General features: G+C 67.3%; 101 protein-coding genes, 1 pseudogene and 3 riboswitches (1 of these 105 running past the window's edge). Of the genes and pseudogenes, 50 read left to right on the forward strand and 52 right to left on the reverse strand.

All coding sequences use genetic code 11. From position 1 onward, the window contains the following. From AP428_RS05785 to AP428_RS05810, 6 genes are all read left to right on the forward strand, one after another. On the forward strand, positions 1–4,411 hold a 4,411-nt coding region (locus AP428_RS05785), incomplete at its 5' end, for a non-ribosomal peptide synthetase (protein ID WP_054927819.1). After that, positions 4,401–5,432 (forward strand): GNAT family N-acetyltransferase, encoded by a 1,032-nt coding sequence (locus AP428_RS05790; RefSeq protein ID WP_054927820.1) that lies wholly within the window; start codon positions 4,401–4,403, stop codon positions 5,430–5,432. The genes AP428_RS05785 and AP428_RS05790, both read left to right, overlap by 11 nt. Before the next feature lie 32 nt (positions 5,433–5,464). Continuing rightward, positions 5,465–6,841 carry a lysine N(6)-hydroxylase/L-ornithine N(5)-oxygenase family protein gene (locus AP428_RS05795; RefSeq protein WP_054927821.1) on the forward strand — a complete coding sequence of 459 codons (1,377 nt, stop codon included), beginning with the start codon at positions 5,465–5,467 and terminating at the stop codon, positions 6,839–6,841. Positions 6,842–6,863: 22 nt separating this feature from the next. After that, positions 6,864–9,128 carry a TonB-dependent siderophore receptor gene (locus tag AP428_RS05800; RefSeq protein WP_054927822.1) on the forward strand — a complete coding sequence of 755 codons (2,265 nt, stop codon included), beginning with the start codon at positions 6,864–6,866 and terminating at the stop codon, positions 9,126–9,128. Between the two features lie 87 nt (positions 9,129–9,215). Next, the gene (locus AP428_RS05805; protein WP_054927823.1) at positions 9,216–10,055 is read left to right on the forward strand and encodes a formyltransferase family protein; all 840 of its coding nucleotides are present in this window, start codon (positions 9,216–9,218) and stop codon (positions 10,053–10,055) included. Next, positions 10,055–11,071 (forward strand): GNAT family N-acetyltransferase, encoded by a 1,017-nt coding sequence (locus tag AP428_RS05810; RefSeq protein WP_011545381.1) that lies wholly within the window; start codon positions 10,055–10,057, stop codon positions 11,069–11,071. The genes AP428_RS05805 and AP428_RS05810 overlap by 1 nt, the downstream gene beginning before the upstream one ends. A 129-nt stretch (positions 11,072–11,200) precedes the next feature. Here the strand turns inward: AP428_RS05810 and AP428_RS05815 are convergent, their stop codons facing one another. Both AP428_RS05815 and AP428_RS05820 read right to left on the reverse strand, forming a co-directional pair. Then, a complete protein-coding gene (locus AP428_RS05815; RefSeq protein WP_011694282.1) occupies positions 11,201–12,106 on the reverse strand; it encodes a nucleotidyl transferase AbiEii/AbiGii toxin family protein in 906 nt (301 codons plus the stop codon). Next, positions 12,075–13,145: a type IV toxin-antitoxin system AbiEi family antitoxin gene (locus tag AP428_RS05820; protein WP_011545383.1), complete on the reverse strand. Its 1,071-nt coding sequence runs from the start codon at positions 13,143–13,145 to the stop codon at positions 12,075–12,077. The genes AP428_RS05815 and AP428_RS05820 overlap by 32 nt, the downstream gene beginning before the upstream one ends. Positions 13,146–13,497: 352 nt before the next feature. Between AP428_RS05820 and AP428_RS05825 the strand changes: the two genes are divergently transcribed. Together AP428_RS05825 and AP428_RS05830 are read left to right on the forward strand one after the other, a co-directional pair. After that, on the forward strand, positions 13,498–14,661 hold the full coding sequence (locus tag AP428_RS05825) for a M20 aminoacylase family protein (RefSeq protein WP_011545384.1): 1,164 nt from the start codon (positions 13,498–13,500) through the stop codon (positions 14,659–14,661). A 124-nt stretch (positions 14,662–14,785) separates the two neighbouring features. After that, positions 14,786–15,073 carry a type II toxin-antitoxin system ParD family antitoxin gene (locus tag AP428_RS05830; RefSeq protein WP_011545385.1) on the forward strand — a complete coding sequence of 96 codons (288 nt, stop codon included), beginning with the start codon at positions 14,786–14,788 and terminating at the stop codon, positions 15,071–15,073. A 51-nt stretch (positions 15,074–15,124) separates the two neighbouring features. Here the strand turns inward: AP428_RS05830 and AP428_RS05835 are convergent, their stop codons facing one another. From AP428_RS05835 to AP428_RS05855, 5 genes are all read right to left on the reverse strand, one after another. Then, a complete protein-coding gene (locus AP428_RS05835) occupies positions 15,125–16,435 on the reverse strand; it encodes a cobyrinate a,c-diamide synthase (protein ID WP_054927824.1) in 1,311 nt (436 codons plus the stop codon). A 2-nt stretch (positions 16,436–16,437) separates the two neighbouring features. Then, the gene (gene cobO, locus AP428_RS05840; protein ID WP_011545387.1) at positions 16,438–17,040 is read right to left on the reverse strand and encodes a cob(I)yrinic acid a,c-diamide adenosyltransferase; all 603 of its coding nucleotides are present in this window, start codon (positions 17,038–17,040) and stop codon (positions 16,438–16,440) included. Positions 17,041–17,074: 34 nt separating this feature from the next. After that, positions 17,075–17,452, reverse strand: a complete 378-nt coding sequence (locus AP428_RS05845; RefSeq protein WP_011545388.1) for a cobalamin biosynthesis protein — start codon at positions 17,450–17,452, stop codon at positions 17,075–17,077. After that, a complete protein-coding gene (gene cobA, locus AP428_RS05850) occupies positions 17,449–18,258 on the reverse strand; it encodes a uroporphyrinogen-III C-methyltransferase (protein WP_011545389.1) in 810 nt (269 codons plus the stop codon). The genes AP428_RS05845 and cobA overlap by 4 nt, the downstream gene beginning before the upstream one ends. 109 nt (positions 18,259–18,367) lie before the next feature. Continuing rightward, positions 18,368–18,603, reverse strand: a riboswitch (cobalamin riboswitch). Positions 18,604–18,671: 68 nt separating this feature from the next. Further along, entirely contained in the window at positions 18,672–20,810 is a 2,139-nt protein-coding gene (locus AP428_RS05855; protein ID WP_054927825.1) for a TonB-dependent siderophore receptor, read from the reverse strand. A 149-nt stretch (positions 20,811–20,959) separates the two neighbouring features. Further along, a riboswitch (cobalamin riboswitch) is annotated at positions 20,960–21,226 on the forward strand. A 328-nt stretch (positions 21,227–21,554) separates the two neighbouring features. On the opposite strand from AP428_RS05855, the gene cobW reads away from it, so the two are divergent. The 8 genes from cobW (at position 21,555) to AP428_RS05895 (ending at position 31,406) form a co-directional block, all read left to right on the forward strand. After that, complete coding sequence (gene cobW / locus AP428_RS05860; RefSeq protein ID WP_054927826.1) at positions 21,555–22,643, forward strand: cobalamin biosynthesis protein CobW; 1,089 nt, start codon at positions 21,555–21,557, stop codon at positions 22,641–22,643. Positions 22,644–22,649: 6 nt separating this feature from the next. Continuing rightward, entirely contained in the window at positions 22,650–26,459 is a 3,810-nt protein-coding gene (gene cobN, locus AP428_RS05865; protein ID WP_054927827.1) for a cobaltochelatase subunit CobN, read from the forward strand. Further along, the gene (locus AP428_RS05870) at positions 26,456–27,532 is read left to right on the forward strand and encodes an ATP-binding protein (protein WP_054927828.1); all 1,077 of its coding nucleotides are present in this window, start codon (positions 26,456–26,458) and stop codon (positions 27,530–27,532) included. Before cobN ends, AP428_RS05870 begins: the two co-directional genes overlap by 4 nt. A gap of 68 nt (positions 27,533–27,600) precedes the next feature. After that, positions 27,601–28,209 carry a VWA domain-containing protein gene (locus tag AP428_RS05875; protein ID WP_054927829.1) on the forward strand — a complete coding sequence of 203 codons (609 nt, stop codon included), beginning with the start codon at positions 27,601–27,603 and terminating at the stop codon, positions 28,207–28,209. Positions 28,210–28,270: 61 nt separating this feature from the next. Then, positions 28,271–28,723, forward strand: coding sequence for a YaiI/YqxD family protein (locus tag AP428_RS05880; RefSeq protein ID WP_011545395.1), 453 nt, complete (start codon positions 28,271–28,273; stop codon positions 28,721–28,723). A 54-nt stretch (positions 28,724–28,777) separates the two neighbouring features. After that, the gene (locus tag AP428_RS05885; RefSeq protein ID WP_054927830.1) at positions 28,778–30,286 is read left to right on the forward strand and encodes a tetratricopeptide repeat protein; all 1,509 of its coding nucleotides are present in this window, start codon (positions 28,778–28,780) and stop codon (positions 30,284–30,286) included. 132 nt (positions 30,287–30,418) lie between these two features. After that, the gene (locus AP428_RS05890) at positions 30,419–31,051 is read left to right on the forward strand and encodes a DUF1993 family protein (protein ID WP_041489196.1); all 633 of its coding nucleotides are present in this window, start codon (positions 30,419–30,421) and stop codon (positions 31,049–31,051) included. A 28-nt stretch (positions 31,052–31,079) separates the two neighbouring features. Continuing rightward, on the forward strand, positions 31,080–31,406 hold the full coding sequence (locus AP428_RS05895; protein ID WP_011545398.1) for a low molecular weight protein tyrosine phosphatase family protein: 327 nt from the start codon (positions 31,080–31,082) through the stop codon (positions 31,404–31,406). Between the two features lie 33 nt (positions 31,407–31,439). On the opposite strand, the gene AP428_RS05900 is transcribed toward AP428_RS05895, so the two are convergent. Beyond that, a complete protein-coding gene (locus tag AP428_RS05900; protein WP_011545399.1) occupies positions 31,440–31,862 on the reverse strand; it encodes an NUDIX hydrolase in 423 nt (140 codons plus the stop codon). A 152-nt stretch (positions 31,863–32,014) separates the two neighbouring features. Next, positions 32,015–32,275, reverse strand: a complete 261-nt coding sequence (locus AP428_RS05905; RefSeq protein WP_011545400.1) for a hypothetical protein — start codon at positions 32,273–32,275, stop codon at positions 32,015–32,017. 276 nt (positions 32,276–32,551) lie between these two features. Between AP428_RS05905 and AP428_RS05910 the strand changes: the two genes are divergently transcribed. The 4 genes from AP428_RS05910 to AP428_RS05925 all read left to right on the forward strand — a co-directional run bounded on the left by AP428_RS05910 (position 32,552) and on the right by AP428_RS05925 (position 37,164). After that, complete coding sequence (locus tag AP428_RS05910) at positions 32,552–33,721, forward strand: CaiB/BaiF CoA-transferase family protein (RefSeq protein ID WP_054927831.1); 1,170 nt, start codon at positions 32,552–32,554, stop codon at positions 33,719–33,721. A 132-nt stretch (positions 33,722–33,853) separates the two neighbouring features. Further along, positions 33,854–35,155 carry a CitMHS family transporter gene (locus tag AP428_RS05915; protein ID WP_054927876.1) on the forward strand — a complete coding sequence of 434 codons (1,302 nt, stop codon included), beginning with the start codon at positions 33,854–33,856 and terminating at the stop codon, positions 35,153–35,155. A 38-nt stretch (positions 35,156–35,193) separates the two neighbouring features. Continuing rightward, positions 35,194–36,360: an acyl-CoA dehydrogenase family protein gene (locus AP428_RS05920; protein ID WP_027811168.1), complete on the forward strand. Its 1,167-nt coding sequence runs from the start codon at positions 35,194–35,196 to the stop codon at positions 36,358–36,360. Positions 36,361–36,420: 60 nt separating this feature from the next. Continuing rightward, positions 36,421–37,164, forward strand: coding sequence for an IclR family transcriptional regulator (locus AP428_RS05925; RefSeq protein WP_027811169.1), 744 nt, complete (start codon positions 36,421–36,423; stop codon positions 37,162–37,164). 100 nt (positions 37,165–37,264) lie between these two features. On the opposite strand, the gene AP428_RS05930 is transcribed toward AP428_RS05925, so the two are convergent. The 5 genes from AP428_RS05930 to cobG form a co-directional block, all read right to left on the reverse strand. Continuing rightward, positions 37,265–38,620, reverse strand: a complete 1,356-nt coding sequence (locus AP428_RS05930) for a chitinase (protein WP_054927832.1) — start codon at positions 38,618–38,620, stop codon at positions 37,265–37,267. Positions 38,621–38,959: 339 nt separating this feature from the next. Next, on the reverse strand, positions 38,960–40,669 hold the full coding sequence (gene cobJ, locus AP428_RS05940) for a precorrin-3B C(17)-methyltransferase (RefSeq protein ID WP_054927834.1): 1,710 nt from the start codon (positions 40,667–40,669) through the stop codon (positions 38,960–38,962). Continuing rightward, a complete protein-coding gene (locus AP428_RS05945) occupies positions 40,666–41,400 on the reverse strand; it encodes a precorrin-2 C(20)-methyltransferase (RefSeq protein ID WP_054927835.1) in 735 nt (244 codons plus the stop codon). Before AP428_RS05945 ends, cobJ begins: the two co-directional genes overlap by 4 nt. After that, the gene (locus tag AP428_RS05950) at positions 41,397–42,023 is read right to left on the reverse strand and encodes a precorrin-8X methylmutase (protein ID WP_011545408.1); all 627 of its coding nucleotides are present in this window, start codon (positions 42,021–42,023) and stop codon (positions 41,397–41,399) included. Before AP428_RS05950 ends, AP428_RS05945 begins: the two co-directional genes overlap by 4 nt. Then, on the reverse strand, positions 42,016–43,416 hold the full coding sequence (gene cobG, locus AP428_RS05955; protein WP_197285585.1) for a precorrin-3B synthase: 1,401 nt from the start codon (positions 43,414–43,416) through the stop codon (positions 42,016–42,018). Before cobG ends, AP428_RS05950 begins: the two co-directional genes overlap by 8 nt. A 69-nt stretch (positions 43,417–43,485) precedes the next feature. Next, a riboswitch (cobalamin riboswitch) is annotated at positions 43,486–43,677 on the reverse strand. A 213-nt stretch (positions 43,678–43,890) separates the two neighbouring features. Here cobG and AP428_RS05960 point away from each other — a divergent pair. The 4 genes from AP428_RS05960 to cobM are packed head-to-tail and all read left to right on the forward strand — an operon-like array spanning position 43,891 to position 47,749. Further along, on the forward strand, positions 43,891–45,162 hold the full coding sequence (locus AP428_RS05960; RefSeq protein WP_054927836.1) for a bifunctional cobalt-precorrin-7 (C(5))-methyltransferase/cobalt-precorrin-6B (C(15))-methyltransferase: 1,272 nt from the start codon (positions 43,891–43,893) through the stop codon (positions 45,160–45,162). After that, positions 45,162–46,250 (forward strand): cobalt-precorrin-5B (C(1))-methyltransferase, encoded by a 1,089-nt coding sequence (locus tag AP428_RS05965; protein ID WP_011545411.1) that lies wholly within the window; start codon positions 45,162–45,164, stop codon positions 46,248–46,250. The genes AP428_RS05960 and AP428_RS05965 overlap by 1 nt, the downstream gene beginning before the upstream one ends. Then, a complete protein-coding gene (locus AP428_RS05970; protein ID WP_011545412.1) occupies positions 46,247–46,978 on the forward strand; it encodes a cobalt-precorrin-6A reductase in 732 nt (243 codons plus the stop codon). Before AP428_RS05965 ends, AP428_RS05970 begins: the two co-directional genes overlap by 4 nt. 42 nt (positions 46,979–47,020) lie before the next feature. Further along, positions 47,021–47,749 carry a precorrin-4 C(11)-methyltransferase gene (gene cobM / locus AP428_RS05975; protein WP_011545413.1) on the forward strand — a complete coding sequence of 243 codons (729 nt, stop codon included), beginning with the start codon at positions 47,021–47,023 and terminating at the stop codon, positions 47,747–47,749. Between the two features lie 117 nt (positions 47,750–47,866). Here the strand turns inward: cobM and AP428_RS05980 are convergent, their stop codons facing one another. Next, complete coding sequence (locus AP428_RS05980; RefSeq protein WP_011545414.1) at positions 47,867–49,045, reverse strand: MFS transporter; 1,179 nt, start codon at positions 49,043–49,045, stop codon at positions 47,867–47,869. 130 nt (positions 49,046–49,175) lie between these two features. Here AP428_RS05980 and AP428_RS05985 point away from each other — a divergent pair, with 130 nt between their 5' ends. Then, positions 49,176–49,697 (forward strand): MarR family winged helix-turn-helix transcriptional regulator, encoded by a 522-nt coding sequence (locus AP428_RS05985; protein WP_054927837.1) that lies wholly within the window; start codon positions 49,176–49,178, stop codon positions 49,695–49,697. Positions 49,698–49,841: 144 nt separating this feature from the next. On the opposite strand, the gene AP428_RS34745 is transcribed toward AP428_RS05985, so the two are convergent. Further along, the gene (locus AP428_RS34745; RefSeq protein WP_082409321.1) at positions 49,842–50,696 is read right to left on the reverse strand and encodes an LPO_1073/Vpar_1526 family protein; all 855 of its coding nucleotides are present in this window, start codon (positions 50,694–50,696) and stop codon (positions 49,842–49,844) included. 680 nt (positions 50,697–51,376) lie between these two features. Beyond that, positions 51,377–52,081 carry a glutathione binding-like protein gene (locus AP428_RS05990; protein WP_054927838.1) on the reverse strand — a complete coding sequence of 235 codons (705 nt, stop codon included), beginning with the start codon at positions 52,079–52,081 and terminating at the stop codon, positions 51,377–51,379. Between the two features lie 468 nt (positions 52,082–52,549). On the opposite strand from AP428_RS05990, the gene AP428_RS05995 reads away from it, so the two are divergent. From AP428_RS05995 to AP428_RS06020, 6 genes are all read left to right on the forward strand, one after another. Continuing rightward, the gene (locus AP428_RS05995) at positions 52,550–53,716 is read left to right on the forward strand and encodes an ABC transporter substrate-binding protein (protein WP_011545418.1); all 1,167 of its coding nucleotides are present in this window, start codon (positions 52,550–52,552) and stop codon (positions 53,714–53,716) included. A 49-nt stretch (positions 53,717–53,765) separates the two neighbouring features. Continuing rightward, a complete protein-coding gene (locus AP428_RS06000) occupies positions 53,766–54,845 on the forward strand; it encodes an ABC transporter ATP-binding protein (RefSeq protein WP_054927839.1) in 1,080 nt (359 codons plus the stop codon). A gap of 49 nt (positions 54,846–54,894) precedes the next feature. Further along, positions 54,895–55,776, forward strand: a complete 882-nt coding sequence (locus AP428_RS06005) for an ABC transporter permease (protein ID WP_006483578.1) — start codon at positions 54,895–54,897, stop codon at positions 55,774–55,776. Then, complete coding sequence (locus tag AP428_RS06010) at positions 55,776–56,699, forward strand: ABC transporter permease (protein WP_006476007.1); 924 nt, start codon at positions 55,776–55,778, stop codon at positions 56,697–56,699. Before AP428_RS06005 ends, AP428_RS06010 begins: the two co-directional genes overlap by 1 nt. Before the next feature lie 129 nt (positions 56,700–56,828). Beyond that, positions 56,829–57,266: a hypothetical protein gene (locus AP428_RS06015; protein ID WP_054927840.1), complete on the forward strand. Its 438-nt coding sequence runs from the start codon at positions 56,829–56,831 to the stop codon at positions 57,264–57,266. A gap of 216 nt (positions 57,267–57,482) precedes the next feature. Further along, positions 57,483–57,695 carry a hypothetical protein gene (locus AP428_RS06020; RefSeq protein ID WP_006497261.1) on the forward strand — a complete coding sequence of 71 codons (213 nt, stop codon included), beginning with the start codon at positions 57,483–57,485 and terminating at the stop codon, positions 57,693–57,695. 218 nt (positions 57,696–57,913) lie between these two features. Here the strand turns inward: AP428_RS06020 and AP428_RS06025 are convergent, their stop codons facing one another. Next, positions 57,914–58,879 (reverse strand): D-2-hydroxyacid dehydrogenase, encoded by a 966-nt coding sequence (locus AP428_RS06025; protein ID WP_054927878.1) that lies wholly within the window; start codon positions 58,877–58,879, stop codon positions 57,914–57,916. Between the two features lie 259 nt (positions 58,880–59,138). On the opposite strand from AP428_RS06025, the gene AP428_RS06030 reads away from it, so the two are divergent. From AP428_RS06030 to AP428_RS06050, 5 genes are all read left to right on the forward strand, one after another. Then, entirely contained in the window at positions 59,139–60,329 is a 1,191-nt protein-coding gene (locus AP428_RS06030) for a CaiB/BaiF CoA-transferase family protein (protein WP_054927879.1), read from the forward strand. A 21-nt stretch (positions 60,330–60,350) separates the two neighbouring features. Beyond that, entirely contained in the window at positions 60,351–61,313 is a 963-nt protein-coding gene (locus AP428_RS06035) for a hydroxymethylglutaryl-CoA lyase (protein ID WP_054927841.1), read from the forward strand. 34 nt (positions 61,314–61,347) lie between these two features. Further along, entirely contained in the window at positions 61,348–61,731 is a 384-nt protein-coding gene (locus AP428_RS06040) for a VOC family protein (protein WP_011545425.1), read from the forward strand. 223 nt (positions 61,732–61,954) lie between these two features. Beyond that, on the forward strand, positions 61,955–62,782 hold the full coding sequence (locus AP428_RS06045; RefSeq protein ID WP_054927842.1) for an alpha/beta hydrolase: 828 nt from the start codon (positions 61,955–61,957) through the stop codon (positions 62,780–62,782). 95 nt (positions 62,783–62,877) lie between these two features. Continuing rightward, the gene (locus tag AP428_RS06050; protein ID WP_027807078.1) at positions 62,878–63,771 is read left to right on the forward strand and encodes a LysR family transcriptional regulator; all 894 of its coding nucleotides are present in this window, start codon (positions 62,878–62,880) and stop codon (positions 63,769–63,771) included. Between the two features lie 58 nt (positions 63,772–63,829). Here AP428_RS06050 and AP428_RS06055 read toward each other — a convergent pair whose 3' ends face one another. Beyond that, positions 63,830–65,293, reverse strand: a complete 1,464-nt coding sequence (locus AP428_RS06055) for an MFS transporter (protein ID WP_054927843.1) — start codon at positions 65,291–65,293, stop codon at positions 63,830–63,832. Between the two features lie 483 nt (positions 65,294–65,776). On the opposite strand from AP428_RS06055, the gene AP428_RS06060 reads away from it, so the two are divergent. The 3 genes from AP428_RS06060 to AP428_RS06065 all read left to right on the forward strand — a co-directional run bounded on the left by AP428_RS06060 (position 65,777) and on the right by AP428_RS06065 (position 66,840). Next, positions 65,777–66,148 (forward strand): GFA family protein, encoded by a 372-nt coding sequence (locus AP428_RS06060; protein WP_027807081.1) that lies wholly within the window; start codon positions 65,777–65,779, stop codon positions 66,146–66,148. Beyond that, entirely contained in the window at positions 66,145–66,273 is a 129-nt protein-coding gene (locus AP428_RS37650; protein WP_256858198.1) for a hypothetical protein, read from the forward strand. Before AP428_RS06060 ends, AP428_RS37650 begins: the two co-directional genes overlap by 4 nt. 111 nt (positions 66,274–66,384) lie before the next feature. Then, a complete protein-coding gene (locus tag AP428_RS06065) occupies positions 66,385–66,840 on the forward strand; it encodes a MarR family winged helix-turn-helix transcriptional regulator (RefSeq protein WP_012328506.1) in 456 nt (151 codons plus the stop codon). 52 nt (positions 66,841–66,892) lie between these two features. Here the strand turns inward: AP428_RS06065 and AP428_RS06070 are convergent, their stop codons facing one another. The 4 genes from AP428_RS06070 to AP428_RS06085 form a co-directional block, all read right to left on the reverse strand. After that, positions 66,893–67,609 (reverse strand): GNAT family N-acetyltransferase, encoded by a 717-nt coding sequence (locus tag AP428_RS06070; protein ID WP_054927844.1) that lies wholly within the window; start codon positions 67,607–67,609, stop codon positions 66,893–66,895. 168 nt (positions 67,610–67,777) lie between these two features. Next, positions 67,778–68,116 carry a DUF4148 domain-containing protein gene (locus AP428_RS06075; RefSeq protein ID WP_054927845.1) on the reverse strand — a complete coding sequence of 113 codons (339 nt, stop codon included), beginning with the start codon at positions 68,114–68,116 and terminating at the stop codon, positions 67,778–67,780. 63 nt (positions 68,117–68,179) lie between these two features. After that, on the reverse strand, positions 68,180–68,506 hold the full coding sequence (locus AP428_RS06080) for a DUF4148 domain-containing protein (RefSeq protein ID WP_006475993.1): 327 nt from the start codon (positions 68,504–68,506) through the stop codon (positions 68,180–68,182). A 65-nt stretch (positions 68,507–68,571) separates the two neighbouring features. Continuing rightward, positions 68,572–68,991 carry an organic hydroperoxide resistance protein gene (locus tag AP428_RS06085; protein WP_011545433.1) on the reverse strand — a complete coding sequence of 140 codons (420 nt, stop codon included), beginning with the start codon at positions 68,989–68,991 and terminating at the stop codon, positions 68,572–68,574. A 656-nt stretch (positions 68,992–69,647) separates the two neighbouring features. Here AP428_RS06085 and AP428_RS06090 point away from each other — a divergent pair. Next, positions 69,648–70,661, forward strand: a complete 1,014-nt coding sequence (locus AP428_RS06090; RefSeq protein ID WP_054927846.1) for a hypothetical protein — start codon at positions 69,648–69,650, stop codon at positions 70,659–70,661. A 132-nt stretch (positions 70,662–70,793) separates the two neighbouring features. Next, positions 70,794–71,582, forward strand: a complete 789-nt coding sequence (locus tag AP428_RS06095) for a dienelactone hydrolase family protein (RefSeq protein ID WP_231691685.1) — start codon at positions 70,794–70,796, stop codon at positions 71,580–71,582. A gap of 182 nt (positions 71,583–71,764) precedes the next feature. Here AP428_RS06095 and AP428_RS06100 read toward each other — a convergent pair whose 3' ends face one another. Continuing rightward, positions 71,765–72,658 carry a LysR family transcriptional regulator gene (locus AP428_RS06100; RefSeq protein WP_054927847.1) on the reverse strand — a complete coding sequence of 298 codons (894 nt, stop codon included), beginning with the start codon at positions 72,656–72,658 and terminating at the stop codon, positions 71,765–71,767. A 20-nt stretch (positions 72,659–72,678) separates the two neighbouring features. Here AP428_RS06100 and AP428_RS06105 point away from each other — a divergent pair, with 20 nt between their 5' ends. After that, positions 72,679–73,809, forward strand: a complete 1,131-nt coding sequence (locus tag AP428_RS06105) for an MBL fold metallo-hydrolase (RefSeq protein ID WP_231691686.1) — start codon at positions 72,679–72,681, stop codon at positions 73,807–73,809. A 126-nt stretch (positions 73,810–73,935) separates the two neighbouring features. Here AP428_RS06105 and AP428_RS34755 read toward each other — a convergent pair whose 3' ends face one another. Continuing rightward, positions 73,936–74,208, reverse strand: a complete 273-nt coding sequence (locus AP428_RS34755; protein ID WP_306303112.1) for a helix-turn-helix transcriptional regulator — start codon at positions 74,206–74,208, stop codon at positions 73,936–73,938. A 110-nt stretch (positions 74,209–74,318) separates the two neighbouring features. Here AP428_RS34755 and AP428_RS06110 point away from each other — a divergent pair, with 110 nt between their 5' ends. After that, positions 74,319–75,149: an alpha/beta fold hydrolase gene (locus AP428_RS06110; RefSeq protein WP_012328547.1), complete on the forward strand. Its 831-nt coding sequence runs from the start codon at positions 74,319–74,321 to the stop codon at positions 75,147–75,149. A gap of 137 nt (positions 75,150–75,286) precedes the next feature. Here AP428_RS06110 and AP428_RS34330 read toward each other — a convergent pair. From AP428_RS34330 to AP428_RS06185, 15 genes and pseudogenes are all read right to left on the reverse strand, one after another. Then, positions 75,287–75,753: pseudogene (locus AP428_RS34330) on the reverse strand (IS3 family transposase); the annotation flags it as partial. A 143-nt stretch (positions 75,754–75,896) separates the two neighbouring features. Further along, positions 75,897–78,617 carry a TonB-dependent siderophore receptor gene (locus AP428_RS06120; protein ID WP_054927849.1) on the reverse strand — a complete coding sequence of 907 codons (2,721 nt, stop codon included), beginning with the start codon at positions 78,615–78,617 and terminating at the stop codon, positions 75,897–75,899. A gap of 821 nt (positions 78,618–79,438) precedes the next feature. Continuing rightward, complete coding sequence (locus AP428_RS06125) at positions 79,439–82,612, reverse strand: multidrug efflux RND transporter permease subunit (protein WP_054927880.1); 3,174 nt, start codon at positions 82,610–82,612, stop codon at positions 79,439–79,441. Positions 82,613–82,724: 112 nt separating this feature from the next. After that, positions 82,725–84,359 (reverse strand): ABC transporter ATP-binding protein, encoded by a 1,635-nt coding sequence (locus AP428_RS06130; RefSeq protein WP_054927850.1) that lies wholly within the window; start codon positions 84,357–84,359, stop codon positions 82,725–82,727. Beyond that, positions 84,359–85,462 (reverse strand): ABC transporter permease, encoded by a 1,104-nt coding sequence (locus AP428_RS06135; RefSeq protein WP_054927851.1) that lies wholly within the window; start codon positions 85,460–85,462, stop codon positions 84,359–84,361. Before AP428_RS06135 ends, AP428_RS06130 begins: the two co-directional genes overlap by 1 nt. Then, complete coding sequence (locus tag AP428_RS06140) at positions 85,416–86,468, reverse strand: microcin C ABC transporter permease YejB (RefSeq protein WP_027812805.1); 1,053 nt, start codon at positions 86,466–86,468, stop codon at positions 85,416–85,418. Before AP428_RS06140 ends, AP428_RS06135 begins: the two co-directional genes overlap by 47 nt. Before the next feature lie 12 nt (positions 86,469–86,480). After that, entirely contained in the window at positions 86,481–88,343 is a 1,863-nt protein-coding gene (locus AP428_RS06145) for an extracellular solute-binding protein (RefSeq protein ID WP_054927852.1), read from the reverse strand. A gap of 186 nt (positions 88,344–88,529) precedes the next feature. After that, positions 88,530–91,328, reverse strand: a complete 2,799-nt coding sequence (locus tag AP428_RS06150; protein WP_054927853.1) for a TonB-dependent receptor — start codon at positions 91,326–91,328, stop codon at positions 88,530–88,532. 250 nt (positions 91,329–91,578) lie between these two features. Next, positions 91,579–92,154 (reverse strand): helix-turn-helix domain-containing protein, encoded by a 576-nt coding sequence (locus AP428_RS06155; protein WP_054927854.1) that lies wholly within the window; start codon positions 92,152–92,154, stop codon positions 91,579–91,581. A gap of 305 nt (positions 92,155–92,459) precedes the next feature. Next, positions 92,460–93,650, reverse strand: a complete 1,191-nt coding sequence (locus tag AP428_RS06160) for a tetratricopeptide repeat protein (RefSeq protein WP_054927855.1) — start codon at positions 93,648–93,650, stop codon at positions 92,460–92,462. Positions 93,651–93,666: 16 nt separating this feature from the next. Next, positions 93,667–94,098, reverse strand: a complete 432-nt coding sequence (locus AP428_RS06165) for a biopolymer transporter ExbD (RefSeq protein WP_054927856.1) — start codon at positions 94,096–94,098, stop codon at positions 93,667–93,669. Between the two features lie 99 nt (positions 94,099–94,197). Beyond that, positions 94,198–94,620 (reverse strand): biopolymer transporter ExbD, encoded by a 423-nt coding sequence (locus tag AP428_RS06170; protein WP_011549764.1) that lies wholly within the window; start codon positions 94,618–94,620, stop codon positions 94,198–94,200. A 20-nt stretch (positions 94,621–94,640) separates the two neighbouring features. After that, complete coding sequence (locus AP428_RS06175) at positions 94,641–95,546, reverse strand: MotA/TolQ/ExbB proton channel family protein (protein ID WP_054927857.1); 906 nt, start codon at positions 95,544–95,546, stop codon at positions 94,641–94,643. 86 nt (positions 95,547–95,632) lie between these two features. After that, positions 95,633–96,334, reverse strand: a complete 702-nt coding sequence (locus AP428_RS06180; RefSeq protein ID WP_054927858.1) for an energy transducer TonB — start codon at positions 96,332–96,334, stop codon at positions 95,633–95,635. A gap of 859 nt (positions 96,335–97,193) precedes the next feature. Then, positions 97,194–97,682: an aminoacyl-tRNA deacylase gene (locus AP428_RS06185; RefSeq protein WP_006475975.1), complete on the reverse strand. Its 489-nt coding sequence runs from the start codon at positions 97,680–97,682 to the stop codon at positions 97,194–97,196. A gap of 476 nt (positions 97,683–98,158) precedes the next feature. Between AP428_RS06185 and AP428_RS06190 the strand changes: the two genes are divergently transcribed. After that, positions 98,159–98,452, forward strand: coding sequence for a YciI-like protein (locus AP428_RS06190; protein WP_006475974.1), 294 nt, complete (start codon positions 98,159–98,161; stop codon positions 98,450–98,452). 7 nt (positions 98,453–98,459) lie between these two features. On the opposite strand, the gene corA is transcribed toward AP428_RS06190, so the two are convergent. Then, on the reverse strand, positions 98,460–99,437 hold the full coding sequence (corA, locus tag AP428_RS06195; RefSeq protein WP_006475972.1) for a magnesium/cobalt transporter CorA: 978 nt from the start codon (positions 99,435–99,437) through the stop codon (positions 98,460–98,462). Positions 99,438–99,637: 200 nt separating this feature from the next. On the opposite strand from corA, the gene cydX reads away from it, so the two are divergent. Next, positions 99,638–99,784, forward strand: a complete 147-nt coding sequence (gene cydX, locus AP428_RS34335; RefSeq protein ID WP_027807096.1) for a cytochrome bd-I oxidase subunit CydX — start codon at positions 99,638–99,640, stop codon at positions 99,782–99,784. After that, a complete protein-coding gene (locus tag AP428_RS06200) occupies positions 99,781–100,398 on the forward strand; it encodes an ATP-binding protein (protein WP_011694291.1) in 618 nt (205 codons plus the stop codon). Before cydX ends, AP428_RS06200 begins: the two co-directional genes overlap by 4 nt. 116 nt (positions 100,399–100,514) lie before the next feature. On the opposite strand, the gene AP428_RS06205 is transcribed toward AP428_RS06200, so the two are convergent. Together AP428_RS06205 and AP428_RS06210 are read right to left on the reverse strand one after the other, a co-directional pair. Further along, on the reverse strand, positions 100,515–101,615 hold the full coding sequence (locus AP428_RS06205) for a saccharopine dehydrogenase family protein (protein ID WP_006481527.1): 1,101 nt from the start codon (positions 101,613–101,615) through the stop codon (positions 100,515–100,517). Positions 101,616–102,113: 498 nt separating this feature from the next. Then, a complete protein-coding gene (locus AP428_RS06210) occupies positions 102,114–102,578 on the reverse strand; it encodes an Lrp/AsnC family transcriptional regulator (RefSeq protein WP_006481526.1) in 465 nt (154 codons plus the stop codon). A 248-nt stretch (positions 102,579–102,826) separates the two neighbouring features. Between AP428_RS06210 and AP428_RS06215 the strand changes: the two genes are divergently transcribed. Next, complete coding sequence (locus AP428_RS06215; RefSeq protein WP_054927859.1) at positions 102,827–103,378, forward strand: Spy/CpxP family protein refolding chaperone; 552 nt, start codon at positions 102,827–102,829, stop codon at positions 103,376–103,378. Positions 103,379–103,512: 134 nt separating this feature from the next. After that, on the forward strand, positions 103,513–103,944 hold the full coding sequence (locus tag AP428_RS06220; protein WP_006475969.1) for a PGDYG domain-containing protein: 432 nt from the start codon (positions 103,513–103,515) through the stop codon (positions 103,942–103,944). Between the two features lie 39 nt (positions 103,945–103,983). Here AP428_RS06220 and AP428_RS06225 read toward each other — a convergent pair whose 3' ends face one another. From AP428_RS06225 to AP428_RS06260, 8 genes are all read right to left on the reverse strand, one after another. Continuing rightward, positions 103,984–104,346, reverse strand: a complete 363-nt coding sequence (locus AP428_RS06225; protein ID WP_006475968.1) for a DUF3022 domain-containing protein — start codon at positions 104,344–104,346, stop codon at positions 103,984–103,986. Between the two features lie 13 nt (positions 104,347–104,359). Continuing rightward, on the reverse strand, positions 104,360–105,148 hold the full coding sequence (locus tag AP428_RS06230; RefSeq protein WP_054927860.1) for a YhfC family intramembrane metalloprotease: 789 nt from the start codon (positions 105,146–105,148) through the stop codon (positions 104,360–104,362). 55 nt (positions 105,149–105,203) lie between these two features. Then, complete coding sequence (locus tag AP428_RS06235; protein WP_027810531.1) at positions 105,204–106,247, reverse strand: LacI family DNA-binding transcriptional regulator; 1,044 nt, start codon at positions 106,245–106,247, stop codon at positions 105,204–105,206. 332 nt (positions 106,248–106,579) lie between these two features. Then, a complete protein-coding gene (locus AP428_RS06240) occupies positions 106,580–107,545 on the reverse strand; it encodes a D-glycerate dehydrogenase (protein WP_011549756.1) in 966 nt (321 codons plus the stop codon). Positions 107,546–107,549: 4 nt separating this feature from the next. Continuing rightward, positions 107,550–108,830 carry an MFS transporter gene (locus AP428_RS06245; RefSeq protein ID WP_011549755.1) on the reverse strand — a complete coding sequence of 427 codons (1,281 nt, stop codon included), beginning with the start codon at positions 108,828–108,830 and terminating at the stop codon, positions 107,550–107,552. Positions 108,831–108,945: 115 nt separating this feature from the next. Further along, entirely contained in the window at positions 108,946–109,938 is a 993-nt protein-coding gene (locus tag AP428_RS06250) for a sugar kinase (RefSeq protein ID WP_011549754.1), read from the reverse strand. A 36-nt stretch (positions 109,939–109,974) separates the two neighbouring features. Continuing rightward, positions 109,975–110,739 carry a TIM barrel protein gene (locus AP428_RS06255; protein WP_041489552.1) on the reverse strand — a complete coding sequence of 255 codons (765 nt, stop codon included), beginning with the start codon at positions 110,737–110,739 and terminating at the stop codon, positions 109,975–109,977. A 160-nt stretch (positions 110,740–110,899) separates the two neighbouring features. Then, the gene (locus AP428_RS06260) at positions 110,900–111,793 is read right to left on the reverse strand and encodes a LysR family transcriptional regulator (RefSeq protein WP_027806089.1); all 894 of its coding nucleotides are present in this window, start codon (positions 111,791–111,793) and stop codon (positions 110,900–110,902) included. A gap of 111 nt (positions 111,794–111,904) precedes the next feature. Here AP428_RS06260 and AP428_RS06265 point away from each other — a divergent pair, with 111 nt between their 5' ends. Both AP428_RS06265 and AP428_RS06270 read left to right on the forward strand, forming a co-directional pair. Then, positions 111,905–112,990 (forward strand): YeiH family protein, encoded by a 1,086-nt coding sequence (locus tag AP428_RS06265; protein WP_027814158.1) that lies wholly within the window; start codon positions 111,905–111,907, stop codon positions 112,988–112,990. A 115-nt stretch (positions 112,991–113,105) separates the two neighbouring features. Then, the gene (locus AP428_RS06270; RefSeq protein ID WP_034174115.1) at positions 113,106–114,839 is read left to right on the forward strand and encodes a ClcB-like voltage-gated chloride channel protein; all 1,734 of its coding nucleotides are present in this window, start codon (positions 113,106–113,108) and stop codon (positions 114,837–114,839) included. Positions 114,840–114,875: 36 nt separating this feature from the next. On the opposite strand, the gene AP428_RS06275 is transcribed toward AP428_RS06270, so the two are convergent. Then, positions 114,876–115,343: the 3' portion of a TetR/AcrR family transcriptional regulator gene (locus AP428_RS06275; protein WP_006475958.1), read on the reverse strand. Its footprint extends 153 nt past the window's final position; the window shows 468 of its 621 coding nt (coding positions 154–621); its start codon lies off the right edge, out of view; the stop codon is at positions 114,876–114,878.

Raw genomic sequence — 115,343 nt, forward strand, 5'->3', positions numbered from 1 at the left:
GGGCGTGATGCTGTACGAACTTGCGGCGTTCTATCGCGCGTATGCGTCGGGCGAACCGGTGCCGCTCGCACCGCTGCCGATCCAGTACGCCGATTATGCGCTGTGGCAGCGCCGCTGGCTCGATGCCGGCGAGCGCGACCGTCAGCTCGCGTTCTGGCGCGAACGGCTCGATCCGCAGCGCGGCGTGCTGACGCTGCCGGGCGCGACCGCGCGGCCGGCCCGTCGCAGTGCGCGCGGCGCGCGTCATGTGTTTTCGCTCGACGCGCGTATCGGTGCGCAGTTGCGCGCATTCGCGGCCGCATCCGGCGCGACGCCGTTCGCGGTGCTGCTCGCCGCGCTCGATGTGCTGCTGGCGCGCGCGACCGGCGACGCACGGATCTGCGTCGGCGTGCCGGCCGCGAACCGCGAGCGCGCGGAAGTCGCCGGCCTGATCGGCTTCTTCGTCAACACGCTCGCGATCGACGTCGACGTGCCCGCGCACGGCGATTTCTCGGCGCTGGTCGCGCGTACGCAGCGCGCGCTCGTCGACGCGCAGATGCACCAGGACGTGCCGTTCGAGCAGGTCGTCGATGCGCTCGGCGTGCCGCGCAGCGCGAGCCACCATCCGCTCTTTCAGGTGATGGCCGCGTATGGCGAACGCCGCGCGCTGCCGGCCCTCGGCGCGGCGTCGGCCGCGTTGCTGCCGTCCGGCACGCCGTCCGCGAAGTTCGACCTGACACTGTCCGTCGAAGCGACGCCGGACGGCACGTTCGACGCCGCCTTCATCTACGCGCTCGACCTGTTCGACGCGGATGCGATCGCGCGGCTGGCCGCGCGCTTCGTCACGCTGCTGACCGACGCGCTCGCGCGCCCGCATCTGCCGATCGGCGATCTCGACTGGCTGCCTGCCGACGAACGCGCGCAGCTTTTCGCATGGAACGCGCCGGCCGGCGCGACCGAGGCCGAGCCGTTCGTACCGGTGCATGCACGCATCGCCGCGCATGCAGAGGCGCGGCCCGATGCACGCGGCGTCGCCGATATCGATCGCGCATTGACGCGCGGCGAAGTCGATGCCCGTGCCGCACGTTTGGCGCGCCATCTGGTGGCGGCCGGCGTGCGGCCCGAGATGCGCGTCGGCGTCGCGCTGCAGCGCTCGGTCGATCTGCTCGTCGCGCTGATCGCGGTGCTGAAGTCGGGCGCCGCGTTCGTGCCGCTCGATCCGGCGCATCCACGCGAACGGCTCGCACAGATCGTCGGTGATGCGGCCATCGCGCACGTGCTGACCGACGCCGCGAGCGCCGCGTCGCTGCCCGACTTGCCTGAACTGCGCATCTGGCGCGCGGACGCAATCGACGCACTCGACGAAGCCGCGCACGTCGCGCTGCCGGACGTGCTGCCCGGCCACGCGGCGTATGCGATCTACACGTCGGGTTCGACCGGCAAGCCGAAGGGCGTGATCGTCGACCACGCGTCGTTCGCGCTGCATTGCGCGGCGATCGCCGAGCGCTACGGCGCGGGTGAAAACGACGTGTTCCTGTTGTTCCAGTCGGTGAATTTCGACGGCGCGCACGAAGGCTGGTTTTCGCAATACATGTCGGGCGCCGCCGTGTCGGTGACGGCCGACGTGCTGTGGCCGCCCGCGCAGACCTGCGCGATGATGATCCGCGACGGCGTGACGATGACCTACGTGCCGCCCGGCTGCGCGGCCCAGCTCGCCGAATGGGCGCTCGCGCACGGCGCACCGCCGACGCTGCGTTCGCTGACCGTCGGCGGCGAGGCGACGTCGCGCGAGGCGTTCGCGATGCTGCGCCGCGCGCTGCCGAACGTGCGCGTGGTCAACGGCTACGGCCCGACCGAAACCGTCATCACGCCGACGCTGTGGATGTTCCGGCCCGGCGACGATCTCGCGAAGCTCGGCGACGCCGCGTATCTGCCGATCGGCACGCTGGTCGGCGCGCGCACCGCGCACGTGCTCGACGCGCGGCTGCATCCGCTGCCGGTCGGCGTGATCGGCGAACTGTACCTGGGCGGCGAGGGGATCGGCGTCGCGCGCGGCTACCTCGACCGTCCGGCGCTGACCGCCGAGCGCTTCGTGCCCGATCCGTACGGCGCGCCGGGCGCGCGACTGTACCGTACCGGCGACCTCGTGCGGCGCCGCGCGGACGGCGTGTTCGATTTCATTGGCCGCGTCGATCACCAGGTGAAGCTGCGCGGCCTGCGCATCGAACTCGGCGAAATCGAAGCGCAGCTCGCCGCGCACGATGCGGTGCGCGAGGCCTGCGCGGTCGTGCACGGGCAGGGCGCGCTCGCGCAGCTCGTCGCGTACGTCGAGCTGACCGCCGAAGCGCAGGTGGCCGCGCAGCCGGTCGAAGCCGCGACGCTCGACGCGCATCTGCGTCGCACGCTGCCCGATTACATGGTGCCCGCGCAACTGATCGTGCTCGACGCGCTGCCGCGCAACGCGAACAGCAAGGTCGACCGTGCGCGGCTGCCGGCGCCGGTGCGTGTCGAGCGCGCGTACGAGGCGCCGCACGACGGCGACGAAGCCGCGCTCGCGGCGATCTGGTGCGACGTGCTGAACCTGGAGCGGGTCGGCCGCGGCGACCACTTCTTCGATCTCGGCGGTCATTCGCTCGCCGCCGTGCGTGTCGCGACGCGCGTGGCCGAACGGCTCGGCCGCGACGTGCCGGTGCGCGCGCTGTTCGAGGCGCCCGTGCTCGCGCAATACGCGCGGCAGGTGGCCGATGCGCCGCGCGCCGCACATACCGGCGCCACGGCGCCGGGCGTCGCGGTGGCCAAACCGGATGCGCACGGCGTGTGGCCGCTGTCGCCCGCGCAGCTCGGCCTGTGGTTCCTGTGGCGCGCGCAGCCGGACAGCGCCGCGTACAACATTCCGGTCGCGCTGCGTGTGCGTGGCCCGCTCGATGTCGATGCGCTGCGCGCCGCGTTCGCGGATGCGGCAACCGTGCATCCGGCGCTGCGTGCACGGCTCGTCGCCCGCGATGGCGCGCTGCCGGGCCAGCGGATCGACGCAGACGTTGCCGTCGACCTGCCGGTGATCGACCTGTCGGCGCACGCCGATGTGCTGGCCCGCGCGGCCGCGCTGACCGACGAGGATGCGCTCGCGCCGTTCGACCTCGCGGCCGACGCGCCGCTGTGGCGCGCCCGCGTGTTGGGACTCGGGGCGGACGATCACGTGCTGTCGGTGACGATCCATCACATCGTGTCGGATGGCGAATCGATCGAGCTGTGGCTCGACGCGGTGCGTGGCCGTTATGTCGCCCGCGTGCAGCGCGGCGCCGCGCCGACCGATGAAGCCGTCGAACCGGCCGCCCAACCGCTCGTGCTGCCCGCGCCGTGCCATCCGGCGCGCGTCGCGTACTGGCGCGATGCACTCGCCGATCTGCCGTCGCGCGTGTTGCCGCAGCGCGCCGACGCGCCGGCGGTGCCGCAATGGCGCGCGGCCCGCATCGCGTTCGAATTCGATACGCAGCTGATTCGCGCCGCGCGCGACGCCGCGTCGGCCTCGCACGCGACGCTGCCGATGCTGCTGCACGCGGCGCTCAACACGGCACTGTTCCGTACGACGGGCGTGGCCGACCAGCCGGTCGGCGTGCTCGCGTCAACGCGCGAACTCACGGGCGACGCGGCGCGTGCCGCGCTGGGCCTGTTCATCAACTCGGTCGTCGTGCGCACGCGGATCGACCCGGCCGCGCGCCGCGCCGACGTGCTGGCGCAAGTGCGCGACACGGCGCTCGCCGCGTATGCGCATGCCGACGTGCCGTTCGCCGACGTCGTCGCCGCGCTGCGCGCGCCGCGCGCCGCGCAGGCCAATCCGCTGTTCCAGGTGATGTTCAACTACCTGCGCCCGACCGGCGCGGCCGCACGCGACTGGGCCGGCCTGTCGCTGGCCGAATTCGACGACGTGCGCCATCGCGTCGTGTTCACGCTGGAGCTGGACGTCGTCGAGCATCCGGACGGCCGCGTGAGCGCCGCGTTCTCGTATGCGGACGAACTGCTCGCGCGCGATTTCGTCGAGGCGCTCGTCGATCTGTATCACGACGAAGTCGCGCGTTTCGCCGGCGCGTCGGAAGCGGCGCTCGGTGCACCGGATGCGCAAGCAGCCAAGCCCACTGCGTTCGACGTGCGCACCAATGGCGCAACCCGGCCGAACGCAACGCCGTCGCATGCCGCCGCCGTGCTCGCCGCGCTGTGGTCGGACACGTTTGCGACGGCCGCCCCCGAGCCCGATGCGGACCTGTTCGAAGCCGGCGCGACGTCGTTCGACGTCGTGCGCTTCGTCGACGCGGCCGGCCGTGCCGGCCATGCGCTGACGGTGGCCGAGGTGTTCGCGGCACCGACGCTCGCGGCCCTCGGCGCGCGGCTCGATGCGCACGCGGAAACGGGACAGGAGGCGCGCCATGCTGGCTGAAGTGCGTCCGGACGGATTCACGATGCTCGATACCTATCGCCTCGCGTTCGCGGACAGCCTGTTCGCCGTGCGCGACGGCGTGGAAATCCGCGTCGCGCAGGGCGACGGCATCGGCGCGCAGTTGCTGCGCGCGCAGCTCGGCGACGACGGCGCGCTGCGCCTCGTCGCCTACAACCATCGCGCGGCGCCGTCCGATCAGCGACGCGCGCTGCTGGCCGCACTGGCCGCGGCGTTTTCGGACAGCGCGTGCCACGCGGCCATCCGGCTCGACCCGGCCGCCTGGCCGGCCGTCGCGCTGGATGCGCTGCGCGCGAGCGGCGTGCTCGCCGACGGCGGCCGCTGCCTGCGCGACGGCTGGGCGCAACAGGCCGACCTGTGGCGCGTCGACCCGCCTCTGCCGTGCGCGACGCTGCCGACCATCACCGACGGCCGGCGTCATCCGCGCCGGCCGCCCGCACCGCGCGGCGACGTCTATGCGCGCGACCTGCCGGCGCTCGGCGTGCGCTTCACGTTGCGCGGCTGGCAGCCGGCGGAGGACACCGAGCGGCTCGCCCGCTGGTTCGACGAGCCGCGCGTGCGCGACGGCTGGCCGGGCGCGCAGCCCGCACAACGCGGCACGGAAGGCCCGCAGGAAACCGATCCGCACGTGACGCCGCTGGTCGGTTGTTTCGACGGCGAGCCGTTCGCGTATTTCGAGGCGTTCTGGCTGAAGGAGGACGCGCTCGGGCCGCACGTCGCGGCGCGCGACTACGACCGCGGGCTGCGGATGCTGGTCGGCGAGCCGCACTGGCGCGGCGCGCATCGCGTGGCCGGCTGGCTGCCGTCCGTCGTGCATTACCTGTTTCTCGACGACCTGCGTACCGAAGCGGTCGGCTGTGCCGTTCCGGCCGGCCACACGCGGGTTGCCGACCATCTCGCGCGGCATGGCTTCGCGCGGCAGCGCCGTCTCGCGCTGGCCGACGCGCAGCCGTTGTGGATGCGCACGCTGCGCGAGACGTTCTTCTCCGGCCGTCACGTCTGACGGGCCGGATTCACCGACAAGGAAGCTGAGACATGCAGAGAGAAACCGTATTCGACCTGATCGGCGTCGGCTTCGGGCCGTCGAATCTGGCGCTGGCCGTGCGCCTCGCGGAGCGCAGCGGCGCGCACACGCTCGCCCATTGCTTCATCGAGCGTCAGCCGGAATTCGGCTGGCATCGCGGGATGCTGCTCGACGACTGCCGGATGCAGATTTCGTTTCTGAAGGATCTCGTCACGATGCGCGATCCGAAAAGCCGCTACACGTTCATCAACTATCTGTTCGAACGCGGCCGGCTGAACGAATTCGTCAACCTGAAGAACTTCTATCCGACCCGCGTCGAATTCCACGACTACCTGAGCTGGGTGGCCGACGCATTCGACGATCGCGTCCATTACAGCGAGACCGTGCTGGGGATCGAACCGGTGCGCGGCGACGGCGCGAGGATCGACGCGCTGCGCGTGCTGTCGCGCGATGCGGCCGGCCACGAGCGCCAGCGCGTCACGCGCGCGCTGTCGGTCGGCGTCGGCGGCACGCCGGCGGTTCCGGAGGCGTTCGCCGCGCTCGGCCGCGACCGCGTGATCCATTCGTCGTCGTACCTGACCGACATCGACCGGCTCGTCGCGTCGCCCGACGGCGAGCGCCGCCGCGTCGCGGTGATCGGCGCCGGGCAGAGCGCGGCCGAGGTGTTCATCGACCTCGCACGCCGTTTCCCGCACGTCGACGCGAACCTCGTGATGCGTGCCGGCGCGTTGAAGCCGGCCGACGACAGCCCGTTCGTCAATGAAATCTTCAGCCCCGAATTCACCGACGTCGTCTATGCGCAGCCGCATGACGCGCGCCGCGCGCTGCTCGAACGCTATCGCGACACGAACTACGCGGTGGTCGACCGGCCGCTGATCGAGCAGATCTACGAAATGCTGTACTTGCAGCGCATCGACGGCACGCCGCGTCATGCGCTGCTCGCGAACAGCGCGATCGAGGCGGCGGTGCGCACCGCCGACGGCCGTATCGAACTGACGCTGCGCGACCGGATGAGCGGCGCGACGCGCGTCGAGCGTTTCGATGCACTCGTGCTCGCGACCGGCTACCGCCGCGACACGCATTCGGCGCTGCTCGAAGGGCTTGCGCCGCATCTGGGCGATGCGCTCACGCGCGGCGACGTCACACGCGACTACCTGCTCGCGACGCCCGAGCACTTCGCGCCGCGCATCTACCTGCAAGGCTGCTGCGAAGACAGCCATGGCCTGTCCGACACGCTGCTGTCGGTACTGGCGCGCCGCGCGGACGAAATCTGCGCGTCGCTCGAAGACGGGATCGCGCCCGCGCATGACGAAGGCGCGGCCCGGACCACGCATGAAAAACGACCGGACAACGGGGTGAGCGCGAGCCGCATGGCTTTCGCTCTTTGACAAAGGCGCGGTCGGAGACCGCATGAAAAAAGTGGAGCAGAAGAAGATGGAGTGGGCAACAGGCACGCGTTTGCGTGCGATCGCAGCCGCGGCAAGCGTGGCGTTCGGTACGGCGGCGGCAGGGCACGCATACGCCCAGACGGCGCCGGCCGTGAACGCGGGCGCCACGGCGTCGGCCAGCAGTGCGCAAAACGGCGCGACGGCGACGACGTCGACCAGCGCGCAAAACGGCACGCTGCCGGCGATCACCGTCAACGCAGCCTCGGCCGGCGACGGCACGGTCGGGCTCGTTGCGAAACGCAGCACGACCGGCACCAAGACCGACACGCCGCTCAACGAGATCCCGCAGACGATCAACGTCGTCACCGCGCAGCAGATCGAGATGACCGGCGCCACCGACGTGAACGCGGCGCTGCGCTACGTGCCGGGCTTCTCGTCGTACGGGTCGGACAACCGCTCCGACTGGTACGCGGCGCTGCGCGGCTTCACGCCGACCGCCTACGTGAACGGGCTGCAGGTGCCGAACACGATCAACCTCGCGAGCTGGCGCGTCGATCCGTACATGATCGACAGCATCAGCGTGCTGCGCGGCCCGACCTCGGTGCTGTACGGCGCGGGCGATCCGGGCGCGATCATCGACGTGCACACCAAGCTCGCCGACGGCGAGCGCGTGCGCGAAGCGGGCGTGCAGATCGGCAACTACGCGCGCAAGCAGTTCATGATCGACGTCGGCGACAAGCTCGACCCGGACGGCAAGTATGCGTACCGGTTCGTCGGCGTCGCGCGCGACGGCAACGCGCTGACGGGCCCGAACAACGACCAGCGCGTCGCGCTCGCGCCGTCGTTCCGCTGGCGCCCGGACGCGGATACGTCGCTGACGCTGTCGGCGACCTACCTGCAGGACTGGGGCGACATCTCGTCGAACTTCCTGCCCGCGCAAGGCACGGTGCTGCCGAACCCGAACGGCCAGATCAACAAGGACATCTACGAAGGCGACGGCAACTTCAACTACTACCGCAAGAAGCAGTGGTCGGTCGGTTACCAGTTCGAGCGCAACCTGACGCCGGCCTGGACGTTCCGCCAGAACACGCGCCTGATGCACCTGTCGCTCGACAACGGCTCGGTGTTCGGCAACGGCTTCGTCGAAGGCAGCACGACCGACGTGTCGCGCTGGGCCGGCGTGTTCCAGATGAACTACAGCCGCTTCGACATCGACAACAACCTCGAAGGCCGCTTCGCGACGGGCCCGCTGCAGCACACGCTGCTGCTCGGCTTCCAGTACAACCGCCAGACCGCGACCGACAGCGAATGGCTCGCCGCCGCGCCGCCGCTGAACATCTACAACCCGGTCTACCAGCCCGTCACGACGGCGGTGTTCACGCCCGACGCAACGTTCCGCACCAACACGTACACGACGATGAACACGTTCGGCCTGTACGCGCAGGACCAGGTCAAGTGGAACCGCTGGACGCTGACGCTCGGCGGCCGCGAGGACTGGGTCAACATGCGGATGGACGACCGCGCGGCCGGTACGTCGACGAAGGCCGACGTCACGGCGTTCACCGGCCGCGTCGGCCTCACGTACCAGGGCGACTACGGGCTGTCGCCGTACGTCAGCTACGCGACGTCGTTCAATCCGCTGATCGGCGTGAACCTGGTCGGCGGCGGGCTGCCGCAGCCGACGCGCGGCAAGCAGATCGAAGCCGGCCTGCGCTGGCAGCCGCCCGGCAAGAACCTGATGCTGAACGCGGCGATCTACCAGATCAACCAGACCAACGTGCTCACGTCGGCGCTGCCGAGCCAGGACCCGACCGGCACGAAGTCGGTGCAGACGGGCGAAGTGCGCTCGCGCGGGATCGAGCTGAGCGCGACCGGCAAGGTCACGCGCAACCTGTCGGTGATCGCGTCGTACGTCTATCAGGACGTGAAGAACGTGCAGGCCAACGACGTCTCGCTGAACAACTGGCCGGTCGACATTCCGCGTCCGCGCCAGATGGCGTCGCTGTGGACCGACTGGACGTGGTACACGGGGCCGCTCGCCGGCTTCGGCCTCGGCGGCGGCATTCGCTACCAGAGCGCGTCGGCCGGTGCGGCCGACAACTCGCTGACGGTATCGAGCGTCACGCTGTTCGACGCGGGCCTGCATTACGACACGCGTAACTGGCGCTTCGCCGTGAACGGGACGAACCTGTTCAACCGCCATTACATCAGCGGTTGCCAGTCGAACAACGTCTGCATTTTCGGGACCGACCGCACCGTGATCGCGACCGCGAAATACAACTGGTGACGTCGCGCGCCGTGGCTCGCCGACCGGCCTTCGTGGCCGGCGCGGGCCGGCCGCGGCGCCTTCGTCCGCTTTTTCCACGACGCCTCCATGCCGAAGAAAAATCTCGTCTACATCCAGTCGCTGCGCAACGGCGCCGCTGATCGTGCCGGCCAGCCGGTCGCTTATCGTGGCGGCACGCGCTACATGAAGGCGCCGCTCGAATTCCTCGTCGAGCGCCTGAACGATTCGCCGCTCGGCGAACGCTATACGCTCCAGGGCGTGATCGTCGACGACGACGAAGGCTCGCCCGCCGACCGCGCGAAAGTCGCCGATTACGGGTTCACGCGCACGCCGGGCCGCCCGTGGATTTTGCCGGAAGGCCTGACGGTGCAGGGCCGGCCGGTCGACGCGCTGTTCTGTTCGATTCCGTCGACGTACCGGCGGCTGCCGCGCGACGCGCGTGAGCGCGTGGCCGGCAAACAGGCATTCGAGCGCCGCCTGCTCGAGCGCCTGCTCGAACTCGACGCCGACGTCGTCGTGCTCGACGGGCTGCTCGTGATCCTCGACGAACTCGTGCGGCCGGGCGCGCGCTTTCATCGGCGCATCGCGAACATCCATCCGGGTATCACGGCCGACGATTCGCCGTATCAGCGGCGCGGCGCGTGGGCGACGCTCGACGCGCTGCACGGCGCGCGCGGCGAGCGGGTCGACTGGGCCACCGGCGCGACGTCGTCGATCGAACCCGTGACGATGACGGGCGCGTCGTTCCACTACGTCGACAACGGTATCGATTCCGGCGAGGTGATCTGCGACGTGCTCGACACGCCGATCGCGCCGGACGACACGATTCTCGAACTGCGCTGGAACAATTTCCAGCGCAGCCTGTTTCCGGCACTCGAGCGTGGGCTGCACGTCCTCGCCGACCGCCACGACGCGGGAGCATTGTGATGCAAGACACGCTGACGAAACCGGCCGGCGCCGCCGACGCTGTCGAAGGTGAAGTGGCCGCGGCGCTCGATGGCGCCGCGCAGGGGCAGGCGGCGGCCGTCGTCGAGCATGCGCTCGATGCATGGCGGCCCGACGACGCACCGGACGCGCTGCTCGCGACGTTCGTCGCGCTGTTCAACACCGACACGCGGCATGACGCGGCGACGATCTCGGTGCCGCGCGGCGGCGCCGATGCGGCGGCCGTGGCCTCGTACGTCGCGCGTGCGGTGCGTGAAGGCGTGATCGACGGCGCGCAGGTCGCGGACGACACGCTGCGGCTCACGGTGTCGCGCACGACGTTCTGGCAGAACCCGCGGCCGTGGCTGAAGGCGAGCGCATCGGGCGGGATGCCGCTGCGCTACGCGATCACGAACGGCCATCGGCATCCGGTACGGCCGCCGTCGCCGGCCGGCGAGATCTATGCGCGCCCTATGCCGCAGGTCGGGATGACGTTCAGCCTGCGCACCGTCGACATCGACGCACACGCGGACCTCTTCAGCGGCTGGATGAACCTCGACCGTGTCGCGCATTTCTGGGATCAGCGCGGCACGCGCGACGAGCACGCGGCGTATCTGGCCGAACGGCTGGCCGACCCGCACATGCACCCGATGATCGGCTATTTCGACGACACGCCGTTCGGCTATTTCGAGTTCTACTGGGCGAAGGAGGATCGCCTCGCGCCGTTCTACGACGCGCACGACTACGATCGCGGGCTGCACCTGCTGATCGGCGACTCGCGGTTCCAGAGCGCCGGCAAGCTGCATGCGTGGTGGAGCGGGGTGCTGCACTACATGTTCGTCGACGAACCGCGCACGCAGCGGCTCGTCGGCGAGCCGCGCGTCGATCACGTGCGGCACATCGCGTACATGCACCGGCTCGGGTTCTACACGCTGAAGGAATTCGATTTCCCGCACAAGCGCGCGGCGCTCACGGTGATCGAGCGCGATACGTTCTTTGACACTTTCCGGTTGCCGTGACGGGGGTGGGGGTGCGCGGCGTCGGTGCGTCCGACGTGGTTGTCCTTTGCAAACGAGCCGCTCGCCGATTCCAGCTTCCTCGTCGAGCCGACCCGGGCAGGACGGTGAAAACGGCGTGACTGGCTGATGTCACGCCCGATGGACGAGCGGACCCGCGAGGAAGCCGCCGCGGAACGCATCGAGATACCGTTCCGCGTCGTCGTTGAATTCCCCGGGCAACAGCGCGAACGCGCGGGCCTGCAGATCCTGCCCGAGCATCGCGTAAGTCGCGTCGTCGGATAGCAGTGCGCGGATCGCATCGTGCGTGTGCGGTGACGCAATCTGCTTCGCGTCGCGTGCGAGCAGCGCCGCTGCCGCCAGCTCCGGCTGGAAGCCATGTTGTTCGATCAGGTCGGGCGCAACGTCCCAGATGCGCTCGCGATTGCCCGCATCGTGAAAATGCGTGAGCAGGAACAGCAGGTCGTATGCGTCGCTGTTCTGGCGCGCGCGCCGGTCCTTCCACGCGAGCAGCTTCAGCAGCGCGAGCGCCGGCAGGCTCGCCACCGGCACCGTGATGCCGGCGCCGATCGACACGGCGAGCGCCGTATCGACCGCCTCCTGAAACCCCAGCACGTTCAGCACGAAGTCGCCGCCCGGCGGCCATGCGATTTCGCCGGGCGGTGTTTCGAGCGGCCCGAACGGCACCAGATCGAGTTCGGTGCGAAACCCCGGCGAGCCGCTGTCGAACAGCAGTTTCTGCCGATGCTTCGGCGCGCGGGCGAATTGCCCGGTCGCGACGAGCGCATCGACGAGCCGCTCGTGAAACGGCCAGTTGACCGCGCACACAGCGACGTCGACGTCCCGCGTCGCACGCACCGGACGGATGCCGTGGACATGCCACATCAGGATGTCGCGCGCGGTCGCGCCGGCCACGACGAATGCCGCGTCGAGCCGGGCGCAGGCCGAGCCGACCGCCCGCAGCAGCGCGACTGCCGCCGGCTCGAGCGGCCGGCGCGCGTCGATTTCAAGCGGGCGGGTGGGCGAGGTATCGGTCATGGATGTGTTCGGCGGCGGCAAGATTGCGGCTGTCTCCGGACGAGACGAGATCCGCGTAGACCAACAGCGGCGGCACGAGCGGAACATCCTGCTCGCGCCAGTCGAGCGCCGGCGACGGCGGCCAGAACGCTTCGAGCAGCTCGACGTCGCCATGCTCGTCCGGGCGCAGGCGGGCTTGCAGCAGCAGGCGATTCGACATGGCGCCGTGCGTATAGACGGTGATCGCTGCCGGCTTCAGGTCGTGCGTGAGCAGATCGGCCGCCGCTTCGCCGCCGAGCCGCGCATCGAACGCGGCGAAATCGAAGCCGCGCCACCAGTCGGGTGCGATCGCGGCAAACCGCCGGGCCGGCAGTTTCGCGCGCAGGCGGCTCGGGTACAGCGCGACCCATTCCTGCAGGAAGCGCGGCCAGTCGGGCATCAGCCGTTCGCCGTTGCGCCGCTGCGCGACGAGGCCGCGCGCGATCAGGTCGTCCATCGCGAGGTTGACCGTGCCGAGCGCGACGCCCGACGCGGCGGCGATCGCCCGGTACGGCTGCGCGACGAGGCCCGGCTGCGTCGCGAGCGCGAACATCACGGCGAGCCCCTTCGGCGTGGTCGCGCGTGACGCCTGACGGCGCGGGGTGCGCGCAGGTTTCGGCCGGCCGGCGATCATCAGGGTGGCCTCCGGCTGGATCAGGCTCGCATTGCCGGCGGTATCGAGAAACGGGATGTCGTGCTCGATCAGGCGGGCGGCCAGTTCGGCAGAAAAATAAGGCGCGACCAGCATAAGTGGCCGCTCGCCCGGCGCCGACGTGCCGCCGCGGCGACGCAGCGCCGCCAGCGCAGCCTGCAGCGATTCGACGCCGACGCTCACGGCCGCCGGCATCTCGAAGCTCTGCCCGGCGATGTCGAAGCGGATCATTGCGTCGGCGCGCGCCTGGTACGCCGCCGGCACACGCACGGGCCGCGCAGCGAAGCGCCGGGTCGAGCGTCCGAACGCGGCACAGGCCTCGTCGAGCACATGCTGTTCCGATAGGGGGAGGGGGACGTTCGCCGGCATCACGGAGGATCGCTTGTTCACTGTTTTGTCAGCGTACACAAAAAATGTACAACCGTCAAAAAATGAACAAATGCTCTCAACCCTTTGATGAAAAGGAATTATTTTGGAACGTTGAGCTGACGCCAACGATAACCTCCACGTGAAAATCGAGCCTTAACACACAGTGTCGGGCGTGCCTCTCGCTCGCGGCAGTCGTCCGGACGGGATAGCCATCCCGGCAGCCGCGCTTCGCCTCCGCCCGTGCGATCGACTGGCAATCGCCAGTTGCCATCGTGACGACTTTCTGTCTATCCGGTTGCCGTTCGTCGGACTATCCTTGCCCGCATACTCACAGCACACAGGAGACGACACCGTGACGTACAGCGTGATTCCCGCCGGCCTCGCCGACGAAATGATCGAGATCCGGCACCGCATCCATGCCCACCCCGAGCTGGGTTTCGAGGAATTCGCGACGAGCGACCTCGTCGCCGAGCAGTTGCAGTCGTGGGGCTACACCGTGCATCGCGGGCTCGGCGGCACCGGCGTCGTCGCCCAGTTGAAAGTGGGCGACGGCAAGCGGCGCCTCGGTCTGCGCGCCGACATGGACGCGCTGCCGATCCACGAAACGACGGGCCTGCCGTACCAGAGCACGATCGCGGGCAAGATGCACGCGTGCGGCCACGACGGCCACACGGCGATGCTGCTCGCAGCCGCGAAGCACCTCGCGCGCGAACGCCGCTTCTCGGGCACGCTGAACCTGATCTTCCAGCCGGCCGAGGAAGGGCTCGGCGGCGCCAAGAAGATGCTCGACGAAGGGCTGTTCGAGCAATTTCCGTGTGACGCGATCTTCGCGATGCACAACATGCCGGGCTTCCCGACCGGCAAATTCGGTTTCCTGCCGGGCTCGTTCATGGCGTCGTCGGATACCGTCGTCATCGACGTGCAGGGTCGCGGCGGCCACGGCGCGGTGCCGCACCGCGCGATCGATCCGGTCGTCGTATGCGCGCAGATCGTGCTGGCGCTGCAGACCATCGTGTCGCGCAACGTGTCGCCGCTCGACATGGCGATCATCACGGTCGGTGCGATCCATGCGGGCGAAGCGCCGAACGTGATTCCCGATCGCGCGCAGATGCGCCTGTCGGTGCGCGCGCTGAAGCCCGACGTGCGCGACTTGCTCGAAACGCGCATCAAGGAGGTCGTCCATACGCAGGCGGCCGTGTTCGGCGCGACCGCGACGATCGACTACCAGCGCCGCTACCCAGTGCTCGTGAACGATGCGGAGATGACGGCGTTCGCGCGCGGCGTGGCCCGTGAATGGGTCGGCGAAGCCAATCTGATCGACGGCATGGTGCCGCTCACCGGCAGCGAGGATTTCGCGTTCCTGCTCGAGAAACGGCCGGGCTGCTACCTGATCATCGGCAACGGCGACGGGGAGGGCGGCTGCATGGTGCACAACCCCGGCTACGACTTCAACGACGCGGCGCTGCCGACCGGCGCGTCGTATTGGGTGAAGTTAACTGAGGCGTTTCTGGTGTGACGGAGGATGCGGCGTGAGGTTGGAGCCGGGAATTCACAATCCGCTCCCAACCATGACAGACGGCATGTACCTTGCCTTGGTATTTGGTATATGCCCATCGTGTTCAAACCAAACGAAGTGAACCATGTCGAGAAAGGCGCCTGTTTCCCAAGACGATCACGTTGCCGAGTACGTCGACGCCGACGGGCTGTCGGAGCGATGCTCCGGCAGCGACACCATGCGAGCGAGATTGCGGCTGCTCGAATCACGCAACGCGCAGGTGCGCGCGTTGCAGGACGCGCTGGACGCCGGGGAGGCCTCAGGTCATCCCAATACGTTCGACGGAGAAACCTTCCTGGCCCGCATGCGGGCGCAACGCGTTGCGGCTAAGGCCGGTCACGTCTGGTCACGCGATTCCTGCCCCGAATCCTGAAGATCGTTGGCGTCGTACCGTCGAAGGTCGGCCGCTCGGCAAGCTGGCCGCTCATGTCTCGAACACTTCCCCACCGAACAAAGCCACGACCAGATCCGGATTCGACGGCCAGTACATGTGCATGTACGTCGCGACGATCGCGCCCACGCGATAAACGGCTTCGCCGCCGCCCTCCGAGCCATCGGGCCGCGCGGCGGTCGCGACCGGCACGAGCGGCGTATCCAGCCGCGAATAATGAAACGTATGACCGCGCATCGGTCCCGTGCCAGTATCGAGCTGCTGCATGCCGAGCGCCGCGAACCGGCGTTGCATCGTCGCATGCCCCGGCAGCAGGCCGAGCATCGGTGTCGTCGACCCATCCACGTCGGTCAGCGATTCGCACAGATACACCATCCCCCCGCATTCCGCGACGATCGGCCGGCCGACTGCCGCATGCGCGCGAATCGTCCGTGCGGTCGCGGCATTCGCGGCCAGCGTCGCCGCATGCAGTTCCGGATAGCCGCCCGGCAAAAACAGCGCGTCGCAATCGTCAGGCACGGGTTCGTCGGCAAGCGGCGAAAAGAACCGCAACTGCGCACCGAGCGCGCCCAGCAACGCGAGATTCGCCGGATAGATGAACGAAAACGCCGCATCGCGCGCCACCGCGATCCGCTTGCCGGCAAGCGCGCGCGGCAACGGCGCGGCAACGTCCGGCTCCGCGAACGCGACGGCCGGCGGCAATTCGGCCAGTGCCGTCTGCGCGAGCACATCGGCCGCGCGATCGAGCCGCGCGTCGAGATCGTCGATATCGGCCGGCTGATGCAGGCCGAGATGCCGCTCCGGCAGCGCGATACCCGCATCGGCCGGCACGTGGCCGAGCCAGCGAAGATCGTCGGGCAACGCCTGTTGCAGCAATTCCGCGTGCCGTGCCGAGCCGACGCGGTTGGCCAGCACGCCGTGAAACGGCAACCCCGGCCGAAACCGCGCGAGCCCGAACGCGATCGCCGCGAACGTCTGCGCCATCGCCTTCGCCGAAATCACCGCGACGACCGGCACGCCGAACGCGGCCGCGAGATCGGCGCTGCTCGGCGTGCCGTCGAACAAGCCCATCACGCCTTCGATCAGGATCAGGTCCGCGTCGCGCGCGGCTTCGGCGAGCAGCGCGCGGCAACCGGCCTCGCCGACCATCCCGAGGTCGAGCGCGTGCACGGGTGCGCCGCTCGCGCGTTCGAGCAGCATCGGATCGAGAAAATCGGGCCCGGTCTTGAACACGCGCACGCGGCGGCCGAGCCGCCGGTGCAGCCGCGCGAGGCCGACCGTGACCGACGTCTTGCCCTGGCCGGACGCGGGCGCGCTGACGAACAGCGCGGGGCAGGCCGGCATGCTCAGAACTCCACGCCGCGCTGCGCCTTCACGCCTTGCTCCTTGTACGGATGCTTGACGAGCCGCATTTCGGTGACGAGATCGGCCGCATCGATCAGCGCATCGGGCGCATGCCGCCCGGTGACGACGACGTGCACCGACTCCGGACGCGCGACGAGCGTCGCGAGCACTTCGTCGAGCGGCAGGTATTCGTACTTCAGCACGGTGTTCAACTCGTCGAGGATCACCATCCGGTAGTCGCCGCTGTCGATCATCCGGCGCGCCTCGTCCCAGCCCTTGCGCGCGGTCGCGATGTCGGCGTCGCGGTTCTGCGTGTTCCACGTATAGCCGTCGCCCATCGTCACGAAATCGCATTCCGCGACCGCGCCGAGGAAGTCACGCTCGGACGTATGCAGCGCCCCCTTGATGAACTGCACGACACCGAGCCGCATGCCGTGGCCGAGCACGCGCACGGCCATCCCGAACGCGGCCGTGCTCTTGCCCTTGCCGTTACCGGTATGGACGATCAGCAGGCCTTTTTCCTGAGTGGCGGCGGCCTGCTTCTTCTCGTGGCCGGCGCGGCGGCGTTCGGCCATCCGCTGATGGGATTCGGAATCGGTCTTCATCGGGAATCGTCCTGTCGAAAGCGAAACATTGGGTTCAGAGCGGGCCGGCGAGCGCGACCGTCACGCCGCCCAGGATGGATTTGGGGCCGAGCAGCCGGCCATGCGGCGCGGCGAGTTGCGCGCACGGCTCGGCCACGCCCGCGACGCCGAAGCGGGCCAGCGCGGCGTCGGACGGGCCGCTCGCGGCCAGTTCCGGACGGCTCGCGAGTTGCGCCGCCTCGAACGCGACGAGCGGCCAGCCACGGCGCGCGCACAGCGTGCGCAGCGCACGGGCGCATGCCTTGTCGGCGAGCGTCGCGACGAGCGCCGGTTCGGCGGCCGGGTAGCGCGCGAGCGCGGCGCGGATCGCGGCATCGAGTTGCGCAGCCGTGACGCCCGCGCGGAAGCCGACGCCGAGCGCGACGCGCATCATGCGTGGCCGCCGAGCGCGGCGCGCACCGCCGGATCGTCGGCGAGCGCCGCGACGCGGCCGATCACGACGATCGCCGGTGAACCGATACCGGCGTCACCGACGCGCGCGACGAGCGTCTCGAGCGTCGCGAGTACGTGGCGCTGTTCGGCTCGCGTGGCGTTCTCGATCGCCGCGCATGGCGTGTCGTCGGGCAGGCCGCCATCGCGCAGCGCCGCGGCAATCGCGTCGAGCCGACGGATGCCCATGTAGATCACGATCGTCATGCGGGTGGCCGCGAGCGCGCGCCAGTCCGGCTCGTCGGCCCCCGCGCCGTGGCCCGTGACGAAGATCACGCCCTGCGCGTCGCCGCGGTGTGTGACCGGGATGCCGAGCGCGGCCGGCGCGGCGATGCCCGCGGTGATGCCGTTGACGACTTCCACCGGAAAGCCCGCCGCGCCGAGCGCGACCAGTTCCTCGCCGCCGCGGCCGAACACGAACGGATCGCCGCCCTTGAGCCGCGCGACGCTGCGGCCCGCGCGCAGGTGCGCGAGCATCGCGGCGACGATCGCCTCCTGCGGCGTCGACGCATGGCCGCCACGCTTGCCGACGTGCTCGATCAGCGCATCGGCGCGCGCATGGCGCAGCACGTCGGGGTTCACGAGATCGTCGACGAGCAGCACGTCGGCCGCGCCGATCGCGCGCACGGCCTTGAGGGTCAACAGATCGGCGTCGCCGGGACCGGCGCCGACGAGCCAGGCGCGGCTCATCGCGCGCGGCACGGCGCGCACCGTGTCGAAACAGTGGAACAGGGAAGGCGGGCGGCACATCGGCGGCCGGCGGGCAGGCAGTGCATGGCGGATCGGGCGAAACCCGCGCGAGCGCGGGTGGAATGCGCACCCGATCCGTCCCCCGCGGATCGGGCGTTCGGCGAGCAGCGCGCTCGCCCCTTGCGTCGGCCGGTATCCGGGCTGGCCGCTTGCCAGGCCGCAGCCTTCCCGCCGGTCGAAGGGCAGTGGCATCGCGGGCGGCCTGGGCGCAGCGCGTAGAAGTGCGTTGCGCGGGCGGCGTACCGTTGCGGGGACAGCACAGGCCGGGCGGCAATCCGCCTCCTGTTTCCCGTTTAACTGCATGCGCGGAATGCGCATGCGAGCACCGAACGCGGCGCATACGATAGCACAGGCGTGCAACCCGCAAGCCGCCCGGCGGGCCGGCTGCGCGGGTGTCGGCGCTACCCGCGAGGTCAGAACTTGTATGCCGCCGTCAGCGTGAACGTGCGTGGCGTACCGGGCATGATCTGCGCGAGGCCCGTCGCATTCGCGTAGTAATCGCGATCGGTCAGGTTGACGGCCGCCAGCGTCACCTCGAAGTCGCGCGTGCGATAGCCGGCCTTGCCGTCCCAGCGAACGTACGCGGGCAATTCGAGCAGGTTGTCGCGATCGGCGTAACGCGCGCCTTCGTACACCAGCCCGAGTTCCGCGAAAAAACCGCGTAGCGGCGCATGGCCGACGAACAGGCTGCCGTTCGACGCCGACACGCCCGCCGAGCGCTTGCCCGCGTACTTCGGCTCGGCGTCGACCACCCGCGCGTGTTGCCAGCCGATGCCGCCGCGGACGAACCAGTCGCCCGCGAGCCGGCCGGCGACGCCCAGTTCCAGGCCGCGATTGCGCTCGAGGCCGGTGAGGTCGAAAAAGCCCGGCCGAACCGGATCGGCGATGCGGCGGTTGTACAGGTCGAGCTGAAACAGCGCGAGCGTCGTGCTCAGCGCGCCGTCGCGCCAGTCGCTTTTCACGCCGATCTCGTATTGGCGCGTGTATTGCGGGCCGAGGTCGTTGGCGTTGCCGCGCGCGTCGGGCGTGATGCCGATCAGGTCGCCACCGACCGGCGCGAAGTTCTTGCTGTACGACGCATACAGGCTGTGCGTGCCGACCGGCGACCACACGACGCCGAGCCGCGGGCTCCATGCCGCCGTCGTGCGCCGTGCATGCAGGCCGTTCAGCGCGTTGGTCGAATCGACGTCGAAACGTTCCCCGCGCAGGCCGCCGAGGAGCTTCCACGCTCGCCCGAGGTCGACGCGATCCTGCGCGAAGATCGCGTAGTCGCTGACGCGGTGGCGGTTCATCGCATACGGGCGCGGCGTCGAGCCGACCAGGGCGAAGCGATCCGGCCCGGTCACCGGAATCGGCGCGGCGTCGGCCTGCCAGAGCGTCGGCGCGCGTTTCTGCCAGCCGTATTCGATACCGAACAGCAGGTGATGCAGCGCCGGACCGGTCGCGACCTTGCCGCCCAGTTCGACGCCGGTCTGCACGTTGAGATGCGTCATGTCCTGCAGGTAGCGCGCCCGCTGCACGCGCCGGTAGTCGCGCGGCTTCGCGACGTAGCTTTGCGTGACGTAGGTATTGTCGAAGGTGCTGCGCAAATTCAGCACGCCGAGCGTATGGCGCAATTCCCAGTCGCCGTCGAGCGCGTGCGTGAAGACCGAGCGCCAGTTCATGTTCTCGTCGCGGATCGTGTCGCGGCCCGCCGCGCCGAAGAAGGTCGCGCGTGGCGCGGACGGCAGCGAGAACGCGAACGGCTTGCCGGCCGCGTCGACCGCGGAGACCGGCGCCGGCATGCCGCGATCGGGCACGCGCTGGTACGCGTCGTATTCGAACTGCAGCAGCCAGCTTCGCCGCGCGTCGTGCCATTTGATTGACGGCGCGACATACTGGCGCGTGCCGTCGACGTGGTCGCGGAAGCTGCCTGCGTGTTCGCGTCCGGCATTGAGCCGCACGCTCCATGCGCTCGACAGCATGCGGTTGAGATCGACCGACGCGCCGAGCCGTCCATAGCTGCCGGTCGCCGCCGACAGATGCCCGAAGTTTTCCGGCAACGGCTGCTTGGTGATCCGGTTGATGACGCCGCCGCCGCTGCCGCGCCCGTACAGCGCGGCAGCCGGCCCCTTCAGCACTTCGACGCGTTCGATGTTGCCGAGACTGCGCACGTATTGCGCATCGTTGCGCATGCCGTCGAGCAGCAGGTCGCCCGCGGCGGAAAAGCCGCGAATGCGGAATGAATCGAAGCGCGTATCCGACGTGTTGGACACGCCCGGCACGCCGGCCAGCGCGTCGGCCAGCGTGCGACCGCCATAGGACAGCGTTTCCTCGACCGAGACGCTGTCGATGGTTTGCGGTACGTCGCGCGGATCGCTCGCGGTGCGCGTCGCCGTACTCACGCTTTCGGCGCGCGGATCGTTCGGATGACGGCGGCTGCGTACTTCGACCGCAGGCAGTTCGTCGTCGAACTCGGCCGCCGGGGCAGGGAAGGAGGCAACGCCGGCGATCGAGCACAGCGACAGGGCCAGCACAGGAAAGCGCCGCCCGGATATCTGTCGTTTCGACATGAAGATTTAAGGATAACTGAGTGATTGCCTCACATTGCCGTTGCGCGGTGGTTTGTGTTGTTGGGTGAAGTTTATCTTGTGTAGTTGAAAACGACAATCATTCGCGTTCATCGCCGGCCGCTCGCCTTGACGCTCCCCGCACCGCCGCCTACACTCGCACGCGTTTTGGTGCTCGCGCGCGCCGCTCCGGCGTGCGCAGTTAAACGGGAAACAGGGAGCCCGCCTGCGCCGCAGTCGAGCCAACCTGTGCTGCCCCCGCAACGGTAAGCGAACGCGTCGCGCGCAAGCGCCACGCAGCGCCGCTTCGCCGCATGCCACGCGCATGCGGACGACTGCCACTGGATGCCGCGCGTATCCGGGAAGGCGAAGCGGCGTGTTCGTCAGCCCGGATACCGGCCTAAACGTTGGGGTTCAGCGCCGCGGGGAGGCGGCGCATCGTCCACGGCCGCAGCAGGCCCGACGCCCGGTGTTTCCCGCTATCTCCCCCGATCTGCGTCCGCGCGAACGCGCCCGGGCCGGCACGGCGAACGGCAGGCGGCACGGGCGGGGCACGCCGCAGCCGTGTTGGCATTCACGATGTCGACCGTTCGCAAGGAAGCACCATGTCCGATTCGTTGTCCCGCCCGCCGTGCGGCTGTCCGCGCGGATCGCGCGGCGAGCTTCCCGCGCACCGCCCGCTGAATTGCCGCGTCGCCGCCGACGCGACGATCCCGTCCTGATTCCCTCTTCGACACCGGACCTACCATGACCCTACGCAAGCTTCCCGTCACGATCGTCACGGGCTTTCTCGGCAGCGGCAAGACGACGCTGATGCGCCACATCCTGCAGCACGCCGAAGGCCGCCGCATCGCGGTGATCGTCAACGAATTCGGCGAGCTCGGCATCGACGGCGAAATCCTCAAGGGCTGCGGCATCGGTTGCGACGATGCCGACGGCGCGCAGGGCGAGGCATCGGGCCAGTTGTACGAACTCGCGAACGGCTGCCTGTGCTGCACCGTGCAGGAAGAGTTCTATCCGGTGATGGAGGCGCTCGTCGAGCGCCGCGCGGACATCGACCACGTGCTGATCGAGACGTCGGGCCTCGCGCTGCCCAAGCCGCTCGTGCAGGCGTTCAACTGGCCGACGATCCGCAACAGCTTCACGGTCGATGCGGTCGTGACCGTCGTCGACGGGCCGGCCGCCGCGAGCGGCCAGTTCGCGGAAAACCCGCAGGCCGTCGACGCGCAGCGCCGCGCCGATCCGAACCTCGACCACGAATCGCCGCTGCACGAACTGTTCGCCGATCAACTGTCGTCCGCCGATCTCGTGATCGTGAACAAGGCCGACCTCGTCGGCGACGCCGAGTTCGCGCAGATCGAAACCGCGATCCGCGACGAAATCCCGCCGCAGGTGAAGATCGTGCGCGCGACGCGCGGCGAGCTCGACCTCGCGATGCTGCTCGGGCTGGAGTCGGCATCGGAGGAAACGATCCACCTGCGTCACGACCATCACGGCTCGGCCGACGACGGCGATCACGATCACCATCACGACGATTTCGACTCGGTGGTGGTATCGGGCGACGCGGGCACGCGCGAAGCGACGATCGCCGCGCTGCAGCGCGTGGTCGAAGCGCACACGATCTACCGTGCGAAAGGCTTCGCCGCGCTGCCCGGCGCGCCGATGCGGCTCGTGATCCAGGGTGTCGGCCGCCGCTTCGACAGCTATTTCGACCGCCGCTGGCAGGACGGCGAAACCCGCGCGAGCCGCTTCGTGCTGATCGGCGAGGATCTCGACGCGGCCGCGCTGCAACGCGCGTTCGACGCCGCGTGCGCGGCCGAGCCGCAACAGGCGTAACGCACGATGCATCTGCTGCGCACCACGCCGGGCGGCTTCGTCGACGATACGCAGGGCGTCGTCCGGATCGACCAGCAGCCGGCCGACATCGTGATCCTGAGTTCGGCCGACACGACGCTGTCGCTGCTCGCGAGCGTCGTGCCGCACTTGCCAGAAGGATTCCCGAGCGTGCGGCTCGCGAACGTCACGTTCCTGCGGCAGCCGGCGTCGGTCGATTTCTACGTCGACGACGTGCTGCGCCACGCGAAGACGGTCGTGATCGACCATCTCGGCGGCGAAGCGTACTGGCCGTACGGGATCGAGCAGGCCGTGTCGCTCGCGTCGAAGCGCGGGCAGCAACTCGCGATGTTCTCGGGCGACCTGCAGGAGGACCCGAATCTCGTCGCGAAAAGCACGGTCAAGGCCGACCTGTGCCGGCTGTGGTGGCGCTATCTGCGCGAAGGCGGCGTGCACAACGCCGACGCGCTGCTGCGCAGCATCGCGTTTCACACGTTCGGCTTCGGCGACGAACCCGAACCGCCGCGCCCGCTGCCGGCCGCCGCGCTGTATCACCCGGCGCGCGACCGCGCGAGCGTCGACGACTGGCGGCCGCGCTGGACGCCCGGCGCACCGGTCGTCGCGATCCTGTTCTATCGCGCGCACTGGCAGGCCGCGAACACGGCCGTGTTCGACGCGCTGGCCGACGCACTGATCGACGCAGGGCTGAACCCGCTGCCGATCGCGGTGACGTCGCTGAAGGATGCGGTGAGCCGCGAGGTCATCACGCAGCTCTGCGATACGCATGGCGTCGCGCTCGTGCTGAATACCACCGCGTTCGCGGCCGGCGCGATCGACAGCCCCGAGCCCGGCGTGCTGGCCGGCGACGCGCCGGTGCTGCAGGTGATCCTGTCCGGCGGCAATCGCGACGCGTGGATGGCCGACAACCAGGGCCTGCACGCACGCGACATCGCAATGCATATCGCGCTGCCCGAAGTCGACGGGCGCATCGTCACGCGCGCGGTGAGCTTCAAGGGGCTCGCGTATCGCTGCCCGCATACCGAGGTCGACGTCGTGCGCTATCAGCCGGATGCCGAGCGGATCGCGTTCGTCGCGGCGCTCGCGCGCGGCTGGTGCCGACTGCGCACGCTCGACAATGCCGACAAGCGCATCGCGCTGATTCTCGCCAACTATCCGCAAAGCGAAGGGCGGATCGGCAACGGCGTCGGGCTCGACACGCCGGCCTCCGCGCTGCGCGTGCTCGCGGCGCTGCGCGACGCGGGCTATACGGTGGCCGACCTGCCGCCCGACGGCGACGCGCTGATCGCGCGGCTCACCGAAGGCGTGACCAACGATCCCGCCGTGCGCACGCTGCGTCCCGCGTTTCAGAGTTACGCGCTGGCCGACTACGTCGCGCGTTTCGCGCAGCTGCCGGCCGCGGTGCGCGACGCGCTGACCGAACGGTGGGGGCCGCCCGAAGCGGACCCGACGCTGCGGCAACGGCGTTTCACGATCGCCGGCTGGCGCGCGGGCAACGTGTTCGTCGGCATCCAGCCGTCGCGCTCGCGCGACGACAACGACTACGCGAGCTACCACGATGCGGATCTCGTGCCGCCGCATGCGTATCTCGCGTTCTATTTCTGGCTGCGCGATGCGTATCAGGTCGACGCGGTCATCCATCTCGGCAAGCACGGCAATCTCGAATGGCTGCCGGGCAAGAGCGTCGCGCTGTCCGACGCGTGCTGGCCCGACCTGACGCTCGGGCCGCTGCCGCACCTGTATCCGTTCATCGTCAACGATCCGGGCGAGGGCAGCCAGGCGAAGCGCCGCGCGCAAGCCGTGATCGTCGATCACCTGATGCCGCCGCTCACGCGCGCGGAAAACTACGGCCCGCTGCAGGATCTCGAACGGCAGGTCGACGAATACTACGAAGCGCTGATGGTCGATGCGCGGCGCGCGAAGCTGTTGCGCAAGACGATCCTCGCGACGATCGCCGAGCATCGCCTGCACGACGAGCTGAGCGTGTCGCCGCCGCGCGATGCGGGCGACGAGGATGCACTGCTCACGCGCGTCGATGCGTGGCTGTGCGAACTGAAGGAAGCGCAGATTCGCGACGGGCTGCACGTGTTCGGCGCGTCGCCGGTCGAGCGCCAGCGGCGCGACACGCTGCTTGCGTTGGCTCGTTTTCCGGTCGGCGACGGCAAGGGCGAACGGGCCGGACTGATCGGCGCACTCGCGCGTGACCTCGCGCTCGGCGACGCTTTCGATCCGCTCGCAGCCGACTGGGCCGCGCCGTGGACCGGGCCGCGGCCGACCGTGCTGCAGGCGCTCGACGCGTCGCCGTGGCGTCACGCCGGCGATACGCGCGAGCGGCTCGAACGGCTTGCGCAGCACTGGCTGGACGCCGTGTGCGGCGCCGCTTCAGACGAACCCGGCATCGACATGCCGCCGCCCGGCGAATGGCCGCATACGCTCGCGGTGCTCGAACGCGTGCGTTCGACGCTGTTGCCCGCCCTCGACGCGTGCGGCGGCGAGGAAATGCGTCAGCTGCTGCGCGGGCTCGACGGCCGCTTCGTGCCGCCGGGGCCGAGCGGCTCGCCGTCGCGCGGCCGTCCCGACGTGCTGCCCACGGGCCGCAACTTCTACTCGGTCGATACGCGCGCGGTGCCGACGCAGGCCGCGTGGTCGCTCGGGTTGAAATCCGCGCAACAACTGATCGAGCGCCATCTGCAGGATCACGGCGACTATCCGCGCGCGATCGGGCTGTCGGTGTGGGGGACGGCGACGATGCGCACCGGCGGCGACGACATCGCGCAGGCGTTCGCGCTGCTCGGCGTGCGGCCGAAATGGGCGCACGGCAGCCATCGCGTGACCGACTTCGAGATCCTGCCGATCGAGATCTTCGACCGGCCACGCATCGACGTGACGCTGCGCGTGTCGGGTTTCTTCCGCGACGCGTTCCCGAACCTGATGCACCTGTTCGACGCGGCCGTGCAGGCGGTCGCCGCGCTCGACGAGCCCGAAGAGCTGAACCCGATTCGCGCACGCATCGAGCGCGAACGGGAGAAGTGGATCGCGCAGGGCGTGGCGCCCGACGAAGCGCGCCGGCGCGCCGGCTGGCGCGTGTTCGGCGCGCGGCCGGGCAGCTACGGCGCCGGCCTGCAGGACCTGATCGACCAGCGCCGCTGGCAGACCGACGCCGATCTCGCGGATGCCTACCGTCAATGGGGCGGCCATGCGTACGCGCAGAACAGCGCGGGAGACGCGGCGCCCGACGTGTTCGGCGAACGGCTCGCGACGATCGACGTCGTCGTGCAGAACCAGGACAGCCGTGAGCACGACATCCTCGATTCGAACGACTACTACCAGTTCCAGGGCGGGATGACGGCGGCCGTGCGGCACCTGTCCGGGCAACAGCCGAGCATCTACCACGGCGACCATGCGAACCCGGTCGCGCCGAAGATGCGCACGCTGCGCGAGGAAATCGCCCGCGTGATCCGCTCGCGCGTCGTCAATCCGAAATGGCTCAACGGCGTGAAGCGTCACGGCTACAAGGGCGCGGCCGAACTGGCCGCGACCGTCGACTACCTGTACGGCTATGACGCGACCGCGCGCGTGCTGTCCGATCACCAGTACGCGCTCGTCGCCGACGCGTACCTGTTCGACGACGCCACCCGCGCGTTCCTCGAACGGCACAACCCGAAGGCGCTGCACGGCATCTGCGAACGCTTCGTTGAAGCGATGCAGCGCGGGCTGTGGCAGCAGCCCGGCCCCTATCGCGAGCGGATCGAAGCGGTCTGGCTCGCCAGCGAACAACGCCAGGAAGGAGGACGGCCATGACCGATCCGACCACGCACCGCGCCCGCGCGGTTTTTCCGTTTGCGGCGCTCGTCGCGCAGGACGCGTTGCAGCAGGCGCTGCTGCTTGCCGCGATCGACCCGTCGCTCGGCGGCGTGCTCGTCAGCGGCCCGCGCGGCACCGCGAAATCGACGGCCGCGCGCGGCCTGGCGGAGCTGCTGCCGGAAGGGCAGTTCGTCACGCTGCCGCTGTCGGCGAGCGACGAGCAGGTGACGGGCACGCTCGATCTCGCGCATGCGCTGGCCGAAAACGGCGTGCGCTTTCGGCCGGGCCTGCTGGCGCGCGCGCATCTCGGCGTGCTGTACGTCGACGAAGTGAACCTGCTCGCCGACGGGCTCGTCGATACGCTGCTCGACGTCGCCGCGAGCGGCGTGAACATCGTCGAGCGCGATGGCGTGTCGCATGCGCACGACGCGCGCTTCGTGCTGGTCGGTACGATGAATCCGGAGGAGGGCGAGCTGCGCCCGCAGTTGCTGGACCGCTTCGGGCTGATGGTCGAACTGGAGAACTGCTTCGACGCCGCCCAGCGCGAGCGGATCGTGAAGGCGAGACTCGCGTTCGATCTCGATCCGGATGCGTTTCGCGCGCGTCACGCGGCGGCCCAGCGGGAACTCGCGGACCGCATTCATGCGGCGCGCGCGCGGCTGCCGGCGCTCGATTTCGACGATGCGGTCCATGCGCACGTCAGCGCACTGTGCATCGACGCGGCCGTCGACGGGTTGCGGGCCGATCTCGTGATGCTGCGCGCCGCGCGTGCGCTGGCCGCACTGGAACAGGCCGACGCGGTGACGGTGTCGCATGTGGCGCGCGTGGCCGAAGCCGTGCTGCGGCACCGGCGCCACGCGGGGTCGCCGCCGTCGCAACCGTCATCGCAACACGGTGACGAACGCGACGATCGTTCGCGATCGGACACACCACGGCAGCCTGACAAGCGACAGGACGACACGAAGGCCGACGCGTCCGCATCGCAAGGCGACTGGGGCTACCTGCCGCCCGAACCGGCCGGGCTGCGCGACGTGAAAAGCGTCGTGCCGCTGCCGCTAAAAAAACGCTGAGCCATCGAGCCGGCGCCGCCGCGAACGCGATTCGCGGTCCTCGATGGCAGTCAGGCGCTGCCGCGCGCGTGCCGGGCACGGTGCGCGCCGGCACGGCCATCGCGTGGCCGGCGACGCTCGTCGCGAAACGCGGCGGCCCGCTGCATCGCGAGCATCTGCGCTTCGGGAAACGCGCGGGCACGCCGCGTGCGCTGCATTGCTTCGTGCTCGACTGTTCGGCGTCGATGTTGTCGCACGAACGACTCGCGCTCGCGAAGGGGCTGATCGTCGCGTATTTCGATCAGGCCGCGCGTGAGCGGGTCGAAACCGCGCTGATTTGCTTCGGCGGTCAAGGCGCCGCGCGGCGCTTCGGCCCGGCCGTGCCGCGCTGGTGGAATGCGCGCTGGCTCGAACCAGTCGACGGCGGCGGCGGCACGCCGCTCGCGGACGGCGTCGCGACCGCCGCGCAGTTGCTTGCCAACGCTGCTCGCCGCGAGCCCGGCAAGCAGCGCTGGCTGTGGGTGCTGTCCGACGGGCGCACGCGCGAGATGCCGGCCAGACCCGCGGCGGCCGATCACGTCGTGTTCGTTGACTTCGACGATGCGGCCGTGCGGATCTGGCAGGGCGCGCGGCTCGCCGCCGCGTGGGGCGCGCAGTGGGTGACGGCCGACGCGCTTCGCACCGATCTCGCCGGCTGATGGCCGGCCGGCGGTGCGCTATGATCGCCGCTTCTGCTTCCGCTCACTGGAAACCCCTGCCATGCAAGTACTGGTCGATGCCGACGCGTGTCCCGCCGTCATCAAGGACATGCTGTTTCGCGCCGCGCGTCGCGCCGAAATCTGCGTGACGCTGGTCGCGAACCAGTTTCTGCGCACGCCGCCGTCGCCGTTCATCAAGGCCGTGCAGGTGCCGGCCGGCTTCGACGTGGCCGACGCGCGCATCGTCGAGCTGGCGGAGCCCGGCGATCTCGTGATCACCGCGGACATCCCGCTGGCCGCCGCCGTGCTCGACAAGGGCGCGCATGCGCTCGACCCGCGCGGCAACTGGTTCAGCCGCGAGAACATCGAGGAGCGCCTGTCGACGCGCGCGATGATGGACCAGTTGCGCAGCGCGGGCATCGATACGGGCGGGCCGGCGCCGTTCAGCGCGCGCGACGGCAAGACGTTCGCGTCGCAGCTCGACCGGTTCCTGGCGCGGCACGCCCCGCGCTGACGCCCGATCTCGCCAACGTTGCGCGTTACGCCGACCGCGACGATCATTCCGTCCATGCAACCCCACCGCGACACTCTTCCGATGGACGATGCGGCCGTCACGCCGGTCAGGGAACACTATGCACAGGGCCGATTCGACGCCGCGATCCAGGCGGCGGAAGCGCTCGTCGCGCAGCACGGCGATCACGGTGAATTGCTGAACCTCGCGGGCGTGTGCCATTTGAAGCTCGGCAACCTCGTCGCCGCCGAGGCGTGCCTCGAGCGGGCAGCGCACGCGGCGCCCCGGTCGGCCGATATCGACAACAACCTGGGCGTGCTCTATCAGTCGAGCGGGCGGGATGTCGACGCCGAGCGGGCGTTCGTGCGTGCCGTTTCGAAAGCACCGGGCCACGGTCAGGCGCACCTCAATCTCGGCATGCTGTTGCGGTCCAGGCATCGTCTGGAAGACGCGGAGCGGGCGATCCGGATCGCCGTCGAGCAGACGCCGGGCGATCACGCAGCGCTGAATGCGCTCGGCCTGGTGTTGAAGGACCTGGGCCGCTACGACGAAGCCGATGCGGCCTATCGGCAGGCGCTGGCGCTCGAGCCCGGGCGTGCCGAATACCGGCTCAATCTGGCGAATGTGCTGCTGCACCGGAACGACTGGATCGCGGGGTTGCCGCTCTTCGAAGCGCGTCACGCCCCCGATCTCAACGGCGCATTTTCCGACGCGCCCGCCGTATCGTTCCCGCAGTGGCAGGGCGAGCCGATCGACGGCGCGTCGCTGCTGATCTGGCCGGAACAGGGGCACGGCGACCAGATCCAGCTGGTCCGCTATGTCAAAAAACTCCGCATGCTCGGGGCGAAACGGATCACGCTCGTGTGCTCGGCCGCGACGCAGCGGCTGTTCGCGACGCTCCCCGAAGCGGACGCCGTCGTGGCGCGCGACAGGTTCGATCCGGCCGCCTGCCCGCGTCACGATTTCTGGACCTACGTGTGGAGTATTCCCGTCAATCTGCGGGAATCGCCGGCGTCCATTCCGGCCACGCTGCCTTATCTGCACGCGCCTCGGCATGCGGCATCGAAATGGGATCGGCTGATGCCCAAAGGGCGCCTGCGCGTCGGCCTGGTGTGGCAAGGCAATCCCGGTCACGCGAACGACCGCGTGCGCTCGCTGCCCGGCCTGCAGACGCTCGCGCCGCTGTGGGACATCGACGGCGTCACGTTCGTCAGTCTTCAGAAGGGTGCGAACGAAGCCGATCTGCGCGCCGGAATCGGCGATCGCTTCATCGTCAATCTGGGCAACCGGACCACCGATTTCGCTGATGTCGCCGCGATCGTCGCGCGGCTCGATCTCGTCATTGGCGTCGATACCGCCGTGATGCACCTGAGCGCGGCGCTCGGCAAGCCCGCGTGGATTCTGCTGTCGAACGTGGGCACGGACTGGCGCTGGAGCGGCGCGGACACGACTTCCGTGTGGTACCCGGGCGCCGTTACGCTGTTCAGGCAGGCGGTAACGGAAACGGACTGGTCCGGCGTGGTCGCGCGCGTTTCGCAGACGTTGTCCGCGATGCGTGCGACATAGTGGGAGATGCCGCTACGAGGCCGCGCCAGCCTCTTTCGCGCGGTTCCTTGCGTCGCTCATGTCGCGCAGCAAAAACAAGCGGCACGGCCTTCAGGCGAGCCCGTCATCGTTCAAGCTGTTACCTCGACCAGGATGCAGGTTCGCGCCGACGCTGCTATCGTGGGGCGAGAACCCCAACACAGGAGCGCATGCGTGTCACCCACCCAACTTCTCGTTCCGACCTATACCCAGATGTTGCGCGCACAGTCCGCATGGCTCGACAAGGCCGTCGCCCATCGGCAGGCCGCGGGCGACGAACCCGACGCGGCGATGACGCTGAGGCTCGCCCCCGACATGTATCCACTCGCCGCCCAGGTGCGCTTCTCGTGTTTCCAGGCGATGGAGCCGGTTTACCGGCTGCGCGGCGAGCCGCTGCCGGCGGCATTGCTGGCCTTGCGCGAGGCGGGCTGGAACGCCGATGCGCAACCCGGTTCGCCGGCCGATGCACAGGCGATCATCGCCGGCACGCTCACGTTTCTCGGCGAACTCGCACCCGATGCGCTCGATGGCGGCGCAGCGCGGCCGATCGCGCTCGAACTGCCGAACGGGATCGCGTTCGACATGACGGGCGAACAGTACGCGCGCGACTGGGCGCTGCCGCAGTTCTACTTCCATGCGATCGCCGCGTACGCGATCCTGCGCCATCACGGCGTCGAACTCGGCAAGGCCGATTACGTGCCGCACATGCTCGCGTACGTGCGGCCGGGCACGATTCCGCAAGGGTGAGCCGCCCCCGCGGGCGCCGCGCAGCGACATGACACGGGCACTGTTCGTCTGCAGCCGCAACCGGCTGCGCAGCCCGACGGCCGAAGCGGTGTTCGCCGCGTGGCCCGGCGTCGAAACCGACTCCGCGGGCCTCGCGCCCGACGCGGACGTGCGGCTCTCCGTCGAGCAACTCGACTGGGCGGACATCGTGTTCGTAATGGAGCGCGCGCACCAGGCGCGGCTGTCGGCGCAATTCGGCGCGCATCTGAAGCACCGGAAGATCGTCTGCCTCGACATTCCCGACCGCTATGCGTTCATGCAGCCCGAGTTGGTCGCGCTGCTCGAACGCAAGGCCGGCCCGTTCCTGCGCGTGTAATCGCCGCAATCGGTGCCCGAGCCGACATCGATCTCAGCGCAGCGGCCCGCTCGCGAACGCAGAAAAACAGTCGAGCCGCAGCAGCTCGATGATCTTGCGCGTCGGCACGCTGGCCTGCAGCGTGTCGAGCCGGTCGACGGTGAACCACTTGCAGCGGGCGATCTCGTTGCTGGCACGCGGCGTCAGGTGCGCCGGCACGTCGGCCACGAACACGTGATGCAGCTTCGTCAGCCCGCCGAACTGCACCGCGTAGTCGAGCGCGAGCCCCTCCAGCCGCGTTTCCTCCGCGAGCTCCCGCTGCGCGGCCTGGAGCGGCGTCTCGCCGCGCCGGATCGTGCCGCCGGGCAGCGACCAGCGCGCCGCGGTGCGCGCGACCAGCAGCACGCTGCTGCGCTGGCGGCACACGATCGTGGCGCGTTCCTTGATGACGGCGAGGGTATCCGGCCCGGTGCTCATGTTCGGCAAAACAGGTGCTGAATCGTGGAGAAAAACCGGCGCCGGCCATGCGGGGGCCGGCAGCAGACGGCGACGGCATGCAGGCCGCCGCGCCGATGTTACCGGCCGTTCGTGACAGTTCGGTGCACCGCGGTCGTGCCACGGACGACGGCTCACGCGTGCGTATAGATTCCGCTGCGCGCCGGCTTCGCGTGGCGCGAATGACGGCGCTTGTGAACGGCACGCCGGTGATGCGGCGACGGCGCGGTGACGTGCCGGCGTGCGGGCGCGGGCCGGGCGGTGGGCGCGGCAGCGTGCGGCGCCGCGCCCGATACCCCGGTTTGTCCTTCACCGAAGTGGAAAGTCTGTTTTTGCGCGTGCGCGACGCCCAGCGTCGATGCGAGTACGAAGGCCGCCAGCCACAACCGTTTCATGAATATTTCGCCTTGTCATTGAAGGGGATGAACTGCCCGCCAGCTTAGCGAACGGCGGGGCGCGACCGCAACCGGTCCGCGTTCGGTGTCGTCCCCACTTGCGCGCGACGACGTTCTCCGCGCGGCGGCCGGGTCCATCCGGGCTTGACAACACAATTCCCTAGTGTGAATATAAATTCACATACAAGAATTATTCGTCGAATCCGGAGAAGCCGCGTACAAGCGCCGAGCCGCCGGAACCGGCAGTCCGATCAACCGGAACCAGGAGCGAGACGCATGGCGGAACACGAGCAGCAGGGCGCGCTGGCGGGATTGCGCATCATCGATCTGTCGCGGGTGCTGGGCGGCCCGTACGCGACCCAGATCCTCGCCGATCACGGCGCGGAGGTGATCAAGGTCGAACCGCCGTCCGGCGACGAGACGCGCACGTGGGGCCCGCCGTTCGACGGCGACACGGCGTCGTACTTCCTCGGCGTGAACCGCAACAAGCTCGGCATCGCGCTCGACCTGACGCAGCCCGCCGATCGCGAGCGGCTGCTCGGGCTGCTCGAACACGCGGACGCGCTCGTCGAGAACTTCAAGATCGGTACGATGGAGCGCTGGGGGCTCGGCTTCGACGCGCTGCATGCGCGGTTTCCGCGCCTCGTCTATTGCCGCGTGTCGGGTTTCGGCGCGGACGGCCCGCTCGGCGGCTTGCCGGGCTATGACGCGGCCGTGCAAGCGCTCGCCGGGCTGATGAGCGTCAACGGCGAAGCCGGTGGCGCGCCGCTGCGGGTCGGCGTGCCGATCGTCGATCTCGTCACGGGGCTGAACGCGGCACTCGGCGTGCTGATGGCGCTGCGTGAACGCGACGCCAGCGGCCGCGGCCAGTTCGTCGAATCGACGCTGTTCGACTGCGCGCTGTCGATCCTGCATCCGCATACGCCGAACTTCTTCCATTCGGGCAACGCGCCCGTGCGCACCGGCAACGCGCATCCGAACATCACGCCGTACGACAGCTTTCCGACCGCGGGCGTCGACATCTTCCTGGCAGTCGGCAACAACGGGCAGTTCGCCGCGCTGTGCGACGTGCTCGGCACGCGCGACTGGCTCGCCGATCCGCGTTTCGCGGACAACCGCGCGCGCAGCCAGCACCGCGCCGCGCTGCGCACGCTGCTCGAAACGGCGCTGGCCGCGCACGACGGCGCGACGCTCGCCGAACGACTGATGCGCCGCGGCGTGCCGTGCGCGCCCGTGCTCGGGCTCGATGCGGCGCTCGACCACCCGCATGTCGCGCATCGGCGGATGAAGGTCGAGCTGGGCCGGCATCGCGGCATCGCGTCGCCGATCAAGCTCGGCCGCACGCCGGCTACGTACCGGCATGCGCCGCCCGCGCTGAACGAACATGCGGCGCAGGTGTTCGCGGCCGACAACGACGACAACGACAACGACAACCGCCGGACCTGACCGGCATCGCGGCCGCCGACGTGCCGCATTGCGGCGCCCGGCCACGTGCCGCGCACACCATCATTCGGACATCACGCCGGCCCGCACATCGACACGCCGCTCGATGCGCACCGGCTGAAGAGGAGACGCATCATGCTCGCATGGATCGGCGCGGTCGCCATCGTCGCGCTGTTCGGCCTGATCATCACGAAGCGGTTGTCGCCGCTCGTCGCGCTGATCGTCGTGCCGGTGGCCGCGTCGCTCGCGGCCGGTTTCGGGCTTCAGACCGGCAAGTTCGTCGTGCACGGCGTACAGAACATCGGCCCGATCGCCGGGATGTTCGTTTTTGCGATTCTATTTTTCGGAATCCTCACCGACGCGGGGATGCTCGATCCGATCATAGCCGGCGTGCTGCGCGTGATCGGCTGCCATCCGCCGCGCATCGTGATGGGCTCGGCGCTGCTCGCGCTGCTGATCCATCTCGACGGCTCGGGCGCCGTCACGTTTCTCGTCACGCTGCCCGCGATGATGCCGCTCTATACGCGACTCGGGATGGATCGCCGCATTCTCGCGTGCGTCGCGTCGATGGCGGCCGGCGTCAACTTCCTGCCATGGGTCGGGCCGATGCTGCGCGCGTCGGCGGCGCTGCACATTCCCGGCTCGGCGATCTTCACGCCGATGATCCCGGTGCAGATCGTCGGGCTTGCGTTCGTGTTCGGCACCGCGTACGTGCTTGGCGTGCGCGAGGCGAAACGGCTCGGGCTCGACCGCGCCGGCGCGGCCGCGCTCGCGATCGCGCCGCGCGAGCTGACCGACGCCGAACGCGCGTTGCGCCGGCCGGGACGCTTCGGGATCAACGTCGCGCTCACGCTCGTCGTGCTCGTCACGCTGGTGTCCGGCATCGTCGATCCGATGGTGATGTTCATGCTCGGCACGGTCGCCGCGCTCGTGATCAATTACCCGGACGTGCAGGCGCAGCGCGAACGGATCGACGCGCATGCGAAGGCCGCGCTGATGATGGCGAGCGTGCTGCTCGCGGCCGGCGCGTTCACCGGCATCATGTCCGGCACCGGGATGCTGAAGGCGATGGCCGAGGTCGTCGTCGCGCACGTGCCCGTCGAGCATGCGCGCCACATGCCGTTCGTGCTCGGGCTGCTGTCGATGCCGCTCAGCCTGCTGTTCGATCCCGATTCGTTCTACTTCGGCGTGCTGCCGGTGCTCGCGGAGAGCGGCAAGCTGCTCGGCGTGCCGCCGATCCAGATGGCGCAGGCCGCGCTGCTCGGCCAGATGACGACCGGTTTTCCGGTCAGCCCGCTCACGCCCGCGACGTTCCTGATCGTCGGGCTGACCGGCGTCGAGCTCGCCGAGCACCAGAAATTCACGATTCCGTTCCTGTTCGCCGCCACCGTGCTGATGGTCTTCGCCGCGGTCGCGACGGGCGTGTTTCCATTGTGAGCGGCGCGGCCGCTCACGTTTTTTCGGGAGAGCAGTCCATGCAGTTCGACCTGACCGACGACCAGCGCGCGATCGAAAGCGCGATCGAGAAAATCTGCGAGCGCTTCGGCGACGACTACTGGCTCGAACGCGATCGCGCCGGCGGATTTCCGGCCGACTTCCACGCGGCGCTTGCCGAGGCCGGCTGGCTCGGCATCGCGATGGACCCGGCGTACGGGGGCGCCGGGCTCGGGATGACCGAGGCGGCGTTGATGATGCGCACGATCAGCGCGTCGGGCGCCGGCTTGTCAGGCGCGTCGGCCGTCCACATGAACATCTTCGGGCTGAACCCGGTGCAGGTGTTCGGCAACGACGCGCAGAAGGCGCGCTTCCTGCCGCCGCTGATCGCCGGGCGCGACAAGGCGTGCTTCGCGGTGACGGAACCCGACGCCGGGCTCGACACCACGCACCTGACCACCCAGGCGCGCCGCGACGGCGATCACTACGTGCTGAGCGGGCGCAAGATCTGGATCTCGACCGCGCAGGTGGCGAACAAGATGCTGATCATCGCGCGCACGACGCCGCTCGACCAGGTCGCGAAGCCGACCGACGGGCTGAGCCTGTTCTATACCGACCTCGACCGTTCACGCGTCGAGGTGCGCGAGATCGAGAAGATGGGCCGCAAGGCGGTCGATTCGAACATGCTCTTCATCGACAACCTGCGCGTGTCGCGCGACGACCTGATCGGCAACGAAGGCGACGGCTTCCGCTATCTGCTGCACGGGCTGAACCCGGAACGCATCCTGATCGCCGCGGAGGCGATCGGGCTCGGGCAGGCCGCGCTGCGCCGCGCGACGCAGTACGCGTGCGAGCGCGTGGTGTTCGGCCGGCCGATCGGGCAGAACCAGTCGATCCAGCATCCGCTCGCGCAGGCGTGGATGCAGCTCGAGGCCGCATGGCTGATGGTGATGAAGGCCGCGACGCGCTACGACGCGGGTCAATCGTGCGGCGCGGAGGCGAACGCGGCGAAATACCTCGGCGCGGAAGCCGCGTTCCAGGCCTGCCAGACGGCGATCGCGACGCACGGCGGGATGGGGTACGCGAAGGAATATCATGTCGAGCGCTATCTGCGCGAGTGTATGATTCCGAGGCTCGCGCCCGTGAGTCCGCAACTGATCCTGTGCTACATCGCGGAGAAGGTGCTCGGGCTGCCGAAGTCGTACTGACCGTAGCGCCCCGGCGGCCCGCCCGGCGCGCGGTTTCCCGTTCCGAATCAAGCGCTCGTCATGGACGTCAAACTCGTTGCCCGCACGCTCGACCTGTTCGAGCTGTTCGCCGCCGAACGGCGGCCGCTGCCGCTCACCGAACTCGCGCGCCTGCTCAACGTGCCGGCGTCGAGCTGCCTCGCGATGGCGCGCACGCTCGTGAGCCGCGGCTACCTGTACGAAGTGCGCAAGCGCGGCGGCTACTACCCGACGCGGCGCCTGCAGACGGTCGCCGCCGCGATCGACGCGACCGATCCGGTCGTCGACATCGTGCATCCGCACCTCGTCGCGCTGCGCGACGCGAGCCGCGAAACCGCCGTGCTCGGCAAGATCCAGGGTGTGTCGGTCACGTATCTCGACGTCGTCGAATCGGAGCAGGCGATCCGCTATACGCGCCAGCCGGGCGAGCTGCGCCCGCTGCACGCGAACTCGATCGGCAAGGCGATCTTCGCGGAACTCGCGAGCGAGACGCAGCAGGCGCTCGGCGCGCAACTGCCGTTCGAACGCTTCACCGATGCGACGGTGGCCGACCTGGCGGCGCTCGTCGCGCAGACCGCGCGGTTTCGCGAACTCGGCTGGGCCGAGAACTTCGGCGAGAGCGCGCCCGAGCTGTCGGCGCTCGCGGTGGCGCTGACGCTCGACGGCGACTGGTACGGGCTGTCGGTCGTCGGGCCGACCGAGCGGATTCGCCAGCATCGCGACAAGCATGCGGCGCTGCTCGTCGACGCGAAGGCACGGCTGCTGGCCGAGCACGCGCGCGGGTAGGGCAGCGGCGCGCGCCGGCATCCGCAGCGGGCCGTTCCGGCGTTCGGTCCTGCCACGCCGGAACGGCCCGCCGTACGTCACGCGCGAGCGCGTCGCAACGTCACGACTTCACCCACACGCCGCCCGCGCTCGGGTTGTCGCCCTGCGTCCACCATTTCGCGCAATACTTCGCGCCCTGGTACGTCACGCACGTGCCGCCCTGGTAGGCGGTCGTCGACGACCACGCGGGCGTGCCGCCGCCGATCGGCTTCCACACGGCCGCCTGGCCGGGCACGTCGCCCTGCGTCCACCACTGCGCCTGATACGTCGTGCCCTGGTAGGTGACCGTCGCGCCGGCCGTATAGACCTGGCCGGCCGCCCACGGTGCGCCCGGCTGCGGCGTACCGCCGTCCGAGCCGCCGCCGTAGTTCGGGTCCTGCGTGACGCCCGCGCCCCACTTGCCGTCGAGCTTCTTGAAGATCGCCGCGAACGCGTACGGCTGCTGCGCGACGCCCGAGCAGGTGGGCGACGCATACGTGCCGCCCGACGGGCACGCCTGATCGCGGCCGACCGACCAGTTGCCGAAGAACCCGTAGCCGTTCGCGATTGCCGCGTTCAGCACGGTCTGCGCATTCGCGAGCGTGAACGTTTCGCCTTGCACGTCGTTCACGCCGATCATCGGCGTGACGCCGACCATCTGCCACAGCTGCGCGTTGGTCTTCGGCTGGCCGGCCGACTTGAACGCCGTGTCCAGCTGCGAGTAGAGCGCCTGCGCAGCGCTGATCGCGGCGGCGCCCATGTCGATGTTCGCGGGGCCGTAGTCCATCGCCATCACGTTGACCGCATCGAACGTGGTCTTGTTCGCGATGGCCGCGTTGACGACGTTCACGCCGTCCTGCGTGAGCCCGGTCGGCATCGTCGGCAGCGTCAGCGTCACGTGCAGCAGCTTGCCCTTCGCCGCGTAGTCGGCCTGCAGTTGCGCGACCGCCTGGAAGTTGCGCGCGACCGCCGCCGTGTCCTGCTGCGACGCGCCCTCGATGTCGAAGTCGATATGCGTGAGGCCGTACGTGTCGATCACCGTCTGGTACGCGCTCTTCAGCGCGGGAACCGTCGAGCACGCCTGCATCAGCGGCGTGCCGTTCGCGCCGCCGAACGACACGGCGACTTCGCCGCCTTTCGCGCGGTAGCTCGCGATCGACGTCGACAGCGCGGTCAGCAGCCCGCCGCTCGCGCCGTTGCCGATCGGCTGCACGCCGCCCCACGACGGCACGCAGCCGTTGCCCGCGACCACGAACGCGAGCGTGAACTGCTGGATGCCCTGGCGCACGCCGATCTGGTCGACCAACGGTGTCGGATAGAGCGTCACGTCGACAAAGGGTGCATACACGCCGGCACCGTGCGACACGCTCGCCATCGCGAGCAGACAACCCGCGGCAAACGCTCGCGGAACGAAACGCGGCAACACATTGTTGTTCATTCTGTGTTCTCCAAGTGGAAGAGGGATACGCTGGCCTGCGTATCGCCGCCGATGGGCAGGCACCTGTCCCGTCGGCGGCGTGCCTATCTTGGAGTATTCACGTCGAATAGGGAATTTAGGGATACTTCTTTTTGTTATTCGATTCCCGATACGTAACGATCTTGCCGATTCGGTCGCGTTGCGAAACGCGGAGCGGGCACTTTTTCCGGTTGCTCGCGCCATGGCGCGCGGATGGACCGGTTCCAGCGAGCCGGTGATACACCGGCATGCCGATTGACGGCTCGCGCGCATCGCGCATTCACGTGAGCACCGCCGGATTCGATACGCGCGCCGCGGCGTTCAGCGATACCAGCGCGGCGTATAGATCCATTCGCGTGCGTTGCCGATCGAGAAGCGCCGCGTCGTCGACGAGCCGACGATCACCATCGTGCGCATGTCGACCTGCTCGCCGCGCAGCGCGCCGAGGGTCGTTGTCGAAAGCGTCGCGCCTGGCCGGCCGATGTCGCGGCCGAGCACGACCACCGTATCGGCCGCGCGATGCGCACGCACGATGTCGAGCGCACGGTCGAGCTGCCACGGCCGCGCGCGCGAAATCGGGTTGTAGAACGCCATCACGAGATCGGCTTGCGCCGCGTGTTGCAGGCGCGTCTCGATCACGTCCCACGGCTTCAGGTTGTCCGACAGCGAGATCGCGCAGAAATCGTGACCGAGCGGTGCGCCGGCCTGCGCGGCCGTGGCGAGCGACGCCGAGATGCCGGGCTCCACGCGCAGGTCGACCGCGGCCCATTGCGGGTCGCGCGCTTCGTCGAGCGCTTCGAGCACGGCCGCGGCCATCGCGAAGACGCCTGGGTCGCCCGACGATACGACCGCGACGCGCCGGCCCTCGGCCGCCAGTTCGAACGCATGGCGCGCGCGCTGCATTTCCTCGCGATTGTCGGTGCCGTGCACGCGCTGGTCCGCCCGAAACGGGCCGGCCATGTTCACGTAAGTCGTATAACCGAGGATGTCGGTCGCATCCGCGAGCGCCGCGCGCGCGGCCGGCGTGAGCCATGCGGCACCGCCCGGGCCGAGACCGAGCACCGTCAGGCGGCCGCGCGCGCGGCCGAGCGTGGCGGGGTCGACCGGCTGCGACGCGACCGCGCAAGCGAGACCGTTAGATTCTTCACGCAGCGTGTGGGTGACGCGCAATGCGCGGCCGAGCAGCGTGCTGGCGTCGGCAGGCGCGTCGGGATCGCCATCGACGAAACGCAGCGGCACGTCGAGCGTGCTCGCCGCTTCTTCCAATGCGGGTTCGCCGATCGCCGACGCCGGCGCGACGATGGCCGCGAGCGCCAGCCGTGCGAGGCCCTGTGCGTCGAGCATGGCTTCGATGCGCGTGGCAAGCGCTTCGCCTGCATGCACGGCATCCGCGGCAACACCGACCACCACGCTGCGCGGATGAATCACGAGCTCGTCGCGCGCGCCGCGCCACGCATCGGGCGTCACGCGAATCGCGTGCGCAGCCGCGGCATCACGGGGCAGCGCGACGTCGTCGAGCCACGGCGCCGCGCCGTCGACGCGCGTCGACGCGCCCGCGAGCAGGTCGGACACGAAGCGCTTGCCCTGCGCGAGATCGGCGAGCGCATAGCCTTCCGGCGGATTGAGCACGCACGCGCCGAAGCGCAGTTCGCCGCTCGTCGTGATCGCTGGCGCGACGCCGACGCATTCTGCGATTTCGCGCGCGATCACGTTGACGCCGGTCAGCCCGCCGAGCAGCGGCACGACGGCCGAGCCGTCCTCCGCGACCGCGAGCACCGGCGGCTCGACGCCCTTGTCGGCGAGCGCGGGCGCGAGGCAGCGGATCACGATGCCGGCCGCGCACAGCGCGACGATCGGCAGGCCGCGCGCATAGAGTTCGCGCAGGTGCGCGCCGAGTTCGTCGAACGGCACGTCGGCGTCGACGCGCGACGCGAGACCGTGCACACGGGCGCCCGGGTAACGCGCCTGGATGCGCCGCGCGGTATCGAGCGCGCCCGCGCCGAGGATCACGATCGCGGGCGGGGTCGTCATCCTTGCCATTTTTCCCCCGGCACGACGAGCAGCGAGAAATACGGCGACGCCATCGGATCGACCTCGTCGAGCGGCACGATGCGCTGGTTCGCCATCGTCGCGCGCTCGACGTACCGCGCGCGCTTCGCGAGCCCGAGTTCGTCGAGCACGCGCCGCACCTTGTCGAAATTGCGGCCGAGCTTCATCACGACGGCCGCGTCGGCCCGCGCGAGCCGCTCGCGCAGTTCATGCTCGGGCAGCACGCCCGACAGCACCGACAGGCTCTGGTTGCGATAGACGAGCGGCTGGCCGAGCACGGCCGTGCCGCCGAGCATCGCGCATACGCCCGGGATCACCTCGGTGTCGTAACGCGGCGCGAGGCGGTCGTGCAGGTACATGTACGAGCCGTAGAAGAACGGGTCGCCTTCGCAGATCACCGCGACGTCGCGGCCCGCATCGAGGTGCGCCGCGACGATCTCGGCCGCGGTGTCGTAGAAATCGGCGATCACCGTCTCGTAGCAGAGCGGCGGCGGCAGCGCCTCGGTCGTCACCGGGTAGACCAGCGGCAGTTGCGTCTGCCCGTCGAGCAGGTGCGCTTCGACGATGCCGTACGCGTTGCCTTTCTTGCCCTTCGCGACGAAATACGCGACCACCGGCGCCGCCTGCAGCACGCGTAGCGCCTTGATCGTCATCAGCTCGGGATCGCCGGGGCCGACGCCGACCCCGAACAGCCGTCCGCGCACGCTCGTCATTCGACCTCCGTTGCAAGCGCATTGACCGCGGCGGCGGCCATCGCGCTGCCGCCGCGCCGGCCGAGCAGCGCGACGTACGGCACGCCGCGGCTGTCGGCGTCGAGCATCGCCTTCGATTCGGCCGCGCCGATGAAGCCGACCGGGAAACCGAGGATCAGCGCGGGCCGCGGCGCGCCGGCGTCGATCATGTCGAGCAGGTGGAACAGCGCGGTCGGCGCATTGCCGATCACGACGACGCTGCCCGCGAGATGCGGGCGCCACAGTTCGAGCGCGGCGGCCGAACGCGTGTTGCCGAGGTCGCGCGCGAGATCGGGCACCTCCGGCTCGCCGAGCGTGCAGATCACGCGGTTGGCCGCCGGCAGCCGCGCGCGCGTGATGCCTTCGGCGACCATCCTCGCATCGCACAGGATCGGCGCGCCGGCCGCGAGCGCCGTGCGGCCGGCCGTGCCGGCGCCGGCCGAGAAGCGCAGGTCGTACACGACGTCGACCATCCCGCACGCGTGGATCACGCGCACCGCGAGTTTCTCGAGATCGGGCGGAACCTGCGACAGGTCGGCCTCGGCGCGGATCGTCGCGAACGACTGGCGGTAGATTTCCTGCCCGTCGCGAATGTAGTCAAGCATCGGTGGTGTCCTGGCTGTGCCGCGCGTCCATGAGTCGGACCGCGGCCTGGTCAATCGTCAGATGGCGCGCGAGCGGGGCGCCGAGGCCCGCGGCCGCGTCGCGCCGGTAAAGGTCGTAGTGCGCGGGCGCCACCGCGACGAGCGTATGCGCGGCGGGATGCGGCAGCGCGCAGTGGCGCTCGCAACCGGTCAGGTGCACGTCGAGCGGATGGCCGACGCGCGCGGCGAGCGCGAGCGCATCGTGTTTCGTATCGGCGCGCGCTTTCGCGCAGCCGGCGCTGCCGGTGCAGGCGACGAGTGTCGCGAGCGGGTCGGACGCCGCGCACACGAGGCCGAGCGACGCGAGTGCTGCGCGCATCGCCGCCGTGCGTTCGTTCGGCACGCCGTGCATGAACACGCCTTGCCACGGCGTCATCGACAGCGTGCCGTCGCCGTCGGCCTCGGCCAGCGCGGCAAGCCGCTCCAGTTGCGCCGCGTCGAGCCGCCCGAGCGCGAATTGCGCGCCGACGCTGCAGCGCGCCGCGTCGCGCGACGGAGCCGCGCTGAAACGCAACGCGGGAGCGGTACGCGTGCGCCGCCAGTCGGCAAGCGCCGGATCGGCCGCGAGCGGGAAGGGCAGGTAGTGCGCGGCGCGCGCGAGCAGCGTGCGTTCGTCGCACGTCGCCAGCAACGCGCGCATCCGCGTGACGTCGGCCGGCGCGAGATCGAGGAACGCGAGCAACAGCGCGCGCACCAGTGCGGCGCCCTGTTCCGGCGACACGTCGACCGCAGCGGGCCGGTCGCCGCACGCAACCGGCGGACAGCCGGCCAGCCCCGCCGCGAGACGTACCGCGCCGTCGGCGCGGCGCCATGCGGCCAGCCAGATGTCGTGCGGATGATCGAGCGCCACGACCGCTTCGCCGCCGTCGAGCTGGATCGAGAATTTCGGCGACAGTTCACCGCGGCGCGGCTCGCTCGCCAGCATGTCGAGCAGCGGCGCGGCGAGCGCGTGGCTATCGACGAGCGCGGCGGGGTCGTGCCCGGCAAGCGGGCTCAGCAGCACGTTGCGGACGTCGTCGCTTGTCGCGAGCGCGGCCGTATCGTCGGTGACGTTGCCGGCGCTTGTGCGCGGGCCGAGCCCCGCGTCGAGCAACGCGTGCGCGAGCGCATCGGCCGCGCCGTCGCGAATGCCGCGCAACTGCAGATTCGCGCGATTGGTCGCATCGATCGCGCCGGACCCGTACAGGCGCGCGGCGGCGGCGATCGCGCGTGCCTGATGTGCATCGAGCCGGCCGCCCGGCAGCTTGATCCGGCACAGCCCCCCGTCGGCGGCCGCGACCACGCGCACGAGCCCCGGGCAGGCCGACGGGCGTACGACGGGCGACGCAGGAATCGAAGCGGGGGCGGGATTCAACGGGATACCGGGACAGTGTGTGGCGCCGCGGCCAACGCATCGGTACACCCCGCCCGACGCCGACTGGCACGCACGCACTTTCTGGCCGGCAGGTCTCCTGGCTGACAGGTCGGCGCCGGCTCCCGGCCTTCCCGGTGAAACCAGTGGCATGAGGGGGAGCTCGGCTCGCTGTCTACAGTTGCGGGGGCAGCCACAGCGGCGCGCGGGGCGCCCTGTGTTCCCTCTTCGGCCCCGAAGGGCACCGGCGAACGAACGGCCGTAGGATACCCGATTTCGGCCGCGATTCGCGAGCGGTCGGCCGTTCGCGGCGGGTGAAACGGGCAACGGTCGGACAACGATCGGGCGCGGGCGGGCCGGCAGATGAAACGCCGGGTGGAACACGGTACCATGCCGTTTTTCGCAATGCGGACGGCTGCACCGGCGCTTTCACGGCCGCGCGGCGACACGATGGAATCGAACGATGGGGAAGGGTGCATGACGGCGTGGCTGACGGTAGTGGGCATCGGCGACGACGGTTACGCGGGGCTCGGACGCCACGCGCGGCGCGCGCTGCTCGATGCGACGCACGTGGTCGGCGCGACACGGCATCTCGACATGCTGCCCGCGCGGTTGCGGGCGACGCGCGAAGCATGGCCGTCGCCGTTCGACCTGTCGGGGCTGCTCGCCCGCCGCGGCGCGCCCGTGTGCGTGCTCGCGAGCGGCGACCCGATGCTGTTCGGCGTCGGCGCGACGCTCGCCCGCCAGCTTTCTCCCGACGAATGGCGCGTGCTGCCCGCGCCGTCGTCGCTGTCGCTCGCCGCGGCGCGTCTCGGCTGGGCGCTGCAGGACGTCGGCGCGGTCTCGCTCGTCGGGCGTCCGCTTGCGACGCTGGCCCGCCATCTGCTGCCGGGCCGGCGCCTGTTCGTGCTGAGCGCCGACGGCCGTACGCCGGCCGCCGTCGCGGCCGAACTCGCCGCGCGGGGCTTCGGGCCGACGCGCGTCAGCGTGTTCGAGCACCTCGGCGGCCCGCTCGAGCGACGGATCGATGGCCTCGCGCAAGACTGGCACGTCGACGAAACCGCCGCGCTCAACCTCGTCGCGCTCGATTGCCGGGCGGGCCCCGACGCGCCGCGCCGCGCGCTCACGCCCGGCCTGCCCGACGATGCGTACCGCCACGACGGCCAGCTCACCAAGCGCGACCTGCGTGCGATGACGCTCGGGCGTCTCGCGCCCGCGCCAGGCGAACTGCTGTGGGACGTCGGCGCCGGCAGCGGCTCGATCGGCATCGAATGGATGCGCGCGCATCCATCCTGTCAGGCCATCGCGATCGAAGCGCATGCGGAGCGGCAGCGCTTCATCGAACACAACCGCGATACGCTCGGCGTGCCGGGCCTGCAACTCGTCGCGGGCCGTGCGCCCGATGCGCTCGCGGGGCTCGCCGCGCCCGACGCGATCTTCATCGGCGGCGGCGCGACGGCGCCCGGCGTGCTCGACGCGTGCTGGGCTTCGCTGAAGCCCGGCGGCCGGCTGGTCGCGAACGCGGTCACGCTGCAGGGCGAGATGGCGCTCGCCGCGTGGCGCGACGCGCATGGCGGCACGCTCACGCGCATGTCGTTCGCGCATGCCGAACCGCTCGGCCGCTTCGACACGTGGCGGCAGCCGCTGCCGGTCACGCTGTACGACGTGCGCAAGCCCGACACGGCAGACGCGACCGACACGGCCGACTCGTCGAATTCGTCGAACGCAACGGACGCAACGGACGCGTGATGCGCGACGAAACCCCCGAACAACCCGCGCCGCTGCGCTTCGGCTACACGACAGGCAGCTGCGCGACCGCGACTTCGCTTGCGGCCGCGCGGCTGCTGCTCGCGGGTCAGGCGGACGACGCGGTCGAGATCGTGCTGCCGAAGGGGCAGCGCGTGATGATGCGGCTCGAGTTCTGCCGCGCGACGGCCGACGGCGCCGAAGCCGGCACGATCAAGGATGCCGGCGACGATCCGGACGTCACGCATGGCGCGCTGATCTTCGCACGCGTCGCGCTCGCGGCGGCGCCCGGCGTGCGCTTTCATGCCGGGCCGGGCGTCGGCACGGTCACGCGCGCGGGGCTGACGTTGCCGGTCGGCGAACCGGCGATCAATCCGGTGCCGCGCCAGATGATGACTACCCACCTCGAAGCGCTCGCCGCTGAACACGGCTACGCGGGCGGCTTCGACGTGACGATCGGCGTCGAAGGCGGCGAGGCGCTTGCGCTGAAGACGATGAACCCGCGCCTGGGCATCGTCGGCGGGCTGTCGATCCTCGGCACGACCGGCATCGTGCGGCCGTTCTCGTGTTCGGCCTATATCGCGTCGATTCATCAGGGCATCGACGTCGCACGGGCGAACGGCATCGCGCATATCGCCGCCTGCACGGGCAACGCCAGCGAGGACGCGATGCGCGCGCACTACCAGTTGCCCGACATGGCGCTGATCGAGATGGGCGATTTCGCGGGCGCGGTGCTCAAGCACCTGCGGCGCGCGCCGGTCGCGCGCCTGTCGATGTGCGGCGGCTTCGGCAAGTTGAGCAAGCTCGCGGCCGGCCATCTCGACCTGCACAGCCGCCATTCGAGCATCGACCTGCCGTTGCTCGCGCAATGGGCGGCCGAAGCCGGCGCGAACGAGGCGCTGCAGGCCGCGATGCGCGCGGCCAACACGAGCCAGGAAGCGTTGAAACTGGCGCAGGCCGACGGCGTGCCGCTCGGCGATCTCGTCTGCGCGCATGCGCTGCGGGTGGCACGCGACATCGTGCCGCCGTCGGTCGCGGTCGAGATGTTCGCGATCGACCGGCAGGGCCGCTTCGTCGGGGCGGCGCGATGAGCCCGCGCATCCTGCTGCTCGGCGGCACCGGCGATGCGCTGAAAATCGCGCGCGCGCTCGGCCCGCATCATGTCTATAGTCTCGCCGGTCTCGGCAAGACGCCCGACGACTTGCGCTGCGACGTGCGCGTCGGCGGTTTCGGCGGCGCAGCCGGGCTTACCGCGTATCTGCGCGACGCGGGTATCGGCCTCGTGATCGACGCAACCCATCCGTATGCCGCGCGAATCAGCGCGAACGCCGCGACGGCGACGCGCGACGCAGGCGTGCCGCTGTGGGCGCTGCGCCGCGCGCCGTGGACGCCTCAACCGGGCGACGACTGGCGCATGGTCGACGACTGGGCCGGTATCGAGGCCGCGCTCGCGCCGTTCAGGCGCCCGCTGTTCACGCTCGGCCGCGAACCGCTCGCGCATCTCGACGCGATTCCGCCGCACCAGTTCTGGCTCGTGCGCTGCCTCGATGCGCATCCCGGCAACGCCCGTGCGCAGGTCGTCGCCGCGCGCGGGCCGTTCACGCCCGACGGCGAGCGCGCGCTGTTCGCGCTGGCTGGCATCGACGTCGTAGTCAGCAAGAACAGCGGTGGCGCGGCAACCGAGGCCAAGCTCGATGTCGCGCGCGAACGCAGGCTGCCGGTCGTGATGCTGCGCCGGCCGCCGCTGCCCGATGCCGACCGCGCGTTCGACTCGGTCACGGCACTCATCGACGCACTCGATCCGGCCGCGCGCGCCTGACGCGACGCAGCGGCCACCCAACGAATTGACGGAGAAATTTCGATGACGGTGTATTTCATCGGCGCGGGCCCAGGCGACCCGGAGCTGATCACGGTGAAGGGCCAGCGCCTCGTGCGCACCTGCCCGGTGATCCTGTATGCGGGTTCGCTCGTGCCGGCCGCCGTGCTCGATGGTCATCGCGCGGAGCAGGTCGTCAACACGGCCGAACTCGACCTCGACGCGATCGTCGCGCTGCTCGCGGCCGCGCATGCGAAAGGGCAGGACGTCGCGCGCGTGCATTCGGGCGACCCGTCGCTGTATGGTGCGATCGGCGAGCAGATCCGTCGCCTGAAAGCGCTCGGGATTCCGTACGAAATCGTGCCGGGCGTGACGGCCACGGCCGCGTGCGCTGCGACGCTCGGCGTCGAGCTGACGCTGCCGGGCGTCGCGCAGACGGTGATCCTCACGCGTTTCGCGGGCAAGACGACGATGCCGGAAGGCGAAGCGCTCGGCGCACTCGCCGCGCATCGTGCGACGCTCGCGATCCATCTCGGCGTGCGCCATCTCGCGCGTATCGTCGACGAAGTGCTGCCGCATTACGGCGCCGATTGCCCGGTGGCGGTGATCTATCGCGCGAGCTGGCCCGACGAGGAGCGCGTGACGGGCACGCTGGCCGACATCGTCGGCAAGGTGCAGGGCACGCAGATCGAGCGCACCGCGCTGATCCTGATCGGGCGCGTGCTCGACGCCGAAGGGTTCGCGGATTCGACGCTGTACGCGAGCGCGGGCTGAACGCGCCAGCGCCGTGGAGCCGGGTATCTGGACGGGCCGCGAGGATATGGCTGGAGCGAGCCTGCCGGGGACGACACCGGGCATGCAGGCACCCGCGCCGCTGGCCCGCGGCGTCGCTCAGGCCCGTGCGACGTGCCGCGCCAGTTTTGGCGCAAACCCGGACGCGAGCACGAACAGCACGACACACAGGCACGCCATCGCGATCCATGCGGGCGTCAGGTCCGCGAGATGCTGGCGCACGATGCCGGCCGCGAACGGAAACAAGCCGGCGATCAAATAGCCGACACCCTGCACGAACCCCGTCAGCGACGCGGCATCAGCCGGCGTCGCCGCATGGTCGACCGTAACGATCAGCGACAGCGGAAACAGCGCGCCGATCCCCGAGCCGAGCAGCAGCGCGGCCGGCAACGCGAGCGCGTCGGGTGCGGCCAGCATCACCAGCAACCCGACGCATAGCGACGCGATCGCCGCATGCAGCGCGGGCCGGCGATCGGGCAGGCGGTCGATCGTCGCGGAAATCGTCAGCCCCGCGACGACTTCCGCGAGCGTCACGCCGCCGAGCAGGCTGCCGGCCGCGGTCGGCGACCAGCCGAGCCGCATGTAGTACGGCGGCAGCCACGCGAGCACGAGCGTGTAGGCGCCCGTCGCGATGCCGAAGAACAGCGCGAGTCGCCAGGCGCGCGGCGAACGCGACGGCCGCGCGCCCGATCCGGATACCGGCCCACCGGCCAGCGCGTCGCCGCTACGGCTCGCCAGCGGCCACGCCAATGCGGCGAGCGCCGCCGGCAGCGCCCAGCCGGCGAGCGCGGCGAGCCAGCCCCAGCGCGCCGCAGCGAATGGCGCGACGACGCTCGCGAGCACCGCGCCACCCATGATCGACGTCGAATAGACGCCCATCGCGCCGCCGACGCGCGTCGCAAAATGCGCCTTCACGAAGCCGGGCAACAGCGCCTGGACCATCGCGATCCCGACACCCGCGCAACACGCGCTCGCGAGCAGCACCCATGCGTGCTGCGCACCGACGCGCGATGCGCAGGCCAGCCCGATCAGCGCGACGCCGAGCCACACGCCGCCCGCGATCCCGGTGATGCGCTGCAGGCGCCGCGCGCTTAACGCGCCGAGCCCCATCAGCAGGATCGGGATCGTCGTCAGCAGGCTGGCGGTGCCGTCGCCGATCCCCGTCGCGCGCTGGATCATGTCGAGCAGCGGCCCGACCGCGGCGAGCGCCGGCCGCAGGTTCAGCCCGACGAGCACGATCGCGGCGAGCCGCCATCCGGGGGAAGTGAAGCGATTCATTGCATGGCCCTCGATATCGGTGCGCGGCTGCCAGCGAGGCGCCGCGCGTTTTTCAGGTAAAGTATCTCGACATCAAGATAAATGTTGATTTGTCTCGACGTCAAGATAACTGGTAGGCCGAGGAGGGTTAATGGATCGAGCCGAACATGCGCTCGCGCAATGGCGCGCCGAGCGTCCGGATCTCGACGCAACGTCGATGGTGGTGATGGGACGGTTGCAGGAAGCCGCGCTCGTGATCGCGCGCGACCGTCTCAATCCGCTGTTCGCGCGCTACGGCATGCAGCCGGGCGAATTCGACGTGCTCGCGACGCTGCGGCGCAGCGGTGCGCCATACGCGCTGACGCCGACCGCGCTGTACGACGCGCTGATGATGTCGTCGGGCGGGATGACCGCACGCATCGACCGGTTGCAGAAGGCGGGGTGGGTCGAGCGTCGGCCGAATCCGGCGGACGGGCGCGGCACGCTCGTGGCGCTGACCGACGCCGGGCGGGCGCTGATCGATGAGGCGGTTGTTGCGCATATCGACAATCAGCGTGCGGTGCTGGCTGCGTTGTCGGATGCGGAACAGGCGCAGTTGTCGGAACTGCTGGGGAAGTTGCTGGCGGGGCTGGAACGTGCGACGCCAGAAGGGGAGGCAGGGACGCCGCGTTGAAGAATGCGTGATGGAAACGTACGCGGCAGGCAAAAAAGTTCTTCGTGAATTTTTCGTGGACGTCGCTTGCCGACCCAGACCTGACCTTCGAGGTTACCTAAAGCGGTCACTCGTTCGGCGTCGCGCTGCAGAGGATACTCCGCGTTACTTCAGCCAAATCGAATAATCTAGCTTACCAAGAATTGCGGAAAGGTTTGCTATTGCGATAGCTTGTCCGACACTGGTGAGGTTAATAGTGAACAGATTTTCTTTTGTAAATTGATCCAACAACAAGAGATACGACGGTGCCAGTTTTGACAAGCCCTCTTTGAAAGAAGCTACGTTTTCATACCCAAAGTAGGCGTAAGTGTTGGCGCGCACGGCCTCATAAATGTCGCCACTGACCACCGCGTTTATTGAGCAGGCTCCAGCATATTGAATATGTTGCTTCTGCGATATCGAGAGGTCAAATCCTGTCTTTGTCGAATTGACTATAGGGCGCGCAAACGCCTCCAATCCGGCGGCCGATGGAAGGCCGTTGACAGTCACCGATGTGACGAAATGATAGAATGAAATTAGAGCAATTTGCGGAGCGGTTAGCTTTGGGACAACAGTCACTGCCTCAGACAGCACCGTGTCTTTATAGTCCGTTGATTGTGTAGAAACACGTTCAGCAATCAACGAGGACAAGACTTGCGGGTTCGCGGCGGTCCCTTTACGGGCGCTAGCTTGAACTGCGTCGTTGACTGCCGCCTGTACATCGGGCTCTCGAAACTTGTCGAGAACGATAGAAGCAGCTTCGTGAATGAGTTTCTGCTCAAGCGTGGACGCAAAATCACGAACGTGTTGTTCAGCTGTCCGCTTAGCCTCCTCACGAAGCTCGGGAAAGTTGCTCCGCAAGAACAGTGCGCACAACTCGCGAACTTCGGCGACAGAAAGACCGTGGTAGTTAACGTCTCGGCCAGCTTGGATCGCGACCGCCCCGGTCGCGGCGGTTTGGTCTTGTTTGTCCCCGATCATCGTGTTTCTCACCGATTGATTTTATTTACGTTCGCGTCCCGGCCAGCTTGAATTCCTATCGAGCCGCCCGAAACGTCTTGCGATTGCGGGCGCCGGCCAGCACGCATTTTTGTGACTAGAAATGCTGATATGAGGACTGCGAGCGCACCTAAAGCGGCGACGGCCGAGTCGAAGCCGGGTCGGAAAATTACCCAAATGACGGCAAGGATGAACGCAAAGGCCGAAGAGGCCCGAAAAGCTAAAAGCATAGTATCCACGATCCCCGTTATTGTCGAAATCGCCCTCAAGCCACCGTCGACTGCTCATCGCCCTGTTTTCAATGGCGTCCAATCGAAAATGACGCTCGTCGGATAGATTGGTTCGGTGAATTATACTCGACTTGCACACGTCACGGTTTCCAGTTGACATGTCCTCAACAGGCAATTCACTGCATCAATAATGTTTCTTCCGAGCCATGATGGAGTTGGAGTACGAGAGACCATCCCGGCACCGCTATGAGGCTCCGATCTCTAGAAACTGTCTAACCCACTCGATGGCCGCTTTTGGCCAAACACCGACAGTGTTCCCAGCGTTCCCCGAAAATTCATGATGAGCAAAAAAAATGCCCACCGCGCATTGCGGTGGGCCTGACTCGAGCGTGGCGCGGGCCGCGGACGGCATGCCCGCTGCCGCCCGGTCACTCAGCCCCGCGCCGGAATATTGAGCCCCCGCGCAACAGCTGGCCGCGCAACAAACGCGTCGAGCACCCGCTTGACGTTCCGGAATTCGCTGAACCCGACCAGATCACCCGCCTCATAGAAGCCAACCAGGTTACGCACCCACGGGAAGATCGCAATATCGGCGATCGTATAGGTATCGCCCATCACCCACTGGCGATTCGCGAGATGCGCGTCGAGCACGCCGAGCAGGCGCTTCGACTCGTCGACATAACGGTCGCGCGGACGCTTGTCCTCATAATCGCGGCCGGCGAACTTGTGGAAGAAGCCGAGCTGGCCGAACATCGGCCCGATGCCGCCCATCTGGAACATCACCCACTGGATCGTCTCGTAGCGGCCCGCGAGATCCTTCGGGATCAGCTGGCCCGTCTTGTCCGCGAGATAGATCAGGATCGCGCCCGATTCGAACAGCGGCAGCGGCTGCCCGTCGGGACCATTCGGATCGATGATCGCGGGGATCTTGTTGTTCGGGTTCAGCGACAGGAATTCGGGCGAAAACTGGTCGTTCGTGTCGAAGCGCACGAGGTGCGGCTCGTACGGCAGGCCGGTTTCCTCGAGCATGATCGACACCTTGACGCCGTTCGGCGTCGGCAGCGAGTAGAGCTGGAGACGGTCGGGGTGCTGGGCCGGCCATTTTTGCGTGATCGGGAAGGCAGACAGATCGGGCATGAAGGTTCGCTCGTCGAAGTGAATGATCCGCGCTCCGCCGGGCCGCCGCGCTCGCGCACGGTTCGCGGCGCGGCGGCAGGGCGGAGCGCGCCGAAAGCGCCCACTGTAGCCGATCCGGGGAATCGATGCAGGGGTCGGCCGGCCGGCGGCGATTCGGCACGATCGCCGTGTTCGGCGCCGCTCACGGTGCCGCAAGACACGGCGGGCAACGTGTTTCCGGCGGCCGACGGACCGCAAACGGCCCGGTGCGTTTCGTCTCGCACGAGATACGACGTCTTAACACCCTGCATCAATCGACTCTACTCCCACCGCCAGCCTCGACCACCGCGCATTTCCTCGACAAACGGAAGCTTTTTGTCAGGGAAAGTCCCGCCCCGAATCTGGTGGTTTTTTGTTGACCGACATCGTATAACGCCGTCATGATTTCCTGACAAGAAAGGTCCCATCCACCGACCGAAGTGAGGAGACATGAACACCACCCCGATCGCTCGCCGCGTCCGCCGGATCGCACTCGCACTGGGCTTCACGCTGTCGGCCGCCGCGGCCGTGGCAGCCCCCGTATCGCTGAACATCGTCGACGTCGCCGGCAACCTGCAGCTCACGCAGAAGGCCATCGAGGCGTTCAAGGAGAAGAACCCGGGTCTCGTCGCGAACGTCACGTTCACGAACGCACCCGCGCCGCAGTTGCCGGGCAAGATCAAGGCGATGCAGGCGGCGGGGCGCTCCGACATCGACCTCGTGCTGACCGGCACCGACGCGCTGGCCGCCGGCATCGAGCAGAACCTGTGGCAGAAGCTGCTACCCGACAACGCGGCCGCGCTCCCCGGCGTGCTCGACAAGTACGCGCCGGGCCCGCGCAAGATGCAGGATCTCGCGCAGGGCTTCGGCCTCGAAGTGACCTACATGCCGGCCGGCCCGCTGCTCGAATACAACCCGGCGAAGGTCAGCGACCCGCCGAAGACGCCCGACCAGTTGCTCGCGTGGTGCAAGGCGCACCCGAACAAGCTGATCTATGCGCGCCCCGCGAACTCGGGCCCCGGCCGCACGTTCCTGATGGGGCTGCCGTACGTGCTCGGCGACAAGAATCCGCAGGACCCGATCAACGGCTGGGACAAGACCTGGGCGTTCCTGAAACAGTTGAACGAATGCGTGCCGTACTACCCGGGCGGCACGTCGGCGGTGATGAAGGAGCTCGGCGAAGGCACGCGCGACATGACCGTGACCGTCACCGGCTGGGACCTGAACCCGCGCGCGCTCGGCATCGTGCCGGCCGAGTTCAAGATCCAGGCGTTCGACAACATGACGTGGGTCAACGACGCGCACTACATGGTGATCCCGAAGGGCGTGCCGAAGGAAAAGCTCGACGTGCTGTTCAAGCTGATGAACTTCCTGCTCGAACCGGCGCAGCAGGCGATGACCTACGACGACGGCTACTTCTACCCGGGCCCGGCGGTGAAGGGCGTGACGCTCGAGATGGCGCCCGCGCACAGCCAGGAAGTGATCAGGAAATTCGGCCGGCCCGAATACGCAAAGCTGCTCGCCGATCGCCCACACGTGCAGCCGCTCAACGCGCAGGCGATGGTCGCCGCATTCCAGAAATGGGATCGCGAGATTGGTTCGCAGAAATCGAAGTGACGCCTGAACCGGCGGGCGTCGCGGCGCCCGCGTCGACGGAGTTCGTGGAATGAAGCACAGTTTCGAACGGTTGCGGCTCGACGGCGTGTGCCGCAGTTTCACCAATGCGCAAGGCGCGCAGGTCGCCGCGCTGAACGGGCTCGACCTCGAGATCCGGCGCGGCGAATTCATCGCGCTGCTCGGCCCGTCGGGCTGCGGCAAATCGACGGCACTGAATTGCATCGCGGGGTTGCAGCCGCTCACGCGCGGCGGCATCTGGCTCGACGACACGCGCATCGACGTGCTGCCGCCCGAGCGTCGTGGCTTCGGGATGGTGTTCCAGAACTACGCGCTGTTTCCGCACATGTCGGTGCTCGACAACGTCGGCTTCGGCCTCAAGATGCGCGGCGTGGCGAAGCAGGAAACGCGGCGGCGCGCGCAGCAGGCGCTCGAACTCGTGCAGCTCGTCGGTCATGAAGGCAAGCTGCCCGGGCAACTGTCGGGCGGACAGCAGCAGCGCGTCGCGATCGCGCGCGCGATCGTGATCGAGCCGCCGCTCGTGCTGATGGACGAACCGCTGTCGAACCTCGACACCAAACTGCGCATCGAGATGCGCGCGGAAATCCGCCGCATCCACACGCAGCTCGAACGCGCGACGATCTACGTGACGCACGACCAGGACGAGGCGCTGTCGATGGCCGACCGCATCGTCGTGATGAAGGAGGGCGTCGTGCAGCAGGTCGCGTCGCCGAAGGACGTCTATACGCGCCCGCACAACCTGCATGTCGCGCGCTTCATGGGCTATCGCAACGTGCTGCCGTTTACGCTCGAAGGGATGGCCGGCGATTACGTGAACGTCACATCGGGCGGCGTGCGCCTCACCGGCGTACCGATGGCCGGCTTCGACGCGAAGGACGTCGTGGTCGCGCTGCGTCCGGACGACATCGAGCGCGCGGAAGAAGGCGCCGACAATGCGTTCGACGCGACCGTCGAGACGGTCGAGTACGGCGGCCGCGACTCGCTGATTCGCGCGATCACGCCGTTCGGTTCGATCTGGGCCCGCGTGGCCGGCGAGTTCACGCAAGGCGAGCGCTTGCGGCTGCGCGTGGCGCCCACGCGCACGCTCGTCTATGCGGGAGACGCGCAATGAACCGCCCGCGCAACCCGCCACGCGCGGCGGCATCCCGCCCGGAGGCCGCATGAGCACGCTCGCGACCGGCGGCGCGCCGCGCGACGCGAAAGCCTGGCTCGTCACGCCGGCACTCGCGTTCATCGCCGCGCTGTTCATCTATCCGTTCGCGTACGGCCTCGTGCTGTCGTTCCAGCCGACGAACGCGACGAACGGCGGCGGCGCGCTCGCGAACTACGTGCAGTTCTTCACCGACACCGCGATGTGGCCGACCGTGCTCGTCACGCTGAAGCTCGCGGTGCCGGCGACGCTGCTCAACGTCGGCATCGCGGTGCCCGTCGCGTTCGCGCTGCGCCGCAATTCGCCGTACCAGAAGTTCGTCACGACGCTGCTCGTGATTCCGGTCACGCTCGGCACGGTGCTCGTCGCCGACGGGATGCTCACGTATTTCGGGCCGAACGGCTGGTTTCCGCAGGCGCTGCAGGGGCTGCATCTGTACACCGACGAAGTGCGCCTCACGCACAACTACTGGGGCGTACTGCTGTCGCTGATCGTGTCGGGTTTTCCGTTCGCGTTCCTGTTGATGCTGTCGTACATCAGCGGCATCGACCCGACCCTCGCGCGCGCGGCAGCCACCCTCGGCGCGAACCCGTGGCAGCAGTTTCGCCAGATCTACCTGCCGCTGCTCGTGCCGGGGCTCACGATGGCCGCATGCCTGTCGTTCGTGCAGGCGTTCTCGGTGTTTCCGTCGGCCGTGCTGCTCGGCGCGCCGGCCGGCCCGACCCGCGTGATCTCGATCGCGGCGGCCGAAGCCGCGTTCGAAAGCTACGACTATTCGCTCGCGTCGGCGATCGCGATCGTGATGGGCTTCGTGCAGTTGCTGGTGGTCGCGTCGATGCTCGGCGCGCGCCGCTTCTTCTATACCGGCGCGGTGACGGGAGGCAAGGGCTGATGGCGACCGACGATCATGCCGCCCGCACGTGGCCGCCGAAGCACGACGCACCCGATGCGCGGCCCGTCGATGCAAGGAAACCGCACCGGATGAAAAGCAATCTCGCTGGCCGCGCATGGAAGGCGCTCGTCTGGGGGCTGATGGCGTTCTTCCTGCTGAACGTGATGCTGCTGATCGCGACCGTCGCGGTGAACTCGGTCGCGACGCGCTGGTTCGGCACGCCGCTGCCGCAGGGCTTCACGCTGCACTGGTATGCGAAGGCGTGGGACGACTTCCAGCTCGCGAGCGTGCTGTGGGTGACCGTCGAAGTGGTCGGCGCGGTCGTGCTGCTGTCGATCGCGCTCGGCGTGCCGGCCGCGTATGCGCTCGCGCGCGTGCAGTTCCGCGGCAAGCGCTTCGCGCTGCTGGTGTTCCTGCTGCCGCTGATGGTGCCGCCCGTCACGTACGGGATTCCGATGGCGACGGTGATGTACAAGATCGGGCTCGCGGGCACGCTGCCGGGCGTGATCCTCGCGAACCTGGTGCCGGCGCTGCCGTTCGTGATCCTCGTGATGACGCCGTTCATCGAACAGATCGATCCGAACCTCGAAGCGGCCGCGCGCATCTTCGGCGCGAACACGTGGCGCTATTTCCGCTACGTGCTGCTGCCGCTGCTGGTGCCCGGCATGCTCGCGGCCGGGCTGCTCGTGCTGGTGCGCACGATCGGGATGTTCGAGCTGACGTTCTTCACCGCGGGCCCGAGCACGCAGACGCTCGTCGTCGCGCTGTATTACGCGGTGTTCTCGACCGGCGTGCGCGCACCGCAGTCGATTGACGCGATGGCGATGATCTACATGGCCATCACGCTCGTGTGGGTCGTGATCGCGCTGCAGTTCGTCAGTCCGACGCAGCTCGTGAGCCGCGTGAAGCAGGAGCGGCAATAGGCGAGGGCATCGCACGATCGCACCGGGTCGCCAGGCTGTAGGTAGCCGTGCAATTGGTTACAAATGGATACCGCGCACGACACGCGGACGTTGCAGACTACGCGGCGTTCACCTGATCGACGGATATCCATGAAGTTTCACACGCTGCTGACACTCGCCGGGGCTTCGACGCTGCTGGCCGCCTGCAATCTGCTTCACGACGGTCCCGGATCGAGCGACGTCGACGCCGCCGTGCGCCGCGCGCTCGAAGCGGAAAACCACGGCGGGCTGAACGCGCTGTTCGGCCAGCCGTTGCCCGTGTCGGCCGACGTCGTGTCGGCGAAACCCGACGGCGACTGCAAGAAGCTCGGCGATCGCACGTATTCGTGCGACGTCGTGGTCACGTGGCGCAATGCCGATTACGCGCCGTCGCGCGCGAACCTGACCTTCGTGAAGGCGGCCGACGGCGCGTGGCAGACGTCGGGCGTCGACGCGGCGCTCGTGACGGGCACCGCGAAATCACTGATCGACCATATCGGCAAGGCGTGGCCGGGCAATGCGGCGAGCGGCGCGTCGGCGCCGGAGTGACGCAGTGGGCCAGTGATGCGTCGGCCACCGGCAAGCCCGCTTTCCCCGCCTCGTGCAGGCGGCCCCGTTCGTACGGGCCACGCCGCCCGCTTTTTCGATAAAAGGGCGCAAGCACTTGTCTTATCTCGTTTGACCCCATCCTCGGTATGCGGGCAGGGTTATAGGGAAAACCCTTATCTCAAGGTATAATTACGGCGAGAGAGAAAGGTCCCAACCATGCCTGAACGTTTCCAAACCCTTGAAAAATTTGTGTTTTCCCTCGTCGTGATGTCCGCCGTCGTGTGCTCGGCCTTCCTCGCGTACGAGCGTCATCCCGAGATCAAGATCGCGCTGCACGAAGGCGAAGCGCTGATGCGCGAGAGCGCCAAGTACTCGGTCATCTGCTCGCCGTCCAAGGTCGACCCTTGCGTCGAGATGTCCGCTTACTGAGCGGCTTTCCAGCTTTCCGGCTTTTCCGCTTTTCGGACTCGCCCTACATCACTGCCGCTCCGAGTGCCTTAAAGTAGCGTTCATCAGGTATTCAGAAACCGGCCGCAAGATAGGGCGGATGCACGAACCCGTTACGTGCCGAGTCGCTGGCGTAAGCAGCCCCGCATTCAGTCGGCCCCGCTTCGAGCAATCGAGCGGGGCCGTTCTGCTGGTGCGTGTCACACGACATGCCACGGTTCACCACCGACGAACGCGGCGATGTTGTCCACGAGCTGGTCGGCCAGCGCCTGCATCGCCTCGTCGCTCGCCCACGCGACGTGCGGCGTCAGGATGAACGCCGGATGCGACAGGATCGCGTGAAACGGATGCGCGGCCGGCAGCGGCTCCTGCGTGACCACGTCGAACCCCGCGCCCGCGATCTGCCCCGACTGCAACGCATCGACGAGCGCGCTTTCGTCCACGAGCCCGCCGCGCGCGGTATTGATCAGCAGGGGCCGGCGCGCCATCCGCGCAAACGCGTGTGCGTCGATCAGGTGCCGCGTAGCCGGCGTGAGCGGGCAGTGCAGCGTAATCACGTCGCTGTCGCGCAGCAGCGTGTCGAGCGGCGCATGACCGTCGCCCGATGTGTCGCCGTGTGCCGCGAACAGCACCCGCATGTCGAGCGCACGCGCGATGGCGGCCACCGCGCGCCCGAGCACGCCGTCGCCGACGATCCCGAGCGTCGAACCGGCCAGGTCGCGAATCGGGTGGTCGAAGAAGCAGAACTGTCCGCTGTCGAGCCAGCGCCCCGCGCGCACCGCGTCGCGATAAGCGACGAGGCTGCGCCGCAGCGCGAAGATCAGCGCGAACGTGTGCTCGGGCACCGTACGCACCGCATAGCCGCGAATATTGCTCACGACGATCCCGCGTGCCGCACAGGTATCGAGATCGACGATGTCCGTGCCGGTCGCGGCGATCGCGATCATCCGCAACGGCCGCGCGGCGACGAGGGCCGCCGCGTCGAGCCGCACCTTGTTGGTCACGACGATGTCCGCGTCGCGGATGCGCGCCGCGACCTCGTGCGCGGCCGTCCGGTCGAATGTCTGCACTACGTGCGGGAACGGAAACGGCTTCAGCCCGATCTGCGGCGACAGCGTCGCGCGGTCGAGGAACACGATCTTCGCGGGAGCGGAAACGGAAAACATGGCGGGTCTCGCTGGCAGGCGCCCGGTGGCGCGGAACGGCTTCGATTCTGCCGGCGGCGCGTGCGCCATCGTTTGATCGTTGCGCGAGCGGGCTTTCCCGCAAGGAAAGGCAGAGGCTCCCTACGTGACCGACGCCATGCTCGCATCGACGGCCGCCTTTCCGTTTCGGAAAGGCGGGTTGACCATCGATCGATTTTCGCCGGGCGCGAACGCCGTCATGATCGCCGTCATCGACAACACGCTTTCATCGGAGACAGTCATGACACGCCCCCTGGACGGCATCCGCGTGCTGGAGCTTGGCCAACTGATCGCCGGGCCGTTCGCGGGCCGGATGCTCGCCGAATTCGGCGCGGACATCATCAAGGTCGAGCCGCCGGGCGTCGGCGATCCGCTGCGTAAATGGCGGCTGCTGCACGACGGCACGTCGGTCTGGTGGGCCGCGCAGTCGCGCAACAAGACCTCGCTCACGCTCGACCTGCGCACGCCCGAAGGGCAGGACGTCGTACGCCGCCTCGTCGCCGACACCGACGTGCTGATCGAAAACTTCCGACCCGGCACGCTCGAAGGCTGGGGGCTCGGCTGGGACGCACTGTCCGCGATCAATCCGGGGCTCGTGATGCTGCGCGTGTCGGGCTTCGGGCAAACGGGCCCGTATCGCGACCGGCCCGGCTTCGGCGTGATCGCCGAAGCGATGGGCGGCCTGCGCCACCTGACCGGCGAGCCGGGCCGCACGCCGGTGCGCGTCGGCATTTCGCTCGGCGATTCGCTGTCGGCGCTGCACGGCGTGATCGGCGTGCTGCTCGCGTTGCGGCATCGCGAGCAGCAGGGCGGCAAGGGGCAGGTCGTCGACGTCGCACTGTATGAATCGGTGTTCAACATGATGGAAAGCCTGCTGCCCGAATATGCGGCGTTCGGCGCGGTGCGCGAGCCGGCCGGCAGCAGCCTGCCGGGCATCGCGCCGACCAACGCGTACCGTTGCCGCGATGGCAAGTACGCGCTGATCGCCGGCAACGGCGACAGCATCTTCCGGCGCCTGATGGAACTGATCGGTCGGCCCGATCTCGGCAACGATCCGGCGCTCGCCCACAACGACGGGCGCGTCGCGCAGGTCGCGCGCATCGATGCGGCGATCGGCGAGTGGAGCGCCCGCCACGACCTCGACGACGTGCTCGCCGCGCTGAACGACGCGCGCATTCCGTCCGGACGCATCTACGACGTGGCCGACATCGCGGCCGATCCGCACTACCGTGCGCGCGACATGATCGTCGACGCCGCGCTGCCCGACGGCACGCCCGTGCTGGTGCCCGGCATCGTGCCGAAACTCGACGCGACGCCCGGGCGCATCGAGCGGCCGGCGCCCGCGCTCGGCGCCGATACCGATGCGGTCCTCGAATCGCTCGGCATCGATGCGGCGACGCGCGACGACTGGCGCACGCGCGGCGTGATCTGACACAACCATCGGGACGAACCCATGAACCGGCATCCGCAACGACTCCATATCCACGAAGTCGCGACCCGCGACGGTTTCCAGAACGAGGCCGCGTTCGTCGACACCGACGACAAGATCGCGCTCGTCGACGCGCTGAGCGCCTGCGGCTACGCGAAGATCGAGGTCACGTCGTTCACGTCGCCGAAGGCAATTCCCGCGCTGCGCGACGCGGAAGCCGTGATGCACGGCATCGTGCGCGCGCCGGGCGTCGTCTATACGGTGCTCGTGCCGAACGTGCGCGGCGCCGAGCGCGCGCTGTCATGCGGCGTCGACGAGGTGAACCTCGTGATGTCGATGAGCGAGAGCCACAACCGCGCGAACCTGCGGATGACGCGCGAGCAGTCGTTCGCGCAGTTGCGCGACGTGATCGACACGGTGCGGGGCACGGGTGTCGCGATCAACGTGTCGCTGTCGACCGCGATGGGCTGCCCGATGGAAGGCGACGTGCCGGCCGAGACGGTGCTCGCGTGGATGCAGCGCTTCGCGGATCTCGGCGTGCACGGCTTCACGCTGTGCGACACGACCGGCATGGCGTTTCCGTCGCAGGTGCGCGATCTGTCGCGCCGCGCTCGCGAGCGCTTTGGCGCGTTGCAGCTCACGCTGCACTTTCACAACACGCGCGGGATGGCGCTCGCCAACACGCTCGCGGCGCTCGACGCCGGCATCGACCGCTTCGACGCGTCGCTCGGCGGGCTCGGCGGCTGCCCGTATGCGCCGGGCGCGACCGGCAACGCGTGCACCGAGGAACTGGTGCACATGCTCGAGCTCGACGGCTACGATACGGGCATCGATCTTGCGGCCGTGCTCGCCGCATCGGCGCGGCTGCCTGCGCTGATCGGGCACGACGTGCCGAGCCAGATCCTGAAGGCCGGGCGCCGCTCCGACCTTCATCCGCCGCCGCGCGCCGACGCCGGCGACATGCCCGCGCAACGCGCTTTCTCGTGAATCGTGAACCCCAACAGGAACAGGAGGGAATCCCATGGCGCTGATCGACCATCTCGATCATCTCGTGCTGACCTGCGTCGACCCGGAACGAACGAAGCATTTCTACACCGAGGTGCTGCAGATGCAGCTCGAAACCTTCGGCGCGGGCCGGCTCGCGTTCCGTTTCGGGAACCAGAAGATCAACCTCCACGTGCGCGGCGCGGAATTCGAGCCGAAAGCGCATGTGCCGGTACCGGGCGCGCTCGACCTGTGCTTCATCGCGTCGGTTCCGCTCGACGACGTGATCGCGCACCTGCGGCGCGTCGACTGGCCGATCGTGGAAGGGCCCGTCGAACGCACGGGCGCGACACAGAAGATTCGTTCGGTCTACGTGCGCGATCCCGACCTGAACCTGATCGAAATCTCCGAGCTGATCTGACCTGCCGGGTGCGGCCGCCTGCACGAGCCCCCGCACGCTGCGCGCCCGGCGCCACAGTCCTTCGCCGAAAGCGGACAGGCACGCGCCGCGCCCGCCGATTCCGGATAGCCGTGCGCGGCCGCACTGCGGATAATGGCGCAACGGCGTCGGCCCGGCCGCCTTCGCCGCGCGCACGGCGCCAACCTGCCGCGCGCATCCGCAACCCGATCCGGGCGATTCCCCAATGACGATCCTCTATCGCGGCATGGACCGCGCGGCGCTCGACGCCGCGTACCTGAACACGAAGGCTGTTCCCGATTTCCCCGCGTTGCTCGCGTCATGCCAGGCACGCAGCGCAGCGCTGTATGCCGCGACGCCCGGCCGCCGCGACCTGCGCTACGGCGCGCAACCCGCGCAGCGCTTCGACTGGCTGCCGTGCGGGCAGCCCGACGCGCCGCTGTTCGTGTTCATCCACGGCGGCTACTGGCAGCACTGCACGAAAGAGGATTTCGCGTATGCGGCGAGCGGGCCGCTCGCGCGCGGCTACGACGTCGTGCTCGCCGAATACACGCTCGCGCCGGTTGCGACGATGACCGATATCGTCGGCGAGATCGGCGCGCTGCTCGACCATCTCGCGGCCGACCCCGACGGCCTCGGTATCGCGGGGCGGCCGATTCACCTGAGCGGCCATTCGGCGGGTGGCCACCTGACGGCGATGCATCGCGCGCATCCGGCCGTCGCATCGGCACTTGCGATCAGCCCGCTCGTCGATCTCGAACCGATCGCGCTGTGCTGCCTGAACGACAAACTGCAACTCACCGCACACGAGGTCGACGCATACAGTCCGCTGCATCACATCGAGCCCGGCGCCCCGACCGTCGTGGCGGTCGGCGATGCGGAACTGCCCGAACTCATCCGGCAGGCAGACGAATACGCGACCGCGTGCGAAGCCGCCGGCGAGCGAATCGCCCGCACGTGGCTGCCCGGCATGCAGCACTTCGCGGTGCTCGACGATCTCGCGACGCCCGACGGCGCGATGCTCGCCGCATTGCACGCGATTGCGCCGCACTAGCCGTCCCATATCGCACACGCACGACCGGGCGTATGATCGGCGTCAGGCCGGCGCGATGACGACGTACCCCGCACGGCCTTCCAGGACCCCACGACATGGTGAACCCGCTTCATTTCGATCTGCAGTCGCTGCGCGTGTTCGCGCTCGTCGCCGAGCACGGCAGCCTGACGAAGGCGGCCGAACACGGCCAGCTCACGTTGTCCGCGGTCAGCAAGCGCATCGCCGAACTCGAAAGCGTGACCGGCAGCGCGCTGTTCGTCCGGCATGCGCGCGGGGTCGAGCTGACGCCCGCGGGCCGCGCGCTGCTCGATCATGCGGCGAAGGTGATCGAGCAGGTCAACCGGATGGCGCACGAGATGAGCGACTACGTCGCCGGCGTGCGCGGCCATATCCACGTCTGGACCAACACGTCCGCGATCGTCCAGTTCCTGCCCGCCGATCTCGCCGCGTTCCTCACCGACAACCCCGGCATCAAGGTCAGCCTCGAGGAGCGGCTCAGTCACGAGATCGTCGACGCGCTCGCGTCGGGCAAGGCCGATCTGGGCGTATTCGCCGACAACGTGCCGGCGCCCGGCATCGAACGGCGGCTGTACCGGCGCGACGAGCTCGTGCTGCTGGTGCCGCGCACGCACCGGTTCGCCGCGCGCGAGCGCATCCGCTTCGCGGATACGCTCGACGAGGACTACGTGGGCTTGAGCGACGGCAGCTCGTTGCTCGCGCGGATGACCGACGCCGCGTTCGCGGCCGAGCGCTCGCTGAAGCTGCGAATCCAGGTATCGAATTTCGACGGCGTGAGCCGGATGATCGAGGCGGGGCTCGGCATCGGCGTGCTGCCGCGCGATGCGGTGACCGGCGAGCGCGCGGCGCGGCTCGGTGTCGTGACGCTCGACGACGCGTGGGCGACGCGCACGCTGTGGGTCGGCGTGAAGGCGGGTAGCGTGCTGACGACCGACGTCACGAAGCTGTTCGATTTCATGTCGGCGCGGTGAATGCGACGGAACGCGACGCACGGGGTGCGGCTCCGTGCGCCCCGTGCCGATCGCCGCGTCAAACCGGATTGATCTCGTCCTGGCTGCGCCGCGTGGTCAGCGGCCCGAGCACGCGCAGCGTGACGGCGACGACGCCGAGTGCGACCGAGATCACGCCGAACATCGCGCCCGCGCCGTAGTGGCCGAGCACCGGCAGCAACACGAACGGCAGCGCGCCGCTCACGATCCGCGACAGCGCATAGGTACTCCCGATCGCCGTCGAGCGCACGCGCGCCGGGAAGATCTCGGCCTGATATACGTGATACGCGTTGCTGAACACGTTCGACGCACAGGTCGTCAGGAAGCCGAAGCCGACGATCAGCATCGTATTGCCCGAATACGCGAAGCACAGCCCGAACACCGCGATCGACAGGATCGACACGATCACGAGCGTACGGCGCTCGATCCAGTTGAGCAGCGGAATCGACAGCAGCGAGCCGATCGGATAGCCGATGAACGACAGCGCGATGAACAGCGTGCTGTCCGTCACGTCCAAGCCGCGGCTTTTCACGACCGTGCCGGCGAGCGTGCCGAACCCGTAGTAGCCGAAGCCCTGCAACAGGTGAAAGATCGCCAGCATCACATAGCGCGCGCCGTACGGTTGGCGGCGCAGCAGCGCGATGCGCTCGCCGAGCCCGAGCGGCCGCTGCGGCTCGACGGGTTCCGCGAAATGTTCGGGCACGCGCACGCCGGCGCTTTCCGCGAAACGCCGCAGCGCCGCGTGCGCATCGGCCGTGCGGCCTTGCGCGAGCAGCCAGCGCGGGCTTTCCGGCAGCCGGTGCTGGACGAGCAGCACGTACACGGCGCCGAGACTGCCGATCGCGAGGATGATGCGCCAGCCGGCGACGCCCGCCACCTGCAACGGATTCAGCCACAGCGCGAGAAAGCCGACGAGCGGCACCGCGACATACGAAGTCGTGTAGGCCCACGCGGCGAGCCGCCCGCGCTTGTCCTTCGGCAGGATTTCGGACAGGAAGCTGTCGGCGACCGGATAGATCGCGCCGACGCCGATGCCCGTCAGGAACCGGCATGCCACGAGCATGTCGGCGTTCACGGAAAACGCACCGACCAGCGAGAACGCACTGTACCACCCGAGCGTGAGCAGGAACGCCTTGCGTCGGCCGATGCGGTCGGCCAGGCTGCCGAGGCACATCGCGCCGACGAACATGCCGATGAACGCCGACGCCAGCAATAGCTTGAAATCGGCGCTTTGCCGGCTCAGCCCGTATTCGTGCTGCAACGCGGAGCCGATCGTACTGACGAGAAAAATCTCGTACATGTCGAAGAACAGCCCGACGCCGATTACCCAGACGACGAATCGATGCAATGCGCCGACCGGCAGATCGTCCATGAAATCGCCGAGCGTGACGCGGCGGCCGGGAAGGGCTGCCGCATCGGCGGCGGCGCCTGCTGAAGCGGCCGGCGGCCGGGCGGATTCAGGGCCGCCGGCATGGCCGCCTAGGTCGAGGGATTGGCTGTTCATCGTGTCTCCTGATTATCGATATGCCGTGGCGCGGGGCCTGGCGTTCGCGACCGGTGTAACGCGCCGGCCACGCGACGCGACGGCAGGCATCGCCGGGCGCGTGCCAGAGCCGCCCGTGCGGGCTGCGCCGATCGTCCGATACATGGTGGGCAAATCGGCGGCACGTGATAATTGCGGATGTTTCAAGCGTCCTTTCCTGAGCAGAAAGGGTAGGGCGCACGTGGCGGCCCGTATTCGCCTGGCGGGCCGGTGCAGCCTGCGTGGCGGAGGGGCGTATCGAAAACGATGCGCATCCGCGCCATCCCGCGGGGCGGGAAAACCATGACCCCTGCTGTGTGGGCGCCGACGCAACCGTCGCCAGCCAGATCGCGCGCGCCGCGGATGTGCAATGTCCTGTATCTGCGCCGAGCGCGGATACAGTGCGATACAACGCCCGCGCGCGGGTTCGCTATAAAGCAGGCATGACCTCTTTCGGAGCCCGTCATGTCTGCCACCTGGTTCAAAGGGTCCTGCCATTGCGGGGCCGTCAAATTCGAAGTCATCGCGGCCATTGCACCGGCCGTCCGCTGCAACTGCAGCCTGTGCCGCCGGCGCGGCGCGCTGATGAGCCCGATGTTCGCCGCCGCCAACCTGACGATCGTCGAAGGCGAGGACGCGCTGACGTGCTATCGCTTCAACACGCACACGGCGCGCCACTATTTCTGCAGCCGGTGCGGCGTCTATCCGTTCCACCAGACCCGCAAGGACCCGGCATGCTGGCGCGTCAATCTGGGTTGCCTCGACGGCGTCGATCCGACCGCGCTCGACGCGACGGTCCTCGATGGCGCGAGCCTTTCGGTCGTGGAGGACGCATGAAGCGCTGGCTGATGATCCTGCTGTTTGCCGCGGGCGGGCTCGCGACCGAAATCGCACATCCGGTGCAGTGCACGCTGCTGTCGATCAGCCGTCAGCCTACCGGCAAGCGCCGCAAGCCGGGCTGAACGAGCGCGGCGCGCGTCAGCCGATCGACACCGATTATCATGCTTCCGATAAGATCGCATGCGATATATAATGCGGTTGTCTGCGACCGTTCGCGTCGCTGGAGGAAGTCCATGAAACCGACCGAAACCCCGTCGTCCGCCGCACCGAAGCTGTCCGAGTTCCTGTGCTTTGCGATCTACTCGGCGAACCTCGCGTTCGGCAAGGCGTACAAGCCGATCCTCGACGAGCTCGGCCTCACGTATACGCAATACATCACGATCATTGCGCTGTGGGAGCAGGACAACCAGACCGTTGGCCAGCTCGGCGAGAAGCTGTTTCTCGAATCCAATACGCTGACGCCGATCCTGAAGAAGCTCGAGGCAATGGGCTACCTGGAGCGGCACCGCGATCCGTCCGACGAACGCCAGGTGCTCGTCAGCCTGACGAAAAGCGGCCGACGCGTGCGCGAGAAGGGGCTCGACATGAACCTGGTCGAAGCCACCGGGCTGAAGCCGGACGAGTTCGCCAAGGTACAGAAGGCGATCGTCACGCTGCGCGGTAACCTGATCCGGTCGACCGAAGCCTGAAAGTTCTCAGGCACGACAAGCGGCCGACGCGGAAATCGCGCCGGCCGCGTTGTCATGCGTGCGCATCGCCCAGCACCAGCAGGTGCATCTCGCGACGGACCACGAAACCGAGTGCGAGATAACGTTCGATCGCCACCCGGTTCGTCGTGAGGACGTGCAGGAACGGCGTTTCCGCACGCGCGCCGATCGTCGCGATCAACGACCGGATCAGCCGCGCGGCAAGCCCTTGCCGGCGAAACGCGGCATCCACGCAGACGGCGCTGATCTCGGTATAGCCGTCGACCTGCATCCGCTGGCCGGCCATCGCGGCCAGTCGGCCTTCACTGCGCACGCCGATGTAGTGGCCAAGCTCGAACGTGCGCGGGCCGAACGGGCCCGGCTGCGCGGCGGCGGTCAGCGCGAGCATGTCAGGCACGTCGGCTTCGCCGAGCGGAACAGGCTCCTCTTCTTGCGTCGTGCCCAAGGTTCCTTGCCAGATCATTTGAAGTAACGTCGCTCGCCGAATCACCGACAAAGCTGCCGGCGGCTCGATCTCGTCCGGCGTGACGAGCGCCGCCGGGCCGTGTGCGGCGATCAGCCCGCACAGCGCGTCGAACGACGCCGGGCTCGTGTCGTCGATCGCGGCAAATGGCGCGATGGCCGTCGGGAACCGCAGCGCACGACCGTCGCCGAGCGCAAAGCGGCGCTGCCTGCCCGTGAGCGCATTCCAGACGAGCCGGTCGAGCACGTGCGCATCGGTTGTCGTGTTTCCGGTCATGGCGTCCGGCATCGGCGGCTCCTTGGTGGAAGGTGGGTGCCGCACAGAATAATCCTGGATGGGGGCGGGCGGATAGCATCGCGAACGCAGACCTGAGCAACACAAATAGAAAAGCGCACGCGATTGCATCGCATGCGCTTTATATGGCGGACTTCAGCGGCCGAATTCGCCGTGCCGCGCTCAATGCCCGAAATAAATCGAGCGCTCGGCGGTACGCATCGGGTTTCGGCTGCCGGACTGCGCGGCACCGCCGGCATCGCTGCCGTAACCGGCTGCCTGCGTATCGGCCGCGACGGCCGCGACGGCGCCGTCGTCGCGAATCCGTTTCAGCGCCGCCTGGATATTGGTCGGGTAGTTCGGATCGTTGGGGCGGTTCGGCTGGTAGCCGGCTTGCTGCAACGCGGCCAGTTCCGCACGCACCTGCGCACGTGTGACGGTGCTTTCGCCGGCAAAAACCGGTGCGGCGACGGAGGCCGACACGGCAACGAGAAGGGCGGCAATCAGTTGGGTCTTCATCATTCACCTCGACAAAATCGAATCAGGAATAAACAGGGATCAGGGTTCACGTACCGGGCGTGGTGCTCAGTGACCGAAGTACACCGAGCGCTCGGCCACGCTTGCGACATACCGGCGGCCGGATTGCGTCGCGGTGTCGCCGTTGCCGCCGTAGCCGGAAGCCGGTGCGTTGGCCGCAACGGCGTCGTCGGCGTGGATCTGCGTCAATGCGGCCTGCAGATCGTTGGGGTAGGTGGCGTCCGTCGCGCGGTTCAGCGGATAGCCAACGTGTTGAAGCTGCGCAAGTTCGGCGCGCACCTGCGCACGCGTCACGGTGGCTTCATTGGCAAACGCGGGAGCGGCAACGGCAGCCGAAACAGCGACGAACAGGGCAGCGATCAATTGGGTTTTCATGTTTCACCTCGATGAAAAAGGAATCGGGAATTCGGGAGGGGGCGCTCGGCCGCCCGGTGCAACGTTCAGGCGATCCGGATCTCGACGTCGATGTTGCCGCGCGTCGCCTTCGAATACGGGCAAGTCTGATGCGCGGCGTCGACGATGCGTTGCGCGACGTCGCGCTCGAGCCCCGGCACGCTCACGTTCAGCCGGGCTTGCAGGAAGTACGCGTTGCCGGCCGTGCCGAGATCCACTTCGGCGTCGACCGCGAGATCGGCCGGCAGCGTCACCTTGGCGGCACGCGCCGCAAGCTGCATCGCGCCGATGAAGCAGGCCGACCAGCCGGCCGCGAACAGCTGTTCCGGGTTGGTGCCAGTGCCGGCGCTGCCCGGCGACGACAACTGGATGTCGAGGCGGCCATCGGAACTGCGCGCGGCGCCGTCGCGGCCGCCGGAAGTCGTATGCGTCTTGCCCGTGTACAGCACTTTGTCGATCTTGCTCATCATTTGCTCCGTCGGTTGAGGTTTGTTTCAGATGCGATTCGATCGCATGCGACGCAGTTTCCGCCTGATGCCCACCTGAGTCAAGCGTATTCGATTAAATCGTATCCGATATTTTGTATTTCAATGTATCTGGATCGTGTCGCGCCTTGCAGGGCAGGGCTTTCAGACGATCCAGACCTGATTAATCCGTGGTCGCCGGCCCGACGGTGCCGTCTCGCCGATGGGGGTTCAGATGCTCGCCGCGCTGGAGTCGGATACGCCGACGTTGCGTCCGCTGTTCGGCAAAGCGGTGCCCGACGTTGCGTCCAGGCGCCTCGATGCGCCGCGCGAAGATCGAAGCATGAGGCGATCTCGGCGAGGGAGCCGATTTTCCGGTGATTTCGTGGCCTGAACCTTCTGCCTCGGAACAGGTAGTTCGATCAAACGATGCCCCTATTCGGATAACTTTTCTTTTATCATAATAGGTTCATTGAAAATCCAAACTGGCGTCCATTGAAACGCGCCCGACCCGACGCACTCTTATGCCCTGATACCGAACATGCTCGCCATCAGGGCAGGGGGAATTGCCGTAAACGCGTGTTCGACGCCTGCTGTCCGCCGCCTATAATCGGTATCAACTTTTCCAGGAAAACGCGCTTACCAAGGTGAGGGGCCAAATGGGAGAGTGCCGTTACATCTGTTCGCGCTTCGTCCTCACAAGCTCGATCGCCGGCCTGACAATGCTGGCGTGCCCGGTACACGCGCACGCCGAGGATGGTCCTTCGAGTAGTTCGCCGAGCGGACTCAAATCGGAGAGAACGCTCAACGCCTATGCGGTGTACGGCGACGGACGAGCGACCGAGGGTGGCGATATGCATTGGCGTGCGTACGAAGTCGGCTTCGGTGACGTCTTGAACGATTACCTGTCGGTCTACCTCGCGTACATGAACGAAGGGCATCCGTTGAATCACCATCGTGACGGTTTTGCCGCCCTGGGTTCGTTTCGTTGGCCGGTCGGCAGTCGCCTGGCGCTCGAATTTTCGGCGGGCCCGTACTTCAGCATGGACACGACCCATGTCGACGACCAGCCACGCAATGACAAGCGCTGGGGCGTGCGCGCGTCGGCAGCGGTGCGGTATTACGTCGTTCCCAAGCGCTTCTTTCTCAAGGTGCAGTACAACCACGTCCAGATGATCGGCGGATTCAATTCCGACGCGGTGCTCTTCGGCATCGGCTCGGATTTCGGCGGCGATCCTGGCCCTGCGTTTTCGGACGGCAAGACGCAGATCGGCGTTTGGGCCGGGACGTCTCAGACGAACCGTCCTCAAGTGCCGATCGAAAGGGGGTACATGGTCGAAGTCAAGCGGCCGCTCGGCAATGCGTGGGCCTATTCGGCGAGCTTCGTCTACGAAGGCAACAATGGCGTGGCCGGCCGACGCGGCGTGGCTGCGCAATTCTGGTACGTCGCGCCGATCACGAGCAAATGGACGCTGTCGGCGGGCGTCGGTCCGTATCTCTCGCGGGATCGGAACGACGGCTCGGGCAGGACGCGACTCAATGCGTTGCTCAGCGCGCAAGTGGCCTATCAGGTGACGAACGATTGGGCGGCGAGCCTGCGCTTCAATCGTGTCGCAACCGGCAACGACAAGGACCAGGACATGTTCATGGTTGGCGTGGCGCGAAACTTCTAGGCGCTCGTTCTTCTGCGCCCGCGCATTCTGTTGAACAAAACCGGCTGGACCGCGCTCCCGTAACCGGGCGACCAACCGGCGCATCTGTCGTGTCGTCAATCTGGTTTGAGCTGGCCGTCGGCTACGTCCTGAATGGCCTTGAATCGGTCCAGTTCGCGCATCGTCATCGTGATCCGCTCCGTTGCAGCCATCGCAGCCTCCGGCGCCGTCAAACCGGCAGCCGGTCAGCTTACGCGGCCCCAAAGCGGACATTTCAATCTAGCCACTACAATCAAAAATGTCGATAATGTTGATTATGTCAAATATACATCGCACCCGCCGGGCGGCCAACGAAGTCACCTGCTTTCGCATGATTCCCGCGTCGATCCGGACAAGATCATGCTGATGGGCTTTTCGAGAGGTGGACAGGCAACGCTCTACGCCGCCATGACGCGACTCAATCGCCTTTGGAATACGTCTGGTGTTCGCTTTCGCGCCTATCTGCCTTTCTATCCCGACTGCATGACCCGTTATCGCGACGACACCGACGTCAACGGGCCAATCCGCGAATTCCATGGGGCAGACGACGATTACGACCCTGCGCCGGCCTGTGCCGCATACTTCGAGCGGCTGCAACAGGCCGGCAGAGACGCCACCATGACGGTGTTTCCGCACGCGTCGCATGCGTTCGACATGCCGTACGCGATGCCCACTGTCGTCGTAAAGGGCGCGCAAACGGTACGGGCGTGCCGTATCGTCGAAAACGAAAGCGGCGAACTGGTGAACGAGGCTACCGGTGCGCCCTTTTCCTTTCACGACGATTGCGTTCAGACCGACCCTCACGTTGGTGGCAATGCGCAGGCGCGCGATGCGGCAATCGCCGACGTGATCGCGTATCTCAAGACAGTGCTGGGTGGCGGCGGCGACGCGCTGGGCGACTAGCCCATCGTCACTCCAATCAGGTCCGCGGCGGCGTCAGTCGCGGCCACCCGGCATGCATCCGGAGTTCATCAAGACTTCTTAAGTTCAGCCAGTTTGACTACGGTCTGTCGGGAAAACGAATTTGGCATTTTGGCAAACACTGAATTCGCAACACGCGGAAGACCGCCGGTCACTGAAGAATGTCAGCGCTGAATACGCAGTCGGTCAACCAGCAAGCGGAACGCTGCAGAATTGTTCTTTCTGGTTGGGTAATAGAGATGGTAGCCGGAAAAGGGTGAACACCAATCCTCCAGAAGACGGACGAGACGACCATCGCGAATCATCGGTGCAGCATGGTCTTCGACGAGGCAGGCAACACCCTGCCCGTCCACCGCCGCCGCCAGGATCATGTCCGGGTCATCGAAAGTTAAAGGTCCTTCAACGCGAACTTTCATTTCCTGTCGGCCTTTTTTGAATTGCCAGGCATAAAGCGCCCCTGAGCCGGGCAGGCGAAAATTGATGCAGGCGTGCTGGGCTAACTGATGGGGATGGGTAGGTATGCCGCGTCGGGCAACGTAGCCGGGCGTGGCCACGATCGCCAGACGGAGAGCGGGTCCGATTTTTACGGCGACCATGTTTGGCGCCACAAGCTCCCCTAGTCTGATACCGGCGTCGAATCGATCGTCCGCGAGGTCGCGGAAAGCTGCGTCAATGTTCACCTCGACATGTATGTCCGGGTAGTCTCTGACGAACTCCTGCAGCACAGGCCATAACACGCTAACCGCGGCATGCCGCGGAGTAGTGATGCGGAGAGTGCCCCGGGGGCTTTCCCGTAGAGAGCCGACAGTACCAAGTGTCAGGTCAATGGCTTCGAAAGCAGGCTTCAGTCCCTGCAAGAAGGTTTCGCCCGCCGGAGTCAACGCGACGCTCCGTGTCGTGCGCGTCAGAAGACGAACACCGAGCCGCGTTTCAAGCCGCCGCAAAGTGTGGCTTAGGGCGGATTGCGACGTCAGCAGGCGAGCTGCGGCGCGCGTGAAACTCCTTTCCTCTGCAACAGCGACGAAGGCATTCAGGTCGATTAGGTCATCTCGGTTCATCCGTTTCCCGCCCCGGTTTCATGATTTACCAATATAACTGTTTTACTTATTTATATCTGCAATTCAATGGTGTAAACCCGCAAAATGATGGTGTTCAAGACGTAACAGATGACGAGCGATATTCCCCGCACATCGTCTGGTCTCCAACCACCACGGACGTAACAGCCATGACAAATCATTCGCGTCGAACTTTCCTCGCAGGAACCGCAGCAGCCGCAGTCGCGACGCTGGCGCCGGGGAAATACGCAACGGCTCGCGAGGCTTCATCGCCGGCCATGACCGCCCCCATACCCGGAGTATTCCAGCGGACTGTCGGGAAGATCGAGATGCTTTCCGTCTCCGATGGCGCCAACAGCTTTCCCCGTCGAGAAAACTTCGTTTCGAATGTTCCGCCAGCGGACGTCGTCCGCGCACTGCAGGCGGCTCGTTTGCCGACAGACACCATTACGCTAACGTTCACCCCCGTCGTCCTCAAAACTGACGGGCGCGTGGTCGTAATTGATACCGGACTCGGGGAAGCGGCCTTCAGACAAAGCGACGGCGTCGGCGGACAGTTCCATACCAACCTTGAAGCGGCCGGCTACGATGCGGCCGCCGTCGACCGGGTATTGATCACGCATTTCCATGCCGATCACATTGGTGGACTGGTGACAGCAGATGGCCGCGCGGCATTTCCGAATTCGGAAATCTGGGTACCGGCAGCCGAATACGCGTTTTGGCTGAACAACGCAAACATGGCTCGAGCGGAATCGGAAGCCGCAATGGCAAATTTCCAGCGCGCACGCCGCATTTTCGGGATTCTCGGCGACTCCGTCAGAACATTCGAGCCGGACACAGAGGTTGCACCGGGCGTCACGTCCATGGCCACACACGGTCACACGCCGGGACATACGTCCTTCGTCGTCGAATCTGGCGCCGATAAGGTGGTCATTCAAGGCGACGTGACCACACATCCAGCGCTATTCATCCGCCATCCGGACTGGCACGGAGCCACGGACATGGATCCTGAGATGGCGCAGCAAGCACGAATCAAACTGTATGACCGGGCCGTAGCGGAAGGGATGCTCATTCAAGGATTCCACTTCCCATTTCCGGCTTTGGGCCACTTGGCGCGAGAACAGGACGGCTATCGATTGATTCCTATTGGCTAAGGAGCGCGCACACGCGCGACGCAGCGGTCGCCGACGTGATGGCTTACTTGAGGACAGTGATGCGCAACGTCAACGAGGTTCCAATCGAATAGCGCCGCCATCGTTGCAGACACGACAGCCACGGCGTCAAGCGCCGCTGGTCTCGAGTGCGTGGGGACTGGGTAGACGCCTGACGTTCCGCCCATCTGACCAGCGCCTGTAGTCGGCTGGCGTCATGCCGGTGAGTTGGCTGAAGGCACGCCGAAACGACGTTTCCTCACGGTAGCCGCATTGCAGTGCTACCTGTTTAATGCTTGCTCCAGGCCGCTCGAGCAACACGCAAGCCATTTCGATCCGCACGCGGGTAATGAAGGTCGGCAAGGCCGTTAATGGCGGAGAGCAGGCTGCCTTCGACTGCAACGATTCCTATGCGCACGGCGCGCTTGCATGAATGTTGGCGGGTTTGCCACCTGCAACGGTTCACTGAAGTCAGATAGATTTGACACGTCCCCTCAACGATTCGCTTTCACATGAAATTCCCATTCCTTCATAACTGTCCGGTCTCGCTCTTTCAGAGATGCGCGCGCCGTCGGTCCGCATGGTTCAGCCGGCTGGTTGCTGCCGTAGCCTTCACGGCGACGCTGACAACGGCTCATGCGGCAGCGACTGCGGCGCCGGCTGTGCGCAACATTGTCCTCGTGCATGGCGCCTTTGCGGACGGATCAAGTTGGAGCCCCGTGATCGTCAGGCTACAGCGCATGGGTTACCGCGTCACTGCTGTGCAAAACCCTCTCACCTCGCTCGCAGACGACGTTGCCGCCACCGAAAGCGTCCTGCATCGGCAAACCGGCGACGTACTGCTGGTGGGCCACTCCTGGGCCGGCGCAGTCGTCACGCAGGCCGGCAACGCTGCCAATGTGAAAGGCCTGGTCTATCTTTCCGCGCTGGTACCGGACGACGGCGAGTCCGTCGCCGACCTGCTGCAACGCCTCCACGCGCCGATGACCGGTCTCGCACCGGACGCCCACGGGCTGATCTGGCTCGACGATGCGCGAGCGTTCCAGCACGTCATGGCGGCGGACATTCCGCTCGAACAGGCTCGCGTCCTGGCATCGGTTCAACAGTCTGTCGCGGCGGCCTGCTTCACCGGGAAGATCCAGCACGCGGCCTGGCACGACAAGCCTGTCTGGTATCTGCGAACCACCAACGACAATGCGCTGAAGCCCGCCGTGCAGCAAGCCATTGCGCAGCACATTGGGGCAACGGTCACGTCGATTCGCTCCAGCCACATGTCGATGCTATCTCACCCGGACGAGGTCGCGAGGCTGATCGATCTGGCCGCCCGGAAGGTATCCCAATGAATTCCAGCGCGTTTCGACGCCCTTCACTCCTCCCCTGACAGGCAGGCTTCATTGAATATCCTTCATCTCGATTCGAGCATGCTCGGCAACAGTTCCATCACGCGAGAGCTGTCCGCGGCCGTGGCAGCTGTTCTCCGGGCGCGTCGATGAATCAGTTCCGTCTTGTAAAGACCGTTGATCGTTTCAGCCAGCGCGTTATCGTAGCTGTCACCACGGCTGTCGACGGACGGCTCGATACCCGCCTCGGCCAAACGTTCGCTGTACCGAATGCTGACGTATTGGGCTCCCCTTATCGGAGTGGTGTATCAAAGTCCTATCGTCGCCCGGTTGGCGCGCGTACAGCGCCTGTTCAAGCGCATCCAGAACGAAGTCCGTGCTCATCGCGAACTGACGCGCCAACCGACGATGCGACGGGCAAACACGTCGATCACGAACGCCACGTACAGCCAACCCTGCCACGTCGAGACATAGGTGAAGTCGGACACCCAAAGCTGATTCGGCCGCTCAGCCTTGAACTGCCGATTGACCCGGTCCACCGGCGCGGGGCACTCGTATCCGGATTCGTCGTGCGAACTCGCTTGCCGCGAACTGCGCCTCGCAAGCCCTGCATGTCCTCGCGTTCAAACCTTGCACCTCTGCACTTGACCTTGACCTTGATTGAGGCCGGCTGCCGGTCCAGCTCATTCTTCGTCGTCCCGGCGCGGGCCGCGCGCCGGGACCGATTGCCGCCTGGCGGCTTCCTCCCTGTCAGAACCGGTACGTCGCCCCGACCTGGAAGAAACGACCAAGGTTCGTGTAGAGCGACTGGTCATAGCCAGTGATGTCGGGCACGGCTTGCCACTCGACGTCGAACGGCGGCTTCTTGTCGAAGAGGTTCGTGATGCCGCCGTAAATCGTCCAATGCTTGAAGCCGCGATAGTTGAACATGAGGTTGAACTGGCTGTACGACGCCACCGATCCCGTACCGCCGTCGCCGAATTCCGCGGCCACGGCGTTCGTATATGGCCCCGTGTATTGCCAGGTCAGCGTGGTGGTCAGTTGCCGGTAGTCCCAGCTCACGCTCGTATTGCCCTTCCAGCGCGGGTTGCTCGCGCCGAACGGCTGCAGCAGCGCAAGGTTGTTGCCGGCGAAGTCCTGCGGTGCGGTTCCGGGGCTGTGCAGCTTGAAGTGCCACACATAAGTCCAGTCGCCTGCGAGCGTGAACGTGCCGTACTTGGTGCGCAGCGCTTTGCGGAAATTGAGATCGAAGCCATCAGTGTCGAGCGCACCGAGGTTCACGAAATGCTGAACGAGGTAACGCACCGACCCGTCGGCGTTGCGCACGACGCGGGAGGGATCGTTGGCGACGAGCACCGCGTTCGGATCGTCGGTGCCGATGACGCCGTCGATGCGGACCTTGTAGAACGCCGCACCGATATCGGTCATCGCATCGGGTGAAAGCTGGAAGCCGATGTTGTAGTTCTTCGTGTGCTCGGGCTGAAGATTCGGATTGCCCGCGACTTGCTCCGTCGTGAAGTGCTTGGTCGGCACACCGCTCGGATCATTCGGATCGACGAGGTTCTGGTGAGAGAGATAGACGGCCTGCGAGTTTTCGACGAGGGTCGGCGCGCGGAAGCCGCGACTGTACGATGCATACGTCGTCAGCATTTGCACCGGCTGGAAACGCAGCGCAAAACTCGGCGAAAACGCCCCACCGAAGTCGCTGTAGTGATCGTAGCGGCCCGCCTGCGTGAACGTCAGGTTGCGCAGGATCGGAATGTCGACCTGGTAGAACGCGGCGGCGACGTTGCGCGAACCCTCCACCGTCTGCACGTTCGCGGGTGCGGATACGCCCTGCGACGCGAGCGTCTGCGGGTTGATTGTCGACGATTCGTGACGGAACTCGGTGCCCAGGCCCAGGCCGACCGGGCCCCCGGGCAGCGTGAAGAGATTCGACGTCGAGGCCTTGGCTGTCACGCTGTCGACCTTCGAGATGGCCTGCTGATCGTCGTCCGTGAAAACGCCGTTCAGGCCGTTTGGCGTGGCGGCCGGGTTCGAGAAGTTGTAGGTGCCGTTCGCGAGCATGTTCTCGAGGCCCGCGACGTTGATCCGGTTGCGATACGTCGTATCGACGGTGCTCTGCGAGTGGCCGTAATCGGCCGACCAGTCCCACGCGCCGAATCTGCCCGTGTCGAACGAACCTTTGACGCCCGTGTTCGCCATCCAGAACGTCGATACCGTGTCCGCCCCCACGACGTTGTCCGGGAAGGTCAGGTTGATCGCCGTCGGCACGCCGAACGGGTTATAAGGGTTGCTCATCGGTACGGTGCGCGGCAGCGGCGAAACGGACCCGGTCGAAGGGTTGTAGACGTTCGTCGTGCTCGAGATCGAGGCCGGCCCCTGCAACTGGACGGTTTCATCGCGGCTCACCCAGAAGCCCGCATAGGCCTGCGTGTTGTCGTCGATCTTGAAGGTGGCGCGCACCTTCGCGTTCAGGCGCGTCGTGGACGGAACGAGCGATGTTGACGCGGCCGGGTTGTACGTGCAATTGGTCGCGCTCGTCTTGCTGCCCGGCGGGCACGGCGAAAGCGGCACCCTGGAGCCGTCCGCCAGCGACCAGTACGATTGCTGGTTCGGCCCGAGCGGCGCTGCCAGCCCGCCGGGATATTGCGTGAAGTCTTGCGCCGACGTCATGTCGCGATCGCCGAGCGTCGAGCCCGAATCGCGGTAATAGCTGGCGGCCGCGGTGACGTTAAAGCGATCCGAATTCAGGTCGCCGAAGCCGGCCAGTACACTGAAGTTGCCCTGCCCGTCGCCCGGATGCTGCGCCTTGCCGAGTTGGCCGTCGATCTGCAGGCCCTGAAAGTTCTTCTTCGTAATGATGTTGACGACGCCCGCGATCGCGTCCGAGCCGTAGACGGATACCGCGCCGGTCTTGACGATCTCGACGCGCTCCACCATGTTCAACGGGATCGCGTTGACATCGAAGAACGTGTCGGTGAAGTTCACCGACTGCGCATAGTTCGCGACGCGCTGGCCATCGACGAGCACGAGCGTGTATTTCTCGCTGAGCCCGCGCAACGCCATGCCGGCGCCGCCGGGGGCCGAGCTGTTCATCGTCGTCTGGCCCCAGCTGCTTGCGGAATTGGCCGAGGTCGAACGCAGGAAATCGGCAACCGTCGTGTATCCGCTTTGCTGGATTTCCTTCGCGGTGATGACCTGCACCTCGGTGTGACCGACCTTGTCGGATGTACGGATCAGCGAGCCCGTCACTTCGAACTTGTCGAGCTTTTTCACGGTCTGCCCGCCCGCGGCGGTGCCAGACGCCGGCGCGGGCGCGGCGGCAGTCGTGCTGCCGGTTTGCTCGGCGGCGACGCTCCCGTCGACAGGCGTTGTCTGCGCGTAAGCGGAGGTACCCAAAGCCGCCGTCAACGCGACTTCAGCCCATACGATGCTGCGTATTGCCGATCCCAAAGCCGTTGGTTTCATAACACCCCTCTGTCGTCGCAAGGCCTCACCTTTTTGTATGCACGGAGATTCGCCGGCCTTTAAATAGCGTTGCCCCGCGTTCCTGATTCGTCGTCTGGCGATCACAACCATTCCGTCCGCCCGTTTATTTCTTTCAAATTTATTTCTTCCATTGCGGAGTGGAATGAATTTGAAATAAAAGAAACGGCATTCCTATAGAGTTAGGAAACCTAATTACATGGATCGATCTTTTCGTGCATCGAACGGCCGCATACAACATGCCCCTGGAACATTCGCACCATGGCGCTTCGTCAATTAGCGCGTACACGTTGCCAGGAAAGGCAGTCGCTCGTTGAAGGGCTGCTTTACGTCTTCACTTTGAAGGTCTTAATGCACGGAATCTTCATTACCGTTCACTACAAAGTTTTACGTTGGACGCGAACATAGCAGGACAGAATCGATGCGTCAAAAAATATTTGATGCTACATAACTTTGTTTAGGTGCAATAGATGCACTCGGTTGGTGCCGAATAAAAATCGATATGGTTCATCCGCCGCTACCGTTGTTCTGTCTTCCTTGTGCGGCTGCCTTTTTCACCCGCTCGCGCATGCGCCGCAATGGAGCACGCGGCCGGTACTCGTCGGCCTGAATTTTTTTGTTTACCAGAGAGGAGGCACGAATCCTTGGCATAGAAACAGTCCGAACACGTGATCCATGAATCCCGTCGTGTAGCGTTCCGTGATCAACAGATCGGACTCCTGATAGTGCAGCCGTTCGAGCACATGCTTGGCGTCGCGCACCCGTCATCCCGTGATCGCTCCGCCAACGCCCCGTCGCGACCATCAATCGATCTCCAGATTTTCGGCCATTTCCACGCGCTGCGCGTCGCGCTTCGTCCCCGGCGCATGCCGCCCGCGCCGGCCTATGGATACCACCACCAGAAACGCCACCGGCGCGAACACGAGCCCGAACATCGTCGCGGCGAGCACGCCCCCAAACGCACCCGTGCCGATCGATCGCCGGCTTTCCGCACCCGCGCCCGTCGCCAGCACGAGCGGCACGACGCCCAGCAGGAACGCCATCGACGTCATCATGATCGGCCGGAATCGCGCGGCGGCCGCGTCGATCACCGCCTGCCGCACCGACACGCCGCTCCCGGCCAGATCGCGCGCGTACTGCACGATCAGGATCGCGTTCTTCGCCGCCAGCCCGACCACCGTGATCATCCCGACCTTGAAATACACGTCGTTCGGCATCCCGCGCGCGAGCGCCGCCGCGATCGCGCCGATCATGCCGAGCGGCACGATCGTCAGCACGGACAGCGGGACCGTCCAGCTTTCGTACAGCGCGGCAAGCGCCATGAAAACCGCGAGCACGGACAGCCCGACGAGCAGCGGCGTTTGCCGCGCGGCAACCTGCTCCTCGCGCGCCGCATCGACCCAGTCGAAGCCGATCCCGACCGGCAGTGCGCCGGCGAGCCGCTCCATCTCCGCCATCGCCGCGCCCGAACTCGTGCCGGTCGCCGCGCGGCCGCTGATGTCGAGCGACGGATAGCCGTTGTAGCGATTCAGCATCACCGGGCCGATCGTCCAGTGCGGCGCGGCGATGGCCGACAACGGAACCATGTCGCCGGTGCGGTTCGGCACCGTCAGCGCCATCAGTTGCGCATCGGTCGCGCGCGCGGCCGGGTCGGCCTCGATGATCACCCGCCGCATCCGGCCCGATGCCGGAAAATCGTTGATGTAGTTCGAGCCGAACGTGCCGCCCAGAAGGCCCGCGATTCGCTCGAACGGCACGCCGAGCGCATACGCCTTCGCACGATCGACATCGAGTTCGATGCGCGGCGCGTCCGGCAGGTCTTCGAAATGCACGGCGGCGAGCAACGGATCCGCTTTCGCTCGTCCGGACAACTGCTCGCGAGCCGCCTTCAACGCGTCGAGCCCGACGCCGCCGCGATCCTCGAGCCGGAACGTGAATCCGTCGGAATGTCCGATGCCGCGCACCGACGGCGGCAGCGACGCCTCGACGTCGCCGTCGAGGATCGTGCCGAAACGCCCGTTGAGCCGGTCGCGCAACGCCATCGCGCCGACGTCGCGCCGCGCCCAGTCCTTCAGCTCCACGAACGCCATCCCGACGTTCTGCCCGCTGCCCGCGAAACTCCAGCCGATCACGCTCGTCACGTTCGCGATCGTCGGCTCCGCGCGCAGGATCGCTTCGACCCGCTCGACGACCGCGAGCGTACGCGCCTGCGTGGCGCCCGCCGGCAACTGGATCATCACCTGCAGTTGCCCCTGGTCCTCGGTCGGCAGGAAGCCGCCCGGCATCATCCAGTACAGCAGCCCGCATGCGATCACGAGCGCCGCATAGACCGCCACGACCATGCCGGTGCGGCCGACGGCGAACACGGCGAGACGGCGATAACCGGATTCGACGCGCGCGAAGGACACACCGAAGTAGTCGGCCAGATGCGTGCCGATGCCACGTCGCCGCGCGTGGCCGATTCCGCCGTCGTGTCGCGCGACCGGCTTCAGCAGGTTCGCGCACAGCGCGGGCGTAAGCGACAGCGCCATGAACGACGACACCAGCATCGATGCGATCATCGCCACCGCGAACTGCCGGTAGATGCCGCCGACGGCGCCCGGAAAAAACGCCATCGGCACGAATACGGCGGTCAGCACCGCGGTCACCCCGACGATCGCACCGCCGATCCGCTTCATTGCGCGGCGCGTGGCGTCGCGCGGCGACACGCCCTCCTCCATCACCCGGTGCACGCTCTCGACGACGACGATCGCATCGTCGACAAGGATGCCGATCGCCAGCACGAGACCGAACATCGTGAACACGTTGATCGACAGTCCGAACGCCCACATCGCGACGAACGCGCCCATCAGCGTGACGGGAATCACGACGGTCGGCACCAGCGTGTAACGCAGATCGCGCAGGAACAGCCACATCACGCAAAACACCAGCACGACCGCCTCGACGAGCGTCAGCACGACCTCCCGGATCGCGATCGTCACGAAATGGGCGCCATCGAACGGAATCTCCATCGCCACGCCCGGCGGCAATACCCTCGACAGTTCGGCAAGCCGCGCACGGATCGCGTTCGACGTTTCGAGCGCGTTGCCGCGCGGGCCGAGCTGAATGCCGACGGTGGCCGCCGGGCGGCCGTTCAGCCGCGAATAGAACGAATAATCGTCGCGGCCGATTTCGACACGCGCGACGTCGGCGACGCGCACCACCGAACCGTCCTGCTTCGACTTCAGCACGATCCGGCCGAACTCCTCCGGCGACGTCAGCTGTCCCTTGACGACGATCGTCGCGGTGAGCTGCTGGCCGCGCTCGAACGGCGCATCGCCGATCGCACCGGCCGTCACCGTCGCGTTCTGCACGCCGATCGCCGCGATCACGTCGTCGGCGCCGAGGTCGTATTCACGCAATTTGTTCGGATCGAGCCAGACCCGCAGCGCCTCGCCGGCGTCCCACAGCTCGGCCGCGCCGACGCCCGGCGCACGCTTCAGTTCGCGCAGCACGTAGCGGTTCAGGTAATCGCCGAGTTGCGCGGAATCGCGCGTGCCGTCGGTCGACGTCAGCGTGACGAGCATCAGGAACGTGTTCGCTGCCTTGAATACGGCGATCCCCTGCTGGACGACCTGCTGCGGCAACCGCGGCTCGACCTGCTTCAGCCGGTTGTTCACGTCGACGAGCGCGATGTCCGGATCGGTGCCGGGCGAAAACGTGACGTCGATCTCGAGATTGCCGTGACCGTCGCTGCTCGTCGCGTAATACAGAAGCCCGTCGGCGCCGTCGAGGCTTTCCTCGATGATGCTGCCGACGTCGCCGTCGACCGTCTCGGTCGACGCGCCCGGATACGCGGCCGTGATCACGACCCGCGGCGGCGCAAGCCGCGGATACTGCGCGATCGGAAGCTGCGGAATGGCGAGCACGCCCGCGACGACGATTGCGAGCGCAACGATCCACGCAAAGACGGGACGATCGATGAAGAACGATGGCATCGGCATGCGTCAGCGAACCGCCGGCGTTTCGGCACGGGACCGCGGAACGGCATGCCCGTCGGCACCGCCGCACGGCGTATGGGCGGCCTGGGCGTACTTCGCCCGGTTCACGTCAATCATCGGTGCTCTCTTGTGTGCCGCGCACCGGAGCCAGCATCGACGACGCGAGCAACGCGCGTGTATACGGATGGAACGGCGCATGCAGCACGTCGAGCGTATCGCCCTCCTCGACCACCCGCCCCGCCTTCATCACCACGACCCGGTGGGCCATTGCACGCATCACCGCGAGATCGTGCGTGATGAACAGGTAGCTCAGCTTGTACTTCTTTTGCAGATTCGTCAGCAGATTCAGCACCTGCTTCTGGATCGACACGTCGAGCGCGCTCGTCGGCTCGTCCAGCACCAGCAGCTCCGGCTCCACCGCCAGCGCGCGCGCGATCGCGATGCGCTGGCGCTGGCCGCCGGAAAATTCGTGCGGATAGCGAAGCATCGCTTCGGCCGGCAGGCCGACCTCCTGCAGCAGCGCGGCGACCCGCGCGCGCCGCGCGGGGCCGGCTACCTGCGGCCGGTGCACGGCGAGCCCCTCGCCGACGATCTGCTCGACCGTCATGCGCGGCGACAGCGAGCCGAACGGATCCTGGAACACGACCTGCATCCTGCCGTACAGCGCGCGCCTGCCGCCCGTCGTCCGCAGCGCGTCCAGCGGCATGCCGTCGATTTCGATCGAGCCCGCGGCCGGCCGCTGCAGACCGAGCACCGTCGCCGCCAGCGTCGATTTCCCCGAGCCCGATTCGCCGACGATTCCCAGCGTTTCGCCGCGCCTCAGGTTCAACTTCACATCGTGCACGGCGCGGAACGTCGTCTTGCCGAGCACCGCGCGCCAGCCCTTCGCCGCGACGCGGTAATCGACGGCGAGGTCCTGCACGTCGAGAATCGTCTGCGCGCCGGCTGCGACCGGCTCGACGTCCCGCTGCGGGGCACTGTCGAGCAGCCGGCGCGTATAGGCGTGCAGCGGCGCGGCGAACAGCGCGTCGGTCGTGTTCGTCTCCACGAGCACGCCCTGCTCCATCACGGCCACGCGCTGCGCAAAACGCCGCACGAGATTCAGGTCGTGCGTGATCAGCAGCACGGCCATCCCGCGCGCGGCAGCCTCCTGCTCCTGCAGTTCGATCAGCAGATCGACGATCTGCTGGCGCACCGTCACGTCGAGCGCCGTCGTCGGCTCGTCGGCCAGCAACAGCCGCGGCCGGCATGCCAGCGCCATCGCGATCATCGCGCGCTGCCGCTGGCCGCCCGACAACTGGTGCGGAAAACTGTCGATGCGCCGTTCCGGCTCCGGAATCCCGGTGCGCCGCAGCAGCGCGATCCCCCGCTCGCGCGCATCGCCCGGCCGCAGCCCCTCGTGCAGCCGCAGGCTCTCGGCGATCTGCTTGCCGATCGTATACAGCGGATTCAGCGCCGTCATCGGTTCCTGGAACACCATCGCGATGTCGGCGCCGCGAATCCCGCGCATCTGCCGTTCGGTCTTCGCGAGCAGGTCCTCGCCGTCGAACAGCATCCGTCCCGACAGCGTCGCCTGCTGCGCGAGGCGCAGGATCGACAGCGCCGTCACGCTCTTGCCCGACCCCGATTCGCCGACGAGCGCCACGCGCTCGCCGCGGCCGACCGACAGGCTCAGGTCCTGCACGGCCGCCTTCGCGCCGAAGCGCGCCGAAAACCCGTCGATCTGAAGCAACGCATTCGCCATCATCGCTCCCCGCCGAATGCCGAGCCGCGCGAGCGCGTGTCGAGCGCGTTGCGCAGCGCGTCGCCCATGAAGGTCAGCAGCAGCAGCGTGATGACGAGCGCCGCGAACGCGGAGATCGAGATCCACCACGCGTCGAGGTAGTTCTTGCCTTCCTGCAACAGCTCGCCGAGGCTCGGCGTCGGCGGCTGCACGCCGAGGCCAAGGAAGTCGAGGCTCGTCAGCGACAGGATCGCCGCGCTCATCCGGAACGGCAGGAACGTGATCACCGGCGTCAGGCTGTTCGGCAGCACGTGCCGCCACATGATCTGCCAGTTCGACAGCCCCATCGTGCGTGCGGCCTTCACGTAGTCGAGCGCGCGGTTGCGCAGGAACTCCGCGCGCACGTAATCGGACAGCACGAGCCAGCCGAACATCGACAGCAAGATGAACAGCAACCACAGCGAAGGCGTGAAGATCGATGCGAAGATGATCAAGAGGTACAGGTCCGGCAACGCACTCCAGATCTCGATCAGGCGCTGCCCGATCAGGTCGGTGCGGCCGCCGTAGAAGCCCTGCAGCGCGCCGGTCAGCACGCCGACCAGCACCCCCGACACGGTCAGCGCGAACGCCATCAGCACCGACAGCCGGAACCCGTACAGCAGTCGCGCGAGCACGTCCCGCCCGAACTGGTCGGTGCCTAGCCAGTTGCTCGCCGACGGCGGCGCCGGATACGGCCGCGATGCGAAATAGTCGATCGTGTCGTAGCGGTAACGATTCGGCGGATAGATCGCAAAATTGCCGCCTGCTTCGAGCTTCGCGCGAATGTACGGGTCGAGATAGTTGGTCTTCGCCGGAAAGTCGCCGCCGAACTCGGTCTCCGGATAGTCCTTCACGATCGGAAAGTAATAGTGCCCGTCGTAGCGCACGAGCAGCGGCCGATCGTTCGACAGGCCGTCGGCACACAGGCTGAGCACGAACAGCGTCGCGAAGATCGCGAGGCTTGCATAGCCGAGCGGCTGTGCACGAAAGCGCTGCCACGTGCGCCGCCACGGCGACGGCGATGGCGCGCACGCTGGATCAGTGGTCCAGGCGGCTGAACTGGATACGGGGGTCGACGAGGACATAGCAGATATCCGCGATAAGCTTGGTCAGCAGACCGATCAGGGTGAACAGGAACAGCGAGCCGAGCACGACCGGATAGTCGCGGCGGATCACCGAGTCGTACGACAGTTGCCCCATCCCGTCGAGCGAGAACAGCGTCTCGATCAGCAGGTTGCCGTTCAGGAATGCACCGACGAACGCGGCCGGCAACCCGGTGAGCAGCGGGATCGCCGCGTTGCGCAGCACGTGCTTCCACAGCACGTCGCGCTCCGGCGCCCCTTTCGCGCGCGCGGTCAGCACGTATTGCCGACCAATTTCATCGAGGAACGTGTTCTTCGTCAGGATCGTGACGATCGCGAAATTGCCGATCACCGACGCGGTGACCGGCATCACCATGTGCCACAGATAGTCGAGCGTCTTGCCGATCAGCGTCAGGTCGTCGAAGTTGTCCGACGTGAGCCCGCGCATCGGAAATACCTGCCAGAAGGTGCCGCCGCCGAACAGCATCAGCAGCAGCACGCCGAGCACGAAGCCCGGCACCGCGTAGCCGGTCAGCACCAGCACGCTCGTCACGGTGTCGAACCGCGAACCGTTGCGCACCGCCTTCGCGATGCCGAGCGGCACCGACACGAGATACGTGAGGATCACCGTCCAAAGCCCGAGCGTGATCGACACCGGCAGCTTCGAGCGGATTACCGCCCACACGCTGCGGTGCGCGAAGTAGGACTGGCCGAGGTCGAACGTCGCATAGCTTTTCAGCATCAGCACGTAGCGTTCGAGCGGCGGCTTGTCGAAGCCGAACTGCTTGCGGATCTGCTCGATCTGCTGCGGGTCGACACCCTGGCTGCCATGGTAGCCGCCCGCGCCTCCGCCCGCCTCCCCGCCGCGCGTGCTGCCGTGGCGCAACTGCGTGAGCACCTGTTCGACCGGGCCGCCCGGCACGAACTGCGTGACCGCGAACGTGATCGTCACGACGCCGATCAGCGTCGGGATCATCAACAGCAGGCGCCTGAGTATGTATGCCAGCATGGTTGTTCTCCGTCAGGCCGCCGGAGCGGGTTGGACCGCCGGCCGCTTCCCGTACCAGTAGTCGACGATCCAGTCCTCGTACTGATAGGAAGCCGGCACGACCGCCGGATGGCCGAGCGTCGTCTTGTACGCGATCCGCGCGTTCGGCATGTAGTACTGCGGGACCAGTACGTACAGGTTGATCAGCACGCGATCAAGGGCGTGCGTGGCCGTCTCGAGATCGTCGAGCGTATTCGCCGCGAGCGCCGCGCGGATCAGCGCATCGACGGCTTTCGACTTCACGCCCGGATAGTTCTCCGAGCCGGGCTGCGAGGCAGCCGCGCTGCCGAAACGGCGCGTCAGCTCCGCGCCGGGGATCGTCACCGGCGGGTAGATATACGTCGTCATGTCGTACTCGAAATTGTCGAGCCGCTTCTGGTAGAGCGCGCTGTCGATCTCGTGCAGGTACGCATGGATGCCGAGCGTCGCGAGCGCTTGCGTGTACGGCAGGATCAGGCGATCCATGCCGGGCTGGTCGTCGATGATCTCGATCGTCATCGGCGTGCCGTTCGCGTCGCGCAGCGCGCCGTCCCGATAGTGCCAGCCGGCCTGCGCGAGCAAGTCGCGCGCTTGCCTGAGGTTCGCGCGCAGCGAGCCCGGTGGCAGCGTCGACGGCTGCTTGACCATCGGCCCGAACACCTCCGGCGGCAGCGTCGAGCGGTACGGTTCGAGCAGCGCGAGTTCCTTCGCGCTCGGCATGCCGGACGCGGCGAACGGGCTCGCGTCCCAGAAGCTGTTGGTGCGCCGGTACTGTCCGTAGAACATCATCCGGCTCATCCAGTCGAAGTCGAACGCCAGCGCGAGCGCATGCCGCACGCGCACGTCCTGGAACATCGGTTTGCGCAGGTTCATCAGGAAGCCCTGCATCTGCGCGGGGCCGTCCGGGAATTCCCCCTTCTTCAGCATGCCGTTGCTGAAATTCTTGCCGACGTACTTGCGCGCCCACTGCGTCGAGCTGTACTCCATCCGCGCGTCGACATCGCCGGCCTTGAACGCCTCGAGCGCCGTGTACTGGTCGAGGTACAGCTTGAATGACACGCGCGCGAAACGGAACATCCCGCGCCGCGACGGCAGATTCGCGGCCCAGTAGTGCGGGTTGCGCACGTACGCGATCTGCTTGTCGTTCCTGCGCTGCTCGATCAGGTACGCGCCGCTCGCGATCGGCGGCTCGTTCGCGATCTGGTCGAACGCCGGCCGCGTACCGTCCGCGCGCTGCCCCCACTTCGGCGAGAACACCGGCAGGTCGCCTGCGATCAGCGCGGCGTCGCGCTCCGCGTGCTTGAACTCGAAGCGGATCGTGTGGCTGTCGACGACCACCGCGCGCTTGATGATCGAGAATTGCGCGTTGTATAGCGGCGACGCCTGCGGGCTCGTCAGCGTATCGAACGAATACTTGACGTCAGCCGCGGTGATTGCGTCGCCGTTCGAGAAGCGCGCGGCCGGATTGATGTGGAACGTCGCGGACAGTCGATCCGGCGCGACCTCGACGTCGTCGGCGATCAGCGCGTATTCGGACGCGAGTTCGTCCCAGCTGCGCTGCATCAGCGTGTCGAACATCAGGTTCTTGATGTCCGGCGCGGGCGAGCCGCGGGTCAGAAACGGGTTCAGCGAGTCGTAGCTCTGTGCTTCGTCGTAGTTTTCGAAGTTGAGCGTGCCGTCATTCGGCGCGCCGGGATCGGCATAATCGAAATGCGTAAAGCCCGGCGGGTATTTCGGCTGGTCGTATTGCGCGATGGCCGGCACCGCGAGCGCGGCTTGCGGCATGACCGCGGCGCATGCGATCAGCACCACGCATACGAACAGTGCGTGCATCCGCCGCCATTTCAACAGTCTCATGTTCAGTCAACCCGGTAGCGTGCCGGCCCGATGCCCGCGCGATCAATGCCTGTCGATTCATGCGTTGTCGATACCGGTCGAACCGGCCGTACCGTCATCGCGCCTGATTAAAAAAGGCCGCTCCGAATTAGGGGTAGTGGACGTGGAGCGGCCTGTCCAAGCAGTTCGGTCTTGCGCGTGTCGGCGTCAGAACTTGTACGTCGCGCCAACCTGCGCGAAGCGGCCGATATACGAATACACCGACGTGTCGTACCCGCTCTGGCTCAGCGTGCCGTTCGCGAAGATCGGATCGTACGGCGGCGTGCGGTTGAAGATGTTGTCGATGCCGCCGTAGATCGTCCAGTTCTTGAAGCCCGTGTACGTCAGCATCAGGTTGAACTGGCTGTACGAACCGACTTTCGGCGGCTCCGGCAGCAGGTTCTGCGCGTACGGGCCCGTGAACTGCCACGTCAGCGCTGCATCGAACTTGCGATAGTTCCAGTCGAGCGTCGTGTTGCCGCGCCAGCGCGGGAAGCTGCCGCCGAACGGCTGCGTGATCGTGAAGTTGTTGCCCGCGCCGTTGATCGGCGCGCTGCCTGGGAAGCCGATCTTGTAGCTGTTGACGTACGCCCAGTCGCCCGACAGCGTGAGCATGCCCCAGCCCTTGAGCGGCAGACCCTGGCGGAACGTGCCTTCGAAGCCATTCGTGTCGAGGTAGCCGAGGTTCTGGTATGGAATCACCTTGTACAGCAACTGGCCGGTCGTCGGGTCGGTCACGACCTGCGACGGCTTGCCCTGGCCGATCACGTTGTCGATGCGGATCTTGTACCAGTCGAAGCCGATATCCGTGTAGCGGGCCGGCGAAACCTGGAAGCCGATGTTGAAGTTGCGCGTGCGTTCCGGCGCGAGGTTCGGGTTGCCGACCGTGATCGACGTGTAGTTCTGGCCGGTGGCCGGGTCGACCTGGATGCCGAGCGTCTGCGACTTGCTGTCCTCGACGAAGGTCGGTGCACGGAACCCGCGGTTGTACGACGTATACAGCGTGAGCGCCTTGATCGGCTGGTAGCGCAGCGCGAAGCGCGGCGAGAACGCCCCGCCCACGTCCGTGTAGTGGTCGTAGCGACCTGCCTGGCTGAACGTCAGGTTCTCCAGGATCGGCACGTTGACCTGGTAATAGACGGCCGCGACATTGCGCGCGCCGTTCACTGTCTGCAGATCGGGCGAGATCACCGCGCCGCTCAGGTACTCGGAGCCCGGCGTCAGCGTTTCGCTCTGGTGCGTGAACTGCGCGCCGAAGCCGATGCCGACGTCGCCGGTCGGCAGGTGGAACAGGTTCGGTGTCGACAGCGTCGCGTCGATCGTATCGAGCTTCGAGATGCCGAGGTTGTTCGCTTCCTGGTACAGGCCGTTGAACGCGTTCGGCGTCGCGGCCGGGTTCGCGAAATTCAGCGTGCCGTTCTGGTAGATGTTGTTCAGCGCATTCACGTTCAGCTGGTTCGTGAACACGTTCGACACCGTGCTCTGCGAATGGCTGACCGACGTCGCCCAGTCCCAGTCGCCGTACGGCAGCGTGAACGAGCCCTTGATGCCGGCCGCCGCGCGCCAGTAGTTCGCCCAGGTCTTCTGCGCGACCGTGTTCGGGAACGCGTAGGTCAACGGCGTCGCCGCGCCCGTCGTGTTGTACGGGTTGGTCACCGGCACGACCGTGTTGAACGGCGACAGCAACTGCGTCTGCGGATTCCACACCAGCGCCGGGTTCTGCGGGTTGCCGATCACGTTGTTCCACAGGCCATCGTTGGTCGTGGTCGTGTTGTAGCTTTCCAGGAAGTCCGCGAACGCCGTCGTCGTGTCGTTGATCTTGAAGTCGCCATGCAGCTTCGCGTTCAGGCGTTCGGTCATCGGCAGGATCGACGTGCTTTCCGCCGTGTTGAACGCGCAGATCGTGCCCGGCAAGCCGGCCGACAGCGAGTTCGTCGCGGCCTGGTGCACCGCCCCGCCGAACGGGCAGCCGTTCAGCGCCTGCGCACTGCCGTCGGGCATGTTCCAGTAGGACGGCCCGAGCAACGAAAAGCCGCCCGGCTTGCCCGTGAAGTCCTGGTTGCGGGTCGAATCGCGATCGGCAAGCGTGAAACCGTTCGACTTGTAGTAGCTGAGCGCCGCCGTCACGTTGAAGCGGTCGGCGTTCAGGTCGCCGAAGCCGCCGAGCACGCCGAACTTCGTCGTGCCGTCGCCGTTGCCGGCGTTGATCGCGCTGCCGATGCTGCCGTCGAGCTGCAGCCCGCGGAAATTGTGTTTCGTGATGATGTTGACGACGCCGCCGATCGCGTCCGATCCGTATTGCGACACCGCGCCCGTCTTCACGATTTCGATGCGCTCGATGTCGTTGAGCGGTAGCGTGTTGAGGTCGAAGAACGAATCGACGCTGTTCGAGAAGAACGCATACGGCGCCACGCGCTGGCCGTCGACCAGCACGAGCGTGTATTTCTCGGACAGGCCGCGTAGCGCGATGCCGGCCGCGCCGGCCGCGAAGTTGCCCGACTGCCCTTCGCCCCAGCTGTTCGCCGAGTTGGCCGTCGCATTGCGCAGGAAGTCGGTCACCGTCACCGCGCCGCTGGCCTGGATCTCCTTCGGCGTGATGGTCTGTACCTGCTGAAAGCCGGTCTTGTCGGATTGCCGGATCAGCGAGCCGGTCACCTCGAAACGCTTGATCTGTGCGACCTTGCCCTGCCCGTTCGCGGCCGGGGCGGCCGGGGCGGCGGGTGCGGTGTCGCCCGTCACGGCCGCGCCGGATGCTGCCGCGCCCGTTTCAGCAGGCCTGCTTGTGGTACCGCCCGCCTGCGCGACGATCGCGGCCGCAGGCGCGCCGGTCGCGACTGCATCCGCCACGGCAACGGCGCCAGGCGCCGGCTGGCTCTGTGCGAAGGCCGGCACCGCCAGCGTCGCGGTGAGTGCCAGTTCTGCCCAGACTATTCTTTTGATGGCCAACGCTAGCGCTCTCTGCTTCATCTTGTTTCCTCTCGCTCGTCAGTAAGACCCCACCCGCTGCACGTCCGAATCTTGTGAATTCCGTCGCGCGTCCTGGGCACCCGTGTGCCGGAGCCCGCCATTTCCGTCCTGCCAACCACCGCGATCCGAACGGATCGACCGTGCAGCGCGAACACCGCATGGCCTTTTCGTATTATTTGATTTGCAATACCGATTACTTACATTGAATGCACATCTTGCTTACCGCTTCCAATAATTCTGGTCCGACGGGCTAGAACAGCCGCGGCGTACCGACCCAGACGATCACCGCCTCTTCGTCGTCCGTGTTCTGCCACGCATGCGGCGTCGTCGACTCGTAGTGCGCGGTGTCACCCGCACCCAGCATGAACGTGCAATCCTCCAGCGTGAGCACGACCCTGCCACGCATCACGTAGAGAAACTCCTCCCCGGCATGCGTCGTCACTTCCGACGGCGACTGCCCCGCCGGTATCCTGACGAGAATCGCATCGAGCTTGCGACCGTCCACGAGATTCGTCAGCCGGGCAAAGGAACTGGCCGAGTTCGCGAACTGGAAATACTGCAATGCGTCGCCGCGGCACACCGAGCGCGCCTCGGTTGGCGTGTCGATGAAGTACTGCATCGTCACACCGAGCGCCTTCGCGATTCTCACCAGCGACGTGATCGACGGCGTCGCGCGCCCACGCTCGACCTGCGACAGGAACGGCTTCGAGATCCCTGCCGTCGTGGCCGCTTCGTCGAGCGTGAGTTTCAGCCGCTGCCGAAGCGCGCGGATCTTGTTGCCGAGCGAAACCGCGACGAGCACCGATTCATCGGGAGGCAAGACCATGGAAGAACGGAACCTCTCAATCGAAATCGGTTTGATGTCGGCAGGCCTTCCCCGATGCCATGAGGCTGCCGCCACGGCGCGACACTCTGCTCCCCTTCGCCGCCGGGCGCACGTCGCACGTGCCGCGAAGCGGGATTCCGGCTTCGTGGTCGCGCGATTCACGCTCACTTCATTCGGTTTACTAATTAACAAGACTGCCCCTTTTCTTCGCCCAGACAGACTTCCCCGCCTTCAAGTAGCCGCAATACCACGTGTATGCGGCACGGCGCCCATCCCGCATCGCGCGCCTGCTTCCCCCTCCGTCGTTACCGCGACGCCACGACCGTCCAGAGCTTCGCCAGATCCCCCGATCCGTCGGCACCCTTCACCGTCCGCAGCACCTGGACCGCATGCGCCTTCTGGCCGGCCACGTAATACGCCTCGCCGAGCCTCAGCCGCGCCGCATCGGGATGCTCGAGCCCGCCCTTCGCGATCGCCTGCTCCATCATCGACAGCCCCTGCGCCGCGTGGCCCGCGAACACCAGATTCATGCCCGCGTCGATCGGCGCCACCGGATCGGCAGCGTCCACGCCCGACTGTGCGCGCTTGTCGGCCAGCGCCCGCAGCCGTTTCTCGCGGTCCGCCTGCGCATCCTTGCCCAGCACGCCGGACGCGAACCCCTGGTCGATCACCTGCCGGCCTTCGGCCGGCGTGCCCGCCACCAGCGCGAGCTGCGTCATCTCCATATAGGCGTCGGCCGTCGTCAGCGCGCCCGTCGCCCGGCGCAACCGGTAGATGTCGAGGTCGAGCGACGACAGGTAACCGGGGCTGCCGCGAATCGCCGAGACCATTTCCTCCCAGTACGCGGGGCTCGGGTGATAAGCCACCAGCATGGCGAGCGCGCTGCGATAGGCGCCGGCATCCTTGCTCTTTTGCGCGCAGGTCGCCAGCATCTGCAACTGCCCTTCGTCCGGCGCGTGGCCGGCCTTCACCTGTGCGTCCGCGCTGGCCTTCAACTGGCTCACGACCTGGCTGCAATCGTTCGACAGGTAATACGACTGCGTAAGCAGCGTGCGCATTTCCGGGTCCGTGCCGCCCGCCTTCAGGTAGCGCTGCGCGACGCGGATCGCCTGCGGATAGTTCTTCTGCTGGAAGTAGATTCCCGCGAGCGCCGCCGTCGTCCGCTGCTCGTCCTCGCCCGACAGGCGCCCCGAGTTCAGGACGGTTTCGTAGGCCTGCGCGGCCACGCCCGTATCGCCGGCCGCCATCGCCGCCGCGCCGCGCGTCGCTTCCACCATGTAGGTTTCATACGGCGTGCGGTTGGGCACGGCGGCCGCCTGCGCGATCTTGCCGAGCGCGTCGCGATACTTGTGCGCGCGATACAGCTCCTGCGCCGCCGCCAGCGGCTTCGCCACATCGGGCCGCAACGCGTCGGCTGCCCACGCCGGCCGGCCGAGCGCGCAGGCCGCACCGAGCGCCGTCAGCGCCACCATCCGTTTCCATCGTTCCTGGTTCATCGGTTGGCCTGTCCCGTCATTGCATGAACTGCTCGTTGCCGATCAGGCCGATCTTCGTCGCGCCCACGCGCTGCGCGGACGCCAGGACGGCCGCCACGTCCTTGTATGGCGCCAGCTTGTTCGGCCGCAGATGGATCTCCGCCTGCACGGGCTCGTGCGCGACCTGTGTCAGCTTCGCCTCGAGCGCCGCGCGATTCGGCACCGCCGTGCCGTTCCACGTCGTCGTGCCGTCGAAGTCGATGTCGATCTGCACGACTTCCGGCGGTGCGGCGGGCGGCGGCGGGTTCCCCACCGGCAGGTCCATCTTCACCGAATGCATCTGGATCGGGATCGTGATGATCAGCATGATCAGCAGCACCAGCATCACGTCGATCAACGGCGTGGTGTTGATGTCGACCATCACGTCCGGCTCGCTGCTGCTCCCGCCCGAAGGCACGTTCATTCCCATCGTTTGCTCCTGTCGATCTGAGTTAGCGCTTTAGCGCTTACTCAGATCCCATGCTCCACCATCAATCAGAACCGGCGCGTGTGCCGCTCCCATGCAACGCTAACCACCCCGCGCCGGCGGTTCCGTGATGAACGACACCTTCGCGATACCCGCCCGCTCGCACATCGTGATGACCCGGCCGATGAACTCGTAGCGCGTGTTCTGGTCGCCCCGCACGTGCACGCTCGGCTGTGGCTGCTGCTGCGACACGCCTTTCAGCTTCGCGAGCAACGTCGACGCATCCACCAATTGCTCGCCCCAGAAGAAATCGCCATCGCGGTTCACCGCGATCTCGACGCTCTTCGGCGTGGTCTGCAGCGGCTGCACGACCTCCTTCGGCAACTGCAGCTGGATCGTGTGCGTGACGACCGGAATCGTGATCAGGAAGATGATCAGCAACACCAGCATCACGTCGACGAGCGGCGTCGTGTTGATGTTCGCGATCACCTCGTCGCTTTCGTCCTGCCCGACGTTCATGCCCATCGCGCGCCTCCGTCAGCCGGTCAGTTCACGAGCGACGCGGCGGGCGACGGCACGCGAGCGGGACGCTTGCTGCCGGCCAGCAGCACGGTATGCAGCTGGGCGCCGAAGTTGCGGACCCGCTCCATCACCGACTTGTTGCGCCGGACCAGGAAGTTGTAGCCGAGCACGGCCGGCACCGCGACCGCCAGGCCGATCGCCGTCATGATGAGCGCCTCGCCCACCGGGCCCGCGACCTTGTCGATCGACGCCTGGCCCGCGATCCCGATCGCCGTCAGCGCGTGATAAATCCCCCAGACCGTGCCGAACAGCCCGACGAACGGCGCGGTCGAGCCGACCGTCGCGAGGAACGCGAGCCCGTCCTGCATGCGGTTCGACACGTTCGTGATCGAGCGCTCGACGGACACGTCGATCCACGTGTTGCGGTCCACGGCTTCGAGCAGCGCCTCGTCGTGATGCTCGCCCGCCTCGATCGCCGTTTCGGCGATGAAGCGGAACGGCGACGCCTCGTCGAGCAGCTTCGCGCCCTCGGCCAGCGACGGCGCGCTCCAGAGCTGCGCGTCGGCGAGTTTCGCGCGGCGGTTCGCCCGCAACTGTTCGACGAACTTCGTGATCATGATGTACCAGCTGCCCATCGACATGATCACGAGCAGGATCAGCACGAAGCGCGCGACGAAGTCGCCGTTCTTCCAGAGCGCCCCGAGCCCGTACGGATTCTCGACCGCTTCGGTCGTGGCCGGCGCCGGCGGCGGGGCCGGCTCGGCGGCGGCGGGCGCCTGCGTCGGCGCCGCGGCCTGCGTCGACGCGTCGGATGTCGCCGCGGGTCCGCTCGCTTGCGCGTAAGCGAGCTGCGGTGCAACGAGCCCGTCGATTGCGGCGACGGACATCAACAGGCTTGCCGCCAGCGCGGCCAGAGAACGCTTCGTCATACCCCACTCCAATTCTTTCGTTGAACTTACGATTTAGGTTCAAGCCGGTTTTCACCGGTCCGGCTCCCGCCGGACCGCCCACTGCATCAATTCAGGTTGAACGAGAACGGCACCTGCACCCGTACCGCCTGGCCTTGCGCCACGCATTTGAACCGCTTCACGGTGTTGTAGGCCGCACGATCGAGCACGGGGTCGGCCGACTGGGCCACGCGTTCGTTCGTGATGTTCCCTTCCGCATCCACGACGAACTCGATCGTCACGTCACCCGTGATGTTGTTTTCCTGCGCTTCCTTCGGGTACTGCATCGACGCGCGCATGGAGTCCGAATTCGGGCAGACGACACCCACTTCGTGACTGACCGGCTTGGCCGGCGCAGGCGGTGCGACGACCGGCGCCTGCACGGCCGGCGCGGACGGCACCGGTGCCGGCTGGTGCGTGATGGTCGCCTGCTGCGGGGGTGCCTGCACCGGCACTTCGGGCGGCGGCACGAACGGCGGCGGCGGCGGCGCGAACTTCGGCGGCGGAAGCTTGACGACCGGCATCGGCGGGGGCGGTGGCGGCTTCACCGGCTCGATGATGCGGGTTTCGATCGGATGCTGGATCACCTGCACGACCTTGGTCGCGAGGCCATTGAGCAATGCGTAGATCAGCACTGCATGCAACAGGAGGACGACTGCGATGCCGCCGAAACGGCGCACCGGATTCTGCTGCTTCTTGCCGAATTCCCGCGGACGGCCCAGCGTGGCCAGTCCGCTGTTCGAAGCAACCAGATGCTCTTCGACTTTCATGCCCACTATCCTTCCCCCAAGCGAATCGCCCAGTTTCGCGATGATGGCCGGCGCCGGAACCGGGTCGGTTCCGTCTCCGCCTCAACTCGAAATTTCATTTTTAATTCAATTGGCAATCCGAATTGAAAGCATCGATTTCGGATCCCGTTTATTCAATTTCAAGGAATCGTTTCAACCGCAACGGGATAGCCGCCCTATCCGGCGTCTATCCCGCACCAGCGTGGTCAGGCAATTGTCAGCTGCGTCGACACAGGCACATTTCTCGTATGACGATTGGATCTTCGTTACACGCTGATGTCAGCCAGGCCGTTCGTCTTGGGTGCAGAAGATAGCAAGGAAAAAATCCGGGCGTCAAACTTTATTTGATACTTGAATACAAAGTTTGGAGGCCTTACTCGAATAACGAGTTAGTAAACTTCGCCAACCATTTCCCATTAATTTCGTAATTGATTTGTATGGTTATCGCACTAATTCAGTGCTCATCCAAAATAATCACCAATTTAGTGCTATCACACCGAATCGGTGCACTCCGGAATGAGCAATGCCGGATGCGCTTCATTGTCCGATGCATGGATGGAAGCCGATTGACCGCTTTCATGCAGGCGGGGTCCTGTTCAGGCGATATCCGTACGGTCGATCTTCGTTAATTTTAATAGGATTGCAAATCAAAATATGGAAACCTCCTGCAACGATCCAATTCTCACAATGCTCTGCATAACGAACGTATCTTCCGACGACGGATAGAGCTGGGGCCACGGGAATTCGTTGCCCGCCCTTCTGCACGCACGGGCATCCCCACCTCACCGAGCCCGGTGGGAAAATGCCCGCGCATGCTTCATCGACACACGACCCGCATCGCTCAGGACAGCATCATCCCCTGCATCCGATGCGAGAAATGCGCGCGCTCGGCCGTCTCCATCAGCATCAGGAATTCGTCCTGCATCATGTGAATCAGCGCTTGATGATCGCCGGCCTCGAAATAGACTTCCGGCTGCTGCGCGAGGTGTTCCTCGAGAAACGTCTTCATCCCGTACGCCATGCAGACCGGCGGCAGCGCGCCCATGTCGCAATCCTTGAACAGCTCGCGCAACTCGACCTCCCGGGCGAGCACGAGATGGCGCCCCGTCTTCACCCAGAGATCCGACAGCCGCACGGCGTGCGTCGTCGGCAATACGGCGGCGACGTAGCCTTCGGCGTCCTCGAGAAGCACGGTTTTCGCGAGACGATCGCCGGGAATATGCGCGGCGGCGGCCGTCTCCATGCTCGTATGACTATAGGGGTGGTACACGACTTCGTACCGCGATGACTTCTGGCGCAGGCAATCCTGCAGGGTGGCTGAGACCGGCATGGCGCACCTCGTCTGGGCGGAATCGGGCGAATCGGGTGAAAAAGGCGAACAGCGTTCGCTCCGGATTCGTTCAGCATAGGTCGCATTCCGGGCCAATGGAAATGCCCTCGTGCTGCGCCCGCCCACATGGCCCGGCAGCCGGCCAACTCGCTTTCAAGGCCTTCGTCTGCCCTTGCCGGCATGCGGAATCCGGCCCCGGAATACGCTTGGCGGACCCTCATTTCTGCAGGCAGATTTCAGGCAGTGCGAACGAAAATGCGGCCGCACCCGCTAATTTGCAGACGTCGAGAAACTCGACCGTTAGTTGCATTTTAAGAAGAACATCGGGACACCGCCCGGGATGCGTCGTTCAAAAAGCGAACTCGCGAACGCTCGCCATCACGCCGACAAACCCACGCCGCCAACGGCTTTCCCGGTGTCCTATACTGAGCCAGCCGCTCACCCTCCCGCGGCGGAAACCGACTCCCGGAGCAATCATGCATTACCAATTGATCTACGAACTCGTCGACGATTACCTGTCGCGGCGCGAACCGTTCCGCGCCGAGCATCTCGCGCTCGCGCAGGCCGCGACCGAGCGCGGCGAACTGGTGCTCGCCGGCGCGCTGGCGGACCCGGCCGACCAGGCGGTGCTCGTGTTCGAAGGCGATTCGCCGGAAGCGGCTGAATCGTTCGCGCGCGCCGATCCGTACGTGCAGAACGGCCTCGTGAAATCGTGGCGCGTGCGGCCGTGGCGCGTCGTGGTCGGCAAGCACGCACCGCGTCCGGCATGAGGCCTGGCTACAACCACCCCGCCCGCTTGAAACGCCACCACAGCGCGAGGTCGGCTATGGCCATCACCGCGATGCAGCCGTAGAACCCGTATTTCAGGTGCAGCTCGGGCATGTTCGCGAAGTTCATCCCGTAGATGCCGGCGATCATCGTCGGTATCGCGAACAGCGCGGCGAACGAGCCGAGCCGCTTGGTCACCTCGTTCTCCGCGAGCGAAATCATCCCGAGGTTGACCTGGATCGCGGTGACGACCATCTCGCGACGCCCTTCGATCGTCTTCACGATCCGCTGCAGATGGTCGTACACATCGCGGAAGTAAGCCGCCATCCCGCTGCACACCTGCGGCACGCGCCCGCCGGTGAGCTTCGCGAGCGGCTCCATCAGCGGCGCCGTGTGCTGGTACAGCAGCACGAGCCGGCGCTTCAGCGAATAGAGATCCTCGATGATCGCGCGCGACGACGCCGGCGTCGCCTTCGCGAAGATGCGGTCCTCGAGCTCCTCGAGTTCGGCCCCGAGCGTTTCGAGGATCGGGAAATACCGGTCGACGACCTGGTCCATCAACGCGTAGAACACGAACGCCGAACCCTCCCGCAACAAGTGCGGCTCGCGCTCGCAACGCTTGCGCACGTCGCGGAAATCGTGCTCGGTATGGTTGCGGATCGACAGCACGTAATTCGGGCCGACGAATACGTTCAATTCGCCGACCTTGAATTCGTCGTCCTCGTCGAGTTCGACCGTGTGCAGCACCGCGAACAGCGAATCGCCGTATTCCTCGATCTTCGGCCGCTGATGGCCTTTGCGGGCATCCTCGAGCGCCAGCTCGTGCAAACCGAATTCCTCGCCCATCAGGTCGATTTCCTCGGGCGTCGGGTCCTTCAGCGCGACCCACACGAAGCATTCGGGCTTCGACACGTAATCGCTAATGGCGTCGATGTCGATATCGGCCAGCTTGCGGCCGTCCTGGTAAGCAGCACAGTTGATCAGCATGGTATTCGTGACGTTGCGGTTTGCGCATCAGTTTACCGGTTTGCTGCATGAACGGCCCGGCTTGCGCGGCACGCCGATATTGGTCATGATCGGGCTGCGTGCGCCGCAGCATGCGCGTCGAGGCACTTCTACAGGCCCGCCGGACCTGCGTTGCGCGATGCACAACGGCCGTGCGGCCCAACCGTCAAGGAGACAGACCTATGTGGTATTTCTCGTGGATACTCGGCATCGGCGTGGCGCTCGGCTTCGGCATCATCAACGCGATGTGGCTGGAAGCGGAAGTATTCTCGCGCGGCGACCAGCGCGGCGATACGTCGGGCCAGCGGTCGGGGAGCCGGCATTCGTGACGCACCTGGTGTTCTTCTGCGGTCACGCCGGCACCGGCAAGACCACGCTCGCGAAGCGGCTCATCGGGCCGCTGATGCGCGCGACCGGCGAAGCGTTCTGCCTGCTCGACAAGGACACGCTGTACGGCCGCTACAGCGCGGCCGCGATGGGCGCGCTCACGGACGATCCGAACGACCGTGACAGCCCGCTCTACCTGAAACATCTTCGCGATCCCGAATACCAGGGCCTGCTCGACACGGCCCGCGACAATCTCTCGCTCGGCATCGGTGCGCTCGTCGTCGGCCCGCTGTCGCGTGAAGTGCGCGACCGGCGCATCCTCGATCGCACGTGGCTCGGCATCGCGCCGGACGTCACGCTGACGGTCGTGTGGGTCCACACATCGGAAGACGTCGCGCACCAGCGGATCGTCGCGCGCGCCAACCCGAACGACGCGTACAAGCTCGCGCACTGGGACGAATACCGGCAGCGCCGCTTCGTGCCGACCGGCCACGAATGCGACGGCATCGTGATGTTCGACAACACCGCGCCGTCCGACGCGGACCTCGACGCGCTGCTGTCCCGCATCGTGCCGCCGCCGCAACCGGCAACGATCGTCCCGCCGCTGCCGGCCTGATCGCGCCGCCCGGCGCCCTTTCCCTTCCCGCAAAAAACAACGCCGGAAGCGCTGCTGCGCTCCCGGCGTCGTACGGCCCTCGTGCCAGTGACTGGCGAATGGTCTTGCAATGACGGTCAGGCGACCGCGTGCACGCGCTCCATCGTGCCGCCGTCGTACAGCTTGCCGAAGCGGTTCGACAGGAACGCCTTCAGCGACACCTTCTCTTGCGGGATGAAACCGCTCTGCGGCAGCTTCTTCTCGCGGAACAGATCCAGCACCGCGCACATCGCGCCGGCCGTCGTGATCTGGATCGCGCTCATGTGCATCCCGCACACGTCCTTCGCGAAGATCTTGCGGGTGAACACGTCCTGCACCAGCTGGCCGTCCTTCACGCCCGTCACCGTGACGAACACGAGCACGACGTCCTGCTTCGTCGACGGCACCGCGCGGCGCATGATCGACTTCAGCGTGTCGCGATCGGTCGACAGGCGCAGGTCTTCCAGCAGGAACTGGACGAGCTCGCGGTGACCCGGATAGCGCACCGACTTGTAGTCGAGCGTCTCGACCTTGCCCGACAGCGTCTCGCACAGGGTGCCGAGGCCGCCCGACGTGTTGAACGCTTCGTATTCGGTGCCGTCGAGCGAGAAGTGTTCGAGGCCCTCGAGCGGCTGCACCCACTGCTTGCGGCCGTCGCGGATCGCTTCGCACGGCTGGCAGTATTCGTTGATCAGGCCGTCGACGCTCCACGTCAGGTTGTACTTCAGCGCGTTGGTCGGATATTCGGGCAGCGCGCCGACGCGCATCTTCACGTCGCGCACTTCGCTGAAGCCGTTCACGAGCTCGTGCGCGGCGATGCCGATGAAGCCCGGCGCGAGGCCGCACTGCGGCATGAATGCGCGGTCGGAGCCGTCGGCCAGTTCGCGGATCGCGTGGGTCGCGCGCACGTCTTCGGTCAGGTCGAAGTAGTGAACGCCGGCCGCCTTCGCGGCCGCGGCCACGTTGACCGCGAGGTAGTAAGGCAGCGCATTGACGAGCGCATCGAAGCCCTTCACTGCTTCGCGAATCGCATTCGCGTCGGCCGAATCGACCCGTTGCGTCGCGATGCCTTCGCGCGACAGCTTCGCGAGCGCATCCGCATCGCGGTCGAACGCGACGACTTCGTAGTCGCCCGTTTCGCGCAGCATGTGAGCAATGGTGTGGCCGATCAGACCTGCGCCGACGATGGCGATTTTCATGCGCTTATCTCCTGATGATGGGTTTGCTGTTGGTGTACGGCGTCGAGCCATGAACACAGTTTAGGGACGCTCAAAATCAGTTCCAAGACGAAGAATGATGCGAAACGACCGATAAATTCGACGTTATGACGATACCTTTGGTCGAAACGACCATTTCATCTAAAAATCGCGTAAAGGCGCTGTCGCAAACCGGCCGTTGGCGGTGGCGCGTTGCAACGACGAAGACGAGGACGCACGGCATGGCTCCCGACACACGAACTGCACATGCGTCACGGGCTACACGCCGGTCGAAGCGAAACACGGAAAGGAGAGTCGGGACAGAGACGCGCGAAGTGCGCGGAAGGAGGGCGACGGGCACTCATGCCGATCATGAGGTACAGCGAATGCCGATACGAAGGCGGGCGGGCATCTACCCGCCGTTAATCCAGACACCCGTGACGCAACGAAACCGGCGCCGCGCATGCGCCGTCCGTCATGTGCGGTGCTACATGCAACGGCTCAGCCGCCGATCGTCCCGCGGTCGATCTTGCGCGACAGGATGATCGACGTCGTCGTGCGCTCGACGCCTTCGAGCGTGCCGATCTGGTCGAGCAGGTCGTTGAGCCGTTCCGGCGAATCGGCGCGCAGCCACGCGACGTAGTCGTACTCGCCGCTCACCGCGCACAGCAGCTGGACTTCCGGCATCCGGTCGAGCTTGCGCAAGACGTCCTTGCCGAATTTCGGCGTGAGGATGATGCCGACGTACGCGTAGATGCTGGCGTCCAGCACGTCCTGCCCGAGCCGCACGCTGTACCCGGCGATCACGTTCGTACGTTCGAGCCGCGCGATGCGCGCGACGACCGTCGTGCGCGCGACGTCGAGCTGGCGCGCGAGATCCGCGACGCTGGCGCGCGCATCGGCTTGCAGCAGCGCGACGAGTTGCCGGTCGAGATCGTCGAGTTGGTCGAGGCGGGGTGGGCGCATGACGCTGGGCCGGTACGCATGTGCCGGCGGAGTGGAAAGTGACGCGATGATAGCGCCGAACGCCGGCGCGCCCAACCGGCACGGCCCGGATTCGCAGCTTCGATTTCGATTCGTATCGGATGTAAGCAAGTGTCGCATTCACTGCCGCACCGCAGGCAACGTGCTACTAATAGCGGGCGACGCGAGAGGTACGCTGACGGCAATGGCCGCCGCGTCCGCTCGCCAGACACCACCCCGGAGAGCCAACCATGAAGAAAATCTCGCTCACCCTCGCTACGCTCGTCGTTGCAGCCAGCGCATTCGCGCAGACCCCGGCGCAGCCGCAAGCGCCCGCCCAGGCACCGGCCACGGCGGCCGCGGCATCGGCCCCGAGCGCCGAGCAGCGCGCGGCCCGCCACGAGGCGCGCATCGAGCAGCGCATCAAGTACCTGCACGACCAGTTGAAGATCACGTCGGCGCAGGAACCGCAATGGAAGACGTTCGCCGACACGATGCGCGACAACGGCGCAACGATGGGCCGCCTCTATGGCGAACGGATGGCGAAGCACGACGTGTCCGCGCTCGACGACATGAAGCAGTACGCGGAACTGTCGCAGGCGAACGCCGATGGCGCGAAGAAGCTCGCCGACGCGTTCGCGCCGCTGTACGAGAGCTTCCCGGCCGAGCAGAAGGCGCTGGCCGACACGACCTTCCGCAGCTGGCTGCACCACGGCGGCGAGCACCGCGGCAAGGGCAAGACGAAGGGCAAGGAAGGCAAGGCGGCGGCCGCGCCGGCCGCGAGCGCGCCCGCGCAGCCCTGACCCTCCCCGCCGGCCCCGTGCCGGCCCGCCCGGGCCGAACGGCGCCGCGCCGCGATCGGCGACCGGCGCGTCACACGGCGCGCCGAATTCGGGATAAGCTCCCGGCTTTTCCCGCTTTCCCGCCCCTCCCCGCCATGCTCGAACTCAAGCAACTCGATCTGCGTACCGATCCGCAGGCTCGTCGCGTCGTCAAGGACGAAACCGTCGCCGTATCCTTCGCGGACGCCGACGGCGAACTGATGAGCCTCGAAGGCCCGAACCGTTATGTCGCGGGCGACGCGCTGATCACCGGCTCGACCGGCGACCGCTGGGTCGTGTCGCGCGCGCGCTTCGACGCCAAATACCTGCCCGCCGATCCGGCACTCGCGCACGGCACGCCGGGCGCCTACCGCAACCGGCCAGCCGTCGTGCTCGCGCGCCGGATGGACGAGGCGTTTACGATCGCCCGCTCGGAAAACGGCGACACGCTGCGCGGCGCCGCCGGCGACTGGGTGATGCAATACGCGCCCGGCGACTACGGCGTCGTGCAGGCGCAGCGCTTCGCGCAGGTCTACCGCGACGCGTAACGCGTAACGCACCGCGCCGGCCGAGACCGGCGCCACGGCTTACGCAAAGTCTTCGTCGAGTTCGAGTTCTGCGTCGCGCTCGACGGCCTCGCCGGCCGCGTGCCGCTCTTCGAGCGACCCCAGCATCGCTTCCGTATACGCATGCAGCACCGCATGGCTGCGCGCGCGCTGCATCGGCTTGAGCGCCAGGTAGCGCGCGAGCGCGGCCGGCACGATCCGGATGTCGAGCGTCATCCGCTTCGGCGTCGCGCCGAACCGCATCGCCAGCCAGTGCACGGACAGGAAGCGCCCGCGTTCGTCACTGCTTTCGGCGAAGCGTGTCTGCTCCGGAAAGAGATCGCAGATCACGCGCGCGAGCGCATCGAATTCCGCGCTCTGGCATTCGATCAGATAGTCGTCCATTGCGTGTCTCCCGTCAGGCCGCCGCACGCGACGGCCGGCACGCCTTCACCAGCGCGATCACCAGGATCGCGACCAGCACGACATACGCGGCCTCGACCCACGCGGCCGGCAGCACGCGCACCTGGTACAGCAGCGTCGGCGCCGCCGCGAGCGCATGCAGCACGATCGCGAGCGGCAACACGGCCATCCGGCCGGCCCGCACGCCGCGCCACACCAGCACCGACAGCGCCAGTTGCACCGCGAACGCCGCGCAGCGCTCCAGCAGCAACAGCAGGATCGACTGGGCCGACAGCGTCGCGAGCATCATGTGCAGCCGCACCACGGTGTCGACCGGCAGGTCGGACAACTGCGTCTCGAGCTGGCCGCGGCTCGCGAGCCACGCGAGATACGACCACTGGCCCCAGACGAGCACGCCGACGAACCACGCTTCGGCGCCGCCGTGGCCGATGCCGTAGCCGATCCCGCGACCGTCGCCGGCCGATGCGCCATAGCGGCGGTCCAGAAAACGCATCCCGACATAGCGGCCGACTTCCTCGAACACGGCGGTCGCGAGCGCGCTGTACGCAACGAACGCGAGCGGCTGCGTCAGCCAGCCGTCCTCGGGCGTGTGGCTCAGCACGAGCCCGTGGAACGCGCGCTCGAGGATCATCGCGAACAGCGTGAAGACGGTGACGCCGACGATCGTGTCGCGGCGGTTGAGCGCAAGCGGCTTGCGCAGGATGCGGTAGAGGACGAGCGGCAGCAGCGCGATGATCAGCGTGGCGGCGATCAGCGCGGCCAGCGTGACGGGAGCGACAGTCATGTATTTCCTTGGTTCGAAGCAGCGCACCTGACACGCCGCGTGCCCCGAATGATACTCAGCTTGCGGTCGACGCGCGCGCAATCAACTCGCCGGGCAGCATCGCGACGCGCACGTCGCCCGCCGCGCCGTCGATCCGCTCGTGCACGAATTCGACGGCCTTGTAGCCGATTTCGTAGGTCGGCTGACGGATCGTCGTGATGCCGATCAGCTCGGCCCATTCCGGATCGTCGATCGACAGCAGCGCCGCCTTTTGCTGCCACGCGGCGCCGAAGCGCGCGCGCAGGTGGCGCGCGATCGCCAGCGCGACCGGCGCATTCGCGGCGAACAGCGCCGCGCGCACGCCGCGCCGGGCTGCATCGTCGATGCGGGCATCGACGTCGGCGAGCGCCGCCGCGGCCGCGTCGGGTTCGTTCAGGTCGAGCACGACCGTCGACGGCACCGGCAGCCCGCGTGCGGCCAGCGCCGCGCGGAACGCGGCCTCGCGCACGCGCCGCGAGCTGACCTGCTCGAACGGCTGCACGACGAAGTGGATCGCGTCGAAACCGTGCTCGATCAGGTGCGCGAGCGCCGTCTCGATCGCGTCGGTGTTGTCGAGGCCGATCAGGTCGGCCTCGAAGCCCTCGACCGTGCGGTCGACGAGCACCGCCGGAATGCCGGCGCCGCGCAGCGGGCGCAGCACGTCTTCCTCGGCGCCGAGCGCGTTGACGATCAGCCCTTCGACGCGGTAGGTCGTGAGCAACTGCAGGAAGCGGCGCTCCATCTCGACTTCGTTCGCCGCGTGACAGATGAGCGGCATGTAGCCGAGCGCATGGCACGCGGCCTCGACGCCCTGCAGCACTTCGACGGTGTAAGGATTGGTCAGGTCGGCCGCGAGCATGCCGAGCAGCCGGTTGCGGCCGCGCTTGAGCCCGCGCGCCATCTGGTTCGGCCGGTAGTTGAGGCGCGCGATGGCCGCCTCGATCCGCTGGCGCAGATCGACGGACAGCACGTGCGTCTCGCCGTTCAGGTAGCGCGAAACGCTGGTCTTGCCCGTGCCGGCCTCGCGCGCGACGTCGCTGATCGTCGCCGGACGCGTCGTGGAAGGTTGCGTATCGGTCACTGTCGTGCCTCGCGACGTACGATCCGCGCCGCTTCGTGAGCAGACGGACCTTTGTTGTTGGAAACGTAAGCCAACCGGCGGCCTCCCCTGTCCTGGCGCGTCGGCGCCTGCGCTGGCCCGGTGCTGCGCGGTCGAGCCGCGCCCGCCAGCAGCGTGCTACGGCAGTCGGCCGCACCGGACCTGGCGCGGATGCCCGTCGCGCGACGCCGCCGGCCGCGTGGCCGGCCGTCGATACGACGAGCGCGGGCGATCATAACGCAGCCAGCCCTCCGGCACCAAGATCATCGACTCTAACGACGCGGGCGCCGTGCCGGCCGGTTGTCTCAGGCGGCTCAGGCGTGCGCCAGCGCATCCGGATTGACGAGATTCGTGCGCAGCGTGCCGGCCAGCGCGCCGACGAGGTTTTCCGCGGCGCAGCGCGCCATCGCATGGCGCGTCTCGTGCGTCGCCGAGCCGATATGCGGCAGCGCGACGACGTTCTTCATCTGCAGCAGCGGTGAATCCGCCGGCAGCGGCTCCTTCTCGAACACGTCGAGCCCCGCGCCGCGGATCGTCCCCGCGCGCAGCGCGTCGACCAGCGCGGCTTCGTCGACCACGGGCCCGCGCGACGCGTTGATCAGGATCGCGCCGCGTTTCATCTTCGCGAATTCGGGCGCGCCGATCAGGTGGCGCGTGTCGGGCGACAGCGGCACCTGCAGGCACACGAAATCGGACTGCGCGAGCAACTCGTCGAGCGTCACGCGCCGCGCGCCGTACTGCGTCTCGGCCTCGGCATGCGCGGACCGGTTCGCGTACAGCACCTGCATCCGGAAGCCGAGCGCCGCGCGGCGCGCGACCGCGCCGCCGATCCGCCCGAGCCCGACGATGCCAAGCGTCTTGCCCTGCACGTCGGTGCCGTACAGGTCCGGGCCGATGCTGCGATGCCAGTGGCCGGCCTTCACCCATTCGGCCAGTTCGACCACGCGCCGCGCGGAGGCCAGGATCAGCGAAAACACCGTATCGGCCGTCGACTCGGTCAGCACGTCCGGCGTATGCGCGAGCACGATGCCGCGCCGCGTGAAATCGGCGACGTCGAAGTTGTCGTAGCCGACCGAGATCGTCGACCACGCCTTCAGCCGCGGCGCACGATCGAGCATCTGCGGCGTGACCTTCAGGCTCGCGCCGATCGCGCCGTCCGCGTCGCCGAGCGCGGCGGCGAGCGCGTCGGCGCCGTCGGCCTGCACGACGTCCGCATGCTCGCGCAGGTACGCGAGAACGTCATCGGGCAGCGGCTTGTACGCGACGATACGGGGCTTCATCGTTTCATTTTCCTTGCAGCGGCGCCGCGAGCGGATGCGCATCGCGCGCCTGGGGTTTGACGGACAGCGTGAGGATCACCGCGGCGACGAGCGCGGCGCTCATGAATGCATACGACGCGACGGGTGACCCGGTCGCACCGTTCAGATAGCCGACGAAGTACGAGCCGACGAACGAGCCGAGCGCGCCCATGCTGTTGATCAGCGCCATCGCGCCGCCGGCGACGTTCTTCGGCAGCAGTTCCGGCACGATCGCGAAGAACGGCCCGTACGGCGCATACATCGCGGCGCCCGCGACGACCAGCAGCGCGTACGAAATCCAGAAATGCGACGAACCGAGCGCATACGACGCGGCGAACGCGGCCGCGCCGACCAGCAGGAACGGCCACACGAAGCCGCGGCGCGAGCCGACCTTGTCGGATGCCCACGAAGCGGCGAGCATCGCGATCGTCGCCGCGAGGTACGGCAGCGCGGACAGCCAGCCGGTCGCGACCATCCCGAGGTCGGAGCCGTTCTTCACGATCGACGGCAGCCACAGCACGAAGCCGTACACGCCGATGCTCCAGCAGAAATACTGCGCGCACAGCTTGATCACGGCCGGCGAACGGAACGCCTCGCCATAGTTGCGCACGGGCTTGATCGCCGCCTGCTCGGCCGCGAGCGCGGCGTCGAGGTCGCGCTTTTCCTGCGCGCTCAACCACGGCGAATCGGCCGGCTTATCCTGCACGAGGACCCACCAGCACACGGCCCAGATGACGGCCGGCACGCCTTCGGCGATGAACATGTGGCGCCAGCCGAATTCATGCACGAGATAGCCCGACACGATCGACATCCACAGCACGGTGACCGGGTTGCCGAGGATCAGGAACGTGTTCGCGCGCGAGCGCTCGTTCTTCGTGAACCAGTTGCTGATGTAGATCAGCATCGCCGGCATCACGGCCGCCTCGACGATGCCCAGCACGAAGCGGATCGCCATCAGCGACGGGATGTTGCTGACCACGCCGGTCAGCGCCGCGCAGCCGCCCCACAGCACGAGGCTGACGAACACGAGCTTCTTCACGCTGCGGCGTTCCGCGTAGATCGCGCCGGGAATCTGGAAGAAGAAGTAACCGAGGAAGAACAGCGCGCCGATCAGCGACGACAGACCCTTGCTGATGCCGAGATCCTGGTTGATGCCGGCCGCCGCCGCGAACCCGTAGTTCGCGCGATCGAGGTAAGCGAGGCTGTAGGTGATGAAGACGATCGGCATGATCGTCCACCACCGACGGGCTGCGAGATTGGCTGCCATGAGAGTGTCTCCGTATATGGACCGGAGTGGGCGCACTGGCGCCTGCCCGGCCTCGAACAAAACTACTGTGCATCGCGCACGAAATGGATCCGCGGATTGTGCCGTGTCCGGCCTCTCATTGCGCGGTGACGGTTTCCTCTAAGCGATCGGCGTGATTGCTGACCTTTTCGAGCCGGTCGAGCGCGTCGCGCGTCGGCAATCCTTCCGAATCGCCGATCACCTGGATCGCGAGCGCACCGATCCGGTTGCCGCGTGCGACCGCCTGCTCGACGCTGCGCCCTTCGAGCAGTGCGCTGACCACGCCGACCGCGAAGCCGTCGCCGGCGCCGACCGTATCGACGACCTTGTCGACGCGCTCGCCGGCGACCGTGCCTTCGCGGCCGTCGGCCGTGCGGAAATACGCGCCCTGCTCGCCGAGCTTGATCACGACGCCGCGCGCGCCCTGCGCGAGATAGAAGCCCGCGATGTCGGCCGGCCTGTCGTGCCCGGTGAGTTGCCGCCCTTCGGCGAGACCCGGCAGCACCCAGTCGGCGAGCGTCGCGAGCGCATTCAGCGTCTTCGCCATCACGTCGGCGGACGGCCACAGCGTCGGGCGCAGGTTCGGGTCGAACGAGATCGTCTTGCCGGCCGCACGCATCTCGCGCGCGAGCCGGAATGCGAGTTCGCACGACGTCGCCGAGATCGCCGGCGCGACGCCCGTCAGGTGCAGGTGGCGCGCGCCGAGCACGTAGTCGGCCACGTAGTCGTCGCACGACAGGTGGCTCGCCGCCGAACCCTTGCGGAAATATTCGACGGTCGGGTCGCTGCCGTCGTCGTTGCGCGACTTCAGCTGGAAACCGGTCGGGTAGCGCGGGTCGACGGTCACGCACGACGCGTCGATGCCCTCGCGCGCCAGCGTGTCGAGCACGTAGCGCCCGAACGAATCGCGGCCGACCCGGCTCATCCAGCCGACCCGGAAACCGAGCCGCGACAGGCCGATCGCGACATTCAGGTCGGCGCCGGCGATCCGCTTCGCGAATTGCCCGGCGTGCGCGAGGTGGCCGGGCTCCGTCGCGACGAACATCGCCATCGCTTCGCCGTAGGTCACGACATCGAGTGCTGCTTTCATGACTGAACTCCTCAGAATCCTGCTGCGGTCACGTGGTCACGCGGTCGCGAGCCATGCGACCCGCCGGCAGGCGTCGCCCGCCAGGTCGGCCGCGTCGAACGGGAACTCGATGCCGCGCGGCGCGTGCTGCGGCAGCGCCGCGAGCACACCGGTCACGAGCGGATCGTTCGGCGCCGGCGCGACGGCGAAACGACGCGCGCCCTCGCCTTCGATGGTCTTGCAATGAATGTATTCCACGTGCGGCGCGAGCACCTGCGCGCAGTCGAGCGGCGCTTCGCCGCGCCACTGCCAGTTGCCGATGTCGAACGTCATGCCGAGCGCATCGGGCAGGCCGGCATCGGCGAGCGCGTCGAACAGCCCGCGGAACTGCACGAACGCGCCGCCGATCTCGGGCTGGCCGTTTTCGACCACCACGCGAGCCCGCGCCCCGCGCGACAGCGCGACGATCTCGGCCGCATGCGCGTCGCCGGCAAAGCCGCCGAGCTGGAATTTCACGAAGCGCGCGCCGAGTGCGTCGGCTTGCGCGAGTGCGTCGCGCAAGGCGTCGACGTCGAGCGCACCCGTTTGGGTATACAGCGAGTCGGGGGTCGAATAGACCGACCACAGTCCGTGGCCGGCGATCTGCGCGCCGAGCGCGGCCAGCGCGCCGGGCGCCGTATCGTCGTCCGACGCGAACAGTTCGCGCCGCACCTCGAAACCGGCCGCGCCGGATGCCGCCACGGTCGCGATGAATGCACTGTGGCCCTCCTGGCGCACCCGATCCATCCCGAATGCGCTCGCCACGATCACGATGTCTGCCATGTTGCCCTTTTTCACCGGAATGGAACCGGTTCCATTTGCTTGAGACGGATGGTGCGCTCCACTTCGGACCCACGCCATAGAGGAAATCCCTAAGGCCCGGTTGTCCCGTGAATACGCGTCCGCCAGCGCGCAACGCGCGTTCCCGGCACGGTGTTGGCGCCTATGCGAGGTCCTGCGCGAGACTCATTTCGAGGAATTGCGCGGCGACCCGCGACGGCGCGCCGCCATGCGGCACGAGGATCGAGAAATGCCGCGTGAGCGGCGCGGGCGCCAGCGAGCGCGGCACGAGTGCCGCATCCTCGTGACGCAGCGACATCGCGGACACGAACCCGACGCCCATCCCCGCGCGCACGGCCTCCTTCACCGCCTCGACCCCCGCGATCTCGAACGCGACACGCATCGGCGCGCCGCCATGCGCGAACGCGCGCTCGACGAGCTGCCGCACCGCGGAGCCCGCCTCGCGCAGCACGAGCGGATGCGCGGCCAGCGCGTCGAGCGTCACGCCCGCGTCGTAGCCGGGCGCCGCGAGCGGATGGCCGGCCGGCACGATCGCGACGATCTCGTCCTCGTGCCACGCGTGCACGGCCGTGCCAGGCGGCAGCGCCTCGCCGGGCGGCCCTTCGATCAGCGCGATGTCGAGCGACGGCAGCGCCGCGACCACGTCGGCCGTATTGCCGCTCATCGTCTGGATCGACACGCGCGGCGCGTGCGGCTGGAACGCCGCGATCAGGTACGGCAGCAGGTAGCTCGCGGGCGTCGTGCTCGCGCCGATGCGCAGCGTGCCGGCTTCCAGCCCGCGCACCGCGTCGCGAAACGCACGCGCCTGCGCGAACGTGTCGCGCTGCGCCTTCGCGTATTGCGCGAGCTGTTCGCCGACCGGCGTCAGGCGGATGCCGCGGCCGTCGCGCTGGTACAGCGGCTCGCCGAACTCGTCCTGCAGCAGCCGCAACTGGCCCGACACGGCCGGCTGCGACAGATGCAGCGCCACGGCGGCGCGGCTGATGTTCAGATGCTCGGCGACGGCGGCGAACGTTATCAGTTGATCCGGGGTCATGGGGATGAATTATCGGCTTTCCGGATAGCTTACGTCACAAATCACAATTTTTCATATCGATATAACGAAATTAGGATTACACCATCGCCACACGCTCCATCACGGTGCTCCATGTCCACTGCTCCGACTCCCCCTCTCAGCCACGCCGCGCCGTCGATGCGCGGCCAGTTGAACGGCGTGCTGTTCGTCGCGCTGTTCGCCGCCGCCGTCACGAGCCTGTCCGAGCTTCCCGCGATCGCGGGGCTCGGCCTGTCGCCGCTGATCGTCGGCATCGTCGCCGGCGCGCTGTACGGCAACGCGCTGCGCGACGGCATGCCGGCCAGCTGGGCGGCCGGCGTCAATTTCTCCGCGCGCAAGCTGCTGCGCATCGCGGTCGCGTTCTTCGGCTTGCGCGTGAGCCTGCAGGAAATCGCGCAGGTCGGGCTGCCAGGCCTCGCGGTGTCGGTACTGATCGTCGTCAGCACGCTCGCGATCGGCACCTGGGTCGGCATGAAGCTGATGAAGCTCGACCGCGACGCCGCGCTGCTGACCGCCGCCGGCAGCGCGATCTGCGGCGCGGCCGCGGTGCTCGCGTTCGAGTCGACGCTGCAGTCGAAGCCGCACCAGAGCGCGATGGCGGTGGGTAGCGTCGTGCTGTTCGGCACGCTGTCGATGTTCCTGTATCCGCTCGCCTACCACGCTGGGCTGCTGAACCTCGATCCGGCCGGCCTCGGCCTGTTCTTCGGCGGCACGATCCACGAAGTCGCGCAGGTGGTCGGCGCGGCGAGCGACATCAGCCCGGAGGTCGTGCACGTCGCGACGATCGTGAAGATGACGCGCGTGATGCTGCTGGTGCCCGTGCTGCTCGCGCTCGGCTGGTGGCTCGCCCGTTCGTCCCGTTCCGCGCGCGCGGCTCACGACACGGCCGGCGGCACGCAACGCCAGCGCAAGGTGGCGGTGCCCTGGTTCGCGCTCGGCTTCCTCGGCTTCGTGATCGTCAATTCGCTGAACGTATTGCCCGCGGACGTCACGCATACGCTGAACGTGCTCGACACCTTCGCGCTGACGATGGCCATGACCGCACTCGGCATCGAGACGCGCGTCGCGCAGATCCGCGCGGCCGGCCCGCGTGCGCTGATGACCGGCCTGATCCTGAACGTGTGGCTGATCGCCGGCGGCTACGGGATCACCTGGGCCGTGCAGCACTGGCTTGGCTGAGCCGCACGTCCGCGACGGTTCGCGCGCCGCGCCCGACGGGAAGCCCCACGAGGCGGTCCCGCGGGCGCGGCGCAGTGCTATGCTTCGCGTCGTTTTCCATCGCCCCCTTTCAGCCGTGCTCTCGTTCCTGCTGAAGCTGCGCACTCGCGCCCGAACGCTGTTCCGCCTGTCGGACGCCCATACGATGCTGATCTGGTCGGCCATCGTCGGCGTCGGCGGCGCCTTTGCGACGATGGCGTTTCGCGAAGGCATCGACCTGATGCAGCGGTTGATCTCGGGGCACAGCGGCAGCTTCGTGCAGATGGCGAAGAGCCTGCCGTGGTACCTGCGGTTCTGGATGCCGGCCGCGGGCGGCTTCCTCGCCGGCTGCGTGCTGCTGCTCGCGACGCGCGGCGACAAGGAGGCCGCCAAGACCGACTACATGGAGTCGGTCGCGCTCGGCAACGGCGTCGTGCCGGTACGGCAGAGCCTGTGGCGCAGCGTGTCGTCGCTGCTGACGATCGGCAGCGGCGGCTCGATCGGCCGCGAAGGCCCGATGGTGCAGCTCGCGGCGCTCGCCGCGTCGCTCGTCGGCCGCTTCGCGCACTTCGACCCGCCGCGCCTGCGCCTGCTGGTCGCGTGCGGGGCGGCGGCCGGCATCACGTCCGCGTACAACGCGCCGATCGCCGGCGCCTTTTTCGTGTCGGAAATCGTGCTCGGCACGATCGCGATGGAGAGCTTCGGGCCGATGGTCGTCGCGTCGGTCGTCGCGAACATCGTGATGCGCGAATTCGCCGGCTACCGGCCGCCGTACGAGATGCCGGTGTTTCCGGCCGTGACGGGCGCCGAGGTGCTGCCGTTCGTCGTGCTCGGCGCGCTGTGCGGCGTGCTCGCGCCGCAGTTCCTGCACCTGCTCGACGCGTCGAAGACGCAGTTCAAGCGGCTGCCGGTGCCGTTGCCCGTGCGGCTCGCGCTCGGCGGCCTCGTCGTCGGCGTGATCTCGGTGTGGATTCCGGACGTGTGGGGCAACGGCTACAGCGTCGTGAACCACATCCTCCATGCGCCGTGGACCTGGCAGGCGCTCGTCGCGGTACTGGTGTTCAAGGTGATCGCGACCGCCGCGACCGCCGGCTCGGGCGCGATCGGCGGCGTATTCACGCCGACGCTGTTCGTCGGCGCCGTGTTCGGCTCGCTGTTCGGGCTCGCGATGGACGCGCTGTGGCCCGGCCATACGTCCGCGTATTTCGCGTACGCGATCGTCGGGATGGGCGCGTTCATGGCGGGCGCCACGCAGGCGCCGCTGATGGCGATCCTGATGATCTTCGAGATGACGCTGAGCTATCAGGTCGTGCTGCCGCTGCTGGTATCGTGCGTGTTCGCGTATTTCGTCGCGCGCGCGACGGGCACGACGTCGATGTACGAAATCACGCAGCACCACTACCAGGATGCGCAGGAGCGGCAGCGGCTGCGCACCACGCAGATGCGCGAGCTGATCCAGCCCGCGCAGACGGTCGTGCCGCTCACCGCGAGCGTCGCCGACATGACGCGCGTGTTTCTCGAATATCCGGTGAAGTATCTGTACGTGACCGACGACGCCGGGCGCTTTCGCGGCGCGGTCGCGTTGAAGGACATCACGTCCGATTTGCTCGACAAGCGCGACACGACCGACAAGACGGCCGCGCACTACGCGCACACGCCGTTTCCGCTGCTCACGCCCGACATGCCGCTCGCGACCGCGCTCCAGCGCTTCATGGCGTTCCAGGGCGAACGCCTGCCGGTGATCGAGAGCGAAGCCGAGCCGACGCTCGCGGGCGTGGTCTACAAGACGTCGCTGCTCGACGCGTACCGGCGGATGACCGGCGAACGCTGACGCGCGTCGCCGCACCACTCGCACCGCCCGCGCCGGTCAGTCCGGCGCACGCCCCAGCACGACCCGCGCGAAAAAGCCGCCGAGCACCGACTCGGCCACGTCGGCCGACACGTGCTGCGGATCGGCCGTGTAGTACGACTGCACGCCGTCGCACAGGCACATCAGCCCGAACGCGAGCGTATCGGCCGGCAGCAGCAGCGGCGTGCCCGAGCGCTCGGCGAAGCGCTGGATGAATTCGGCCATCTGCACGCGCTTGCCGTGCAGGAACTGGTTGAAGCGCACGCGGAACTTCGCGTCGCGCGCCGCCTGCAGCTTCGCCTCGCCCCACAGCAGCGAGTACTCGTCGTCGCGAAACAGCGTCCGGTAGTACGCGAGCGACATCGATTCCATCTGCTCGCGCGTGCCGCCCCCTTCGAAAATCGCGACGAAGTCGGCCTGCACCTCCTCGTGGTTGCGCTCCAGCAATTCCAGCAACAGGTCGGACTTGCTGCGGAAATTCGAGTA

Source organism: Burkholderia sp. E168m22, from assembly GCF_001319805.1.
GTDB classification, from domain to species: domain Bacteria; phylum Pseudomonadota; class Gammaproteobacteria; order Burkholderiales; family Burkholderiaceae; genus Burkholderia; species Burkholderia orbicola.

Bases quoted from the DNA above. Each gene is read 5' to 3' on its own strand.
- AP428_RS05985 (WP_054927837.1), top strand. From the start codon at position 49,176: ATGGATCGAGCCGAACATGCGCTCGCGCAATGGCGCGCCGAGCGTCCG.
- AP428_RS05890 (WP_041489196.1), top strand. From the start codon at position 30,419: ATGCAGGTTCGCGCCGACGCTGCTATCGTGGGGCGAGAACCCCAACAC.
- AP428_RS06020 (WP_006497261.1), top strand. From the start codon at position 57,483: ATGCCTGAACGTTTCCAAACCCTTGAAAAATTTGTGTTTTCCCTCGTC.
- AP428_RS06170 (WP_011549764.1), bottom strand. From the start codon at position 94,620: ATGGGCATGAACGTCGGGCAGGACGAAAGCGACGAGGTGATCGCGAAC.
- AP428_RS06065 (WP_012328506.1), top strand. From the start codon at position 66,385: ATGAAACCGACCGAAACCCCGTCGTCCGCCGCACCGAAGCTGTCCGAG.
- cobA (WP_011545389.1), bottom strand. From the start codon at position 18,258: ATGTGCCGCCCGCCTTCCCTGTTCCACTGTTTCGACACGGTGCGCGCC.
- AP428_RS06225 (WP_006475968.1), bottom strand. From the start codon at position 104,346: ATGGACGACTATCTGATCGAATGCCAGAGCGCGGAATTCGATGCGCTC.
- AP428_RS06180 (WP_054927858.1), bottom strand. From the start codon at position 96,334: ATGAAAGTCGAAGAGCATCTGGTTGCTTCGAACAGCGGACTGGCCACG.
- AP428_RS06050 (WP_027807078.1), top strand. From the start codon at position 62,878: ATGGTGAACCCGCTTCATTTCGATCTGCAGTCGCTGCGCGTGTTCGCG.
- AP428_RS05990 (WP_054927838.1), bottom strand. From the start codon at position 52,081: ATGCCCGATCTGTCTGCCTTCCCGATCACGCAAAAATGGCCGGCCCAG.
- AP428_RS05970 (WP_011545412.1), top strand. From the start codon at position 46,247: ATGAGCCCGCGCATCCTGCTGCTCGGCGGCACCGGCGATGCGCTGAAA.
- AP428_RS05945 (WP_054927835.1), bottom strand. From the start codon at position 41,400: ATGACGAGCGTGCGCGGACGGCTGTTCGGGGTCGGCGTCGGCCCCGGC.
- AP428_RS05965 (WP_011545411.1), top strand. From the start codon at position 45,162: ATGCGCGACGAAACCCCCGAACAACCCGCGCCGCTGCGCTTCGGCTAC.
- AP428_RS06185 (WP_006475975.1), bottom strand. From the start codon at position 97,682: ATGCCGGTCTCAGCCACCCTGCAGGATTGCCTGCGCCAGAAGTCATCG.
- AP428_RS05835 (WP_054927824.1), bottom strand. From the start codon at position 16,435: ATGCCGGCCTGCCCCGCGCTGTTCGTCAGCGCGCCCGCGTCCGGCCAG.
- AP428_RS06110 (WP_012328547.1), top strand. From the start codon at position 74,319: ATGAAATTCCCATTCCTTCATAACTGTCCGGTCTCGCTCTTTCAGAGA.
- AP428_RS05895 (WP_011545398.1), top strand. From the start codon at position 31,080: ATGACACGGGCACTGTTCGTCTGCAGCCGCAACCGGCTGCGCAGCCCG.
- AP428_RS06210 (WP_006481526.1), bottom strand. From the start codon at position 102,578: ATGCGCCCACCCCGCCTCGACCAACTCGACGATCTCGACCGGCAACTC.
- AP428_RS05790 (WP_054927820.1), top strand. From the start codon at position 4,401: ATGCTGGCTGAAGTGCGTCCGGACGGATTCACGATGCTCGATACCTAT.
- AP428_RS06135 (WP_054927851.1), bottom strand. From the start codon at position 85,462: ATGTCCTCGTCGACCCCCGTATCCAGTTCAGCCGCCTGGACCACTGAT.
- AP428_RS37650 (WP_256858198.1), top strand. From the start codon at position 66,145: ATGAAGCGCTGGCTGATGATCCTGCTGTTTGCCGCGGGCGGGCTCGCG.
- AP428_RS06070 (WP_054927844.1), bottom strand. From the start codon at position 67,609: ATGCCGGACGCCATGACCGGAAACACGACAACCGATGCGCACGTGCTC.
- AP428_RS06145 (WP_054927852.1), bottom strand. From the start codon at position 88,343: ATGAGACTGTTGAAATGGCGGCGGATGCACGCACTGTTCGTATGCGTG.
- AP428_RS06035 (WP_054927841.1), top strand. From the start codon at position 60,351: ATGAACCGGCATCCGCAACGACTCCATATCCACGAAGTCGCGACCCGC.
- AP428_RS05820 (WP_011545383.1), bottom strand. From the start codon at position 13,145: ATGCCGGCGAACGTCCCCCTCCCCCTATCGGAACAGCATGTGCTCGAC.
- AP428_RS06140 (WP_027812805.1), bottom strand. From the start codon at position 86,468: ATGCTGGCATACATACTCAGGCGCCTGCTGTTGATGATCCCGACGCTG.
- cobW (WP_054927826.1), top strand. From the start codon at position 21,555: ATGACCCTACGCAAGCTTCCCGTCACGATCGTCACGGGCTTTCTCGGC.
- AP428_RS06090 (WP_054927846.1), top strand. From the start codon at position 69,648: ATGGGAGAGTGCCGTTACATCTGTTCGCGCTTCGTCCTCACAAGCTCG.
- AP428_RS06265 (WP_027814158.1), top strand. From the start codon at position 111,905: ATGTCCACTGCTCCGACTCCCCCTCTCAGCCACGCCGCGCCGTCGATG.
- AP428_RS06130 (WP_054927850.1), bottom strand. From the start codon at position 84,359: ATGGCGAATGCGTTGCTTCAGATCGACGGGTTTTCGGCGCGCTTCGGC.
- AP428_RS06220 (WP_006475969.1), top strand. From the start codon at position 103,513: ATGCTCGAACTCAAGCAACTCGATCTGCGTACCGATCCGCAGGCTCGT.
- AP428_RS06230 (WP_054927860.1), bottom strand. From the start codon at position 105,148: ATGACTGTCGCTCCCGTCACGCTGGCCGCGCTGATCGCCGCCACGCTG.
- AP428_RS06025 (WP_054927878.1), bottom strand. From the start codon at position 58,879: ATGTTTTCCGTTTCCGCTCCCGCGAAGATCGTGTTCCTCGACCGCGCG.
- AP428_RS06075 (WP_054927845.1), bottom strand. From the start codon at position 68,116: ATGATGAAGACCCAACTGATTGCCGCCCTTCTCGTTGCCGTGTCGGCC.
- AP428_RS06150 (WP_054927853.1), bottom strand. From the start codon at position 91,328: ATGAAGCAGAGAGCGCTAGCGTTGGCCATCAAAAGAATAGTCTGGGCA.
- AP428_RS34745 (WP_082409321.1), bottom strand. From the start codon at position 50,696: ATGATCGGGGACAAACAAGACCAAACCGCCGCGACCGGGGCGGTCGCG.
- cobN (WP_054927827.1), top strand. From the start codon at position 22,650: ATGCATCTGCTGCGCACCACGCCGGGCGGCTTCGTCGACGATACGCAG.
- AP428_RS05795 (WP_054927821.1), top strand. From the start codon at position 5,465: ATGCAGAGAGAAACCGTATTCGACCTGATCGGCGTCGGCTTCGGGCCG.
- AP428_RS06260 (WP_027806089.1), bottom strand. From the start codon at position 111,793: ATGACCCCGGATCAACTGATAACGTTCGCCGCCGTCGCCGAGCATCTG.
- AP428_RS06165 (WP_054927856.1), bottom strand. From the start codon at position 94,098: ATGGGAATGAACGTGCCTTCGGGCGGGAGCAGCAGCGAGCCGGACGTG.
- AP428_RS06215 (WP_054927859.1), top strand. From the start codon at position 102,827: ATGAAGAAAATCTCGCTCACCCTCGCTACGCTCGTCGTTGCAGCCAGC.
- AP428_RS05980 (WP_011545414.1), bottom strand. From the start codon at position 49,045: ATGAATCGCTTCACTTCCCCCGGATGGCGGCTCGCCGCGATCGTGCTC.
- AP428_RS06000 (WP_054927839.1), top strand. From the start codon at position 53,766: ATGAAGCACAGTTTCGAACGGTTGCGGCTCGACGGCGTGTGCCGCAGT.
- AP428_RS06080 (WP_006475993.1), bottom strand. From the start codon at position 68,506: ATGAAAACCCAATTGATCGCTGCCCTGTTCGTCGCTGTTTCGGCTGCC.
- AP428_RS06160 (WP_054927855.1), bottom strand. From the start codon at position 93,650: ATGAACCAGGAACGATGGAAACGGATGGTGGCGCTGACGGCGCTCGGT.
- AP428_RS05910 (WP_054927831.1), top strand. From the start codon at position 32,552: ATGGCGGAACACGAGCAGCAGGGCGCGCTGGCGGGATTGCGCATCATC.
- AP428_RS05845 (WP_011545388.1), bottom strand. From the start codon at position 17,452: ATGATGCGCGTCGCGCTCGGCGTCGGCTTCCGCGCGGGCGTCACGGCT.
- cobM (WP_011545413.1), top strand. From the start codon at position 47,021: ATGACGGTGTATTTCATCGGCGCGGGCCCAGGCGACCCGGAGCTGATC.
- AP428_RS06255 (WP_041489552.1), bottom strand. From the start codon at position 110,739: ATGGCAGACATCGTGATCGTGGCGAGCGCATTCGGGATGGATCGGGTG.
- AP428_RS06060 (WP_027807081.1), top strand. From the start codon at position 65,777: ATGTCTGCCACCTGGTTCAAAGGGTCCTGCCATTGCGGGGCCGTCAAA.
- AP428_RS06015 (WP_054927840.1), top strand. From the start codon at position 56,829: ATGAAGTTTCACACGCTGCTGACACTCGCCGGGGCTTCGACGCTGCTG.
- AP428_RS05925 (WP_027811169.1), top strand. From the start codon at position 36,421: ATGGACGTCAAACTCGTTGCCCGCACGCTCGACCTGTTCGAGCTGTTC.
- AP428_RS06205 (WP_006481527.1), bottom strand. From the start codon at position 101,615: ATGAAAATCGCCATCGTCGGCGCAGGTCTGATCGGCCACACCATTGCT.
- AP428_RS05915 (WP_054927876.1), top strand. From the start codon at position 33,854: ATGCTCGCATGGATCGGCGCGGTCGCCATCGTCGCGCTGTTCGGCCTG.
- AP428_RS05950 (WP_011545408.1), bottom strand. From the start codon at position 42,023: ATGCTTGACTACATTCGCGACGGGCAGGAAATCTACCGCCAGTCGTTC.
- AP428_RS06240 (WP_011549756.1), bottom strand. From the start codon at position 107,545: ATGAAGCCCCGTATCGTCGCGTACAAGCCGCTGCCCGATGACGTTCTC.
- AP428_RS06155 (WP_054927854.1), bottom strand. From the start codon at position 92,154: ATGGTCTTGCCTCCCGATGAATCGGTGCTCGTCGCGGTTTCGCTCGGC.
- AP428_RS05855 (WP_054927825.1), bottom strand. From the start codon at position 20,810: ATGTCGAAACGACAGATATCCGGGCGGCGCTTTCCTGTGCTGGCCCTG.
- cobJ (WP_054927834.1), bottom strand. From the start codon at position 40,669: ATGACGACCCCGCCCGCGATCGTGATCCTCGGCGCGGGCGCGCTCGAT.
- AP428_RS06005 (WP_006483578.1), top strand. From the start codon at position 54,895: ATGAGCACGCTCGCGACCGGCGGCGCGCCGCGCGACGCGAAAGCCTGG.
- AP428_RS05830 (WP_011545385.1), top strand. From the start codon at position 14,786: ATGTCGAGAAAGGCGCCTGTTTCCCAAGACGATCACGTTGCCGAGTAC.
- AP428_RS06055 (WP_054927843.1), bottom strand. From the start codon at position 65,293: ATGAACAGCCAATCCCTCGACCTAGGCGGCCATGCCGGCGGCCCTGAA.
- AP428_RS05885 (WP_054927830.1), top strand. From the start codon at position 28,778: ATGCAACCCCACCGCGACACTCTTCCGATGGACGATGCGGCCGTCACG.
- AP428_RS05960 (WP_054927836.1), top strand. From the start codon at position 43,891: ATGACGGCGTGGCTGACGGTAGTGGGCATCGGCGACGACGGTTACGCG.
- cobO (WP_011545387.1), bottom strand. From the start codon at position 17,040: ATGAAGACCGATTCCGAATCCCATCAGCGGATGGCCGAACGCCGCCGC.
- AP428_RS05805 (WP_054927823.1), top strand. From the start codon at position 9,216: ATGCCGAAGAAAAATCTCGTCTACATCCAGTCGCTGCGCAACGGCGCC.
- AP428_RS06175 (WP_054927857.1), bottom strand. From the start codon at position 95,546: ATGACGAAGCGTTCTCTGGCCGCGCTGGCGGCAAGCCTGTTGATGTCC.
- AP428_RS06095 (WP_231691685.1), top strand. From the start codon at position 70,794: ATGGCCTTGAATCGGTCCAGTTCGCGCATCGTCATCGTGATCCGCTCC.
- AP428_RS05930 (WP_054927832.1), bottom strand. From the start codon at position 38,620: ATGAACAACAATGTGTTGCCGCGTTTCGTTCCGCGAGCGTTTGCCGCG.
- AP428_RS05800 (WP_054927822.1), top strand. From the start codon at position 6,864: ATGAAAAAAGTGGAGCAGAAGAAGATGGAGTGGGCAACAGGCACGCGT.
- AP428_RS05900 (WP_011545399.1), bottom strand. From the start codon at position 31,862: ATGAGCACCGGGCCGGATACCCTCGCCGTCATCAAGGAACGCGCCACG.
- corA (WP_006475972.1), bottom strand. From the start codon at position 99,437: ATGCTGATCAACTGTGCTGCTTACCAGGACGGCCGCAAGCTGGCCGAT.
- AP428_RS05995 (WP_011545418.1), top strand. From the start codon at position 52,550: ATGAACACCACCCCGATCGCTCGCCGCGTCCGCCGGATCGCACTCGCA.
- AP428_RS06100 (WP_054927847.1), bottom strand. From the start codon at position 72,658: ATGAACCGAGATGACCTAATCGACCTGAATGCCTTCGTCGCTGTTGCA.
- AP428_RS06085 (WP_011545433.1), bottom strand. From the start codon at position 68,991: ATGAGCAAGATCGACAAAGTGCTGTACACGGGCAAGACGCATACGACT.
- AP428_RS06010 (WP_006476007.1), top strand. From the start codon at position 55,776: ATGGCGACCGACGATCATGCCGCCCGCACGTGGCCGCCGAAGCACGAC.
- AP428_RS05870 (WP_054927828.1), top strand. From the start codon at position 26,456: ATGACCGATCCGACCACGCACCGCGCCCGCGCGGTTTTTCCGTTTGCG.
- AP428_RS06030 (WP_054927879.1), top strand. From the start codon at position 59,139: ATGACACGCCCCCTGGACGGCATCCGCGTGCTGGAGCTTGGCCAACTG.
- AP428_RS06120 (WP_054927849.1), bottom strand. From the start codon at position 78,617: ATGAAACCAACGGCTTTGGGATCGGCAATACGCAGCATCGTATGGGCT.
- cydX (WP_027807096.1), top strand. From the start codon at position 99,638: ATGTGGTATTTCTCGTGGATACTCGGCATCGGCGTGGCGCTCGGCTTC.
- AP428_RS06105 (WP_231691686.1), top strand. From the start codon at position 72,679: ATGATTTACCAATATAACTGTTTTACTTATTTATATCTGCAATTCAAT.
- AP428_RS05920 (WP_027811168.1), top strand. From the start codon at position 35,194: ATGCAGTTCGACCTGACCGACGACCAGCGCGCGATCGAAAGCGCGATC.
- AP428_RS06040 (WP_011545425.1), top strand. From the start codon at position 61,348: ATGGCGCTGATCGACCATCTCGATCATCTCGTGCTGACCTGCGTCGAC.
- AP428_RS05905 (WP_011545400.1), bottom strand. From the start codon at position 32,275: ATGAAACGGTTGTGGCTGGCGGCCTTCGTACTCGCATCGACGCTGGGC.
- AP428_RS06125 (WP_054927880.1), bottom strand. From the start codon at position 82,612: ATGCCATCGTTCTTCATCGATCGTCCCGTCTTTGCGTGGATCGTTGCG.
- AP428_RS06190 (WP_006475974.1), top strand. From the start codon at position 98,159: ATGCATTACCAATTGATCTACGAACTCGTCGACGATTACCTGTCGCGG.
- AP428_RS06245 (WP_011549755.1), bottom strand. From the start codon at position 108,830: ATGGCAGCCAATCTCGCAGCCCGTCGGTGGTGGACGATCATGCCGATC.
- AP428_RS06250 (WP_011549754.1), bottom strand. From the start codon at position 109,938: ATGAAAGCAGCACTCGATGTCGTGACCTACGGCGAAGCGATGGCGATG.
- AP428_RS06045 (WP_054927842.1), top strand. From the start codon at position 61,955: ATGACGATCCTCTATCGCGGCATGGACCGCGCGGCGCTCGACGCCGCG.
- AP428_RS05815 (WP_011694282.1), bottom strand. From the start codon at position 12,106: ATGACCGATACCTCGCCCACCCGCCCGCTTGAAATCGACGCGCGCCGG.
- AP428_RS05810 (WP_011545381.1), top strand. From the start codon at position 10,055: ATGCAAGACACGCTGACGAAACCGGCCGGCGCCGCCGACGCTGTCGAA.
- AP428_RS05880 (WP_011545395.1), top strand. From the start codon at position 28,271: ATGCAAGTACTGGTCGATGCCGACGCGTGTCCCGCCGTCATCAAGGAC.